We start from the raw sequence: 107,559 nt of genomic DNA, 5'->3' as shown, positions 1-107,559 counted from the left end.
GAGCCGGGCAATGAGTACATCGGCATTGTCGGCACCATACACCACTGGGGGCTGGAGGGCTGGGCGGTTTATGCCGCTGTCGGCCTGTCGCTGGCGATCTTCTGCTACAACCTCGATCTGCCGCTGACCCTGCGCTCGGCGTTTTACCCGATCCTGGGCGAGCGGGTCTGGGGCTGGTGGGGCCACGCCATTGATACGCTGGCGGTCTTTGCCACGCTGTTCGGGCTGACCACCTCCTTAGGCCTTGGCGCGCAGCAGGTTGCGGCCGGCCTTTATGAGGTGTTCGGGATCGAACCCAGCCCGACGGTTGTCGTGCTCTTGATCATCGGCATCACCGCGATTGCGCTGGGCTCGGTGCTGATGGGCATGGATGCCGGTGTCAAACGGCTGTCGGAAATCAACATGGTGATGGCGGTGGCGCTGTTCATCTTTGTGATCCTTGTGACCGGCATCGGCACCGCAATTGCCCGTTATTTCAGTGTGATGGTGGACTATGTTCAGCTGCTTCCGGCGCTCTCCAACCCGTTCGGGCGCGAGGACACCAGCTACTTCCACGGCTGGACGACCTTCTATTGGGCCTGGTGGATTGCCTGGTCGCCTTTTGTCGGCATGTTCATCGCCCGCATTTCCAAGGGCCGCACGGTGCGCGAGTTCGTGCTCTGTGCATTGATCGCACCCACGGCGGTTTGCGCGCTGTGGATGTCGACCTTTGGCGGCGGCGCCATCGACATGCTGAACGCCGGCGGCGCCGAGGGCGTCAAGGCGACAGTGATCGACAGCTACAAGCCCGAGGGCGCGCTGTTCGGCTTCCTGAAGGAGCTGCCTTTGTACTCGATCGTCGCACCCATCTCTCTCGTGCTGATCGTGATCTTCTTTGTGACCTCATCGGACTCGGGCTCACTGGTGATCGACACCATCACCGCAGGCGGCAAGATGGACGCCCCGGTGATCCAGCGGGTGTTCTGGTGCACGCTGGAGGGGCTGGTCGCGATTGCACTCCTGCTCGGCGGCGGACTGTCAGCGCTGCAGGGCGCGGCGGTCTCAACCGGCATCCCGTTCACGCTGGTGGTGCTGATGATGTGCTACTGCCTGTGGCTGGCGCTGCGGGCCGAGCGGGCGAAGATGTAAGGCTACGGCAAAGCCTAGGTGAAACTTCTGCGGGCGTTCCGGCGCCCGTGGTTTTCTTTTGGGACGTGTGGCGTCAGCCGCACGGCCTGCGCCTGACCTTCCCCCCGGTCTGGCGCATTCGCGCCCGCCCAAGGTCAGGCCCGGGCCATTTGCAGTATTAGCTACTTGGTTTTGGTCTGGCGTTCTCGAGGATGAACCGGGCTGATCTTGCAACGTGTTTCTGTCTCTCATAGCCTGCCGGCCATGTACAAACTCCTTTCACATGAGCCTGATTTTAAGGCCGAAATCTCCATTCTGACCGCAGAACAGGGCGGGAGCTCTGTCCCTGCCTTCAACAAACTTCGATGGGACTTCAGATATGGGGAAGATAGCCCAACTGATGAAATCTACATGATCCATCCGATTTTTTTGGATGAAGATGGAGTTCCGTTCCCTGATACCGAACCCCTCTCAGGAATAAAGGACGCGCTCATGACTATCGTTGTCAGGGAGATGGTTAGCTACCACCGTCAGCGCATTTCAGTTGGGACAAATTTCTACTGCGTCGCGGGCCGCAAAGTTTATGCGACCGGTGTAGTAACAGAACTATTGGGTATTCAAGACTGAGCCCTGCCGGAATGCCGCAAGTTCTTTATTGCGGGCATTCTCTCCACCCTTGCCCGCATCCCCATCACCCACTAAACCGGGCGGGAACTCGAACCCATATCACCGATGGAGCCAAGATGCGCCTGTCCCGCTATTTTCTGCCGGTTCTGAAAGAGAACCCCTCGGAAGCCCAGATCGTCAGCCACCGGCTGATGCTGCGCGCCGGGATGATCAAGCAATCCGCCGCCGGGATCTATTCCTGGCTGCCCTTGGGCTTCAAGGTGCTGAAGAAGATCGAAAGCATCGTGCATGACGAGCAGATCCGCGCGGGCCACATCCCGATGCAGATGCCGACCATGCAGTCCGCCGACCTGTGGCGCGAGTCGGGCCGCTATGAGGCTTACGGGCAGGAGATGCTGCGGGTGAAGGACCGGCATGACCGCGACATGCTGTTCACCCCCACCGCCGAAGAGCTGATCACCGACATCTTCCGCGCCCATGTCAGCAGCTACAAGGACCTGCCGCTGACCATGTACCAGATCCAGTGGAAGTTCCGCGACGAGATCCGCCCGCGTTTCGGCGTGATGCGCGGCCGCGAATTCTATATGAAGGACGGCTACAACTTCGACCTCACCAAAGAGGACGCGCTGCACGCCTACAACCGCCACCTGGTCAGCTATCTGCGCACCTATGAGCGGATGGGGCTTCAGGCGATCCCGATGCGCGCCGACAGCGGCCCGATCGGCGGCGATGACACCCATGAATTTCTGGTGCTGGCCGACACCGGCGAGTCCGAGGTGTTCTATGACAGCGCCGTCACCGATCTCACCTTCGGCGACCGCGAGATCGATTATGACAGCGTCGAGCAGTGCCAGAGCGTGCTGGAGGAGTTCACCTCCAAATACGCCCGCACCGACGAGACCCACGACGAGGCGCTGTTCAACCAGATCCCCGAGGAGCGCCGCCGGGTCGCCCGCGGTATCGAGGTCGGCCAGATTTTCTATTTCGGCACCAAGTATTCCGATGCGATGGGTGCCACCGTGCAGGGTCCCGACGGCAAGAACGTGCCGGTCCACATGGGCTCCCACGGCATCGGCGTCTCGCGCCTCCTGGGTGCGATCATCGAGGCCAGCCACGACGACAAGGGCATCATCTGGCCCGAGGGCGTGACCCCGTTCCACTGCGGCATCGTCAACCTCAAGCAGGGCGACGACGAGGCGGATGCGGCCTGCAACCAGCTTTATGCGGCGCTGACCGCCGCCGGTCTGGACCCGCTCTATGATGACCGCAACGAACGTGCGGGCGGCAAGTTCGCCACAATGGACCTGATCGGCCTGCCCTGGCGCATCACCGTCGGCCCGCGCGGGCTGAAAAACGGCGTGGTGGAACTGACCTCCCGCCGCACTGGCGAGAGCGAGGAGCTGTCACCGGAAGAGGCGGTCAAGAAAGTGGTCGAGGTCTACAAGGCGCACCCCACAGGGCGCGGCTTCTGAGCCAGGCCGCAAGTTTGAAGCGAACAGCCCCGCTGGCGAAAGCTGGCGGGGTTTTCCTTTGCCGTGCAGGGCGCTGACAGAGGGCGGCCCGGCTGCTAGCCTCGCCCTGAACAGCAGCGGGGGCAGAGCAGGCATGGCCAATTTCAGCGGTATCGAAGCAGACAGCGGGCTGACCCATGTGCTGTCCTCCTTTCCGCAGAACTCCGAACAGCTGCTGTGCTTGCTGGACCGCATCATGTGCGCCAGCGGTGTTCTGACACGGGGCGAGCGCGAGGCAATAGCCGCGCATGTCTCCGGCCTGAACGGTGTGGCCTATTGCGTCCATTTCCACAGCTTGTTTTCTGAGGTGTTCTGCGGCCCCGTGGCAACAACACAGGACCGCATCCGGCCCTTGCTGGACTATGCCGGTGCGTTGCACACGGGAGAGGCGGAGGACATCACGCAGGCCTTTGCCGCGGCCACCAGCGCGGGCTGGAGCGAGGCGGCGCTTTATGAGGTGGTGGAGGTCTGCGGCATGTTCAGTTTCATCAACACCATTGTCAGGGCAGCCGGGCTGGCGGCACCGGACCAGGTGCCGGACCCGAGGCCCGCGGCAGCGGAGCTGGAAGGCTCCTATGCTGCAATGGCAGAGGCGGTGCGCGGCAACTAGCCCCGGCGCGCGGGGGGCTGTCATTTCCCTTGCCCGAACCCGCCGTCCGCCGCAGGGTGCCGGAAACGGGAGGATACGGCATGAAACAGATCCTGGCTTTTGGCGACAGCCTGACCTGGGGCAGCGACCCGCACACCGGCGGGCGGCACCCCTATGACGACCGCTGGCCGGTGGCGCTGGGCGAAGGGCTGACGAAAGCCGCCGTCTTTGCCGAAGGCTTGCGCGGGCGCACCACGGTTCACGCGCGCAACTCGGCCTGTGCGGAGATGCGCGGCGATGCGGTGCTGCCGATGCTGCTGCACAGCCACGCGCCGCTGGATCTGGTGGTGATCATGCTGGGCACCAATGAGATCTACGAGACCCGCCCCAACCATCTGATCCGCGACGGGCTGGAGCGGCTGGTGGAGATCATCCGCCACCACCCCTGGCGGATGCCCGGAGCAACAGCGCCGCAGGTGCTGCTGGTCTCGCCGCCGCCAGTGACGCTGTGCGAGACCTCGGATGTGACCCCGGCGATGGTCGAACAGTCAGAGATGCTGGCAGACGTGATCGAGGCGCTGGCAGACCGGCTTGGCTGCGGCTTTTTTGATGCAGGCCAGGTGGCGCGGGCCTCTGCCGCCGATGGCTACCATCTGGAGGCGGCGGACTCGCGCGCCCTTGGCCAGGCGCTGCGGGTCCCTGTGGCGGCGATGCTGGCGCTCTGACGCAAGTTCCGATCAGCCGTGTTTCAGCGGGTATTCGTGGCCTGAGAACCGGTGGAACAGGGCGGCAATCGCCACCAGCGCCACGGCCCCGGTCAGCACCGGGAACAGCAGGAAGGAGACACCGGGATCGGTGGCAAAGACCACCAGCGGGTCGGCGCCTGCGGGCGGATGGGTCAGCCGCAGTGCTGCCATCAGGGCAATAGAAAGGCCAACGGCCAGCGCCAGCGCCCACCAGGTGTCGGGCAGCAGCGCGTTCAGCGCCAGCGCAACCGCGGTGGCCAGCACATGGCCGCCGACCACATGCGCGGGCTGCGACAGCGGGCTGGCGGGAACCGAGAACAACAGCACGCAGCTGGCGCCGAAAGGCGCAATCAGCAGCAGTAGGTTGGCGTGGGTGGTCATCAGCGACAGCGCCGCAATGGCCAGAAACGCGCCGAGCCCGGCCATGATCACCGTGCGCAGCGAAGGATGCGGCAGCGCGCGTTTGAAGTACCTGTCCATCGTTTTTTACCCATTAAAACCGGAACCCGCCTGATAAAGCCTTAGCACCGGGTGAATGCAAGGCAATGGGCATATGCGGCAGGTCACGATGCAGTGACGCCAGGCGGCGTGGGTCAGCCGCCATGCTTGAGGGCAAGCGCCTTTTCGGTGGTCCAGACGGTGTCCGCGCCGCCCCAATGGCCGCTTCTCACCTCGTGTATGCGGACCGAAGTATTGTCCTGCATGACCTGACCGGCAACGGTGCCAAAGGCCTTTGCTGTTTCCCGGATCAGCTGGTGCTTTTCCTCTTCGGTAAACACCCCTTCCAGAACGTGAATGTCAATCAATGGCATTGTGGCCTCCCGTGTTCCTGCTGTGCGCTTCCAACGATTGCACAGACCAGCGCACGCCAGAAGCCTGCAGCGGCCGGCGGATTATCGGCCAGTTCTGCAACCGCACCTTGACCCCGGGCGTAAGGCAGCACAGTTTGCAGGCAAAATTTCCGGGCAGGACCCCTTACATGGCCACCACACCACCGCCGTTTTCCCGTTTCGAATGGATCATCGCCTGGCGCTACTTGCGCGCCCGCAAGGCCGAGGGCGGGGTCAGCGTGATGACCTGGATCAGCCTCATCGGCATCACCCTGGCGGTGTTTGCGCTGATTGCCACGCTGGCGGTGCGCTCCGGCTTCCGTTCAGAGTTTGTCGGCACCATCCTGGGCGCCAACGCGCATGTCACCGTCTATTCCTATGGCGAGGTGAATGAGGCGGGGGTGCTGGACCGCTCCCTCAAGGATTATGAGGCGCTGGCCGAGACCGTCGCTGCAGTGCCCGGCGTCACCCGGGCTGCGCCGCTGGTCAAGGGGCAGGTGATGGCCAACCTGCGCGACCGCAATGCAGGCGTCGAGGTGTTCGGCATCTCTGCCGCGGACATCCAGGGCATCCCCGGCGTCGCCCAAAGCGAAGAGGCCATCGGCGACCTCGCGCGGTTTGAGGAGGGCATCGCCATCGGCTCCGGCGTGGCGCGGGAGCTGGGGGTCACTGTGGGGGACAAGATCAAGCTGATCTCCCCCAATGGCGTCAAGACCGCCTTTGGCACCAGCCCGCGGGTCAACGCCTATGAGGTGGTCTATGTCTTCACCGCCGGTCGCTGGGATATCGACCGCACCCGTGTCTATCTGCCCTTTGCCGAGGCACAGAGTTTCTTCAACCGCGAAGGCGTGGCGGACGAGATTGAAGTCATGGTCGAAGATCCTGAAAACGTAGAGGAAATCGCCCTGCCGATCCTGACTGCAGCGGGGGGTGTTGCGGGGGTCTGGACTTGGCGCGATGCCTCTGGCGGCTTCCTGCGCGCGCTGGAGGTGGAGGACAATGTGATGTTCATCATCCTGTCGATCCTGGTGCTTATTGCGGCAATGAACATCGTCTCCGGCCTCATTATGCTGGTCAAGAATAAGGGGCGAGACATTGGCATCCTGCGCACCATCGGCCTCAGCGAAGGCTCGGTGATGCGGGTGTTCTTCATCTGCGGCGCCTTCACCGGCGTCATCGGCACTGTTTGCGGTGTGGTGCTGGGCTGCCTGTTTGCGCTTTATATCGATCCGATCTTTTCATTCGTGAACTACGTCATGGGCGGCGGTGTCTGGGACCCGTCGATCCGCGGCATCTATGCGCTGCCCGCTGAGTTGCGGCTGGCGGATGTGGTTTCGGCCACGGCGCTGTCGCTGGGGCTGTCGTTCTTCGTGACCATTTTCCCGGCTCGCCGCGCGGCGCGCCTCAACCCGGTGGAGGCGCTGCGCTATGAGTGAGATCACGCTGGAGCTGAAAGGGATCACCAAATCCTACCTCACCGGCACGCCGGGGCAGGTGGATGTGCTGCGCGGTGCCGACCTGAGCCTGCAGGCAGGCGAGGTTGTGGCGCTGGTGGCGCCGTCGGGCGCGGGCAAGTCGACCTTGCTGCATATCGCGGGGCTGCTGGATACGCCGGACGCGGGTGAGGTACGGGTGGCCGGCGAGGATGTGACCCGCAAGGGCGACCGCCGCCGCACCCGCGTGCGCCGTCAGGAAGTCGGCTTTGTCTACCAGTTCCACCACCTGCTGCCGGAGTTTTCGGCGCTGGAAAACATCGTGCTGCCGCAGCTGGCCAATGGCGCCGGACAGAAGGCAGCGGTGGCGCGGGCGGCGCAGCTTCTGGGCACCGTGGGGCTGGCAGGCCGCGCAGACCACCGCCCGGCGGCGCTGTCGGGGGGCGAGCAGCAGCGGGTCGCCTTCTGCCGGGCGCTGGCCAACGCTCCGCGGGTGCTTTTGGCGGATGAGCCGACCGGCAACCTCGACCCCGCAACCTCCGACCAGGTGTTTGCGGCGCTGATGGAGCTGGTGCGCGGCACTGGCCTGTCGGCGCTGATTGCCACCCACAACTTGGAGCTGGCAGCGCGGATGGACCGGCAGGTGAAGCTGGAGAACGGGCTGCTGGTGCCGGTTTAGGCGGGCAGGTTGGGTGCGCCATAAGAGGAAATGAGCCAGAGGCAGTTGAAACCGGATAGGGTTCTCAGGCTGAGGGAGACAGGTGATTGCCGATATTCAATGATGTGTCTCAGGCTGAGATCCATGAAATTAACAAATGGCAGTATCCGCTGACCGTAAAGATTGATCAGACATCCGCAACCTTGTTGCGGGTGACAATTTGCGCCGGAACGATCGGCGGCGAGGCTGCAGATGTCGCTGGGATAAGTGGCTTGCGCAGTATTGAGGAGCAAACCATCAGCCCGTCCTATGTGTTTGAATTTAAAAATTTTGTGTCTTATGCGGTTACAGAAGAGCAGTTTGCTCAGAACAGCGCGGATGAGACGTTCGAAGGGAACTGGATTAGAAAATTCACGACTTCGTTTTTCTTGGATTTTGTCAGGAAGTCCACTTGGGCGTCCGCTGATTACCCAGGTGAGTTGACGCACTATCAGATCAACACGCTGGACCACACAGTTGATGTCGTTTGCTATGAACCGGCTGAGATTTCCGCAGTCTGAATGGCTGGTACTGGATATCTGAGCCGATCTGTAGCCCTGGTTCACTCTAGCCAAGTATGGTTCCAGTGATGGTGGTGTCGGACGTGGCAGACGGTCCCGCAGGTGGAACAGGCGCGGTCAGACGCTTGGACGGAAGCTCGCCAGTTTCAGTCCGAATCCGATGAACACTAAGCCCGTGATCCCCTTCAGCCAGCGCTGGAAGCCGGCGCTGCCGGCCGCCACTGTCAAGCGGGTGAACAGCAGAACCATGGCGCCGAACCAGAGCGCAGCAATCGCCGCGTGCAGCGCCACCAGTAGGAAGGCAGAGGCCACAGGCGTCTCGCCCGCGGTGATAAATTGCGGGAAGGCGGCGAGGTAAAACATCGACACCTTGGGGTTCAGAGCGTTGGTCAGGAAGCCTTCGCCAAAGGCCCGTGCCAGGGTCCGGCGGCGCTTGGCCGGGGTGGCGCGGGCGACCGGGTCCACGCCGTTGAATGCTGCAATCAGGGCCTTGATGCCGATCCAGCAGAGATACGCCGCGCCGAGGTATTTCACGATGGCAAAGGCGGTGGCCGATTTCACCAGGATGATCGACAGTCCCAGGATCGAGAGCGCGCCATGCAGGAAAAAGGCCGCTACGAAACCTGCGATATTGGAAAACCCCGCGCCGCGGCCGGAGGCGGGGACGGTCTTGGCAATCAGGAACCCATTGGGGCCGGGCGACATCACCAGAAGAGCCGCGACAAAGGCAAACGCGGCAATTTCGGACCAGGCCATCAGAAAAACTCCGTCATGAAAATCAGCTGCTGTGGAGCCTAGCCGCAGGGCCGCCGGCGGGCAAGGCGGCGGAACCTTGCCGGCGGAGAAGGTGCGGCTTTGGCCCTTGGACAGCTGTTTGCTATCAGCTATTCAAATTGGCCCGGGCGGGTTAGGCTGTCCGGGGTTGCGCAGAAAGGGCTGAGACGTGGTGAATTCGGTAATCGAGAAAGATGTGACGGTTGAAGGCAACATCACCTCCAGCAAGGGCAACGTCGAGGTCCGGGGCCGGGTTGTCGGTGATGTGTCGGCGCTGGCGGTGACGGTGCTGGAAGGCGGCACCGTGGATGGGGCGCTGAGTGCGAAATCGGTGACTGTGGAAGGCGCCTACAGCGGCAAGATCCAATGCGAGGACCTGCGTCTGGCGGCCAGTTCGCGGGTGCAGGCGGATGTCTCGGCGCAGACCATGTCGACTGAGAACGGCGCCCAGCTGCAGGGCAATATCAAGGTCAGCGGCAAAACGGATTAAGCCTCGCAGAGAAAACTCCAGGTCAGCATGCGGCGCTCGCGCAGGGCGCGCAGCTGGTTCTGCACCATCTCCCTGAACCCGTCGCCGAACAGCAGCCGGGTGGTGATCGGCACTGGCGGCGGCGGTCCAGTGCTGGCGGTGCGCTCCTCCAGCCAGCGCAGGCTTTCGGCGGTGGATTCAATGCTGTCCAGCAGCTTGAAGCCGGCGCCGCGCAACAGGGTCTCCATCTCCTTCGGCGTGGCCAGATGGCTGATTGATGGTTCGGCTGCCCAAGGCGCCGGGAAGATCATTTCGCCGCCTTCACCCTGAAGAATGTCATAGACGGCAAACACCCCGCCGGGCCGCAGCACGCGGCGGGCTTCGGCATACATCCGGTGTTTGGCGGGAATGTTCATTGCCACATGCACGGTGATCGCGGCGTCAAAGCTGTTGTCTGCATAGGGCAGATCTGTGGCATCGCCTTGCTGGAAGTCTGTTTTGCCCGCGAGGCCCAGCCAGTTCGAAATCTCTGCCGCCGCGGCGCACAGCTCCGGCGTCAGGTCGAGGCCGGTGACATGGCAACCCGCGGTTTCCGCAAGGGTGCGGGAGACACCGCCAAGGCCTGAGCCGATGTCGAGCACTTTGGATTGCGCCGACAGCCGCATCTGCGCGGCGAGCTCCAGCGTTGCGGCGCGGCCGCGGAAGTGGAATTCATCCAGCGCCTCGAAATCGGCGGGGGTGAGCTCCGCGGGCTCCAGCCCCTTGGCGCGCAGGTCATTGGCGATCTGCTCTGCCAGATTGCTGCTGCCGCCGTAGTGTGTTTCCACCTTGCCGGTCATGATCCCGCCTTTCGCTGGTGCAAAGCAGTATAGCACAATGGGAGCCGGGCGGCGGATCTGTCTCTGGTGTTGCGCGGGGTTCCCGGCTATTGGCGGTGTATGACTGATACCCTGCCGCCGTGCCCCGAATGCGCCTCTGCCTACACCTATCAGGTGGATGCTCTGCTGATCTGCCCCGAATGCGCCCATGAATGGGCCGCGGGGGAGGCCGCGGGCGACGCCAAGGAGGTGCGCGACAGTGTCGGCAACGTCTTGCAGGACGGCGACACGGTGACGGTGATCAAGGACCTGAAGCTGAAGGGCACGTCATCGGTGATCAAGGTCGGCACCAAGGTGCGCGGCATCCGGCTGGTGGACGGCGATCACGACATCGATTGCAAGGTGCCCGGCGTCGGGCCGATCGGGCTGAAGTCGCAATTTGTGAAGAAGGTGGCGGGCTAGGATCGCTACAGCAACCCTGGCGGCAGTTGTTTCTGTAACGGTGCGGCTGTTTCCGGCTTTGCACCTGTCAGGGAAACCGTCAGGCGCGTCGCCACGAGTGTGTTCGCCGCCAGCATCACCAAGAGGAAAACAGCCAACGCGGGAATGCGCCAAAGCAGGGACCGTTTCGAGCGGGCCGTTGCGACTGCCGGCCGCTTGGCAGCAACGGCGCCGCTGAGCCAGATACCGGCCAGCATCCCGCCAAGCATGAAGAGAGAGGCCAGAAGGACAATCAGGCCGTCCGGCCAGCCGCTGGGTTTTCCGTTCGGGAAGACGAGCGGCAGCACCTGGGGCGCGATCAATGTTCCCGCCAGCCCGCCGGTCACGCCATAGACGAGAATGCGGGGAAGTTGCTGCAGCTGTTTGGGGTCTGCCATAATAATTTCTCAATAAAAACATAATTCTCCGCGCCACTCCTAACGCCGGCGTTAGTGCAGGGCAAAGGCACGGCGCTGCGGAATTGGCACTGCGGCAAGCTCCGTGGATTTCCGGCTTCGCACCTGAGCCTCCCTGGGACGCGAAGACTGCCGGTGCAGGCGTCAGGCCATCTGGGTGATCCAGACCCCCAGCGCCATCACCGAAATGCCGGCCGCGCGGGTCAGGGTCAGCGGGCTGACCTGGGCGCCGAACAGGCCGAAATGGTCGATGGCGGCGGCAGAGATCAGCTGGCCGATCAGCACGAAGAACACCGCGTTGCCGACGCCGAAATGCGGCGCGACATAGGTGATCGACAGGACATAGAAGGCGACCAGAACGCCGGCCAGCAGCAGGTGCTTGGGGGCCGATGGAATGCGCGCCAGCGCCTGCGGGCCGGCGATCAGCGCGTAGAGGCTGGTGGCAATCAGCGCGATCAGGAACAGCACCACGGCGGCAGAGGCGGGGGAGCCGATCAGCTTGCCGAGTGCCGCGTTCAGAGCCGCCAGCACCGGAATGCCAAGGCCCGCGGCCAGCATGATGAGGGCGTATTGGGTCATGGCGCGGCTCCTGCAGTTTGCTTGGCGGATTTGTGGCCGGAAACTCTCTGCGAAGACAACCCCTACGTTGCGGCGCAGCATCGGAATCCGGCGCGATTTCCCGCCCTGAAAAATCGATCTATCACCGCGGTTCAGCAGGTCAGTCGCAGATGCCGTTCAGTTCGGCGTCCTTCCAAGGCAGGTAGACCGCGCTTTCGCGGCTTTGCGGCAGCGGGCTGACCGGCATTGCGGCGGCCAGCATGTCGTGCAGGCGCCTGGTGCGGGCGGCCTGCGGCGCGAGGGCGCGGCAGCAGACGTATTCCTCGACAATGGCGCCCTGCTGTTCAAACCCGTAGGTGCCGAAGTCCGGGTCGCCCTCCAGGTCGAACAGATAGGGGTCGCGGTCCTGGCCGTGCTCTGCCGCGGCGCGCAAGGGGGAATAACCGGTCTGGCGGCGGTTCTGCCATTGCCACACATGGGTGACCTCATGCGCCAGCAGCATCGCCTCCACCAGGTGCAGCCGCTCCGGGTATTCCGGCAGGTAGTTATCCACGTACCAGTCGCGGGTGAAGAAGATGCGGTTGAACAGCGCCACGGCGGCGGGTTTGGAGGTGACGATCTCTTCCTTCACCGGCGGCAGGATGCGTTCGCGGCAGGTGACGCGCGGGCGCGGCATGCGGCGGAAGGTGACGGCGCCGAGCGGTGCGCCCTCGACGATGCGGACCTTGTTTGCGTTGAGGCTGGTGCCGTGCAGGGTGTCCAGATAGGCGCGTTCGGTTTCCGTCAGCGGGCGTCCGCAGGCAGAGAGAAACAGCAGGGCGAGGAGCAGGCAGCGGATCATATGCGGCTTTGCCTCAGCAGCTCATCGCCAGAACGCGGCTGATTTCGGTGAGGGAGCGGCCGGATTGGTCCATCCAGGTGTTGAAGGCGGATTGCACCGCTTTCAGAGCGGTCTTGGAGGTTGCGGGTTTGTCGATCACGCCTTCGGCGATCAGGCGCGCAGTGACGTCCTGGCTGAGGATGAAACTGTCGCGGCCGACAAAGCGCATGGCGTATTGGCCGGTGTTGCCGCCGAGGCGGGCGCCGCGTTTTTTCAGCATGTCCAAGAGGCTGATGTAGTCGGATGAGGGCCAGCCGCCCAGCACCTTGCCCGCGCCGCCCTGATCGCGCAGCTCCATCAGGAAGGCGGCGTTGGCGCGCACTGTTGCCAGTTTGGCGCCGTTCCGGACCACGCGGGTGTCGCTGAGGATCTGGTCAAACTCGTCCTCTGGCATAAAGGCGCAGGGGCCGGGGTCGAAGCCGTGGAAAACCTCCTCGAACCCGTCCCATTTGGCCTCGATCACTTTCCAGTTGAAACCCGCCTGGAAGATGCATTTGGTCATGGTGGCGAGCCAGCGGTCCTCCGGCAGCTCTGTCACCTTGGGGTCGGGTTTGGAGAGTTTTTCCTCCAGCGCGACGGGGCCGCCGTGGCGGTCTGCGGAAATGGCGTAGATCTCGTCAAAGCTGCGCATGGGCGGGTCCTGTTGGGGTCTGGTCAGGTTAGCGGCGCGCGCGCAGCTCGACAATGGATTTGCCGAGGCGGAAGGGGGCGGCGAAGCTGACGAGGCAGAGCGCGATGATCTGCAGCACCAGGATATGGGCGTTGTCCTGCAGGTATTCCCATTCCTCCTTCAGTTTCGACACATGGGCGATCAGGCCGTCATAGGCGCGGGCGATGATCAGGAAATCGCCGGCAATGGCGGGGACCTTGCGGCGCATGGTGTCGACGGCGGCCTGTGTCGGGGCGTCAAGCGCGGTAAAGACCAGGAAGGCTTCCGGGTCGAAGGCGCTGGCCTTGGCTTCCATGTCCTTCACCTCGTCCATCTCAGTGCGGGTGCTGCCGAACAGGAAGCTGAGGCCCTGCAGCGGCGCGACCTCATCCGTCACCGCGATGAACAGCGGCAGCTCGGCGTTGCCCGCTGTAGACGCGGAGAGGAATTCGACCTTTTCACACAGCACCGCGATGTCGGCGTCATAGGCAGGATCGCAGAAGCGCAGGCGGAAGCGGGCGGCGTCGCGGTCAAAGGCCGCGGTGGCGGCATAGGCGATGTCGATCTGGCGTTCGAGCCGGGAGCTATCTGCGGCGTAGATGCCGGAGATCACCGCAACCAGCGCGCCAAAGCCGCCGAGAACGACCCAGACCAGGTCCGCCAGTTTCCAGGCGCGGTGGCCCGCCGGTTTGCGGAACAGGAAGGCGGTGCCGATCAGCCCTGCAAAGAAGAACAGCAGGAGCAGGGGCAGCTGGTTGTCCGCGATGAAGGCCATGGCTGTTTCCCTGCTGTGATTGGCTGGCCTAACCATAAGAAGGGAAAGCGGTTTCAGGCAACAGCCCTCACGAAGCTGTCACCGGATGCGCGGCTTTGGCCGGATGGGAGTGGGTCCCTGTCCGGGTGTGTGTGTCCGTCTGTCTATCTGGGGCCGTTGGGCCGTTTTGCTTGTGTGGCCGTGATGGGCTGGCCGGTGAAGAGGTGGCGGCGCCGCCAAGGACCCCGGAGGGGCCGGAGGCGGAGGGCCGGGCAGGGGATCGCAAGCCCCCATGTCCGCTCGAAAGCTCTCGTTCTGCGGAGAACCCCTGCACCCGATGAAGAGGTGGTCTTGGGGGCTCCCGTATCTCCTGTTGATGCGGGGTGTCAGTCCGCACCGGTGTGTCGCGACGCATTGGAGTATGGCAGAGCGGGGTTAAGGGGGCGCAAGCGGGGCGTGCGGTGGATTGGGGTTTGGCGCAACGCCCTTGATGGGTGGTGCGGCGCGGCCTAGGGAGAAATGGCAGGCGTGACACGGTGATATTCTCCCGGCCGTAGCACGGCCCGTTCGGGCCGGAGCGCCATGCGGGGTTTCCGGCACTGCCGGGTGGGAGGCCCCGCCGCCTGCACCTTTCTTAGTTTTGGAAAGTGCCGGTTGCGGCCCGGTCTGCGCCTGCCTGCCCGTCAAACCGGAGGTTTGCCTCCGGCAAAACGGACAGGCGCATTCGCGCCAGCCCAGGCAGTCGCAGACCTAGCGGTGGGATGCCTCCCCTCTCGGCGGCAAAGCCGCCTGCCGGGGCAGGGGGCGGGAGTTTATGGGAAGGTGAATGGGGATGGTGTTCCCCTTGATCATGAGGCGTTAATCGCACGGCCCGTGCCTGAACTTGTGGTGGCAGAGGGGCTGCCTTCTAACCAGAAACTGCGTGTCAAACGTCAGTTTGAATCAGCTTCCGCAGACAAATCAGCTAGAACTCGTTCAGCTGAGAGACCTTTGAGCGAAGCGGCGAAACGCTGGAAACTTGTCATGCTGGCGCAGAACTCGTCGCTTGTTGGATCGTTTTGCATCAGCGCCTCATACATGCCGGACGTTACATCCGGTTGCTCACCCCATTCCGTGAGGACTGCAGCATAGTCTTCTTGTGTCGCCCGCGCTCGCTGTGCCGGGTGATCCCGGCCCGCTACCATCGATTTGAAAAACAAAACCGAAGTTTCTGCCAAGATACCAACTCGTCTCTCGTTCAGCTCGCTTTCAGTGAAGCCTGCCGGGCCATGGCTCGCTATCCTGGTGCAAAGGGCCGGATCATTCTGTGTCGTGAGAATTAGTTCGAGCTTGCTCATTTGCAGTGCCCGCAAGAGCTGTGCGGGAGCCTGCTGCAAATAATGGGCGTGTTTCCGTCGCAGCCCGGCAGTGAACTCCCCGCTCTTGGACTGGACCGCAAGAGATCTCTGCCGCTTGTTGGCATGTTTCTGGTTGGCCACGGCAGCGAGTTCTTGAATGAAGGCCTGAAATTCCACCGGGAACTCGGATTTGACGAGTTGGAAAATCTCACCTTGTTCGGTTTGCAGCAAGGCCTGTTCCAGCTGGCTTGGGTCGACCTCTTTTGCCGCCACAGTGTCAAAGAACATTGCTTTTACAGCAAAATACGAAACCAAGCCTACAACGAAGGGGAAGGATTTTTTCAATAGCCGCATTTTCAATATCCTCAAAATCAAAGAGTGTATGCCACGCAAGACATCAGCCGGTTAGCGTATCAGGTTCCTACTTTTCTTGCATATTTGAAGAATTGGGCGTTCTCGAAGGAACTCTCACCAATAAATCTGGAGCGCCAATTATCTTTGAACCAGCGGAGCGGTATCATGCGGATGTTTCCTTCCACATCGTCCTTCCGAACTAAGGCTAGCACATTTTCCAGCCCTGCCTTGTAGCCCAGCCAGTTCACCAGAACCATGGCATCATACGATGCTCGAAACTCGAACATGTACCATTCCGCGTCACGGTCAAGCGGCGGGCAGAAGCGGATTATGTCGCCTGCGCAAATCCTTTCGTCCAAATCCGTGACACGGCGGTAGTGATGCCCGAGGACGGAAAATCCGCCGCCCTCGTCAAACATCCAGCTCCTCCACGAACTTCGCGTTTTCCTGGATATACTGGAAGCGGAGCTCGGGTTTTTTGCCCATCAGGCGCTCGACCAGGTCGCCGGTCTCGCCGGGCTCGTCCTCGTCGATGGTGACGCGGATCAGCTTGCGGGTCTTGGGGTCCATCGTGGTCTCCTTCAGGTCTTTGGCGTCCATTTCGCCAAGACCCTTGAAGCGGGAGACGTCGATCTTGCCCTTGCCGCCCAGGCCCTTCTCCAGCCATTTGTCGCGCTCTGCCTCGTCCAGGCAGTAGACGCGCTTGGCGCCCTGGGTCAGGCGGAACAGCGGCGGGCAGGCGAGGTAGAGGTGGCCGCCGTCAATGAGCGGGCGCATCTGGGTGAAGAAGAAGGTCATCAAGAGCGAGGCGATATGGGCGCCGTCGACGTCCGCGTCGGTCATGATGATGATCTTGTCATAGCGCAGATCGTCGAGGTTGAACTTGGTGCCAAGGCCGACGCCAAGCGCCTCGCAGAGGTCGTTGATTTCGGCGTTGGAGCCGAGCTTGTTGGAGGCCGCGCCCAGGACGTTCAGGATCTTGCCCTTCAAAGGCAGCAGCGCCTGGTTCACGCGGTTGCGGGCGCCCTTGCCGGAACCGCCCGCCGAGTCGCCCTCGACGATGAACAGCTCGGTGCCGGAGCGGTCTTTCGACGTGCAGTCGGTGAGCTTGCCGGGCAGGCGCAGTTTCTTGGTGGCGGATTTGCGCTGGGTCTCCTTCTCCTGCTTGCGGCGCAGGCGTTCCTCGGCGCGCAGGATCAGGAAGTCGAGGATGGCGCCGGCCGATTTGGTGTCGGCGGCCAGCCAGTTGTCGAAATGGTCGCGGACCGAGTTTTCCACCATCTTGGAGGCGGCCTCGGTCGAGAGGCGGTCCTTGGTCTGGCCGACAAAGGCGGGGTCGGCGATGAAGCAGGAGACCAGCGCGCAGCCGCCCGCCATCAGGTCGTCGCGGGTGATCTGGGCGGCCTTCTTGTTGCTGACCAGTTCGCCGTAAGCCTTGATGCCCTTGAGGATCGCGGCCCAGAAGCCGGTCACATGGGTGCCGCCCTCGGGCGTCGGGACGGTGTTACAGTAGGACTGGGTGAAGCCGTCGCGCGAGGGGGTCCAGTTGATCGCCCATTCCACGTAACCCGGCTCGCCGAATTTCTCGCGGAACTCGACCTTGCCGGCAAAGGGCTGGTCTGCGTAGACGGAGGATTTGCCGAGGACTTCGGTCAGGTAGTCCTTGAGGCCGCCGGGGAAGTGGAAGGTGGCCTCAGTCGGGGTTTCGCCGTCGTCGATCTCAGACTTCCAGCGGATTTCGACGCCGGAGAACAGGTAGGCCTTGGAGCGCACCAGGGTGAACAGGCGCTTGGGCTTGAAGCGGTGGTGGCCGAAGATCTGCTCGTCGGCGTGGAAGGTCACGAAGGTGCCGCGCTTGTTGGGGGCGGCGCCGATTTTCTCAACCGGGCCAAGGGGCAGGCCGCGGGAGAAGCGCTGTTCGAACAGCTCCTTGTTTTTGGCCACTTGAACGACCATGGAATCCGACAGCGCGTTCACCACCGAGGAGCCGACGCCGTGCAACCCGCCGGAGGTCTGATAGGCCTTGCCGGAGAATTTGCCGCCTGCGTGCAGGGTGCAGAGGATCACCTCAAGCGCGGATTTGTCCGGGAACTTGGGGTGCGGGTCGATCGGGATGCCGCGGCCGTTGTCGGAGATGGTGACGGCGTAATCGGAATGGAGCGTCACCTCGATCCGGTTGGCGTGGCCGGCGACGGCCTCGTCCATGGAGTTGTCGAGGATTTCCGCCACCATGTGGTGCAGCGCGCGTTCATCGGTGCCGCCGATATACATGCCGGGGCGCTGGCGGACCGGTTCGAGGCCTTCCAGAACCTCGATGGAGGACGCGTCATAGGTTTCCGATGCAGGCGTGCTGAGGAGGTCGTCGGCCATGTGCGGGAGCTGCTCTTCCTTGGTGTTGATTGGCCGCCATTATGGCAGGTGTTGGGGCCGGGTGGAAGAGGGACGCAAGGGGCTGTGGATAAGCCCCGGGGCTGGCAGCTCAGCGCTCCAGCCGCAGCATCTGCCAGTGCAGGGCAATTGGCGGAAAGAACAGCAAAAAGAAGCCGAAGTAATACATGCAGGCGATCATCATCGGAATCCAGGCAAGAGCAATCAGCAGGCCGACACCGCCGCAAATCCGGGTGGCAAGCGGCGCAGGCAGGATGCGCATCAGGGCCAGCTGGAACAGCTGGCCGCCATCCAGCGGCATGACTGGCAGCATGTTGAGAACGGCGAGGATGATATTGACGTCGGCCGCGGCTTCCAGCGCCCAGGAGAGGTCCGGGTTTGCGGCATAGGGGGCCAGCAGGCTGCAGATGGCCCAGAGCGCGAGGTTAACGATCGGCCCCATGGCGACGATCAGCTCGTCTTCGCTGCGGGTGGCGGGGTCGTGTTCGCAAAATCCGCCGCCGCCGTAGATCATGATCCTGCGCACACTGACGCCCTGCACCCGGCAGCCCCAGGCATGTCCCAGCTCATGCAGGAAGATGGACAGGATCAGGATCAGAAGGAAGACGATGTCATAGGCAATATAGGCTGGGTCTCCGCCCACGGACAGAAACAGGAACGCCAGGAAGATGATGCTGCTGCCGATCTGTACCGGAATGCCAAAGGGGCCGCGGAATTCGAAGAGGGCGGAATCTCTGAACATGTGAATTTCCTGTCTTAAACACGGGAGTATTACCCTGTGTTGAGCCGGGTGCGCCAGCGCTGCCGTTATGCGGGAAGGCATTTTTGCAGTTTGTGTTGCCGGCGTTCCGCAGGTGAACAATCAAGGCGGCTCGCAAAATCCCGAACCACAGTTTTCAGATTGCCGCAGTTCCGAGAATACTGCTGCATCTGCAGCATTTGCGGGCTAAACCTGCCGCCAGCGGCAGGCAGGAGGAGGGTGCGCGGTGGCTGAGAAGGGGATCAGGACGCAGGACTGGACGGCATTCCGGGCAGAGGCGCAGCGGATGCTGGAGGCGGCGCTGGACCAGATGCAGCAGGCGGCAGAGCGCCCGTGGCAGCCGGTGCCGGAGGATATCGATGCGCGCTATGCGGTGACGGCGGAGGCGCGCGGACCGCGGGAGACCGTGGACCGGATCATCGGGGACGTGCTGCCCTATCACGGCGGCAACATTCATCCGCGGTTCTGGGGCTGGGTGCAGGGGTCGGGGCTGGCCTCGGACCTGATCAGCTCCCTCGCGGTGGCGGCGGTCAATGCCAATATGGGCGGGCGCGATCACGGCGCGAACTATATGGAGCGCGCGGTGGTGGACTGGACGCGGGCCAGGATGGGGATGCCGGAGAGCGCCAGCGGCATTCTGGTCACCGGCACCTCGCAGGCGACGGTGATTGCCTTTCAAGCGGCGCGGCTGCGGGTGCTGAAGGACCTGCGCAAATCCGGGCAGGGCGCGGTGCGGCTGACCGCTTATGCAGGCGAGGGCGTGCACAATGCGACGCTGAAGGCGGTGGAACTGCTGGGCATCGGCTCAGACAACCTGCGCAAGGTGCCGTTGGCAGATGGCAAGCTGGACTGCGCAGCCTTGGCCCGGATGGTGGCAGAGGACAAAGCCGCGGGCGCGGTGCCCTTTCTGGTGGTCGGCAATGCGGGCACCGTGGATCTGGGGCTGTTTGATGATCTGAATGCGCTGGCGGATGCGGCTGCGGAGCTGGGGCTGTGGCTGCATGTGGACGGGGCCTTTGGTGCCTGGACGCGGATTGCGGCGGAGCCCTACCGGTCGTTGAGTGATGGGATTGGGCGGGCAGACAGCATTGCGCTGGATTTTCACAAGTGGATGTATGTGGGCTATGACTGCGGCATGGCCTTGCTGCGCAATGAGGACGAGCACCGGGCGGCCTTTGCGGCGCGACCGGCGTATCTGGAAGGGGCCGAGCGCGGGCTGGCGGGCGGCGAGCCGTGGTTCTGCGACTACGGCATCGACCTCAGCCGCGGCAACCGGGCGCTGAAAGTCTGGACGGCGCTGGAGACTTATGGCGAGGCGGCGTTCTCAGAGGCGATCACCGGCAATTGCGAATTGGCGGGTTTCATGGCGGCGGAGGTTGAGGCGCAGCCCCATATGGCGCTGGGGGCGCCGGTGGTGTCGAACGTCTGCGTGTTCACCGCGCGCACCGATCTGGAACCGGACGCGCAGTCGGCGCTGAACGCGGATATCGCCCAGACCCTGCAGGAAAGCGGCGAGGCGGTGTTCTCGACCACCCGTGCGGAGGGCCGCGTGATGCTGCGCGCCGCGATCACCAATCACCGAAGCCGCGAGGCAGATGTTCGGGCAGCGATTGCAGCGGTGGCGCGGGAGGCGGCGAAGTAGAGCAGGGCGGTGGTGCCGCCAGGCTGAGAATCTGTGACGTTCGGTTTCGTCTTTCCGTATGATCTGAACCCGCTACTCTCCGGGCCAGACAGTCAGGGAGAGAGACATGGCCTGGATCAGGACCGTTCCGTTTGAAGAGGCAACCGGCAAGCTGAAGAAGCTCTATGAGCGGGTGACCGGGCCGGGGGGCAATGTCGACAACATCATGATGGTGCACTCCCTGCGGCCGCATTCGATGGAGGGCCATATGGCGCTCTACAAGAACGTGCTGCACCACACCGGCAACAAGATCCCCAAGTGGTTCCTGGAGGTGCTGGGGGTCTGGGTATCGTCGCTGAACGATTGCGCCTATTGCGTCGAGCATCACTTTGCCGGGCTGCAGCGGCTCTTGGGCGATACGGAGCGCGGTCTGGCGATCCGGGCCGCGATCGAGGCGCGGGAGCCGGAAGCGGCCCCGCTGGAGCCTGCACAAGTGCTGGCAATGGGTTATGCGCGGATGCTGACGGAGGAGCCGTCCAGCGTGACAGAGGCGGATATCGAAGCCCTGCGGGAAGCCGGGTTCGAGGATGGCCAGATTCTGGAGATCAATCAGGTAACCGCCTATTTCTCCTATGCCAACCGGACGGTGCTGGGGCTGGGGTGCTCTACCAAGGGGGATGTGCTGGGGCTGAGCCCGAACAATTCGGAGAACCCGGACGATTGGGGGCATAAATAGGGGCGCTGCCCCTCGGCCCCTTTGGGCCTCACCCTGGAGTATTTGAGACCAGAAAGAAGCAGGCGGCCCGTTACGGCCGTCTTATTTGTTGTGCAGACGGCTAATCTTTTGATGCAGGTCAGGGCGGGGGAACGGTGGCGGTATTAAGGTTGCGGCGCAGATTGAAAGAGGGAGTTTTTGATGGACGCCGCAGTGAAAAAGAGTGCCGGTAAAACCGCAAGCCCAGTGCCGGTTCAGCCCCCCGCCAGCGCCTCGGCCGAGGCCCGGGGGCCCAGTGCCGAGGACATCCGCCGGGCGTTTGAGAGCGGCAAGTACCCGTATCCCAAGAAGATGCAGCGCAAGGCCTATGAGGCGGAGAAGGCGCGTCTGCAGGCAGAGTTGCTGAAGGTGCAGCTGTGGGCGCAGGAGACCGGCGAGAAGTTTGTTTTGCTGTTCGAGGGCCGCGATGCTGCGGGCAAGGGCGGCACCATCAAGCGGTTCACAGAGCATTTGAACCCGCGCTCTGCCCGGGTGGTCGCCTTGAACAAGCCGTCGGACGAGGAGCGCGGCCAGTGGTATTTCCAGCGCTACGTGCGGCATCTGCCGACCAGCGGCGAGATCGTGTTCTATGACCGGTCCTGGTACAACCGCGCGGGCGTCGAGCGGGTAATGAGTTTCTGCGAGCCGAACGAATACCTGGAGTTCATGCGTCAGGCGCCGGAGTTTGAGCGGATGCTGGCGCGGTCGGGTATCCGGCTGTACAAATACTGGTTCTCGGTCACCCAGGCCGAACAGAAGCGGCGGTTCAATTCGCGTGAGACCGATCCGCTGAAGCAGTGGAAGCTGTCGCCGATCGACAAGGCGTCCTTGGGCAAGTGGGATGATTACACCGAGGCCAAGGAGGCGATGTTCTTTTATACGGACACCGCGGATGCGCCCTGGACGGTGATCAAGTCGAACTGCAAGAAGCGCGCGCGGATCAACTGCATGCGGCATTTCCTGGCCTCGTTGGACTATCCGGGCAAGGATCCGGAGATCGCGCGGGCACCGGATCCGCTGATTGTCGGCCAGGCGCATCATGTGATCCACCAGTCCGATCACATCCTGGGCAAGGCGCTGCATCCTGAATCACGGACGCGCTGATCCCCGCTTGCGGTGCGGCCCGGCGCTTGCGGGGCCGCGGAACTGGGCTTAAGTCTTTGGGCATGAAACATCTTGCTCCACTTCTGGCACTTGCGCTGCTGGCCCCTGCGGGTGCCGGGGCGCATCCGCATATCTTTGTCGACACCGGAATGAAGCTGGTGGTCTCGGATGATGGGCAGTTGCAGGCGGTGGAGATCACCTGGGCCTATGATGAGTTCTATTCGCTGCTGATCTTTGAGGACCGGGGGTTGGACAGTGATTTCGACGGCAGCCTGACGGCAGAGGAACTGGCGCAGCTGCAAGGGTTTGACCTGGCCTGGAGCGAGGGGTTTCAGGGCGACACCTATCTGACCCTTGGCGGCGAGGCGCTGGGCCTGGGCGCGCCTGAGCATTTGTCGACCGAGGTGAAGGACGGGCGGATCACCACCCGGCACCGGCGGGTTCTGACACAGCCCCAGGAAGCGGACGGGGTGGTGATCAAGGCTTATGATCCGACCTACTACACCGCCTATACGGTAAACCAGGGGCTGGACGTGACGGGTGGCTGCCAGGGCAGTATCACCCCGCCCAACCTCGATCAGGCTTATACTCTGGTGGAAGAGCTGCTCTATGCGATGCCGGCAAATCAGGCAGAGGAGGCTTACCCGGAGGTGGGTGAAGCCTTTGCCGATACCGTGCGCTTGAGCTGTGGCGCGTAAGGTGAAGATTTTCTTAACAATTGCGGCGCTGGGCGTGGCGGCGCTGGCTGTGTGGCTTTGGGGCTTTGGCGGTGCCGGGATGGTGTCCGTTTGGGCGGCCGAGGGCCAGCGCGAGGCGCAGAATGCGATGGCGCGGGGGCTGCGGGCGTTGCGCGCCGGGGAGCCGGGGGCGCTGTTGGCGCTGTTGTCCCTGTGTTTTGCCTACGGGTTCTTTCACGCCGCCGGGCCGGGCCATGGCAAGCTGGTCATTGGCGGCTATGGCATGGGCAAGCCGGTGCCGCTCATGCGGCTGGCGGGGCTGGCGCTGGCGTCCTCGCTGGCGCAGGCGGGGACTGCGGTCTTGCTGGTGGCGGGCGGGCTGCTGCTGCTGGACTGGGGGCGCGAGCAGCTGACCAGTGCGGCAGAGGATGTGCTGGCACCGCTGTCATACGGGCTGATTGCCCTGGTGGGCCTGTGGCTGCTGGTGCGCGGCCTGCGGCGGCTGCTGCGCAGCCGCACCGTTCAGGCGGCAGGCCATGCCGGACACCATCACCATGGGCACGGCCATGACCATCATCATCACGATCACGATGACGGGGTCTGCGCCTCCTGCGGGCACCGGCACGGGCCGACGGTGGAGGAAGCCGCCAATGTGCACTCGCTGCGCGATGCGCTGGCGATCATCGGCGCGGTGGCGCTCAGGCCCTGTACCGGTGCGGTATTCCTGCTGCTGCTGACATGGCGGATGGGGGTGCTGTGGGCCGGGATTGCCGGCGCCTTTGCCATGGGGGCAGGCACCGCCACGGTGACGGTGGCTGTGGCCATTGCGGCGGTCACGATGCGCAAGGGCGCGCTGGCGCAGATGCAAGGCACGGGCGCACTGCGTGCTGCGGCAGTGCTAGAGATCCTTGCCGGTGCCGTGGTGGCTGTGCTGGCCAGCCAGATCATGCTGCGGGCCTTGTAGGCCTCAATCAGCCAAAGCACTGTCCAGCAGGGCAAACATCGGTTCCTGCGTCAGGTAGGCCGACATCAGCGCACCCATCGGGGCGGCTTGTTCCCGTTCTGTCATCTCGTGCCAGACCGTTAGCGACTTGCGCTGCAGCAGTGCCCCATGAGGATGGGCCTTGCCATAAGGGGCGGGGACGCGTTTCAGCTCCGGGTCCCTGGCTGCAAACCCTTTGAGCGCGAGGATATCCACCAGTGCCGCGGTTTCATCGCCGAAGGCGCCGTCGATGGCCTGCCGCCAGCGCGGCATCTGCGCCTTGCTGAAGCCCATGATGCCGCCGCCAGCGGTGCAATAGTCCGGTGCGATGCCGAAGAACAGCGCGCAGCCTGCGCCGTTTAGGGTCCACATCATGTGCAGGTGAGTGTTGTACGGCGTCTTGTCCTTGGAAAACCGCACGTCGCGCTGCGGACGGAACAGCTTGGCGGTGACTTGCGCGCCGCTGCGGCGTGAGATCGCCTGCGCCACCTCGTCCATCAGCAGGAGCGCGGGGGATTTCAGCTGCGCCTCGTACTGGTCCTTGTGCGCGGTGAACCAGTCCCGGCTGTTGTTCTGCGCAAGCTCCGCCAGAAAGGCACGGGCGTCAGGGATCAGCTGGGCAAAGGCGTCGGTCATTCAAAAAAGGCTCCTGCTAAGGGTTTCCTGTGCAGAATACCACCATGAGCCTGTGCGCAGGCAAGGAAACTCTTCCCTTGCCGGGGCGTTCGGGGGCGCCTAAGGCTGGCAGGATGAGCACGTTAGCGACCAAACATTCCGAGATGCCTGTGCGCAGCCACGCCCGGGCGATAGCCGTTCTTGGCCTGCCTCTGATCGGCGGCCATGTGGCGCAGTTTGCCATCGGCCTGACGGATACCGTCATGCTGGGGTGGTACGGGGTGGAGGAACTGGCGGCGGTGACGCTGGGCTCGTCCTATTTCTTCTCAATCTTCTTGCTGGGTTCCGGCTTTGCCTTTGCGGTGATGCCGATGGTGGCAGCGGCGGCTGGTGCCGGGGAGGAGCGGCAGATCCGCCGTTCGACCCGGATGGGGCTGTGGCTGTCGCTGGCGTACGGCGTGGCGGCGATGCCGCTCTTGTGGTGGTCGGAGGCGATCCTGCTGGCGTTGGGGCAGGAGGCGAAGGTGGCGCATGACGCGGCGGAGTACCTGCGGATTGCCGGCTGGGCGCTGTTTCCGGCGCTATTGTATATGGTGGCGAAATCCTATCTGGCGGCGCTGGAGCGCACCCAGATCGTGCTGTGGTTGTCGGTTTTTGCGGCGGTGATCAATGCGCTGGTGAACTATGCGCTGATCTTTGGCAACTGGGGGGCGCCGGAACTGGGGATTGCCGGGGCGGCGATTGCTTCCTTGGTGACAAATGGCGTGTCCTTTGTGCTGGTGCTGGCTTATGCGCTGAAGGTGCTGCCGCAGCATGAACTGCTGAAGAACTTCCACCGGCCGGACTGGGAGATGCTGGGCAAGGTGTTCCGCATGGGCACCCCGATCGGGCTGACGACCCTGGCGGAAGCCAGCCTGTTTGCGGCCTCAGCCATGATGATGGGCTGGCTGGGCACGGTGCCGCTGGCCGCACACGGCATTGCGATCTCGCTCGGCGGGCTGACGTTCATGGTGCATCTGGGCCTGTCCAATGCCGCGACCATCCGGGCCGGCAATGCCTTTGGCCGCGGCGACCGGGAGCATCTGGCGCGCGGCGGCAAGGTGGTGACGGTGATGTCGCTGCTGGTCTCGGCAGTGGCGATTGTGCTGTTCCTGACCATTCCGGATGCTCTGATGTCGCTGTTCCTGGATGCCGAGGATCCACAGAAGGATCAGATTCTGCTGATTGGCGGCGTGCTGCTGGCGGCGGCGGCGCTGTTTCAGCTGATGGACGGGATGCAGGCGGTGGCGCTGGGCCTGCTGCGCGGGGTGCAGGACACCGGCGTGCCGATGGTGATTGCAGCGCTCAGCTATTGGGCGGTGGGCATCCCGGCCTCCTACGTCTTCGGCTTCCTGCTGGGCTGGGATGGCCTGGGGGTCTGGATGGGGCTGGTTGCAGGCCTGACCACGGCGGGGCTGTTCCTGATGCTGCGGTTCTGGCGCCGCTCGATCCTGACGGTGGGGGCCGCGGCCTGAGATATGCGCCTGCCCCATGGAGGGGCAGGCGCCGTATGGCTCAGTTCACCGGCTGGGACAGGACCGTTGCTCCGAGATAAGTGAAGGCCGTCAGATGTGCCTTGTTGAACTGGCCCACCTGTTCCAGCACGCCGGGATTGGCGGCGCGGAAGACCTCGGCCTCTGCGCCAGAGCTGTAGTAGAGGAAAGTGATGTCATCCGGGCGCAGAGTGCCCAGGGCTGTGGCCGGGGTCAGCACAGCCTCTGTCTGCCAGACGTTTTCGAGATCTGAGATGACTCTGCCAAGGGTGGTGAGATCGGCAGCGCGCTGTTCCGTGTCCAGATTGTTGTAGTGTGAAAGCTTCACGATATATTCCGCCTCCGCATCTGGTGCCTCTGCCGGGAACAGTGTCAGGCTGCCCTCGAACAGCACCGGCTGCTGGCCGTGGCGGGCCAGCAGCGCGCTGGCGCCAGAGGCAGAGAGCGCACCCAGGACCGGGCTGGCGCAGCGGTAAAGGCGGAAGCCCTTCATTTGCGGCCAGTCCAGCGGGCCGAGGCTGCCGGAGATCGTGCCGGAGCGGTGCAGGCTGCACCCTGCGTCCTGGAGGAGCGGGGCGGCAGCCGGATCCCAATGGGTGAGAGCTGCTGCGGGCTGTGCGGGCCAAGCAAGGAACAGGCCGGTCTCGGCCAGTGCAGGCGTTGCTGTGGAAAGGGCGGCGGCGAAAGCGAGGGGCTTCATATGCGTCTCCTTAAACTTCAAAGCTGACAGGCCCGCGGCCGAAGACGCTGGCGGCAGGTTCATCCGGGGCGGCCTTGGCGGCGTTAAGTGCATCCATGGCGCCTTTGACAAATGCCAAGGGATGCGCAGGCACCGGCATCCCCGGCGCGAAGCCGTTGAAGCGGGCGGTGAAATGCTCCTGGGTCCAGGTGACGTCGATGCTGGCGGCCTCCGCGTTCTGATACTGGATGCCAAGGCTGAGGCTGCCGGTCATCACGTCTGGCACATCGGCGGATTTCAGGGTGAGCTGATAGGTCATTTCGGTGTCTCCGTTGCTGTGATGGGGAATTGCTATCGCGGACGGAGGCGTTAGAATATCTACCAGATTGGAACCGCTTTGGAACAAATTTGTACCAATGGAGAATTGGGACGATATCCGCATCTTTCTGGCGCTGGCCGAGGGCGGCACAATCCGTGGCGCAGCGGAGCAGCTGGGCGTAACCCATGTGACGGTGACCCGGCGCATCCGGGCGCTGGAGGCGCGGATCGGGGCCACATTGTTCGAGCGCAGCCCGGCCGGCCATCAGCTGAGCGAGGCGGGGCGGGCGGTGCTGCCCAAGGCGCTGGAGGCGCAGAGCAGCATCCGGGATCTGGAGCGGCAAGTGCTGTCGATAGATGCCAAGCTGAGCGGCCCGGTGAGCCTGGCGCTGCCGGAGGCGGTGGCAACGGTGCTGATTGCGCCGCTGTTGCCGGAGCTGCGGGTGCTCTACCCCAAGATCACGCTGCGGCTCTTGCTGTCGGACCGTTTGGTGAACCTGGCGGGGCGGGAGAGCGATCTGGCGCTGCGGCTGACTGCCAGCCCGCCGGAGACCGCCTATGGGCGCCGCGTTGCCCATAGCCCGCTGTGTGTCTATGCGGCGCCTGCCTATCTGGAAGTGCGGCCGGAGCCGGACCGCTGGATCGGGCTGGACTACGGGCCCGCGCGGACATTGGAAGGTACTGCAGACACGCACATCCAGGCCAACAGTATCCTGGCGATGGCGGAACTGCTGAAGGCGGGGCTGGGGGTTGGGGTGCTTCCGTGTTTTCTGGGGGACAGCCACGAAGGGCTGCAGCGGCTGCCGGGCGCAGAGGTGAAGCCGGACCTGGATCTGTGGCTGCTGGTGCACAAGGATCTGCGGCAGATGGCGCGGGTGCGGGCGGTGGCGGATTTCATTGCCGAACGCCTGAAACCGCTGCGGCCACTGATCGAAGGTGCATCGGTGACGTCTTGACCGCCCGGAAGCGGGCTGGAAGGCTGGGCGGAAACACGAACAACAATCGGAAAGGGCAGTTTCAAAATGATGACAGATGACGACAAGCGCCTGCTGCGCATCGCCTATGAGGAAGCCAAGGCGGGATTCGAAGAGGGCGGCTGCCCGATCGGCTCAGTGCTGGCGCGGGGCGGCCAGGTGGTGGCGCAGGGGCGCAATCAGCGGGTGCAAAAGGGCGACCCGATTGCCCATGGCGAAATGGATGCGCTGCGCAAGGCCGGGCGGCAAAAGACCTACCGGGACACGGTGCTTTATACCTCGCTGTCGCCCTGCATGATGTGCAGCGGCACCATCGTGCAGTTCGGCATTCCGCGGGTGGTGATTGGCGATACGCAGAACTTTGGCGGCAACGAGGACTTCCTGCGCTCCAAGGGCGTTGAGGTGGTGATTGCCGAGGATTCGGACTGCATCGCGCTGATGGAGCGGTTCATCCGCGAGAAGCCGGAGCTGTGGTCCGAGGACATCGCAGAATAATCCTGCCCCCGTCTGTCAGCTGGTGAAAAACTCCAGCGTGCCGATGTTCTTGGCACGGACGGCGAATTTGCTTCCGTAGTGCTTCTGGTCGATCCCGCCCAGTTCATTGCGTAGCTCCGCGCTGATGCGGACCGGCCCGATTTGCCCGCCCTCCATCACGTCTTCCTGATGCGCCTGTTCCAGCCGGGCGGCCTTGTTCACCTCCGGGCCGATCAGGGTGAACTGGTGGCGGGTGGCGGAGCCGAAATCGCCGCTGAGAACGTAACCGGCGTGCAGGCCGATGCGCAGGCCGAGCGGCTGCTGTCCGATGGAGATGTCCGCCACGGCGGCCACCGCTTCCTCGGCGGCGCGCAGCGCGGAGGTGCAGATGCTGCGGGCGGAGCCGTCAGCGGTTCCGAGCACCCAGAAGGCCATCAGCCCGTCGCCGATGAACTTGTCGATATGGCCGCCATGCTGCTGGATCGGCTGGGTCTGGGCATTGAAGAACCGCTGCACGATGTCGGCGATCCGCTCCGGCGGCGTTCTGGTGGTGTAGCCGCTGAAGTTGACAACGTCCGAGAACCAGATCACCGCCCGGTCCACAGCATAGCCGGTCTGCTGGCCCGCGCCGGCCTGCATCCGGCGGCTGAGCGCGTATTCGTTGGTGTAGGCGTGCAGGATGCGGGTGTCATCGGCCAGCTGCTGGCTGAGCGAGGCTGTGCGGCGGCTGGCGCTACGCAGCTTGATCGAGATGATCTTGGCGATGTTGCGCCAGATCTTCCCGGCTTCCGGATGCTGTTCAATCTTGGCCTTGTCGACCACCAGCACCTCGACGCTGGTCTCATTGGCCACCAGGTCATAGATCCGCTGGTAGCCGTTGCCGACCAGATGCTGCTCTCCGACCACCTCGTTGCGGCGGCGGACAAACAGCGTGTGGCCGTCTTCCCGGATCGCAACGGAGCCCTCAACCACGATCCAGAGGCAGGTCGCCGGATCGCCGCGGGAGCAGAGATGCTCGCCTTCTGCAAAGCGGAAGGGGCGGGCGTCCAGCAGGTCGGGATCGAGCAGATCATCGGCCAGGCCGCACATCGCCATGGCCTCCGCATAGCGGGACCCCAGCGTGTTCAGTTTCTCGATTTTCGGTTTCATGCGGTACCGCGACGTCGGCTCATGGGGAGAGGAGGCTAGGTGCGGAGTCTAGCAATAATCCTGCGAGCGGGCCTTAACCTCGGTTGTGTTACGGCAAAACGCGAATTGCTGGGTGCGGTTTGGTTCCCGGCACCGGTGCATTTTCCGCCGGCCGGGCGGAAAGTCGCAGGAACGCCTGCCGGGCCTGCGCGGACAAAGGCCGACCCGGGTGTGAAGGCGGTAACCTGCTTATTTGAAACGGGAAAAACGGCGCTGTTGCGCCGGGGTTTTGGCCGGATGCGGTTGGGGGATGGTGCCGCGACCGGGCACGTCCTAGCTGTTTGGCACGGCTCGCGGGACACACCGCGGGCTGCAACAAACCAAATGATGACTGGAGTGTCTCACATGAAAAAGTTTGCCCTGACCGCCGCCGCTGTTGCTGCTCTGACCGCTTCGCCGCTGGCTGCAAAGGACCTGGCTGCAGAGCTGGACGCAGATGGCAACGGTACTTTCTCGCTGGAAGAGCTTCAGCTGGCGTTCCCGGAGCTGACCGCGGAAACCTTTGCCACCATTGATGCCAATGCGGATGGCGAAGCCGACGCGGAAGAGGTCACTGCGGCGATGGAAGCCGGCGTTCTGGCCAACGCGGGCTGATCCCGGGCTGAACCGCCAGTGTGCCGTCACTTGCACCCCTCTTGCCTTTCGGGGGCAGGCGCATAGTCCCTTCCAGCCGCGCAGGCGGCGGCACAGCGCAGGAAAGGCCCCGCGGATTGCGGGGCCTTTCTTTGAATCCGGCGGGGTGGCGGATGCGGTGCATTTCCCGTCGGGTTTCGGGGGCAGCCGCCGGCGGCTTGCCTGTAGGGTCTGCGCAGATTTGAAACCGCAGCGCCGGGCAGCCACGCGCCCGCGCCGTCAGGAGGCCCCCCCGATGTCCAAACCGATCGTTCTTATCACCTCGGCCACCGGCCGCATCGGCCGCGAGTTGGTGGCGCGGCTGGCGCAAGGGCAGCAGTTCACCGTGCGCGCCTGCTACTTCAGCGAAGCCAAGGCGGAACAGCTGAAGGCGCTGGGAGCCGATGAGGTCGTGAAATTCGACCTGTCGGATCCGGCCACCTGGGACGCGGCGCTGGAGGGCGTATCGGCGATCTATTCCGCCTCGCTGGATCCGATGCTGGAGGGGCATCTGAACTTCTGCAAGGCGCTGGGGGCGCGCAAGGACCAGATCAGCCATGTGGTGCGCGTCAGCTGCATGGGGGCGGATACCAATACCGCTGATTATGATGCGGATACCCATGCGTCACGCGCCGGCGCAGGCATTCCGCTGATGCTGCAGCACTACTGGTGGGGCGAGAAGGCGCTGATCGACGCAGGGCTGAATGTCACCGCGCTGCGCAATAACTTCTTCATGAATCACCTGTTGAAGACCGACTGCGAAACCATTGAAAACGAAGGCTGGTTCTCCAACCCGCTGGGAGCCATGCGCAATTCCTTTGTCGCCACACGCGACATTGCCGAGGCGGCGGCAGTGGTGCTGGCGGAGGGTTCGGAGCGGCACGGCAACAAGTTCTACGACATCACCGGCCCGGCGCCGCAGTCGATGGCGGAAATTGCCGCCGATCTGGGCCGCGCGATGGGCCGGGAGATCGAATACCGCCCGCAATCCATGGAGCAGTTTGAGGCAGACTTCGGCGCCACGCGGGCGGAATTCTTTGAGTATCTGACCAATGGCTTCTACACCCGCTGCAGCCCGGATTTCTACAACATCACCGGGCACAAGCCGACGTCTTACTACGATTACCTGACCACCAAGGGGGCCAGCGGCGAGACCGGCCTTGAAGAACTGTGGCAGGGCAACCTGTGGAAAAAGGGTGTCGATGCGATGAAGGAGGCCGCCGCCGCCAAGGCGTCCTGAGATCCTAGGCGGGCCGTCAGTCCAGGCTGACGATCCGCCATTCGCCGCCTTCGCGGCAGGCCAGGCCGCGGCGCCAGGAACCGCCGTCGAACCGGGCATCGAAGCTGCGGCAGGGCGTGCCGTTATGGCTGCTGCGCGCCAGCGGGCGCAGCGCATAGGCGAGGCCGGTCTGGGGGCTGCTGAAGTCGAAGACCTGGCTGTTGCCTGCGTATTCCAGCGCTGAGCCGATGCAGCGGCGGTCGTCCGCGCCCAGGCGGCGGCCGATTTCACCGCCCAGCAGGGCGCCCAGCACGGTTCCGGCCGCAATCGTGACGGGGTCGCCGTCGCCGGCCCGGGACCCTGCCGCTGCCCCAGCCGCGCCGCCCAGCAAGCGGCCCAGGGCTTGCGAGTTGCAGGACGGCCAGGACGCGGGCTGCGGTGCCGGACGGCTGCTGCCGCGCGCATAGGCAGCGGGCGGCGCAAATTGCGGGAAATGGGCAATATGGGAGCAGTCGCCCTTGGTCGAGGTCTTGGCGTCTCCCTTGCCGTATTTCAGGTGGTATTTGAACTGGCAGCGATGATCCTTGTACTCGTATTTGTACTGGTTGCCCTTGTCCTGAACCTTGATCGAGGGCCCGCCGGCCAGAGCGGGATGCGGCAGGGCCAAGGCGCAGAGAAGCGGTAAGCTGCGGAGGAGGAAAGCGGGGCGCATGAGCTGTCTCGTATTCTGCCAGGGGCCGGGCAGAGACCCGGCGGAAACAGCACAACCTCAACCACGGAGCGGCGCCTGGGTCCAGCGGCGGCGGTGCAGCCCTGCCGGTAGCGGCAAAGATTTGCCAATGCAGCGGCGGGGGCGCTGTTCCGCTTCCAGAGAGGCCGTCAGGCCGTTCCGGCTGCGGCTGCAGGCTGCTCTTCCTCCGGCCGGGTCTGGCTGGCCTGTTCCGGCAGCGCGCGGGTCAGACGCTTGATTGCGGCCAATCGGCGTGCGCGGGTCATGGGGCCGTAACTGCCCTCGCAGCCGTGCAGCGCATCCAGGTCCGCGGGGGCCTCGAAATCGAAGGGCACATCCGACAGTTGCGGGGCAAAGCGTTCAATGATGTCGAAGACCGGCTCCGACTCTACCCGGTGCTTGTCCGCAAAGCTGAGCGACAAGGCGATCAGTTTGCGGCTGTTGAAGGGCGACATGTAGAAATGCTGCCACAGGCCCGGAAACACGGCACCGATGGTGGAGCTGTAGTAGACCTCAAGAAACAGGAAATCGACTGCTTTGCTGCGGGCGGGTGTGTTCAGCGACTGCTGCCAGGCAGTGAAATCGTCCCGGAACAGCGCGGCCGTTTCAGGCCCGAACATATTGCTGGGCACAATCAGCAGCTTTCTGATCTGCCAGTTGATCACATCCCACAGCCCTTGCGGCCTCGTCACAAAGACGGCACGCAAAAGGTCGGTTTGATGGCCGCGCAGAATGACGGTGTTTTCGGGCAGGCCGTTGGCAGTGCCGTTCAGATGCTCAAGCGGCGGCGGCATCGGGGCGCCGGTTGTCAGGTGATAGATGCTGCGCCGCTTTTCGACTTCGGCTTCCGGCAGGGAAAAATCGCGTTTGTCCAGCGGTTCATGGCGCAGGTTCAGGCGCTGGCACAGGATGCCGCCGATGGCGGCGTCGCGCCGTGTTGCGTAGTTGTTGATATGGGAGAAATAATGCCGGATGCGGCCTGCATGGGGCTTGGCAAACGTCATGAGCAGGCGGCTGTCCTGGCCGCCGGTCACCGGCAGCGCCGTTGGGTGGGCAGCAGCAATGGCACCGATGTTGAAACTGGCCTGGGCATAGATCCGGTCGTAGATCTCTACCGGGTCTGCCGGGGCGTCCAGGCTGTCGTTCTCGCGGGGCCAGAAGCGGTGCTCGCGGAAGGTGCGCAGATCCAGGTAACAATTCGGATTGAGGCGCCGGACATGCTTGTCAGCTGTATGGAACAGGGAAATCTTGCCGCCGTGGTTCTCGACGGTATCCAGGTCGACCTTGGGATTGGGCACCACCGGGCGGTCCAGCGCCAGCAGCGGAGAGGCGGCAACACGGCGTGCCAGCGGGTCATAGACGGCGCCGATCATGGCGACCGGATCGGTGTAAAACCGTGCTTGGCCGCCGCTTTCGGCGATGATGGCAAAACGGCCTGCGGTGTCCGTGATGAAGGCTTCAAGATGGTTCCAGAAATCCGCAGCTGTGCTGTCCAGCGGCAGGTGCTGCTGCGGTCCGGACAGGAGGCCCGCCGGGCCGACTGCGATGCCTAGGAGGACGCCGAATTGGCGGCCCTGTGCATCATGCAGGGTGCAGGCGGGCAAGTCCTTGCCGGAATGAATATGCCATTGGCCGCAGGTGCGGCGGGCAAAGGAATGGATCTGTTCCACTTGCCGCGACACCACGTACTGGTAGCGGAACGCCTTGGCGAACAGCCGCGGGCGGTAGGGCCAAAGTCTTTGCGCTTCAAGCATCTGCTCTGCCGGAGCGGGTGGTGCTCCGGCCCTCATCTTTTGTTGTTATGCTGTGATTTTGACCGGGATCTTGAGCGCCGGCCAGCAGTATCGGGGTTTCTGCCTGTGATTGAAACCGGGCCGTAGCATTCACATCACGCCGGGCGCTGCGGCCCGGGCTTTTGCCTGGGAAGGGCGCCTTGTGTTTGGGAAGGCCTGCGGTTGTGCTAGGCTTGCACTTTCTTTGACAGGCAGGAGTGGAAGGCCATGGTGCAGGACTTCGCAGGGCTAGCCTGGCGCTTGCTGGCGGCTGGAGTGCTGGCCGGACTGTTTCTGTGCCTGCCCGCGGCGCTGGCAGAACAGGCGGACCGGCAGGCGGCTCCCCGCGCCGGGCTGATGTGGAACCGCACGGGGCTGCCCGCAGTGTTTCCCCTGCAAGTCAAATCGCCTGCAGGCGCTGATTACTATCTGGTGCTGTCCGGCAGCGGTGGTGACGCTCTGGCGGCCTATGTTCGGGGCGGTGCCTTCTTTAAGGTGCTGGTGCCGCCGGGGCGCTATGCGCTGCGCTTTGCCAGTGGCACGGACTGGCAAGATGAAGAGCGGCTGTTCGGGCCGGACACCGTGGTGTTTGAACTGCCGCAGGTGCTGGAGTTTGCAGTCCGCGGTGCGGGTCTTAAGGCTGGTCATCTGGTGACGCTGACACGGGAGTCTTCGGGCGGCGGTTTGCGGGCCGAGGTCAAAGGGCAATTCGTTTGCCAGATCGCTACCTTGGAAGGGGCTGAGCCGTCCCGGATTCAGGCGGAGCCGCCCCGCGGGTTCATCCTGGGCGGCAATATGCATGCAAGGGCTGTTCTGCATCTGAGGTGGCGCCTGGGCCTGACCGGGGTGGAGCCGGGCACGCCGGACGCGCTGTGGCAGCGCAGCCTGTTTGTGCTGGGAAATCCGGGTCTGCCGAGGCACATGCCGCAATTTCTCAGCCCGCCCCAGCTGACGCGGTTTCAAAGCGGGTTCCGGTCATATTCCGTGCGGTCGCTGTACTGCGGTTGACGCGGCGGTCTTATTCCCCGCTGCGCTCTTTCATCAGCCGGTCGGCTTTTTTGCGCACCAGCACGCTGCGCAGGTCGTGCATCGCCAGCAAAAGCGCGTCGGTCACGTCTTCCAGCTGCTCCTCCGTTGCGCGGCTGTTGGCCCACTGAGCGGTCAGGTTCAGGTGGTCGATGGCGCGGTGGATGTCGTCCACGTCGCGGGCTGCCAGCGTGGCGGCACGGGTCGCCATCCAGGATTTGATCTCGGCGAGGTCCTGACCGGTCAGCTGGCGCTGGCCGTGCGGTTTGATCTCGCCGTTGCGGATGTTCACAACGGCGATCTGGTCCATCTCGATCCGCCGGTTGCGGTTCTCGGTATCGACACGGAAGACAAAAGCGCCGTTCTCACGGACGCGGAAGTAATACTCCGGCAGATCGGCGCTCATGCTCGTGTCTCCTGTCAGGTCAGCGCGGCGCAGAAGGTCTGGATGCGGCGGCAGGCCTCTTCCAGCGCTTCGTCGGAGGTCGCGTAGCTGACGCGGAAGTTCGGCGACAGGCCGAAGGCGGCACCAAAGACCACAGCGACGTCTGCCTCCTCCAGCAGGGCGGTGGCGAAATCCTCATCGGTTTCAATCACTTTTCCTGACGGGGTCGTCTTGCCGATCAGCCCGGCGATGGACGGGTAGACGTAGAACGCACCCTCAGGCACGGGGCAGGAGATGCCCTCGATCTCTGACAGCATGGAGACCACCAGGTCGCGGCGGCGGACGAATTTTTCGTTGTTGGGCGCCAGGAAGGCTTGCGTGCCGTTCAGAGCCTCCACCGCGGCCCATTGGCTGACCGAGCAGGGGTTGGAGGTGGACTGCGACTGCACCTTGCGCATGGCGGCGATCAGCTTTTCGGGGCCTGCGGCATAGCCGATGCGCCAGCCGGTCATCGCATAGGCCTTGGAGACACCGTTGCAGGTGAGGGTGCGCTCATAAAGAGCGGGTTCCACCTGCGCCGGGGTGCAGAATTCAAACCCGTCATAGGCGAGATGCTCGTACATGTCGTCGGTCATCACCCAGACGTGGGGGTGGCGCATCAGCACGTCGGTCAGCTCTTTCAGCTCTGCCCGGCTGTAGCCCGCGCCCGTGGGGTTGGAGGGCGAGTTGAAGATGAACCACTTGGTCTTGGGGGTGATCGCGGCTTCGAGCTGATCCGCGGTCAGCTTGAAATTGGTTTGCAGCGAGGTTTCGGCAATCACCGGGGTGCCGCCGGCCAGCAGCACCATATCGGGGTAGCTGACCCAATAGGGGGCGGGAATCACCACCTCATCGCCCTCGTTCAGTGTGGCCATCAGGGCATTGTACAGCGTCTGCTTGCCGCCGGTGCCGACAGAGACCTGCGCGGGCGTGTAGTCGAGACCATGGTCGCGCTTCATCTTGGCGCAGACGGCCTGTTTCAGCTCCGGTATGCCGTCGGGAGCAGTGTATTTGGTCTTGCCCGCGGCAATGGCGGCAACCGCCGCATCCTTGATGTTCTGCGGCGTGTCGAAATCCGGCTCGCCCGCCGACAGGCCAATGACGTCACGTCCCGCCGCCTTCAGCTCTGCCGCTTTTGCGGTCATCGCTATGGTCGGCGACGGTTTGACGCGGGATAAGGTCTCAGACAGGAAAGACATTGGCGGTGCCCCGGTTTGTATGTTGTGCGGAACTGTCATAGGTTGCCGCCAAACAGCGATCAAGCTGCATTGGCACTTTGAGTTAGGAGAACTGACAATGACTGAGCAGAACACAGACTGGTATGGCCCGGATGCAGCAACTTTCGGCGACCGCGTTGCAGCGGCGCGCGAAGCGGGCGGGATGACCCAGGGCCAGCTGGCACGCCGTATCGGCGTCAAGAAATCGACCCTCAGCGCCTGGGAGCGGGACCTGTCCGAGCCGCGCGCCAACAAGCTGACCATGCTGGCGGGCCTGTTGAACGTGTCGATGTCCTGGCTGCTGACCGGCGAGGGTGAAGGCATGTCCGAACCGGCGCCGCTGGAACTGGAAGCAGGCGATTTTGCTAGCGTCCTGAACGAGTTGCGCTCGCTGCGCAGCGAAATGCGCCAGAACGCGGAGCGTGCTGCGCGGCTGGAGAAGAAATTGCGGAGCCTGTTGCAGGTGAACGAGGCGCCGGCAGCGGAAACTGCCTGAGGCCTGATGATGCAAGAAGACCGTGCCACCCGCCTGAAGCGGCTGCAGATGCGCTCGATGCGCCGGGGTATCAAGGAAATGGATATCCTGCTGTCAGCCTATGCAGCCGCAAGCCTGGAGCAGATGGATACGGCGCAGCTGGATCTTTATGACCAGCTTCTGCTGGAGAATGATCAGGATCTGTACCAGTGGGTGACCGGTCAGGCGGAACCGCAGGAGCGGTTCCGCGCCCTCGTGGCGGACATAGCACAAACCCATCAAAAATAATAAAATTCCGGCTTAACTGATTTTTCGGGAATTGTTGGCATCTTGTCTTAGAAGCAAATTCGAGTCGGAGATGCGAATGAGTATGGAATTGCCAATTGGCCAGACGGACCGCAAAGGTTTCATGACTGGCTATCTGGAGGCGCTGGGTCTGCTTGAGCGCCTTCACCGCCTGCTGCTGGATGTCATCAAGGATGAGTTTGAGCGCGTCGGCGTGCTGGAGATCAATGCGGTCCAGGCGCTTTTGCTGTTCAACATCGGTGACAATGAGGTGACTGCCGGGGAACTGAAAACCCGCGGCTACTATCAGGGCAGCAACGTCAGCTACAACCTCAAGAAGCTGGTCGAAATGGGCTATATGCACCATCAGCGTTGCGAGATCGACCGCCGTTCCGTCCGGGTGCGTCTGACCCCGCGCGGCCGCGAGATCCGCGACATCGTGTCAGCGCTGTTCTCCCGCCATGCCGAAGGGCTGGAAGGCAAGAACGTGATTTCCTCTGAAGGGATCGAGGACATTACCGCTTCGCTGAAGCGGATGGAGCGCTACTGGTCGGATCAGATCCGCTACATTTACTGAAGCCAGACTGGGAAACAGACCAGCAGGCAAGAGGCCGCAGAGCCGGGGAACACCGGCAGGCCGCTGACAGGGCATGAGGGGAAACCATGCTCTGACCGAAAGCAAAGGGAAAGCGCCGGGCCCCGGACGGGGTCACGGCAGAAGGCCGCAGAAGCGCCGCCCTTTTTCCTGGATCGAAGTCTGTAAGAGACGATCAGACGGCACCGGCAGCCCCCATTGGGGGCTGCGCCGGTTTTTTGCGTTACAGTAAGCTCTTACACGGCCGGGCGGCAAGCTGACCTAGGCCGTTCGGCCTTTGGCGCCTGTTTCGGCCGGGGGGGCTTGCTGGCCTTGCAGCCTGGTTTTCACGGCGGCTCAGCGCTGCTGTTGGCCGCGGTTAAGCCTGCGCCTGACTTCCGGGCGCGCTGCGTGCCGCTTCCCGCTGTATCTGATGCCAGGCTCTGCGGCCCGCCACCGGCAGGCCAGGCAGCCTTTCCAATGGCATGAGCCGCCGTTTGTCCCGTCGCCAAAGGCCAGCCTTACCAGTGGCCGGTATTTTCCATGCTGGCCCAAGGCTCTGCCGGGGGCAGGGACCCGCCATTTTGCAGCAGTTCGATGGAAATATTGTCGGGCGAGCGCACAAAAGCCATGTGCCCGTCGCGCGGCGGACGGTTGATGGTGACGCCGTTGTCCATCAGGTGCTGACAAACGGCATAAATGTCGTCCACCCCATAGGCAAGGTGGCCGAAATGGCGGCTGTCGCTGGGCAGCGCGTCGTCCCCGTCCCAGTTCCAAGTGAGCTCGACCGGGGCGTCCTCCTGACCCGGGGGCGCCATGAACACCAGGGTGAACCGGCCCTGCTCGTTGTCCCAGCGGCGGGTCTCCTTGAGGCCCAGCAGCTCAAAGAAGGCCATGGATTTCTCCAGGTCTTTCACCCGGACCATGGTGTGCAGATAGGTGAGGGGCATTGGCGGTCTCCTGTTTGGGTTTGCGGCCCTGGTATATTCACCGTGCAGGCCCGTGCTGAACAGATACGGGGTCAGAACTTTGATTCAATGCCCAGAGAAACGGAAAATTCCGAACTGTCAAAGCGGCTGTGATTGGAACTGCGCTTGCCTGCGCGGACCCGCAGCATGGGGGCAAACCCTGCGTAATCATAATCTTCAAAGAATACGTTCAAATCCGCATAAAGCGACTGATCCTGGCGGCCGCCGGGTATGGTTTGCCAGCCAAAACCGTTGTGGAAAATGTGATCGGGATAGTCGGCGGCTCCCAAAATCAGTCCTGTGCTGACTTTGGCCGGGCCGATGGCCTCTGCAATAGCGTAGCCGATGCGCAGGGTTGCCGTAGTTCCTGCGGAGTTGACATTGCTGGTGTGGGTGTCGCGCAATCCAAGGGAGAAGCTGAGGCTGTTGCCGTTTTCCAGCTTTCGCGACAGCGAGGCGCCGAGGCCGAACACGTCGGCCCTCAGCAAGCTCAGGCGCGGATCAATCCGGTGTTCGGCGCTGCCGTTGATGGTGAGCCGGTTCTGGCTGGAAAGGGCCCAGCTGCGGGCGCCTGACAGCTTTACCAGATTGTAGTTGCGCCTGCCGCCATACCAGGAGGTTGCACCGGTCAGGGCGACGCGGGCACTGCCAGCGCTTTCCTTGGGGCCTGCGGCAAAGGCGTGGCTCAGAGTGATTTCGCCGTAGGTGGAGCCGAATTCGGAATTGCGGGGCACGCTGGTGCCGGTCTGCGCAGCCAGCGCGGCGGCTTCTTCCTTGGCGCTGGAAGACAGGGCGACGCGCTGGACGTAGAGGCGCCCGCTGAGAGACGTCAGGCTGGTTTCGCTTTGCCGCAGGCGGCGGCCGAGGCTGCTGTCCAGGGTTCCGATAAGACCGGAAAGGGCAATGGCGCGCGGGCCGAATCTGTTCTGGTGAGAGCTGAGCCCGTCGATTTCCTGAGTCGCCGCGTCAGAGCCGTTGTTCACGTTGTTCGACGGTTTCACCCCGCCGCTGAGGCGGAAGGACCAGGGGCTGATCCGGCGCAGGGCCTGGTAATCCTTGGCAATCAGCGCGTCGGATTTGCTGTCCGGGGAATGAACTGCCGTCCGGCGCAGCCAGTATTGAGACAAGGCCGGGCTGCCGCCCTGGAACGCCAGGCGCGAGGCCAGCTGGCCCATCTGGAACTTGGCGGCACTGTCGGGAGCAAAGCGAAAAGCACGGGCGGCGGCCTTGCGGCCTTTGGCGTGCTGACCGGCTTGGGCATAGGCCACCGCTTGCAGCTGCCAGGCTATGTGGTTCTTGCGATTGGCTTGCAGCAGCGCGTCAGACACCCGCAAGGCCAGCTGCGGATTGCCGTTGTCGAGAGCGTGCGCAGCCAGAATCTGACCTTGCTCCAATGTCAGATGGGCCTGAGTCTTCGGGGACTCCTGTGCCTGTGGCTGGCCGATGGAAACGGCCAGCCCAACAAATGCTGCCACAAACCTGTGCATGTTTACGGGGTTGGCTGATCGCAGACCGGGTCGCTGCTGTCGCCCCCGCATTGCCCGAGAACAAACACGCCGTATTCCTCAATGTCTGAAGAATACCCGTCGATATGACCTGTAGCGTGAACGCTCCCAGCTACGGCTGCTGCATCAGTGCCGGAGAATATCCCGCCGTACTCGCCGAAATTGGTTTTGTCGATCGAAACATCACCAGTGAACGTTCCGTCCTCGGTAATGGACGTCGGTGCCAGCTCCAAATTGGCTGGAGACGCTGACCCGTTGTCCGTAACGGCACGATTGTAGATCAGGCCGTTTACAGTGTTATCGGCGAAGTCAGCGTTAATAAACACATCTCCCGTTATTTCCGCGGCTTGGTCGGGCTGAAGCTCCGATGGCGTACCGGCGGCAACAGGAAGAAGGTCTTCTCCGCTTCCAGCAGTGTTCAAGAGGCCTACATACGACCCTGCATAACTGACGAGACCGCCAGAAGGCTGATCCGTGTCTGGCGCAGAATAGCTGCCGGTGCGGCCATAGTTTGTACCGGCGAAGTAGTAGTTGAACTGCCCGCCTGTTGCGACAACAACGGCGTATCCGCCCTCGATCTGGCGGACATAGGCGGTGGAATGGCGGTCAAGGGACGAGTCTTGAACCGTGTAGGCTTCGTAACCGTCCCGGTCTAGGGCGGTCTTGCGAACGTAGGAGGCGGAGAACGGTGTTTCATCCAAACTCACGCCTGACACGGTCAGCGTTTGATTGGATGGGTCATAGCTAACGCTTTCAAGATCGTTTGCCAAAGCATCTGGGATCACCGACTCGGTATCCGTGCCGGTGTCCGTATCGTCATCAGTCGTTGTGGTGAAGGGATTCCCCCCGCCGCATGCGGACACCACGGACGCTGCCGCGAGCCCTAGCCAAAAGCGCCTCATCTGCCTCTACCTCAATATGTTTTATCGTTTTGCGCTACCTTCGGCCGCAGCGCTGCGCTTGTCAATTGAACAGCGCGGTTTTGGGCGCAACCGTGGCGGATGCGCTACCTGCATGTAGTTTCCTGTATCGCGCTGAGTGGCAGATATGGTAGGGTGGCGGGGTGCCAAAGGGGGTATTTTCTGACTTGGCGTGCGGCGTGCCATTGAGTATGCCGGGGTGATATTCCGGGCAGCGGCAGGGGGCGGAAATGCAGCAGTATCACGATCAGCTACAATTCATTCTGGATCACGGGGTGCCGTCGGACGACCGGACCGGCACCGGAACGCTGTCCTGTTTCGGGATGCAGGCGCGCTATTCCCTGGCGGAGGGCTTTCCGCTGGTGACCACCAAGAAGCTGCATCTGCGCTCGATCATCCATGAGCTGCTGTGGTTCCTGTCCGGCGACACCAACATCCGCTACCTGAAGGAAAACGGGGTGTCGATCTGGGACGAGTGGGCGGATGAGAACGGCGACTTGGGCCCGGTTTACGGCCACCAGTGGCGCCGTTTTCCCAAGCTGGAACTGGCTGAAGGAACCCTGGGGGATGAGCCGCTGTACCGTGCGGGCAGTGTCGACCAGATTTCGGATCTGGTGGAGATGATCCGCAAAAGCCCGGACAGCCGCCGCCTGATCGTGTCAGCCTGGAACCCTGCGGATGTGCCGGACATGGCGCTGCCGCCTTGCCATACGCTGTGGCAGGTGCGGGTTGCGGGCGGCAAGATGCATATGCAGCTCTATCAGCGCTCCGCCGACATGTTCCTGGGCGTGCCCTTCAATATTGCCTCCTATTCGCTGCTGCTGGCCATGCTGGCGCATGTGACCGGCTACGAGGCCGGGGACTTCGTGCACACGATGGGGGATGCGCATATCTATTCGAACCATGTGGAGCAGGTGCAGCTGCAGCTCTCGCGCAGCCCCAAGCCGCTGCCGCAGCTGCAGATCAAGCGGCAGGTGAATTCGATTTTCGATTTCACCTTTGATGACTTTGAAATCCTGAACTATGACCCCGACCCAGTGATCAAGGCGCCGGTGGCGGTCTGACAGGCAAGTAACACGGGCAAGGACAACAGGCATGATTACCCTGATCGCTGCGCGGGCGCGCAACGGTGCCATCGGCAAGGACAATGATATCCCCTGGTTTGCACCGGAGGATCTGAAGGCGTTCCAGCGCGAGACCCTGGGTGGCGCCATCATCATGGGCCGCAACACCTGGGACAGCCTGCCGGTGAAGCCGCTGAAGAACCGGCTCAATCTGGTGGTGTCCTCCAACCCGCAGGCGGCAGAGATTGTGCTGCCGTCGATCGAGGCAGCTGTGCAGGAGGCCTATGATCAAGGCTACCGGCGCGTCTATGGCATCGGCGGCGAGGGGATCTATCGCGGCATGCTGGACATGGCGGACAGGCTGCTGGTCACCGAGGTGGATCTGACCATCGAGGATGCAGATGCCTATTTCCCGGAGTTTCAGGCAGACAAGTGGTTCAAGGCCGGAGAAACAGTGCTTCGCGACAGCGATCCGGCCTGTGTGATGGTGGAATACCTGCGGCGATCCTGAGGCCGCTGGCAGTGCCTGCGCCCAGTCAGCACCCGGGCGCAGTGCAGAATTGATAGGCTATACAGCCTTGAGCTCTGCTGCCATTTGCCGGCCATCGCGGCCTTCGGACAGCTCATAGGCGATTTTCATATTGTCGGCGAGGCCGGTCATGCCCGACCGCTCCACCGCTGAAATGTGCACAAACACATCTTTGCCGCCTTCATCGGGTTCAATAAACCCGTACCCTTTGGTGGTGTTGAACCACTTCACGGTGCCGCTTGGCATTTCCCGTGTCTCCTTCTACTTTGCGCGTCGCCCAGGGGCATCCCGGGGCATCCGGCCTGTACCCTGACCGCGAGGGGCAAGGTGAAGCTGGACAACCTAGAGTTTTACACGGGTTGGCCGAAAATCAAGAGAAACCGGATAATTCCACCATAAATTGTGTGAATTCCGGCTGGGGAGCGTGAAGGCAACATGAAAATCTATGGACTCAAGAACTGCGATACCTGCCGTAAGGCGTTGAAAGCGCTTCCGGATTCGAGTCTGGTCGATATCCGCACGGACGGGATGCCGGACGGCCTGCTGGAAGCAGCCCATGCTCAGTTCGGGGTCAAGCTGGTCAATACCCGCTCCACCACTTGGCGGGGGTTAAGCGAAGAAGAACGTGCGGGGGAGCCGCTGGACCTGCTGCGCGCGCATCCGGCACTGATGAAGCGGCCACTGATTGAGCGTAACGGGGAATTATTCCTGGGATGGGATCAGAACACGAAGGCGGCCCTTGGCGCGGCCTAAGGCGGCGCATATGTCGTTACGGCAGATTTCAGGAGACGTATAATGCGGAATGCAGCCCTTGTTCTGGGGATCATCGCCGGGATTTTCGGCATGGTGGTGGGGTTCTTCGGCTACGGCTACACCGCTGCGGTGGAGCATTTCGGTGAGGTTGAGGGGCTCGCCGAGCAGGTCGAGAACGTCGAGAAATTGCGGCTGCTGGCGGTGCTGTCGCCGCTGCTGGCGATTGCCGGCGGCGCGATGGCGCGGGCGCGGGCCTTGTGGGGCGGTATCCTGCTGTTGGGATCGGCGGCGGGGATGTATGCGGGCTTTGGCCTCAATGTCTTCACCATCTTCCCGCTCAGCTTTGCTGCGGTGGGCGGCTTGATGGCGCTTGCGGCGGGCAAGCCGGATGAGCCCAAGCCGCATTTCTGATCCTTAGCGGAACCGCATGAAAAAGGCGCCGCTGCCGGGAGCAGGGCGCCTTTTGTTTTTGCCAATTGTTCAGTGTCAGGCGATGGCCGGTTCCATCCGGTTGCGCAGCAGGGCGTCCACAGAGAGCGCTCCGGCGCCTTTGACCACCAGGACCGCCAGCAAGAAAACCCAGAACAGCCGCTGGTCCAGGATCACCGCGTCAGGGAAGCGGTCGAACAGCGCGCCAAGGGTTTTGTCGTCGGTTGCACCGTGGCCGTAGATGTCGGTCAGCGATTGCACGATGACAAAGCCGATCATGCCAAGCGAAGCGAGGCGGGTCAGAAGGCCGATCACGATCAGCAGCGGCAGGATGAACTCGGCGTAGGTGCCGGCCAGCACAACCAGTTTCTGGAATAGCCCGAACTGGGAGACATCATAGCCGACTGCCTCCAGCTGTTTCGGGAAGATCTGGCTGTAGGCGCCGATCGAAGGGCTGAACAGGCCGAGGATGCCGTCGCCCAGCTTGGTCAGGCCGGAGTTCCAGAAGTAGAGCAGCAGGGTGGAGGCAAAGACAAAGCGCGCTGCCAGCGGCAGCAGCCAGTTGCCGCCCCTTTCCACCTGGCGGAAGACGGCGTCGTGAATGGAGACAAGTGCGTGCATGGATTTACCCTTTGCTATCCAATCCGGTGATCGCGCCGCCCTGCAACAGCAGGGCCAGCGTGGCACCCAGGTCGAAGGTTTCGTCTGCGGCGGCGGCCTGTTCCAGCGCTTCGCCGATGGTGGCGCCCTTCATCAGGGCGCGGATCCAGATGGCCCCGCCGGACGGCAGAACCTGGGGAATGGGGTCGAATTCAGGGCGGGTGACCAGCGCGTCCTGGGCCTGTGGCTCAGGCTTGGGCGCGCCGTCTTCGGTGTTGTAGCGCCAGATGGCGTGGACGGGCCAAGGCGAACAGATGACCTGCACTGCGGGCGCAAGCGTCAGCCAAGTGTTCATCAGCTGGTCTGGCGGAAGGGCTCCAAGCGCGTCAGGGGTAATGGGCGCGGCATCGGCAGCATGGTAGGCGCGGCGCAGGGCCAATTCCAGCCGGGCGACATCGCCAAGGTAGCCGAGGTGCTTGAGCTGCTGCATGCCTTCGAGGAAGGCAGGGAAATGTTCGCCGTAGAACATCATTAGCGGTGAGGAAGGGGGATGCTGGCGCAGGTAGATGCCTGCCAGCCCGTCCATGTTCTGCTTTCCCAGAAGCTTGGCAATCACCGGAAAGGCGCTGTGCATGGCATCGGTCAGGGAGACGGCCACATTGTTGCGGTACACGCTGAAGCGGCGCCCGGCGGGCTGGGCCTGATGGTCGATCAGACCGTCCGGCACCGGCTGGCCCGCATCCATCATGGCGCGGGTGAATTCTGTCTGGGTCACACTCATGCCGGAACGCGCTCCAACGCGGTTGCGGCGCGGGCGGCCTCGGCTTCCAGCACGGGCCAGTCCGGTACGTCGTTGTCCCATTCGATCAGCACCGGCTTGGGGCCGGATTTTGCCAGCGTGTAATCCAAGAGCGCCCAGACCGGATCCACCACTTCGCGCCCGTGGCTGTCGATCAGCAAGGGGTGGCCGTGGTCGTCCTCATCCTCGTCGTGGCCGCCAAGGTGGATCTCGCCGACCTTGTCCAGCGGGAAGGCGTCGATGTAGCCCTGGGGCGAGAAATCGAGGTTGGTGGCGGACACAAAGACGTTGTTCACGTCCAGAAGCAGCCCGCAGCCGGTGCGGCGGGAGATTTCGGCCAGGAATTCAGGCTCGGACCAGGTGCTCTCGGCAAAGGCGAGGTAGCTGGAAGGGTTTTCCAGCAGCATCCTGCGGCCAATGGTGTCTTGCAGTTCGTCGATATGATCACAGATCCGCTGCAGGCTGGTGTCCGTGTAGGGCAGCGGCAGCAGGTCGTTGTAGAAATGACTGTCGTGGGTGGACCAGGCCAGATGCTCGGAGAAGCTGGCAGGGTTCAGCCAGCCAACCAGATGCTTGAGCCGGGCGAGGTGGTCCGCATCCAGGGCGCCCTCGCCGCCGATCGACAGGCCGACGCCGTGAACTGACATAGCAAAGCGTTCGGACAGGTGGCGCAGCTGCGCAATTGGACGTCCGCCGTCGCCCATGTAGTTCTCGGCGTGTATTTCCAGCCATTTGACGCTGCCCGGTTCGGCGGTGATCTGGGCGAAATGCTGCGGCTTGTAGCCAACGCCTGGGGCGGCGGGCAGCCTGTCATGTGCAGCAGTGTCAAGCATGGCGGGTCCTGTAGTCCGGGTGCAAAAGGGGCGGGAATTGACACTCCCGCCCCGGAAATCAGGCCGTTCTTATGCCGGCAGATCGCGTTCCAGCGGCTCCAGCGAGCCCTTGCGCTCAGTGCCGTCTGCCATCGCCGGCAGTTCCATGCCTTCGCAGGTGCCGGCATCCACCAGAGTCCAGGCGTTGCCCTGGTAGTCGGTGGTCGAGGTGCCTGCGCAGGTGGTGCCGGGGCCGGCGGCGCAGTCGTTCTGGCCTGCCAGCGAAACGCCGTAGCATTTTTCCTTGGTGGCAGCAGCAGCGGGGATGGTCGAAGCTGCGGTCAGAGCGGCGGCAACGGCGCTGGCAACGGCCAGGGATTTTGCGGTGGTCGACATCTCGTGAATTCCTTTCGGTTTAACATGCGGTGTCGTGTTGACAGGAAAACACTAACCCGGGGCTTTCAGGAAATTAAGTCACGAGGCCGTGTCTCACGTCTGCGTCAGCGTATGTGAGACAGGATTGCAGCGCAAAGAGCTGAAATCGCGGGGTTTTACCGGATTTTGAAACAAAACGGCCCCCGGATGGGGGCCGCTGATGCTGTTTTTGGGACGGAATGTTACAGAAGGTCCGGCGGGGTGGCCTCCACCGCCAGCGACTTTGTAACATTTTCGAGGCTTTCCACCTTGGTCTGCTTTTCGCCAAGGCGGCGGACAGAGACGGTGCGCTCCTCCACCTCGCGGTGGCCGACGGCGAGAATGACCGGAACCTTGCCCACGGAATGCTCGCGGACTTTGTAGTTGATCTTCTCGTTGCGGATGTCAGCCTCGGCGCGCACGCCGGCCTTCTTCAGCTCGGCCACGACCTCTTGCACGTAGTCATCGGCGTCGGAGGTGATCGAGGCGACCACAACCTGGCGCGGCGCCAGCCAGAACGGCAGCTTGCCTGCGTGTTCCTCGATCAGGATGCCGATGAAACGCTCGAAAGAGCCGAGGGTGGCGCGGTGCAGCATGACCGGGCGGTGCTTGGCACCGTCGGCGCCGATATAGGTGGCGTCCAGGCGTTCCGGCAGCACGAAGTCCACCTGGTGGGTGCCGCACTGCCAGTCACGGCCGATGGCATCGGTCAGCACAAACTCCAGCTTGGGGCCATAAAAGGCGCCTTCGCCCGGGTTCAGTTCCGGTTCGATCCCGGCGGCGCGGGTGGCGGACAGAAGCGCGGCCTCTGCCTTGTCCCAGACTTCATCGGACCCGGCGCGGGTGTCCGGGCGGTCGGAGAATTTGACCGAGAACTTCTCGAACCCCAGATCCTTGTAGATCTTCGACAGGAAGTCGATGAATTCCGCGGTTTCGGATTCGATCTGATCCTCGGCGCAGAAGATGTGGCCGTCGTCCTGGGTGAAGCCGCGCACCCGCATGATGCCGTGCAGTGCGCCCGAGGGCTCATACCGGTTGCAGGAGCCAAACTCGGCCATGCGCAGCGGGAGGTCGCGGTAGGACTTGAGGCCCTGGTTGAAGATCTGCACGTGGCAGGGGCAGTTCATCGGCTTCAGAGCGTTCACAGCCTTCTCGCGGGCGTGTTCCTCGTCCACTTCGACGATGAACATGTTTTCCTGGTACTTGTCCCAGTGGCCCGAGGCCTCCCACAGTTTGCGGTCCACGACCTGCGGGGTGTTCACTTCGACATAGCCGCCCTTGCGCTGCTGGCGGCGCATGTAGTCCTGCAGCTGGGTGTAGACGGTCCAACCGTTCGGGTGCCAGAAGATCTGCCCCGGTGCCTCTTCCTGCATGTGAAACAGGTCCATCTCGCGGCCCAGCTTGCGGTGGTCGCGCTTGGCGGCCTCTTCCAGCATGTGGAGGTGCGCCTTCAGCTTTTCCTTGCCGGTGAAGGCAACGCCGTAGATGCGCTGCAGCATCGCGCGGGAGCTGTCGCCGCGCCAGTAGGCGCCGGCAATCGACATCAGCTTGAACGCATCGCCCGGCAGTTGGCCGGTGTGCTGCAGGTGCGGGCCGCGGCAGAGGTCCTGCCAGTCACCGTGCCAGTACATGCGCAGCGGCTCATCGCCCGGGATGCTCTCGATCAGCTCGACCTTATAAGGCTCGTTGTTGTCGGTGTAATGCTGGATCGCGCGGTCGCGTTCCCATACCTCGGTGCGGACCTCATCACGCTTGTTGATGATTTCCTTCATCTTTTTCTCGATGGCGCCGAGGTCTTCGGGGGTGAAGGGGTCTGCGCGGTCGAAGTCGTAGTACCAGCCGTTTTCAATGACCGGGCCGATGGTGACCTTGGTATCGGGCCAGATTTCCTGCACCGCGCGCGCCATCACATGTGCCAGATCGTGGCGGATCAGCTCATTGGCCTGGACCTCGTCCTTCATGGTGTGGATGGCAATGGTGGCGTCGCTGTCGATCGGCCACTGCAGATCCCAGTGCTGATCGTTGACGGTGGCGGAGATGGCCTTCTTGGCCAGCGAGGTGGAAATGCCGGAGGCCACCTGCGCGGGCGTGACGCCTGCGTCATAGGATCGTGCATTGCCATCGGGGAAAGTGAGAGAGATTTGGGCCATAGTCTGGCTGCTCCTCGTCGGTTTGGCGCCCACAGAACGCCCGGTTGCGGGTATGTGTTTGGTCTGCGCGTTTTGCTGCCAATACAGAGGCAAGTCAAGGCGGCTTTGCATGCGGTTGTAATTGCGCAGGAATTTCCGTTTGTGTGCCTGTGCATGCGATTGCACATATATGTATACAGGTAAGCAATTGAAAAATAACAAAAAAACTGTTGTCATGGACGCGGTGCTAGGGCAGGGTGACCGAAACCTGAGACCCAAGGACATACCAGGAGTGTTCCGATGACCCGCCCGAACCCGAACTTTGACCTGACGGTTGAAGATGTGGATCTGATTGAAACCGCGCTGTGCCAGTCGCAAAAGATCCTGTCGCACCGCCATCTGTCTTATGAGCATGGCGCGCAGATCGAAGGCGGGGCAAACGCGGAGAAGGCCGTGCAGACCGGGGAGATGCTGAGCCGTATCCGGAACCTGTTGAGCCGCTTGCAGGTTCAGAAGGCCGACGGGACACCTGCCGCTAGTCTGTCCTGATCAGCCGTAAGGCAAGCGAGGGGCCAGCCCCTCGCGGTCCCCGGGGTATTTTAAACCATAAAGATGCCGGTCAGTCCTGTGCGGGCGCCGGCACGCCTTCGCGGATCATGGCGGAGTAGTCGGGACCGACCCCATGCGCCTGCGCGATCGGGGTGATGCTGCCAAGCGCGCGCAGGTCTTCGACGCTGCGGCTTTGATCCAGAACGCCCTGTTCCCAGGCAAATTCCGGCAGGTAGCCATTCGCCAGCACCCGCCAGTCCAGCGGCACGTCCTCCGCGAAGCTGCGGATCAGGGTCATCACTACCGTGGTGCAGTTGGTGGTCAGCGAATTGTACCACTGGGGTTGTGCTGCCAGGCTGTTGGCGGTCTCGACGTATTTCAGCAGCAGTTCCCGGCCGGTGTCGGGGCTGACGCCGATGCGGAAAAGCTGCACGTCTTCGCCGCGGGCATTGGTGCGGGTGCCGACCAGATCGCGTTCATCCGCGGCGATCAGAACCAGCGTGTTGGATTTGAACAGATCGGCGATGGGGGAGAAACCGCCGCCCAGCTGGCGCCGCACCTCAACCGACCAGGCGATATGCTCGCCGCCTTCAAAGCCGAAGCTGACGATCATATGCGCCATCTGCGGGCCGGCCCAGTAGGACATGAACAGGTCGGTGGATTGCAGCTTGGTCAGATCGTAACTGCGGGATTCCCAGGCCTCGGTGAAGTTTTCCGGTGTGTCCCAGGTGAAATTGCGAACGCCGCTTAGGGTGAGGATGTCGCCCTCGACCGTGCCGGTCACCTGGCGGGCCACATCGGGCGACCAGTTGCGGTCTGCGGGCGGGGTGAGGGTGGACCACCACAGGATCACCGCAGCCAGTGCCAGAACGAAAGTAGTGAGCGCGCGCAAGGCGCGGCGGCGGAACAGCCCGGCAATGACGGCAAGACCCAAGAGGGCAATGCCGCCCGCCAGCGCACCCCGGCCCAGAGCTTCAAACGGCAGACGGTACCACAGGGCCATAACCGCCCAAACTGTCGCAAGGGCCACCGCAAGGATGGCGGCGCCAGTGAAAACGCCCTTGATGAGTCTGAACATGCCCCCACGGTCCTTCAAAAAATTTTTGCGGACCATAAGGAAGGCAGCGGGGGAGTTGCAAGCAGGCAGTGCTGCCGCTTGCGGGGCGGGCGGAGCCATGCCACATCTTGGGAAAAGCACAGGAGAGCAAAGACATGCCAGCTGCATCTTACCTTGAGACCGCCCAGGGCCGCCGGATTGCCTATCACAAGAGCGAGGGGCAGGGGCCGTGCGTGGTGTTCCTGGGCGGGCTGAAGTCGGACATGGAAGGCACCAAAGCAGTGCATCTGGAGGCCTGGGCCAAGGCACGCGGCCAAGCGTTTTTGCGGTTCGACTATTCCGGCCATGGTGAGAGCTCAGGCACGTTCGAGGAAGGTTGCATCGGCGACTGGCACGAGGACACGCTGGAGGCGGTGGCGCATCTGACCGAGGGGGAGATCGTGCCGGTGGGGTCGTCGATGGGTGGTTGGCAGGCTCTCTTGCTGGCGCGCGAGATGCCAGAGCGGATCAAGGGCCTGGTGACTATCGCCGCAGCGCCGGACTTCACCGAGGACGGCTATTGGGAAAAATTCTCGGAGGCGCAAAAGGCGGAACTCGAGAGCCGCGGTTATGTGGAACTCCCGAGCGATTATATGGAGCCCTATCACATCTCGAAACGGATGATTGAGGACGGGCGCAAGCGGCTGCTGCTGCGCACGCCGCTGTTCCTGCCCTTCAAGGTGCGCTGCCTGCAGGGAACAGCAGATACGGCGGTGTCCACGGAGACCGCGCTGCGGCTGATGGATCATGCAACCTGCCCGGACATGCGGCTGAACCTGGTGAAAGATGCCGATCACCGCTTCTCGGATGAGGCCTGCCTGAAGATGATCGAAGACGCGGTTCTGGACGTTCTGGGCGGCGCCTGATGCGCAGGTTCGGGCGCGCCTTGGGGCGGGGGCTGCTGGCCCTGGCGGTGCCCGTTGCGGCGCTGTGGGCCTTTGGCCCCTATGAGGACGTGGACCTCACTGCCAGTTTTGATGCGCGCAAGTTTGGTGAAGGCGTTCAGGTCTACTTTGAAAGCGTCGAGAGCCGCTACGGCGACATTACGCCGGGTGCGGAAAAGCGCGTGGTATGGGCTGGGCAGGCAGAGACACGGACGCCGGTCTCGGTCCTCTACATCCATGGGTTTTCCGCGACCTCCGAGGAAATCCGCCCGGTGCCGGACCGGGTGGCTGAAGCCTTGGGCGCCAATCTGGTGTTTACCCGGCTGACCGGCCACGGGCGTTCCGGGGCTGCAATGCTGGAGGCCACGCCCAAGGCCTGGATGCAGGACACGGCAGAGGCGCTGGCGGCGGCGGCACAGGTGGGGAAGCAGGTCGTGGTTATCGCCAATTCCACGGGTGCAACCCTCGCCACGGTGGCGGCGTTGGATGCGGAGTTGTCGCAGAGCATTGATGCAATGGTACTGATGTCGCCGAACTACGGGTTGAACACGGTTTTTGCTCCTCTGCTGACCTGGCCCGCTTCACGCTTCTGGCTGCCGCCGCTGGCCGGGCGCGAGGTAGAGCTGCCGGTGCGCAGCGAAGCCTATGGGCGGTTCTGGACCACGCGGTACCCGTCGCAGGCCGTGCTTCCGATGGCGGCAATGCTGAAAACGGTCAGCAAACTGGACTTCAGTCAAACGGATGTTCCTGCATTGTTCTGGTATTCAGATGGCGATAAGGTGGTGCGGCCTGACATCACTGCGGAGGTTGCTGCGGCCTGGGGAGGCCCGGTAGCTGTGAACCTGGTGCCACCGGGGGCTGCGGACGATGTGCACGGCCATATTCTGGCTGGGGAAATCGTGTCGCCCAGCCAGACGCAGGCAACGGTGGACGGCATATTGAGTTGGTTGAAAACACAAGGATTTGAGTAATGGAACAAAGGGTGAGCCTGATTACGCTGGGCGTGCCGGACATGGAGAAGGCCGCCGCCTTTTACGAGGCTCTGGGTTGGAAACGGGCCGAAAGCCCGGATGGCGTCATTGCATTTGATCTGATTTCGCAGACACTGGGTCTCTATCCGCTGGTGGCGCTGGCGGAAGATATCGGCCTGCCGCCTGAGGCTCTGGGAACCGGTGCCATAACGCTGAGCCACAACACCCGCAGCAAGGAAGAGGTGGCACAGCTCCTGGCAGCGGCAGAGGACGCCGGTGCGGAGGTGCTGAAGCCTGCGCAGGATGTGTTCTGGGGCGGCCATCACGGGTATTTCCGCAGCCCGGACGGGCATGTCTGGGAAATCGCCTTTAACCCGTTCTCGCCGCTGGCGGAGGACGGCGCGTTCCGCTGGAACGGTTACTGAGCGTGGCAGGGCGGCGGCAGCTTTTCTGTAAATTGCCGCCGCCCCGAGGTTTTTCTTGATCTAAGGGTTTGCCGTCCACAGAGTTGACAAACGGGTGGGAGGCAAACCGCGAGGGCAGGACATGCCTTATGATCAGCAACCGTGCCGCGAACCCCTGGTTTTGCTGCCGGGTATGATGTGCGACGGCCGGATCTTTTACGCTCAGGTCAGGACATTTTCCGGCAGCATGCCGGTGATGGTGCTGCCGCTGGCAGGCGGGGACACTGTGGAGAAGATCGCGGCCCGGATGCTGGCCCATTTGCCGCCGCGCTTTGCCTTGGCAGGATTTTCGATGGGCGGCATTCTGGCGATGGAACTGGTGCGCCGGGCCCCGGAACGGATCAGTCGGCTGTGCATCATCGGGGCTAGCCCGCTGGCCGAGACACCGGATCAGGCTGCAGGCCGGGAGCCGCAGATCGTCGCGGCGCGCGCCGGACGTCTGGAGGATGTGCTGCGCGAGACATTGCCGGCGGAAGCGCTTGCCCCGGGCCCCTTGCGGCTGGAGGTGCACAAGCTGTTCTGCCGGATGGGGATGGAGCTGGGGCCGGAGATGTATGTGGCGCAGGCACGCGCATTGCAGCGGAGGCCGGACCAGCAGGCCGCAATGCGGCGGGTGCATGTACCTACGCTTGTTCTCGGCGGAGAGCATGACACGATCGTACCCCCGGCCAAGCTGGACCTACTGGCACAGCTGATCCCGGAGGCGCGGCTGGAAATCCTGCCGGATGCCGGACATTTTCCGGTGCTGGAGCAGCCGGACGCCGTGAACCGGGCATTGCTGCACTGGCTGGCAGAACCGGTTGCCGAACCCGCTGCGGAACCCGCCCTTTACGCTCAGGGATAAAGTTTCGCGCGCTCTGTTTTGCTGATCAGCTGCGGCTCCGCCACCGGTTTTCCGGTCTCCGCATCAAAGAACGGCGTCTCCTTCCACCGGCCGGACAGCCGCGCGGTGATCATCCGGCTGAGGATGCCCCAGGCCATGGCGCCTCCGCCCTTGGTGCGGGCTTGCTTGCCGGGGGCGGGGAGGAAGGCCCTGGCCCGGATCTTGCCCAGAGCGGATTTGTCCTGGAACAGATCAGAGCGCATGCCGGCAAAGGGCAGGCCGGGTTTGGCCAGCGTATTGGCAAAGGGCGTGCCGCAGCAGGAGGCAAACCAGCGCAACGGCCCGCGGGGGCCGAGGCGGAGCGCCTTCAGATGCTCTGCCCCTTGGGTGATGGTGATGGTATCAGGGGCGAGCTGAAAGAGGTCGACCGGGTCCGGGGCCGGGTCGGGCTGGTTGTGGTACAGCTCATTGGCGCGGCAGTCGGCGCAGTAGCAGACAACCCGGGTGCCGGTCTTGATGCCTTGCGCCGCGACTTCACCGCGCAAGGCCCCGCAATTGCAGGAAAACGCCAGCCCCTCCGCCATATATTCAGGCAGCCGTGTTCTTGTTGGCGGGTTTGTGAGCTGCCGGCTTCTTGCGGCTGTTGGCATTCATGAAGTCGATGACCAGCGGGCGGATATTGTTGCGCCAGCTGCGGCCGGCAAAGATGCCATAGTGGCCTGCGCCCGGTTCCACATGGCTGGCCTTCTTCTCTTCCGGCAGACCGGTACAGAGATCCAGCGCGGCGATGCATTGGCCGGGAGCGGAGATGTCGTCCTTGGCGCCTTCGACGGTTTTCACCGCCACATCGGTGATCTTGGAGAAATCAACCTTGTGGCCGTTCACCACGAATTCATTGCGGGCGATCTCACGGTTCTTGAAGATGCGTTCGACGGTGGACAGGTAGAATTCCGCCGTCATGTCCATCACGGCGAGATATTCGTCATAAAACCGGTTGTGGGCATCGTGGTCGGATGCTTCGCCGCGGGACACCCGCTGGATCTGGTCCATGAAGGCCTTGGAGTGGCGTTCACCGTTCATCGACATGAAGGAGGCAAGCTGCAAGAGGCCGGGATAGACCTTGCGGCCCACGCCGGGGTATTTGAAGCCGACGCGCTGGATCATGGTTTCCTCCAGCTGGCCCATGGTGACACGGCGGCCAAAGTCGGTGACTTCGGTCGGGGTGGCGTCCGGGTCCACCGGGCCGCCGATCAGCGTCAGCGAGGAGGGCTGCGCCTTGGGGTCCTGCTCTGCCAGATAGGCGGTGGCGGCCAGGGTCAACGGCACCGGCTGGCAGACCGCAACAACATGGATGTCCGGTCCCAGCTCGCGCATGAAATCAACGAGGTAGAGCGTGTAATCCTCAACATCGAATTTCCCTGCGGAAACAGGGATGTCGCGGGCGTTGTGCCAGTCCGTCACATAGACTTCACAGTTTCTGATCAGACTTTGCACGGTAGAGCGGAGGAGGGTGGCGTAATGGCCGGACATCGGGGCAACAAGCAGCACCTTGCGGGGCTGTTCCTCGCGTCCGCTGACCTTAAAATGGATGAGGTCGCCAAAGGGGCGCTCGACCACGTTGGCAATTTCAACCACATGGTCCTTGCCGTCTTCGCAGGTGAAGGAGGGAATACCCCAGTCGGGTTTCACCACCATGCGCTGGTAAGTACGTTCCGTCACTTCGCCCCAGGCGGCCATCCAGCTGAGGGCAGGGTTTGGCAAGGCGGAAAAGACCGGGTAAGATGCCATGGAGAGGGCCGTGGCGCCCAACCATTGGTTGGTGTTCCGGACGGTCTCCATCAGGTCGTAGGTCATCATGTATCGCATGCGCGTCTCCTTCGGGCTTTGCCCCTGCGTCATCGGACCATCAAATCCGGACTATCGGACCAATCGCCGCTTTGCCCTGAAAAATGCAGAAGAGTATTCTGCATAGCAGAAAGCCTATGAGGGATTCTTTTATATGACAACTAGTGACGAATTATCCGCAGCGGCCAATTCTGAGAGTATTGAAAAGCTTAAGGAAAACATGACCCGTGTGGAGGAGCTGAGCAAGCGTCTGGCCGATGTCATGTCCCGGAAGGTGCCGCATAACCCGGCTTTGGACGGTCCGAATCAAGAGCTTTATGCGCGTGCAGCAACTGCCTATTGGGCCGAAGCCATGCAGAACCCGGCCAAGATCCTTGAGCAGCAGGTCGAATACTGGAGCAAGTCTGTGCTGAATTTCGCAGAAGCGCAGAAAGCCCTGGCTGGAAAACCGGAGAGCACGGATGACGGCGGCCCGAAGGACCGCCGTTTTTCGAATCCGCTGTGGGAGAGCAGCCCGTACTTCAGTTTCGTGAAGCAGCAGTACATGACCAACGCAGATGCGATCCGCAAGGCGGTGCAGGATGCGGTGGACCTGGACCGCAAGGACAAGCAGCGGCTGACCTATTTCGCCGATCAGATCATCGAGATGATGGCGCCAACCAATTTCCTGCCCACCAACCCGGACGCGCTGGAAAAGGCGGTGGAAACCGAAGGCCAGTCGCTGATCGACGGGCTGGAGAACCTGGTCACCGATCTGGAAGCCAATAATGGCGAGCTTGTGGTGCGGCTGGCGGATGAGAGCGCCTTTGAGCTGGGCGGCAACATCGCCACCACGCCGGGCGACGTGGTCTACCGCAACCGGATGATGGAGCTGATCCAGTACAAGCCGGTGACCGAGACCGTGCATGAGACGCCGATCGTTTTGTTCCCGCCTTGGATCAACAAGTTCTATATCCTCGACCTCAAGGCGCAGAACAGCCTGATCAAATGGGTGACGGAGCAGGGCTACACCCTGTTTGTGGTCTCCTGGGTCAATGCCGACGCCAGTCATGCCGACGTGGGGATGGAGGATTACATTCAGGAGGGCTTCCTGACCGCAATCGAGACCGCCAAGGAGATCTGTAAGACCGATCAGGTCAATGCAGTGGGCTATTGCATTGCCGGCACCACGCTGAGCCTGACGCTGTCGCTCTTGAAGCAGCGCGGCGACAAGTCGGTGAAATCGGCCACCTTCTTTACCACGCTGACGGACTTCGGCGATCAGGGCGAGTTCACGCCGTTCCTGCAGAACGATTTCGTCGACGGGATCGAGGCGCAGGTGGAGGAAGAAGGGCTGCTGCGGTCCTGGGTGATTGCGCGCACCATGTCGTTCCTGCGTTCCAAGGACCTGATCTACGGCCCGGCTGTGAAAAGCTACATGATGGGCGAGACGCCGCCTGCATTCGATCTGCTTTACTGGAACGGCGACGGTGCCAATCTGCCGGGCCGGATGGCGGTGCAGTATCTGCGGGGCCTCTGCCAGAACAACGAGTTTGTTGGCGACGGGTTCGAGCTGATGGGCCACAAGCTGCATATCAAGGATGTGGATGTGCCGCTGATGGCGATCACCTGCGAGACTGACCATATCGCCCGCTGGAAAGACTGCTATGCCGGCGTGCAGCAGATGGGGTCACGCAGCAAGAGCTTCATCGTGTCGGAATCCGGCCATATCGCCGGCATCGTCAATCCGCCCAGCAAGAAGAAATACGGCCACTACACCAATGACGATCTGAAGGGGGATCAGGAGGCCTGGCTGGAAGGCGCGGATTACCACGAGGGCTCCTGGTGGCCGCGCTGGAACGATTGGCTCAAGAAGCGCGCAGGCAAGCAGGTTCCCGCCCGCGAGGTGGGGGATTCGGGCTTCCCTTCTTTGATGCCGGCCCCGGGATCCTATGTGAAGGTGAAAGCAAACCGTTGATTTTGCAGGTGCAGAAAATTTTTTTCTGCACTGCAGCAAAAATCTCTTGAAATGCTGCGATGCGGCACGCATATTCCCTTCATGCTAAGAGCGCAGGATGGTCCTGCTGCAGCTTTCTGAGGAATTAGAACTATGGCAAAGACCCAAGACTTCACCGCGATGATGAAAGACTTCATGGGCGCCTTCCCGGTCGACACCAAAGCGATGGAAGACGCATTCAAGAACACCGCAGCTCTGAACGAGAAGCTGTCCGCTGTTGCACTGGACGCCGCCGGCAAATCCGCCGAGATCTCCAACAAGTGGACCAAAGAAACCATCGCCAAGCTGAGCGACGTTTCCAAGGTTCAGGCTGACCCGGCAGACTATGCCAAGGCCGCAACCGATTTCGCGTCCGCTTCCGCTGAAGTGGCTGCCGAGAACATGGCTGCCTTTGCTGAAGTTGCAAAGAAAGTCCAGATGGACACCGTCGAACTGATGATGGCGGCCGGCAAAGACGCAACCGAAGAAGCAACCGCTGCCGTGAAAAAGGCCACCGAAGAGGTGACCTCTGCAGCGAAGAAAGCTTCGGCAGCTGCCAAGTAAGAACGACCACGATCCGGCCCTCGCTCTCCTCCCTGACGGAGCCGGATTGTGAAGAAGGGCAGGCCGCAAGGCCTGTCCTTTTGCGTTTCAGGGGAGGTCAGTCCGGCAGCCCGGCGCGGCGCAGCCCGTCGCAGTAATGCTCCAGGTCTTCTTCCTTGGCAAAGGGCAGCGTGCTGCGGATGCGGCTGACTGAGAACCCGGGCTCCAGCTGCAGGATGCGCCCGCATTCCTGGGCTGCGGCGGTACGGTCACCCAGCTGGCCGTAACAGGCTGCCAGATGGCGGCGCGGTGCCGGGAACCCCGGAAACAGGCCGACCGCCTTGTTCACCTCTGAGATGCCCGGCTGGTATTCCCGGCACATGTATAGCGCCAGCCCTTTGAACCAATGAAAATAGGTCGGATGGAACGGGTTGCGTGCTGTGGCTTCATCCAGCTCGGCAAGCGCCTTTTCCGGCATGCCCTGATAAACCAGGGACAAACCGCGGAAGGCCATGGCGTCGGTGTCATTCGGATTAAGCGCCAGCGCACGCTGGAAATGATCCTCTGCCAGTGAAAACTCGCCCTTGAACAGGTGCATGACCGCGAGGCGCCGCTGGGCAACGCTGTCCAGCGGGTCGATACGCGCTGCACGGCGCAGCAGCGGGAAGGCCCGGTCGAGGGTTTCCGCGGGTGACTTACCCCAGCCGCTCATCCATTCCACCAGATAGGTCAGAGCGAGCCCTGAACAGGCTGTGGCATTTCCGGGATCGGAGTCGCTGGCCTGCTGATACAGGCTGCGGCACTGCATCAGCGCATCGCGGGTATCCAGGATCAGCGCCTTGGCTCTGAGAACAAGCTCCCGCGCGGTCAGGGGAGTGCTTGCTGCGGCAATTGCAGCCGACCTCCGCTTTGCGGTGGCCTGCAGCTGTCCGGCAAGAGTTTGGGTGATCTGCCGGGCCAGCGCGTCCTGCTGGGTGATATCCGCACCAGCTGCCAAGTGGTATTGTTCGCTGAGCAGAGTGCTGCCGCTGATGCCATCCGCCAGCGAGACCGCAACCCGCAGTTTGCCAGGAAGCTGCCGCACGGTGCCCTCAGCCAGGTAGCGCACGCCCAGTTCAACAGCGGCAAGGGAGGTCTCCGAGGCACTGCTGGCATAACGCAGAGCCGTAGTGCGGGAGATCACCCGCAGTTCGCGGAACCTGGAAAGGCCGATTGTGATATCTTCGGTCAGCGAGTCCGCCAGGCTGCTGGCGCTGTCTGCGGCAGCGGGTTTGCCGGCAAACGGCAGCACCGCAACGGAGATTTCATAGGCCGGGCCTTCGGGATCCAGCTGCGGCATGGTGTTTTCGGCAATGCGGAAGATCCGCACCGGATCGGAGATATTGCGGATGACCTGCAGGCCAAGATCGTCGAAGGCAGCGTTGATCCGGCCGCGGACCTGTTCTTGCACAGTGCCCGAAACGCAGATTTCGCCAGGACCTGCAAGGCTTTCAAGCCGGGCTGCAATATTGACGCAGTTTCCGAACAGGTCGTCACCGGCAGAGATGACATTCCCGGTGTGGATCCCCATCCGCAAGGCCAGACGCGGATGCCCAAGGCTGGTGCCCTGGCTTGCGGTTTTCTTGGAGATCAACAAGGCAGCCTTCACGGCTTGCAAGGAGGAAGGGAACTCCAGCAGAAAGCCGTCCCCCAGTGTTTTGACAAGCTGGCCCGAATACTGAAGCGCTGCGGGCACGATGACCTTGTCGGCCAGTTTACGCACCGCGGAAACGGCCTCGGTTTCTCCGGTTTCCACCATCGCGGAAAAACCGGCCACGTCAGCGATCAGTATGGCAGCTTGTCTCTGTCTGTCCCCTTGGTCAGCCATATTCCCCGCCACCACAGACTCAAAGACCTGACCTTTATTATATCATATTGAGAGTTTTTTGCGGGAATTTAGATGCAAATAATATGATATTTCTTCAATGGGTTCTGGCCTGTCTTCAAAACTGCGCAGTGTGGAAGCTGGAAAACCGGGGCTGCCAGCCGGTCAGGCGGCGCAGCTTTTCGGATCCCATCTGCTGGTCCAGCGTGGGGCCTTCCGCCCAGCTGCCGTATTTGCACAGCACATGTTTCAGGCTGCGTACCACATAACCGCCATCATGGCCGCGGCGGCGGGCGATTTCACGGGTGATCTCGGCAACCGGAACGCCATCCTGGGCACTGGCGTTGAAGTGACCGCTGAGGTCTGGGTTTTCCAGCAGCAGCCGGTAGGCGCGGGCCAGATCTTCACGCTGGATCAGCGGCCAGCGGGTGGAGATGCTGCCCCAGATCTCGAACGGCTTGGCTTCGCTGGCAGCCGCCAGGTAGCGTGAGAAGGCGCCGCCGTCCTCGTGATAGACCAGCGCTGGGTGGATCACCGCGGCTGAGATGTCCGGGGAGGCCAGTACCAGGCGGGCGTTCTTTTGCATCCAGGCAAAGGGTTTAATCGGGCGCATTGGGCTGGTCTCATCCGCGATCTGACTGCCGGTCGCGCCATAAAGCCAGCAGCCGCCTGTGTAGATCATCCGCAGCGGCTCCGGCCGCAGGGCGGCTTGCTGCAGGATTGCGGTGACAGCTGCAGTGTCTGCCTCAGCCATGTCATCCTCGAAGGTTGCGGCAAGCTGGATCAGGCCGTCGGTGCGGGCCGCCTCGCGGGCCCAGGCGCCAGGGGTGCGCAGGTCGCCGCGCAGGGGGCGGGCGCCCATCCTTTCCAGTTTGCGGTCCGACAGCTCCGACCGGCTGAGACCGGTCACATCATGACCGTGGCGGATCAGTTCTTGGGTAACGGCGGTGCCTATGGATCCGGTGCCGCCGAGGATCAGGACTTTCATTACTGTATGCTCTCCCGCTTCGGATTCTGGTGCGGGATCACTCATAAAAGCTCAAGCCAGGTTCAGGTCAAGCGCTTTGAATGCAGCTGCAGCAGGGCTGTACAGAACAATTGTTGCGGAAAACACGCCAAGGCTTCCCTTTTGTTCTGCGCTGGCATAGGCTTCGCTGCAATGCGTCATGACCGGGGAGGGATCACATGGCAGAACAGGACAAACCCTTGCTGATCAAACGGTATGCGAGCCGGCGGCTCTATAACACCGAGACCAGCGATTACGTCACGCTGGAGGATATCGCGGGGTTCATCCGGGAAGGCCGAGAAGTGCAGATTGTCGATCTGAAGACTGGCGATGACCTGACTCGCCAGTATCTCCTGCAGATCATCGCCGAGCATGAAAGCCGCGGCGAGAATGTTCTGCCGGTCAATGTGCTCAACGACCTGGTGCGCAGCTACATGGTGCCGGGCGGCGGGGTGATGCCGCAGTTCCTGCAGACCTCCTTTGACATGCTGCGAGAAAGCCAGTCGAAAATGGTGGAGAACATGACCGCTATGAACCCGATGTCCAAGATGCCCGGGTTCGAGGCGATGAAGGCGCAGCAGGAGGCGTTCCTGAAGGCAATGACCGGCGGTTTCGGTGCCGCGGGCTGGACCGGCGGTGCTGAGGAAGAGAAGTCCGACAGCAGCGGCGAAGATCTGGACGACATCAAGAAACAGCTGGCAGCGCTGCAGGATAAACTGTCGAAGATGAAATGAGGCGCATCGCCCAGCGCTGAAAGCACAGCCTAAAGGTAAGCCCCCTGTCCGGTTCGGCGGGGGCTTTTTCAACGGGCAGGTACATGCGAGTGCGGATCAGGAGCCGGCGTCGACCTTCAGCACGTTGTGCAGCCGGTGATAGGGAGCGTTCTGGACGATCTTGTCCAGGTCCTTTGCCTCCGCAGCGGGGCGCGCGCGCATGAAAAGATAGGCGCTGGCGCCAAAAGACAGGGCGCAGGCGCCGACGATCGTGCTGACGATGACAGTCTCAAGTCCCATGGCTTCAAACATGCATTTCTCCGTTTGCACAGCCAATATAGGGCAGGAAAGCTGAAAATTCCATATCACTTCCCCTCCTTCTTCAGTTTGCCTGCTTCCAGCACGTGGCGGGCAAGGGTCTCGGCGCTTTCCCGCTCCTGCGCTCGGCGGCGCATTTTCACCCTTCCGCCGATGCGGGAGGCGGTGGCAAAAACAAATCCTGAAAAAGACAGCAGGGTGAGGCCAAAGGCCAGCCCGCCGGTCACCGTGTCTGCAATCGTGGCGCCAAAGCTAGCCAGCAGCGCGCCGGCGGCCAGACGCTGCGCCCATTGGCCGATAACCTGATCCGCGTCGCGGGCCTGGGCTTCCGCCTCTGCCGCCTCGGTGGCAAAGGCGGTCAGCAGGTCGGCCACGGCCAGGCCGCAGTCCGGGTCGTTGGACGCACGGAGCGCGGCGAGCAGCGCCGCCCGTTCCGCGCGGTCCGATACAACCGCGCCAATGATCTGGCGCAGCTCATCACCGGGGACTGCATCGCCCATGCTCAGGGAGTTTGCCATCGCCACCAGCGCGGTGGCCGGGCGCCGTTTGAATTTCAATGGGCCTTTCATGAGCGGCACCGTGGACGGCACAAGCCTGGATTGCAATCGCGAAAAGCCCCGGCGCGGAGGCCGGGGCTGGTATTCGCTAAAGCACTGATTTTCTCAGGCGGCAGCCTTGCCCATGGTCTCTTCTGCGGCGGCCAGCAGGATGCCGGCAATCACGTCCAGCTCCGCCCGGGTCAGCCGCACCGGCAGGCGCACGTCGCAGGCCTTCATCAGCATGTCACGGGTCTGGGGCAGCTCAGGGACATTGCCCAGGAACTGCCAGTTCCAGAAGGCGCGGGCGTTGTCGGTGGACAGGCCGAAGACCTGGACCTTGACGCCCTTGGCCTCTGCTGCGGCGGCAAAGGCGCGGGTCTGTGCCTCGCTGAGATCCACCAGGTTGAACTGGATTGAATCCGGCGCCCGGCGCTCCGGCCCCAGCGGTGCGGGCACGTCAAAGAAGGGGGAGGCGTTCAGCCGCTCCGCCACGTAATCGTGGTTGGCGAGGCCGTCGCGCACCCGGCGGGCCAGTTCCGGCAGCTGCGGGCGGATCACTGCGGCAGAGAGGTTGCTCATCCGCAGGTTATAGAGCGGCAGCTGGTTTTGCCACTTGGCAAAGGCCTGTTCCAGGTCCGGGGTGTTTTCGCCGTGCGGGCCTTTGTGCTTTTTCCAGTTGTGCTCATAAGCACCGGACATGATCACGGCGCGGGCAACCAGGTCGGCGTCGTCGGTGATCAGGATGCCGCCTTCGCCGGCGTTGACCATCTTGTAGGACTGGAAGGAGAAGCAGCCCACCTTGCCGATGGTGCCTATGTTCCGGCCGTTCCAAGTGGTGCCCAGCGAATGGGCGGCGTCCTCGACAACTGGAATGCCGCGGGCGTCGCACAGCGCCATGATCGCGTCCATGTCAGAAGTATGGCCGCGCATGTGGCTGATGATCACCGCCTGCACGCTGTCCAGCTTGGCTTCGAAATCAGCCATGTCGATGCGGTAGTTGTCAGCCACCTCGCACAGCACCGGCACGCAGTCGGCGTGCACGACGGATGAGGGCACGGCGGCAAAGGTGAAGGCCGGGATCAGCACCCGGGCGTCGCGGGGCAGGCCAAGCGCCTTCAAAGACAGGAACAGAGCCGCCGAACAGGAAGACACCGCCAGCGCATATTTGCAGCCCAGAAGCTCCGCATATTCCTGTTCCAGCAGCGTGACCGGCGCATCCTGGGGCGCGGTGTAGCGGAACAGGTCGCCTGATTGCATCAGGGCATCGATGGCGTCGCGGGCGGCTGCGGGAATGGGTTCAGCGTCATGAACGTTGGGCGGCAGAGCCATATTTCAAAATCCTGAATTGTTTCTTTGGGAAATGTAAAACTAACTTTCCGGGAAGCCAAGGCCGGACGCAGCGGAATCTGCTGCGCCCGGCAAAATTTCACAGAATTGTTGCGGAGTTGCGCGGAATCCGGCTCAGGCCGCTGTTCAGACGCCCAGCCGGTCGCGCATGGCAAACCAGGTCATCGCCAGCACCAGCAGCGGCGAGCGCATCCGCGGCCCGCCGGGGAAGCGCGGGGCAGGGACGCGGGCCAGGGTATCAAACCCTTCGGCCTGTCCCTGAATCGCCTGTGCCATCAACTGGCCCGCATGGGTGGCGGTGCCGACACCGTGGCCGGAGTAGCCGGAGGCTGTCAGCACATTGGGCGCCAGCCTTGCCAGATAAGGCATCCGTTTCATGGTGATGCCCAGGGTGCCCCCCCAGGCATAGTCGATCTGCACATCCTTCAGATGCGGGAAGATCTCCGCCATCGGCTTGCGGACGGTGGCGGAGATGTCTGCCGGGAACCGGTAGCCATAGCTTTCGCCGCCGCCGAACAGCAGCCGCTTGTCATGGCTGAGGCGGAAGTAGTTCACCACGAACTTGGTGTCAGCGACCGCCACGTCGCGGGCCAGAACACGGGCGGCGTCATCGCCCAGCGGCTCGGTCGCCACCACGAAGTTGTTGATCGGCATAACCCGCGCAGCGACCTGGCCGTTCAGCCCGCCGAGATAACCGTTGCAGGCCAGGATCAGGTGATCTGCTGTCACAGTGCCGCCCGCGGTGCGAATGCGCAGCTGGCTGCCTTCCTGAATGTCCAGAACTTCGCTGCCTTCGTGGATGACAGCTCCTGCAGTTGCGGCTGCGCGGGCAAGACCCAGAACGTAGGCCAGCGGGTGCAGATGGCCCGCACCCATATCGAGAGAGCCGCCAACGTAGGCGGGTGACGGGCAGAGCGCCTGCATCGCGTCGCGGTCCAGCAGTTCGATCTGATCATACCCGTAGCGGTTTTGCAGATGTTCCGCGTAGGCGTGCTCATGCGCCGTTTCGCCCTTGGAGAAACAGGCGTGCGCGACGCCGGGCTTCAGGTGGCAGTCGATGCCGTGGCGGGCCACCAGATCCTTCACCAGATCCTTGGCACCTTCGGCCAGATCCCAGAGCTTACGGGCATCATCCAAACCGACCAGCTTTTCCAGCCCGTCCTGCTCCATCCGCTGGCCGCTGCCGAGCTGGCCGCCGTTGCGGCCCGAAGCGCCAAAGCCCACCCGCTGCGCTTCCAGCAGAACAACGGACAGGCCGGCCTCTGCCAGATGCAGTGCAGCAGACAGGCCCGTGTAGCCGCCGCCGACGATGCACACTTCCGCCCTTACATCGTTTTTCAGCTCCGGAAAACGCTCCAGCAGCGCGGCGGTCGCCGCATACCAGCTGTTTGGATACTCGCCTTTGCGGTCATTGGAATAGAGCAGGTTCATCGCCATCCCGCACCTCACCTGTTGGCGGGATTTCCCGGAAGGGATCCCGCTGTTCTTCTTTGCCCAAATACTCAATTGCACAGGCGCTGCACCGGGGCGCAGCGCCTGCGGCTTCAGACGTTCATCAGCAGATGCTCGCGCTCCCAGGGGGAGATGACCTGCAGGAACTCCTCATACTCCGCGCGCTTCACGATGGAGTAGACGCGGGCAAAGTCTGGGCCCAGCACTTCGTGCAGCTCCGTGGCCTCGTCGAACAGGTCAAGCGCCTGACCCATCACCTGAGGGATATCGCCTTCGCCCTCATAGGCGTCGCCCTTGAACTGCTTGCGCGGGCGTTCCTCGTTGACCAGGCCGAGATAGCCGCAGGCCAGCGACAGGGCGATGCCCAGGTAGGGGTTGCAATCCATGCCGGCGATGCGGTTTTCCACCCGCCGCGCTTCCGGCCCCGACAGCGGCACGCGGATGCCGGTGGTGCGGTTGTCGCGCGCCCATTCCAGATTGATCGGCGCGGCGTGATCCTTCACGTAGCGGCGGTAGGAATTCACATAGGGCGCCATCACGGCAATGCCTGCAGGCAGATGGTTTTGCAGCCCGGCGATGAAGTTGTAGAACGCGTCCGTCTCGCCGCCCTGCGGGCCGGAGAAGATGTTCTGGCCGGTCTCCACATCCAGGATCGAATGGTGGATATGCATGGCAGAACCGGGCTCATTCTCGATCGGCTTGGCCATGAAGGTGGCAAAGCAGTCGTGGCGCAGCGCAGCCTCGCGGATCAGCCGTTTGAAGTAGAACACCTCGTCCGCCAGCTTCACCGGGTCGCCGTGGCGCAGGTTGATTTCCAGTTGGCCGGCGCCGCCCTCCTGGGTGATACCGTCGATCTCAAAGCCCTGATGCTCGGCGAAGTCATAGATGTCGTCGATCACCGGGCCAAACTCGTCCACTGCAGTCATCGAATAGGCCTGACGCGCCGCAGCCGGGCGGCCGGAGCGGCCCATCATCGGCTCAATCTCCTTGGCCGGGTCGATGTTGCGGGCGACCAGGAAAAATTCCATCTCAGGTGCCACAACCGGCTTCCAGCCCTTATCGCGGTACAGCTGCACCACGCGCTTCAGCACGTTGCGCGGGCTGTAGGGGATCGGCTGGTCATGCCGGTCGAAGGCGTCGTGGATCACCTGCAGGGTCCAGTCGCCGGTCCAGGGCGCAGCGGTGGCCGTGGACATATCCGGCCTCAGGGTCATGTCCTTTTCGATCCAGCCGTCCTCGTCCGCGGCATCCGCCCAGTCCCCGGTGATGGTCTGGTAAAAGATGCTGTCGGGCAGATGGAAATAGTCGGTCTTTGCGAACTTCGATGCCGGTACCGCCTTGCCACGGGCGATACCGGGAAGGTCCGAGATAACGCATTCGACTTCGTCGAGACGACGCCCCTCCAGATAGGCTTTTGCTGCTTCGGGAAGGGTGTCGAGCCAGGCTGACATTAGGTCCTCTCTTTCCTGTAAAAATCTGCGAGGAGGGTTGCGATATCTTGGTTGTCTACGGGGGTGTCCAGCTCGGCGGCTGCACGATCCAGAAGGTCGTCAGGCACCACGCCGCGGCCGCGTTTATCAATCAGGCCGCCCACGAAGGCGTTGGGGAATTCGGGGTGGGGCTGCCAGGAGATGATGTGGTCGCCATAGGCAAGGATGCCATTACGGCAGAACTCATTGCCGCCCAGCACCCGCGCGTCTTCGGGCCGCTTCACCACCTGGTCCTGATGCCAGGCGTTCAGGGTCAGGTCCTTGCCGTCCACCTGATAGGTGACCGGGCCGACGGCCCAGCCGCCCTCGAACTTCTCGACCTTGCCGCCAAGCGCCTGGGCGATGATCTGATGGCCGAAGCAGATGCCCGCCAGCGGCTGTTTGCGTGCATGGATGGCGCGGATCAGATCCTCCAGCGGAGGGATCCAGGCGTGGTCTTCATAGGCGCCGTGCTTGGAGCCGGTGATCAGCCAGGCGTCGGCGTCCTGAGGGCTGTCCGGCAGAATGCCGTCCACCACCGCCCAAGTCTGAAACTCAAATCCGTTGCCGTCCAGCATATCGCGGAACATGGCGTCGTAATCGCCGAAGTCTCCGAACAGGTCTTCGGGGGAGTGGCCGGTTTGCAGGATGCCGATTTTCATGAGTCACCAAATTTGATCAAATTGAGCCTAGCCGAGGATGCCGGGGCGGGCAAGGGGCTTCCCGGGCGCCGCAGGCAAAGCGGGTTTATACCGCCTCCAGCCAAGACAGCCAATGGCTCTCCATGGGGCGTTCCGCAAAGCCAATGAGCTCCTGCCGCTTGGTCATCACAAGATTGCGGATGGCGAGGTCCGGAAGGATGCGTGCAATCAGCGGGTCGGTGTCAAACCAGTTGATCGCGGTCTCCCAGTCGGCGGCCAGCTGCGGCAGGCCCTCGATCTCATAAATGTTGCCCTCGGAAGGCGCTGGAGGCTGCATCTTGTCCTCGATCCCGGCCAATGCTGCACCCAGCACAGTAGCCAGCATTAGGTAGGGGTTGATGTCGCCGCCTGCGACCCGGTGTTCGATCCGGCGTGCCTTGGGGCTGCCGCCGGGAATACGGATGGCGGCGGTGCGGTTTTCATAGGCCCAAGCGGCGCTGACCGGGGCGTGGGCGCCGGGCACCAACCGGTCATAGGAGTTGCCGTGCGGGGCAAAGATCAGTGAGCTGGCGGGCATCGCTGCCAGACAGCCGGCCACCGCGTGCATCAGCAGATCAGACCCTTTGTCGCTGCCGTCGTCAAAGATGTTGTTGCCGTCCTGATCCTCGACCGAGAAATGCACATGCATGCCGTTTCCGGCTTCCTCGGCATAGGGTTTGGCCATGAAGGTCGCGGCAAATCCGTGTTTGCGCGCAAGCCCTTTGACCAAAGCCTTGAATAGCCACGCATCATCGGCGGCGCGCATGGCCTCCTGGTGGAGGAGGTTGATTTCGAACTGCCCGAGGCCGGCCTCGGAAATGGCGTCCTGGGCGGGAATGCCCATCGCCTCTGCGCCGTCGTAGAGATCGGAGAAGAACTCGTCAAAGGCGTCCAGTTCGGCAATCGACAGCACCGATTGCTGATCCAGCTCGCGGCCCGTCAGCGGGTCAATCGGCGGGGCCGGGCGGGCACCGCTGTCATCCAGAAGGCTGAACTCCATCTCGGTCGCGGCGACAACGGTCCAGCCGCGTGCGCTGTAGCGCGACAGCACGTCTGCCAGTACATGGCGGGGGTCGCCCAGGAAAGGGGAGCCATCCTCCCAGTACATCGCCATGGGCACCAGCGCCGAGGCACTCTTGAGCCAGGGCATCGGCACCGGACCGCGGTTGGTGGGCAGCATCACGCCATCAGCGTCGCCGGTTTCAAAAACCAGCGGGCTGTCTTCGACGTCGCGGCCCCACAGGTCGACGTTGAGGGCGGAAACCGGCATCCGGGCACCGCCGCTTTCCAGCTTTCCGGCCTGGCTTGCGGGCAGCCGCTTGCCACGCATCTGGCCGTTCATATCACAGGCGGCAATGCGGATTGTCTTCAGTCCGGGCAGGTCCATTTGGGGCTCCATGAATGCGTTGCGCCAACCCTAGCCTATGGAAATCCATTCGCCAAGATAATTTGATCAAAAGTTCGATGTGATGGCCGTGCAGCTGGTGGATTGTCGGTGCGAATGGGCGCATCTGGCCATGCAGAGAAGCTGTCTGGGCCTCCGTTAAAAGCAAAAATGGCTCCCGAGGGAGCCATTTTGTTGTTAGCGGATCAGGCTGATCCTCAGTCTGGGCTTGGCCCGCCGCTCCTGCGGCAGATGCTTGTTCAGCCGCCGGTTCACAAAGCCGAACAGGCTGATAATCACCAGCGTCAGCAGGATGAAGTAGAAGGCCAGGATCGGGTAGGGGACAAACGGGTTGAAGGTCTTGTCCGCGAAATAGCTGGCGTAATAGAGTGCATCGCCCTGCTGCCGCCAGGCCGGGAAGCCGGAGAAGAACACCAGTGTGGTGGCATGGAACAGGAAGATCGCCTCGTTGGTGTAGGCAGGCCAGGCCAGCCGCAGCATGGTCGGGAATGTGATGCGGCGGAAGCGGTTCCAGCCGGTCATGCCATAGGCATCGGCGGCCTCGATGTCGCCCTTTGGTATCGACAGCAGTGCGCCATAGAAGATCTCGCCCGAGTAGGCTGCGGTATTGCAGAACAGTACAACCAGCGCCCCGAGCCAGGCCGATGTGAACGGATCAAAGAAGCTGGACACGCTTTTGAGGCTCAGGAAACAGGCGTAGGCAAAGAAGAACTGGATGAACAGCGGGCTGCCGCGGAACACGAAGATGAACCACTCTGCGGGCTTGCGGAACAGCGGGTTGGGGCTGGACTTACCGACCGCCAGGGCGACTGCCAGGAAAAAGCCGGTCATCAGCGCCAGTGCGCCGAAGTAGACGTTCCAGATCAGGCCGGAACCGATCAGGGTGAAATGCTCGCACAGGGTGTATTCGCCGCGCGGCAGCAGCCGTTCGCCAAAGCCCAGGGAACGGAAGGCATAGGCCTGGATGGTTTCAACGCAACTCATGCCGCTGCCTTTCTTTGTGCTTCACCCGCTGCGGTGGCCTGGCCCTTGGTCAGGCGGGTCATGATGCGGTCCAGAACCACTTCGGAGACTTTGGTGAAGCAGAGGTAGAACACCAGCAGCGCGAAGAAGTATTCAACATGCCAGTTCGGGTGCGGGTAGTCGGTGAAGCGCGCGGTCTTGGTGCCGCCGAGTTCCTTGGCCCAATAGACGATGTCTTCAACGCCCAGCAGGAACAGCAGCGGCGTGGACTTGATCAGCACCATCCACAGGTTCGACAGGCCGGGCAGTGCATAGACCCACATCTGCGGCACCAGGATGCGCCAGAATGCCTGGCGGTGGGTCATGCCATAGGCCTCAGCCGTTTCAATCTGGGCGCGCGGCACGGCGCGCATCGCCCCGTAAAGGACGTTGGCCGCAAAGGCGCCAAAGACGATGGAGAAGGTCAGGACGGCCAGAAAAAAGCCATAGGTTTCATGCACCCACTGCGGCGAGGTCGAGAGCGGCAGCTTGGCTGCGTCGCAGACCACAAAGTCGATGCCCTGGCGGATCGGCTGGTCCCAGTCCGGGCATTTCACCTTGTGGCGCATCCACTCAAACGCCTGGTCAAGCGCGATGACGAAGAACAGGAAGAAGGCAATGTCCGGCACGCCGCGTACAATGCTGGTGTAGCCTTTGCCGAACCAGCGCAGAGGCAGGAATTTCGAGCGGGCGGCACTGGCAGCGCCGAAACCGAACAGCAGGGCTGTCGGGGCGGTGATCGCCAGCAGTGTCAGCACCACAAAGACCGAGATGTAGAGGTTCACATGCTTGCCGGTGGTCAGATAGCAGCTGAGCCAGCTCAGCCCCTCAAGCGTGGATGGGTCCGTGCAATAGGAAAACATATGTACCCTGTCTTTCTGTGCTCACGCCCGGCACGCTTGGTGCCGGAAGCGAATGAATGAGGCCCGCGTGCCGCGGCTCGCGGGCCTGCAAGATCCTGAAACAGGATCAGATTACCACTGTGAGGACACTTCCCACTTGGCGATCAGTTCGTTCAGCGAGCCGTCGTCTTTCATCGACTGGATTGCCGCGTCGAACTTGCCGCGCAGGTCTGCATCCGACTCGCGGAAGCCCATGCCAACGCCGCCGCCCAGGGATTCGGATTTCTCCAGCATCACCAGGTCGTCGCCGACCACAGTGTCCAGGAAGCTCTTGTCGGCCAGAACCGCGTCAGCTTCACCGTTGCGCACGGCTGCGACGGTTTCTTCCGGGGTGGCGAATTCGACCAGGGTCCAGCCCTGCTCGGCGATGAAGGCCGCCTGGATGGTGGTGGCCTGGGCCGCGATCACGCCGCCTGCCAGATCGACGTCAGCCGACTGCGCCACATATGCGGACGGATCCGGCGGCGTGTAGGGCTGGGTGAAGTCGATGACTTCGTCGCGCTCGTCGGTGATCGACATGCCGGCGATGATGGTGTCGTAGTTGCCGGAAACCAGGTTCGGAATGATCGAATCCCAGTCGTTCTTGACCCACTCGCAGGTCAGTTCTGCGCGCTTGCACAGCTCATCGCCCAGTTCGCGCTCGAAGCCGTCGATCTCGCCGGCGTCGTTGACGAAGTTCCACGGCGCATAGGCGCCTTCGGTGCCCAGGCGCACGGTGTCCGCCAGGCCCATGCCCGCGGTCAGCGCCAGGGCGGCGGTGCCAAGGATCAGTGATTTCATCGAGTTACTCCCATTTTTGGTTGGTTATTGGTTTCGTTTTTATTGCTCATGGCGGGTCGATGACAAGAACGCCCGCAACCGTTCGGAGCGGGTGCCGCCAAAGACTTCGTCCGGTGAACCTTCTTCCTCAATAAGGCCCTGGTGCAGGAACACCACATGGCTGGACACATCGGCCGCCATTTTCATGTCGTGGGTCACGATCAGCATAGTGCGGCCTTCAGCGGCAAGATCCTTGATCACCTTGACCACTTCCTGCTCCAGCTCAGGATCCAGTGCCGACGTGGGTTCGTCGAATAGCAGCGCCTCCGGCTCCATGCACAGGCCCCGGGCAATCGCCGCGCGCTGCTGCTGGCCACCGGACAGCTGCGCCGGGTAGACGTCGCATTTGTCGCCGATGCCGACCTTTGCCAGATAGTGGCGGGCCTTCTCCTCAACCTCTGCCTTGTCGCGGCCCAGCACGGTGACCGGGGCCTCCATCACATTCTGAAGGATGGTCATATGGGCCCACAGGTTGAACTGCTGGAACACCATCGACAGGTTGGTGCGGATGCGCAGCACCTGCTTGGCATCAGCCGGGCGGCGCGCCAGCCCCTGGCCGGTCCAGGTGATCGGTTCGCCCTTGAACAGGATTTCACCCTGCTGGCTGTCCTCCAGCAGGTTGCAGCAGCGCAGCAAAGTGGATTTGCCAGACCCCGAAGACCCGATCAGCGACACCACGTCGCCTTTCTTGGCGGTGATGTCGACGCCTTTGATCACTTCCAGCTCGCCATAGGATTTATGCAGGCCGCGGATTTGCAGAACGGGCGTTGTATCGGTCAAGGTGTCGTTGTCCCTGTGAGTGGAAATTCGTTCTTATTGGACCGAAAAAAAGACCGAATGCAACGTTCAAACCGCACAAGCTGCTGTCTGAGTTGTCAAAACGGCGGATTTGGCGGCCCATTTCGGAGGCGGCGGCTACGTCAGCTCCGCTGCACGGATGCGCTGTTCGGTCAGCACCGGGCCGGGCGGGGTCGGCACCGCGAGATAGTCGCTGGGGGTGAACCGCACCAGCCCCTTCAGATGCAAGCATGCCTTGGTGTCTGCATCCAATTCGCTGATGGCCGTTTCAATGGCGGTGAACAGCTCATCCGCATCCCGGCCCAGGGCTGTGATATAGGGCAGGGTGGGCGTCGGCACTGTGCGCTCAATCTCGGCCAGGCCGGCGGCAAAGGTGTCGTGTTCCCGGATCAACTCCCAGGTCAGCGCATCTAGGGAGGCAAAATCGGCGCGGCCTTCCGCGACCGCTTCGGCAGACAGCCGGTGGCCGCCGGTTTCCACCAGCGCGCCGGGCAGGATACTGCGGTCGTGCAGGTGCACCATCGCCGCGGCCCAGCCCGATTGCGACAGGGATTCGTTATAGGCAAAGCGGCGTCCAGCTAAGGCGGACAGCGGCTGGCCTGCGTCTTCTTTGCGGGCAATAAACACGCTGTTGTAATAGCCGGGTTCGCAGCCGGGAAGGCCGTAGTCGGGAGTGCCCACCAGCTCCACCTCTCCGTAAAGCCGGGTGCGGTAGGGGCAACCGCAGGTTTGCGAGAGCAGCAGATCCGGGGATTTCCAAACCTGCCAGAAATCCGCACCGCGGGTCAGCGTTTCTGGCCCGCCGCTGAGGTGTTTGCGTATCTCCGTCCAGAACCTGTCGTTTGCCGCTGCGGTTTCCGGGCGGTCGTACATGCCTAGATGTGCAATCATTTCGCAGCCTCTGCCCGTTTGCGCGCCATGGCGCTGTCCACATCGGAAACCCCCAAGAGGCTGGAGGACAGCCGCAGCAGTGCGTCCTCATTGGCGTCCCGGTGCCCGTCGGCCAGCGCAACTTGCCACAGCGCCTCGACCACGCCGGTGCGGTCTTCATAGGCCACCGCGTCCTTGATGGCGCGGGTGAAGCGGACGGTATCAGGTGCCTCAGCCTCCATGGCCTCCGCCTGTTCGCGCAGGATCAGCGTGCCGCCGGTGTCCAGCCCGTAGCGGGCAGTCAGGATCCGGTCGATGCGGTCCTTCTCCACTTCGGAATAATTGTGGTCGGAGCGGGCTATTCGCACCAGCAGCGCCGTCAGCGCCAGTTTTGCGCCTTCGTCATCCAGCTGCGCAGGGGCGGGCTCCAGCAGCCGGTTCAGCAGTTCCTTGAACATCAGCTCTCCCCCGCTGTGCCGCTGAATTTCTCAACCGCTCGGGCGCGGGCCTTTTCACTGTCGGCATAGGACAGGCCCATAGCCTTGCGCGCGTCCTCAATAATGGTGATTTCGCCCTCGTGCTCGTTGCCGTCTGCCAGCACCACCTCCCACAGGGCATCCAGCGCCGCCAGGCGTTCCTCCAGCCCGGTGGTCTCGCGGATCAGTCGGCCGAAAGTGTCTGTTTCGGGCGCTGCTGCGTGCAGTTTTTCGCAAGTGGCGCGCACCTTGGCGGCCTCAATCGCGTTGTGCTGGTAAAGCCGCGCCAGGATCCGGTCGATCAGGCTGATCTCCTCCAGCTTGTAGTCACGGTCTGATTGCGCCACCCGCACCAAAAGCGCCCCCAGCGCCAGTTCGGCATCCGGGTCGGGAAGGGCGGGCGGCTCAGACGGGCGGAACGCTTGAAAGAATTTCTTGAGCAAGGGCATCGGCAGACCTCTGGCAGAGCAGCAGGGCAGACGGCTTCAGCCGCCGTACCCTTCGATGATGTGCATATCACCCGTCGAGACCAGATCGCGAAAGGCCTTGGCGTTCTGATAAGCCACGGAATCATAGCAGGCTTTAGCGGTTTCGAAATCCTTGAATTCAAGGACAACGGTGCGGGCCTTGAACGCGCCTTCACGCACTTCCCGCTCGCCGCCGCGGATCAGGAACTTGGCTTCGTACTCCTCCAGCACCGGCCGCGCTGCCTTGATATAGGCTTGATAGCGCTCCATGTCGTTCACATCCACATGGGCCACCCAGTATCCCTTGGGGGTGGTTTCATTGGGCATGGCTGCAGCCTCCCTTGTTCTTATGGTTGACGGCAGGCTGATACAAAACCGCCGCAAAGACAATGGGGCGGTTACCAGGAATTTCCCCGTACTGATGAAAATCAGAATGGTTTCAACACGCTGCAGCGAACAGCAAAACGCCCGCCGAAGGGGCGGGCGTTTCGAAGGTGTTTTTCAGCGGGATCAGCCGATCTCGGCAAGACGTGCCAGCGCTTCCTTGACCTTGGCTTCCTCTTCCTCGCGTGCCGCCAGGTTCTCGCGGGCTTCCGCCACAACCTCTTCCGGCGCGGAGGCCGCGAATTTCGGGTTGTTCAGCCGCCCGCGCAGGCCGCCCAGTTCCTTGGCCAGCTTGCCCAGTGTCTTCTCCAGACGCGCCTTTTCCGCATCCACGTCGATCACGTCCGCCAGTGGCAGACCGAAGGACGCGCCGGGCGCCGCCACGCTGGCGCAGCCTTTGGGGAAGCTCTCCACCTGCTCCAGCGAGGTGATGCGGGCCAGCTTCTGGATCATCGCCTCGTTCTTTTCCCAGGCCGTGCGGGCCTGATCGGAGAACTCGGTGACGACCATCGGGATTTTGGCTCCCGCAGGCACATGCATCTGCGCGCGGGTTGAGCGGATATTTTCGATGGCGGTGATCACCCAGTTCATCTCGGCGTCGGCCTCGGCGTTGACCAGCTCGGTGCCGTAAGTGGGCCACTCGGCATGCACCAGCATCTTCTCACGCTTAGCTGTATTGCCCCAAAGTTCCTCGGTGATGAAGGGCATGATCGGGTGCAGCAGGATCATGCACTGATCCAGCACCCAGCCCAGCGTCTGGCGGGTCTCGGCGATCACCGCCTCATCCTCGGAGCCGAACAGCGGTTTCGACAGCTCGATGTACCAGTCGCAGACCTTGCCCCAGACAAAGGCGTAAAGCGCATTGGCCGCGTCGTTGAACCGGTAGGCTTCCAGTGCCGCGTCCACTTCCACCCGCACCTTTGCGGTTTCACCGATGATCCACTGGTTCACGGCAGCCTTGGCATCCGGGCAGGCAAAGGCCGGGACGGTTTCGTCATAGACGTTGTTGAAATGGGCAAAGTTCACCGCATTCCACAGCTTGGTGCCAAAGTTCCGGTAGCCCTTGAGGCGCTCCATATCCAGCTTCAGCACGCCGCCAAGCGCGGCCATCGCGGCGGAGGAGAAGCGCAGCGCGTCGGCGCCGAATTCCTCGATGATCTCCAGCGGGTCGACGACGTTGCCGGTGGATTTCGACATCTTCTTGCCCTTGGCGTCGCGCACCAGGCCATGCAGGTAGACGGTGTCAAAGGGGATCTGATCGACGACCGCCAGCTGCATCATCATCATCCGAGCCACCCAGAAGAACAGGATGTCCTGGCCGGTGACCAGGGTCGAGGTCGGGAAGTATTTCTGCATCTCGGCGGTGTCTTCCGGCCAGCCCAGCGTGCCGATCGGCCAGAGACCGGAGGAGAACCAGGTGTCGAGGACGTCGGGGTCGCGCCAGATACCTGTTGTGAAGTCACCACCCAGGAGACCATCAGCCTCCTTCCAATCTGCGACCTCGGTAACTGGGAAACCGTAATATTCGGATGCCTTTGCGATGGCTTCTTCAGAAGACGATGCGCAAAAGATGACCAGATCATCTGGTTGATACGACAGCATGAGCGTGCCGTCGTCATTTTTGTTTATGTTTCCAGGCCCGTACCAAACCGGGATCTGATGGCCCCACCACAACTGGCGCGAAATGCACCAGGGCTCGATGTTTTCCAGCCAGTGGTAATAGGTCTTCTCGCCGCTTTCCGGCAGAATCTTCACATCGCCGTTGCGGACAGCATCCAGCGCCGGGCCGACAACCTTTTCCGCGTCCACAAACCACTGGTCGGTCAGCATCGGCTCGATCACCACTTTGGAGCGGTCGCCAAAGGGCTGCATGATCGGCTTGTTCTCGACGTAGGGTTCCAGCACCTCAACGTCTTCGCCGGTCTCCGGGTCGGTTTTGGTGACGGTGTGCATCACCGCCAGGCCTTCGCTGGTGATCTGCTCGACCACCAGTTTGCGCGCTTCGAACCGGTCGAGCCCGCGCAGGTCCTCCGGCACCAGATTAATGGCGTCGGCCTCGTTCTCAGACAGGGTCTGCTCGCCCTTGGCCACCGCCATGGCAATGCCCGCGGCCTCGTCATAAGGCGCGCCGTCCGCGCGCATCTGGCCGCGCATGTCCATCAGGCGGTACATCGGAATGCCGCCGCGCTTGGCGACCTGATAGTCGTTGAAGTCGTGGGCACCGGTGATTTTCACCGCGCCGGAGCCGAAGTCCTTGTCCGGGTACTCATCGGTGATGATCGGGATCAGGCGGCGGTGCTCCTTGGGGCCAACCGGGATTTCACACAGCTTGCCGACAATCGGGGCGTAGCGTTCGTCAGAGGGATGCACGGCCACAGCGCCGTCGCCCAGCATGGTCTCGGGGCGGGTGGTGGCGATGGAGATATAGTCGCGCTCCTCCTCGAGGATGACGTTGCCGTCCTCGTCCTTCTCCACGTAAGTGTAGGTGGCGCCGCCCGCCAGCGGGTATTTGAAGTGCCACATGTGGCCTGCGACCTCGATGTTCTCGACCTCAAGGTCGGAAATCGCGGTCTCGAAATGCGGGTCCCAGTTGACCAGCCGCTTGCCGCGGTAGATCAGCCCCTTGTTGTACATCTCCACAAACACCTTGATCACGGCGTCGTGGAAGTTGGGGGAGTTCTCGTGACCGGTGCGGGTGTCGCCCTGCGCGCCTGCCATGGTGAAGGCGGTGCGGGAGAAATCGCAGGAGGCGCCGAGGCGTTTCAACTGCTCAACAATGGTGCCGCCGGATTTCTCTTTCCACTCCCAGACCTTCTCCAGGAATTTCTCACGGCCCAGCTCGCGGCGGGATGGCTGCTGGGTGTTGGCCAGCTCGCGCTCCACCACCATCTGAGTAGCGATCCCTGCATGGTCGGTGCCGGGTTGCCACAGGGTGTCAAAGCCCTGCATCCGCTTCCAGCGGATCAGGATGTCCTGCAATGTGTTGTTGAAGGCATGGCCCATATGCAGCACGCCGGTGACGTTGGGCGGCGGGATCATGATGCAGTAGGTGGAGGCCTCCGGCTTGGCGTTTGCGCCTGCCTTGAAACAGCCGGCCTCTTCCCAGGCCTTGTAAAGGCGGCTCTCGGCTTCGGCCGCGTTGAACGTCTTTTCCATCGCCATGCGTCTTGATCCCTCATGCAGTTGGGCGATCAATTACCCAATGGCGGCAGGAAGGGGAAGGCGGATATGGGGAAATCTTTACCTCAGGCGGGCCGCGCGGCGCCGGCGGCAGCGCTGTGGGTATTTCAGACCAGAAAGAAGCAGGTCCGAGGCGCCCCCTGAATCCGGCCGTCCTTTCGCCAGGGAATACGCAATGCCAGGAACAGGGGCAGCTTCTTCCTGGCGCGGTCATCGGCTCCCCAGCCTGTACCGCACAAGGAGAGTGAAGCGATTCTGGTTAACAAAACCTTGCGGCTTCTTTCTGGTTGAAAATACCCGATGCATCGAGCTTGTGGCAGGCATGGCGCTGCGGGGATCAGCCCGTGTTCCAGATCTTGCGGCGGCGTTCCTTGACCATTTCGTTGCCCTCGTCGGTGCCGTCATGGAAGGTGTTGAACCATTCGTCCCAGGGCGTCTCCCAGGTGCCGTAGTTGCAGTCGAAGAACCTGTGGTGCAGCTGGTGGAAGAAGTCGCCGACCAGGAACTTGGCCTTGTTGCCGAACTTGATGTTCTCGAACCCTGCGTGCGAGGTCGGGGCGCCGATGCCGTGGTGGAACAGCAGGAACAGGGCCAGGACCGGGTGCGAGGGCAGCAGGAAGAAAATCATGGTGTCGAACATCAGGAAGAAGCTCTCGACCGGATGCATCGCCAGGCCGGACCAGGGACCGGTGTTGATGTTGCGGTGATGCCAGGCGTGCACCTTGGTATAAAGCACGCCAACATGCAGCAGCCGGTGCAGCCAGTAGAAGTGGAAGCCCGCCCATATGGGGATGAAGATGGTCATCAGGAGGAATGTGACCGGATTGCCGTCCAGCGTGATCATTGTCACCCAGCCGTTGGCATAGGCGTAAAGGATGAGGCTTTCCCAGAAGGTCCAGAAGGTGAGCGCCGGACCAAGAGTCCAGAACATGTTGTCCCAGACCTGGTTCTTGAAGGTGAAGACCTTGGCGCCCTTCATCATCGGGCGCATGTCATAGCGGTATTCGTCCGCTTGCGTGCGGAACTTCCACAGCGCCAGATGCAACCCGCCGGCCACCACCATCAGGATGCAGAAGTTGCGGAACCAGATCTCGAACACCCAGTCCCAGCTGAATGTGGCGACGCGGTCCAGGGAGGGAGTGAAGAAGGTCCAGGTGATAATGGCAAAACCCAGCAGCAGCGCCCGAAGCGTCAAAGGGTTCCAGCTTTGCAGCAGGTATTTGATCGAGGCCAGTGGCTTCATCGGCCAGTTCCAATAGGGGGAGGTCTGGATCGGCAACTGGGGGGTGAAGTTCCAAATCTTGCGCTTGGGGCGCGGTGCGTTAGCGGGACTTGTCATGTCTCGTCTCTCAACTGGCAGGTGGGTTTGCCGCTATTGCAGCGGGGCGTTCGCTGCCTAGAACCCTAGGGGAGGAGCGGGTAATCCCAGCACGGTATGTCTTGCCGGTCAGGTTAAGTTCTGCTTAGCCTGCGCCATGGCGACCCGGATCCCCTCCCTGAACTGGCTGCGCGTGTTTGAAGCCGCGGCGCGCACCGAAAGCTTTGCCCGCGCGGCCGGGCAGTTGAACATGTCGGCCGCTGCCGTCAGCCAGCAAGTGAAGGCACTGGAAACGCAGCTGGGCACGCCGCTGTTTCACCGCCATGCCCACGCGGTGACGCTGACAGAGGCGGGGCGGGCCTATCTGCCTTCGGTTCAGCAATCGCTTCTGATGCTGGAAACCGCAACCACCGGCCTGTTCGGCGAAAGCCGCGAGCAGCGGCTGTTTGTGCAATCTGTGCTGCTGTTTGCCCATGGGGTGCTGGCGCGCGGGCTGCCGCAGTTCCAAGCCGCGCATCCGCAGGTCAGCCTGGCGCTCAGCACCGGCAATATGGCGGCGGACTTCGCCAACCAGTTTACAGATTTGCAGATCGTCTTTGGCAACCCGTCGCTGTTCGGCACCGAAGGGGATGAGTTGTTGCGGGAGGTGCTCTATCCGGTGGCCCGGCCAGAGATCGCCGCGCAAATCCAGTCTCCGCAGGACCTCTTCCGCTTTCCCCTGATCGAAGTCTCGACCCACCGGGCCAGCTGGGTGCAGCTGTTTGAGAACCTGCGCCTGTCCCATGGGCAAGCGCGCTATTTCTTTGCCGACAACTCGCTGATGGCGGCGGAACTGTCGGCGCAGGGCATGGGGATTGCATTGGCTCGGGCACCTGCGTCGGATGCGGTGGTCAGGGCCAGCGGACTGGTGCGTTGCCTTCCGGACGTCGACGTGCCGGGGCAGGAGGCCTACCACTTGATCTATCCCGACCGCGGCGCCATGCGTCCCGCGGCAAAACTGTTCCGCGACTGGCTTCTGGATTACGTGAGGAGCGCCTGACCTCTATTGCCCTTTCCGGTCCAGTTTGGTGGCCAGGTGGATCAGGCTTTCGGAGGACCGCACGCCCCGCGCCTCTGCGATGTGGTCTATGGTTTCGTCCAGCTCAGCCGTGCTTTGCGCCACCACCTGCGCCAGCAAGTCGAACCGGCCTGAGGTCGTGTGCACCACCTCCACCCCCGGCAGGCTGCGCAGGCGGGCCAGCACCTCTGGCCCTGACCGCGGTTCAATCGACATCAGCACCGTGGCCTGCAGTGGCGGGCGGGCGGCAGCAGAAGTTTTCAGCGTGTATCCGGATATAACGCCGGTGCTTTCCAGCCGCTCGATCCGGGCCTGCACCGTGGTGCGGGCGAGACCCAGATGGCGGGCAAGCTCAGCCACCGGGCGGCGGGCGTTCTCCCGCAATAGGGTGACAAGGCGCTGATCGGTGTCGTCGGTTTGCATGGATTGCCTGCGATATGACGGATGTTTTCGTCACTATAGGCAAAGTGCCAACCGGAATCGACGATCAATTCACGCAAAATATGCAAAACGAATGAGGATTACCCGATGCAGCAGATTCCCCCGCTATGGCTTTCGCCTGAGTCCCACCTGGCCCGCAGCACGCCGGATCACCCGATCCTGTATTTCTCGCCGCGGGTCCTGCATGAGGTGGCGCGGCGGTTCCGGGAGGGGTTTCCGGGCCTGGTGACTTATGCGGTCAAGGCAAACCCGCACCCGGCGGTTCTGTCCAATCTGGTGGCTGCTGGGATCACGGCGTTTGACGTGGCCTCGCCCGCGGAAATGGAGGCGGTGCGCGCCGCCAGCCCCGACGCAGTCATGCATTACAACAACCCGATGCGTTCTGAGGCGGAGGTTGCAGCAGGCATCGAGCACGGCGTCGCGAGCTGGTCGGTGGATGAGCTGAGCGAGCTTGAGAAGCTGGACGCGGTGCCGCGCTCCTGCGAAATCGCTGTGCGTTTCGCGCTGCCGGTTGCAGGCGCGGCCTATGATTTTGGCAGCAAGTTCGGTGCTGCCCCCGAGGAGGCCGTCGAACTGCTGAAGCAGGTGGCCGCCCGCGGCTGGACTCCTGCGCTGTGTTTCCACCCCGGCACCCAATGCGAGGATGAAAGCGCCTGGGTCGAATATGTCCATGCCGCCAAGCGGATCATTGACGAAGCAGGCGTGCACATCACCCGCCTGAACGTTGGCGGCGGCTTTGCCGCCAACCGCGACGGCGTGGCACCGGATCTGGAGAAGGTCTTTGCCGCCATCGGCAATGCGGCAGATCAGGCTTTTGGCGCAGGCAAGCCGAAGCTGATCTGTGAGCCCGGGCGCGCCATGGTCTCCGAAAGTTTCACCCTGGCCGCCCGCATCAAGGGGATGCGCAAGGCAGGCGAGGTGGTCTTTCTCAACGATGGCATCTACGGCGGGCTGGTTGATATCCGCGACATGGGTCTGCCGGGCCGGGTAGAGGTCGTCGGTATTGACGGTAAGCATCGCGGGGGCGAGCGCAAGCCGCGGGTGGTGTTCGGCCCCACCTGCGATAGTCTGGACAGGCTGCCGGACGGGCTGCCGCTGCCCTGTGATGCCGCCACCGGCGACTATGTCCTGTTTCCGGGGCTAGGCGCCTATTCCTCTGCCATGAGCACGCAGTTCAACGGCTATGGCCTCAGTGACGTGGCGACGGTGATTGAGCTGGCTGGACAACCGGCCAGCTAAGGGTACTCTCGCCCCCGGACAGCCAGTCAGCGCGGACAGGGGGCGAGCATGGACAAATTCGGGAAAAGCCAGCCGGTAAAACGGGTCGAGGATGTAAGGTTCCTGACCGGGCAGGGCAACTACGTCGAAGATGCCGCCCCGGCAGATGCCTTGCGCGCCTGGGTGCTGCGCAGCCCGGTGGCGCATGGGGTGATCACGGCGCTGCACACGGAAGATGCGCTGGAGGCCGAAGGCGTCCATGCGGTGATCACCCTGGCGGACCTTGAGGCTGCTGGCATCAACGTCTCAATGGATGGCACCACGGTGAAAAACCGGGATGGCACGGACGGCGCCTCGCCGGAACGCCCGATGCTGGCCCGCAACAAGGTCCGCTATGTCGGGGAGCCGGTGGCCGTTGTCGTGGCTGAAACGCTGGACCAAGCCCGTGATGCGGGTGAACTGATCGAACTGGAGATCGACGACCTGCCGGTCAAGCTGGACCTTCACCCAGGCGGCGAGGCCCTGCACGGCAGCGTGCCGGACAACAAGGCCTTTGACTGGGGCATGGGGGATGAGGCGGCCACGGCAGAGGCCTTCCGCACTGCCGCCCATACCGTCGCGCTGCAGGTCGAGGACAACCGGATCATGGTCAGCACCATGGAGCCGCGCGGCTGCTTCGCCGAATGGCAGCAGGGGCGGCTGCATTTCACCTTTGGCGGTCAGGGGGTTTGGGGCATGAAGTCCCAGCTGGCTTCCAAGCTGGGACTCAATGAAGACGACATCAAGGTCACCACACCGGATGTCGGCGGCGGCTTCGGCATGAAGGCCTTTGCCTACCCTGAGTATTTTGCCGTTGCCCATGCCGCCACGGTCCTGAGCCGTCCGGTGTTCTGGATGTCAGACCGGTCCGAGGCGATGCTGAGCGACAATGGCGGACGGGATCTGACGTCGCTGGCTGAACTGGCTTTTGACGAGAACCTGAAGATCACCGCCTACAGGGTATCGACCCGCTGCAATCTAGGCGCTTACAACGCCCATTTCGGGCAGCCGATCCAAACGCAGCTGTTCAGCCGGGTGCTGGCCGGTGTTTATGACATCCAGACCGCCTGGCTGCAGGTGGAGGGGATCTACACCAATACCACTCAGGTGGACGCCTACCGCGGCGCCGGGCGGCCTGAGGCGATCTATGTGCTGGAACGGGTGATGGACCGCGCCGCGCGCGAGCTGGGGGTTGATCCGCTGGAGCTGAGGCGGCGGAACTTCATCAAGCCTGCGGCGTTTCCTTATGGCACCGTGACCGGGGAGACCTATGACGTGGGTGATTTCGACAAAGTGCTGACCCGCGCCGCCAAGGAGGCGGACCTGAAGGGATTCGCCGCCCGCCGCGCCGAAAATGGTAAACGCGGCAAGTACCGGGGCGTCGGGGTCTGTTACTATATCGAAAGCATTTTGGGCGATCCTTCAGAAGGCGCGGAAGTGGAGTTTCTGGAGGATGGCCGGGTGAACATCTATGTCGGCACGCAAAGCAACGGCCAGGGACATGAAACCGTTTATGCCCAGTTCCTTGCCGACCAAAGCGGAATACCTGCGGAAAATATCCATGTGGTCCAAGGCGACAGTGACCGCATCGCCCAGGGCGGCGGCACCGGCGGGTCGCGTTCCGTCACCACCCAGGCCAACGCGACACTGGCAGCCGTGGAGACGATGATTGCCGCCTTTATCTCCTTCCTAGCAGAAGAAATGGGCGTGGAAGCGGAAGTGGTGGAGTTCGATGGCGATACCTTCCGGGCGCCCGGCTCCAATTTGACCCCCACCATGCTGGAAGCGGCAGAGATGGCCCGCGCGCAAGGCCGCACCGATCTGCAGCGTCACGCGGCGCGGGCCCGGCTGCCGGGACGCTCGTTTCCGAACGGCGCACATATTGCCGAAATTGTTATCGATCCGGAGACTGGGCAAGCCGACGTGGAGCGCTACACTGTAGTTGACGATTTCGGTAATCTGATCAACCCGATGCTGGCCGAAGGCCAAGTGCATGGCGGGGTGGCGCAGGGGCTGGGACAGGCCATGCTGGAGCGGGTTGTCTACGATGAGGACGGGCAGCTGCTCACGGCTTCGTTCATGGACTATGCCTTGCCGCGGGCCAGCGGCGTCCCCATGATTGGATTCACCTCCGAGCCGGTGCCTTCGACACAGAACCCAATGGGGATGAAAGGCTGCGGCGAGGCAGGCACCGTCGGTGCGCTGGCAGCGGTTGCAAACGCGGTGCAGGACGCGGTCTGGGACCGCGGCGTGCGGCAAGTGGACATGCCGTTCACCCCGCTGAGGATTTGGGAAGTGCTTAGAGATGTTTCTGAGGCAGCTGAGTAGAAGGGTTTTAGGGTGGCTTGGACGGCCGCTGCGCTCGGAGCATTCCGGCGAAACCAAGCTGCGCGGCCCCCAGGCCCATGTGATTATTCTCGACGGCACCATGTCGACGCTGGAACGGGGCCATGAAACCCATCCAGGCCAGCTTTACCGCCTGTGCCGGGAAATGGGCGGTCAGGTGTCGGTCTTTTACGAATCCGGGGTGCAGTGGAAAGGCTGGGGCAGCGCTCCGGACGTGATGATGGGGCGCGGCATCAATCGGCAGATCCGCCGCGCCTACGGCTACCTCGCCTCCCGCTACCGTCCCGGCGACAAGATCTACTTGTTCGGCTACTCCCGCGGTGCCTATGCGGTGCGTTCGCTGGCGGGCGTGATCGACCGGATCGGATTGCTGAAGCCCGAACATGCCACCGTCCGCCATATCCGCACCGCGTACCGGCACTACCGGCTGAACGGGCGCTCCAAGACCGGCGCCGCCTTTACCGCCGCCCATTGCCATGATGAGGTCGAGATTGAGATGGTCGGCGTCTGGGATACCGTCAAGGCGCTGGGCCTGCGCCTGCCGTTGCTGTGGCGCTGGGCGGAACGGCAGCATAACTTCCACAATCACACCCTGGGTCCGCATATTAAAACTGGCTATCACGCGCTGGCGCTGGACGAGACACGCGATGTCTTCAAACCCGTGCTGTGGGACTGCCCCAAGGGCTGGAGCGGCCATGTCGAACAGGTCTGGTTCCGCGGCGCGCATGGCGACGTGGGCGGCCAGCTTGGCGGGTTCGAGGACGCGCGGCCGCTGGCCAATGTCTCGCTGATCTGGATGCTGGAGAAGGCTGAGGAACGCGGCCTGCCGCTGCCGAGCGACTGGCGCATGCGCTTTCCGGTTGATCCCAAGGCGCCTTCGGTTGGCACCTGGCAGGGCTGGGCCAAGATCTTCCTCTTGCGCAGCCGCCGCCGGGTCGGGCTGGATGCCAGCGAACGATTGCACAGCAGCGTGGACGCGGGCAGGCAGGACGCCGCTGCCGGCGGCTGGATGGCGATGTTTTCCAAGACATAAAGCTGAAACGGCGCAAAGGCATTCCCGAGGCGTGAGCCGCGGGGGCCAGCCGGCCATGCCTGAATTCGGGCGCCGCGGCGCTGAAGCCGGCAGGCTACCTGCCGCCAGTCCTGCGCTGCTCCAGCTCTTTTTGCAGGCGTTTCAGGGACGATTTCACGATTAGCTTGTGAGCCGGCCCGACCGGCAGCATATAAATGCGGCCGAACAGGTTGTGTGTCTTCACAGATGAGGTGATGCTCAGCACGCCGCTATTGCTGGAAACGCAGGTCATGACGTCCAGATGCCGGTCCCGCACGGTGAGGGTCAGAATGCGGTCTGACACCGCTTCGACCAGAAAAAAGTCCAGCTTGTCCCCGACCGCCGTATTGGTGTGCCGTCTTCCCGAAAAGCCGCCGGTCCGTCTGACGCCAAAGCACGCGGATATCGTGTCGCGCAGCCAGAAGGCCAGCTTCATGCCGGGCAGGGGCCGCTCCTGCATGATGTTCCAGGCCTCCAGCGGGGTGACTTGAACCGGCAAAACCAGCGATTGCGTGTCGAGGAAATCAAGCTCCTTAGCGGGTGCCAGAACCTGAATGCGGGCGGTCGCGGCACGGGCGAGGCTGTTTGGCGGCATGGCCAGCCTTTCTGCGGTTTCTAATCTGTTTGCAGATACTTAGGTGGGAATCCGCAGCAGGCAAGGCTGCAGACGGCACCGCATTGGTTACTGCGGCGCGATTTGCATCACAATGCAGGTGGTGGAGCCGGTGGCGTAGAGCTTGCCGTCCGCCAGCCCGCGGATCTCGCCATGGGCCACACCGGTCGAGCGGCCCACATGGTCGATGCTGCCGGTGCAGTCGATGGTGGTGCCAAGCGGGATCGGCCGTAGAATGTTGATCTTGTATTCCAGTGTTGTGTAAACGGCGCCAAGCGGCACCTTGGTCATCACTGCGCAGGCCATGGCGCTGTCCAGAAGCGTACCGTACCAGCCGCCATGCACGGTTCCCATCGGATTGCAGACGTGAAATTCCGGCGTGCCGCGGAACACCACCTGACCGTCCTCGACACTGTGCAGGTGATAGCCCAGCGTTTCGGCTATCGGCGGGCCGGGCAGGCGGCCGTCCAGGATGCCCTGCATGAAGTCGAGACCGGATATCCGGCTGATTTGCTCAATCGTCAGCAGATCGGAGGGCTGTTTAGCATAAAACATGGCGCGCGGATCCTTGGCAGGCAGATGCCGCTATTAGAAACCGCGCGCCATAGTGCGCAACGCTTACGCCACGTTCTGCAGCGAAACCTTGGGGGTGACACCCAGGGCGAAGCAAACGTCGCGGGTCAGCTCCGGCCGGTTCAGCGTGTAGAAGTGCAGCTTGTCGACGCCGCCCTCCAGCAGGTCAGAGCACAGCTCGGTGCACAGCGCGGTGGCCAGCAGTTCCTCGCGGTCGTCGCGCAGGGCTTTTTCAAAGGCATTTTCGACCCAATCAGGGATGATGGTGCCGCAGCGCTTGGCAAAGTTGCGCGCGCCCTTCCAATTCTCGATCGGCAGGATGCCCGGCGTCAGTTTGCTGCCATCGATCCCGGCCTTTTCGCAGGCGTCGCGGAAGCGGAAGAAGGTCTCGGCCTCGAAGAAGAATTGGGTCAGCGCCTCATCCGCACCGGCATCCAGCTTGCGCTTCAGCCATTCCACATCCGCTGCTTGATCGGCGGCGTCCGGGTGGCGGTCCGGGTAAGCGCCGACCTTGATGTTGAAATTGCCGCGTGTCTTCAGGCCCTTGATCAGCTCAACCGAATTCGCAAACCCGTCCGGGTGCGGGATGAACTTGCCTTCGCCCTTGGGCGGGTCGCCGCGCAGGGCAACAATCTCGGTTACTCCTGCTGCGGCAAACTGGTCGGCGATCTCCAGCGTTTCTGCTTTGGAGGCGTTCACGCAGGTCAAATGCGCGGCCACGTTCAGGCCGGAGGACTTGTGCAGCGTCGACACCGCGTCGCGGGTCAGGGTGCGGGTGGTGCCACCGGCACCATAGGTCACCGATACAAAGCGCGGATCCATCGGAGCGAGGACCTGCACGGTGTCCCAAAGCCGGAAGGAGGCTTCGAGGTTTTGCGGCGGGAAGAATTCAAAGGAAATCTTGGGCGTCGTCATGCTCGGGGTCTCTCGCTAGGTTGATGTCAGCTCTTGTTGCACGCGCAGCAATGTGAGACAATTTCATAATACTCAAGATTAACATGAGCGATCTGATAGGATGCATATCGAATTCCGCCACCTCCGCACCATCAAGGCTATCCATGAGGCCGGCGGTCTGGCCCGCGCTGCCGAGCAGCTGAACATCACCCAAAGCGCGCTGAGCCATCAGGTGAAGGGGCTGGAGGACCAAGCAGGTGTTGAGCTGTTTATCCGCCGCTCCAAGCCGATGAAGCTGTCGCCCGCCGGCTTGCGGCTCTTGCGGCTGGCAGAGCAGGTCTTGCCGCAAGTCGAGGCGGCACAAGCAGAATTTTCGTCACTGCGGGACGGTAATACGGGCCGCATGCATATCGCCATCGAATGCCATGCCTGCTTTGAGTGGCTGTTCCCTGTGTTGGAAGGATTCCGCAAAAATTGGGGTGATGTGGACGTGGACATCCGTCCGGGCCTCGCCTTTGACGCTCTGCCCGCGCTGCTGAAAGAAGAGGTGGATCTGGTGGTCTCCTCTGATCCGGAAGACATCAACGGCGTCGATTTCATCGAGCTGTTTGACTACAACGCCGTCTTCGTTGCTTCGGCACAGCATCCCCTGGCAGAAAAACCCTATGTGGAAGCAGAGGATTTCATCGGCCAGAACCTGATCACCTACCCGGTGGACAAGGTCCGGCTGGATGTGTTCAGCCAGCTGCTGATTCCTGCCGGGGTGGAACCTGCCTCGATCCGGCAGGTGGAACTGACGGCGGTGATCCTTCTTCTGGTTGCCTCTAACCGCGGGGTCTCGGTACTGCCGGACTGGGTGGTGCGGGAGGTAAAATATTCCTCAGACTATGTGACCCGGCCGCTGACCAAATCCGGCATCACCCGCAGCCTCTATGCGGCAATCCGCACGGAGGACCGCGAGAAACCTTTCATGCAGGAATTGATCCGCCTGGCCAAGGTCGAGGCGCGCAAGCTGCAGCATCAATAAATCCTGCTCCGGGAGAGGTGCGGAGCGGCCTGCGCGGTCCCGGCGCCGGTTCCCGCTCCGCGGGGGTGCGTGCACCGGCATAGGCCGGCGCCTGGTTCAGACCAGTTTGACGATCTGCTTGCCGGTATTGCCGCCGTGCATCATCGCCAGGAAGGTCTTGGGGGCGTTTTCAAGCCCCTCGGCGATGTCTTCCAGGAAGTTCATGTCCCCGCTGGCGATCTTGGGTGCGACCTCCTGCAGGAAGTCGCTATAGCGGTCGTAGTGGTTGAAGATGATGAAGCCGTTGACCGACAGGAACTTTGTCAGCACCGCGCGCCAGATGGCCGGGGCCGTCAGATCTGTTTCGGCGCTGTTGTACCAGGCAATCATGCCGCAGACAGGGATGCGGCCGAAATTGTTCATCAGGGGCAGCACCGCCTCCAGCACCTTGCCGCCGACGTTTTCGTAGTAGATGTCGATGCCTTTCGGACATTCCGCGGCCAGCGCCTCACTCAGCGCTTCGCCACTGTCATAGGCGCGGTGGTCGAGGCAGGCGTCAAAGCCGAAGGTCTCCACCGCCAGCTTGCACTTGTCCGCGCCGCCCGCGATGCCGACGACGCGCAGGCCCTTCTGCTTGGCCAGCTGCCCCACCATGGACCCGACCGGGCCGGTGGCCGCGGCGACCACCAGGGTCTCGCCGGCCTGCGGGCGGCCATAGGCGTCCAAGCCATGCCATGCGGTAAACCCCGGCATGCCCAGAACGCCAAGCGCAGTGGTGAGCGGTGCCATATCCGGGTCAAGCTTGCGCAATTCGGAGGCCTTGGCGCAGGCGTGGCTGGCCCAGCCGAACATGCCCAAGGCAAAGTCGCCGGGCTGGAAATCGGGGTGCCCCGAGGCAATCACTTTCCCGACGCCGCCTGCGGTCATAGTCTCCCCGATCTCCACTGGCGGGGCATAGGATTTGCCGGCATTCATGCGCCCGCGCATGTAGGGGTCCAGCGACATATAGTGAACCTTTACAATCACTTCTCCTTCGCTGGGCTGGGGAAGGTCTGCAGTCTCGAGGCGGAAGTTTTCCTCGCTGGCCTGGCCTTCGGGGCGGCTGGCCAGCACGATACGCTGCATCTGGTCGGGCATGGGGGCACTCCTTGTTCTGTTTGCCCCAAACTCTGGGCGCGCCAGCGGCGGATTTCAACCGCTGGCGCGCGCGGCGCCGCGGCGTCAGGCGGTATGTGCAGTTTGCGGCATAACCCCTTGGCATTCGGGGGCAGGGCGCGTATAGGCACGCATTGACCCGGCATCTCCCCGACGTGACAGGAATCTGCAGACATGATTGGCAGCGCAAACCTCAATGTGATGATCAAGGCCGCCCGCAAGGCAGGCCGTTCCCTGGTGAAGGACTTCCGCGAGGTGGAAAACCTGCAGGTCTCGATGAAAGGTGCGGGCGACTTTGTCTCCAAGGCCGACATCGCAGCTGAGAAGATCATCAAGGAAGAGCTGCGCAACGCCCGCCCGACCTATGGCTGGATCGCGGAAGAGGGCGGTGAGATCGAGGGCGAGGACCCGACCCGCCGCTGGATCGTCGACCCGCTGGACGGCACCACCAACTTCCTGCACGGGCTGCCGCACTGGGCGATCTCCATCGCGCTGGAGCACAAGGGCAAGATCGTCGCCGGCGTGGTCTATGACGCTGCCAAGGACGAGATGTTCTTTGCCGAGAAGGGCGCAGGCGCCTGGATGAACGACACCCGTATCCGCGTCTCAGGCCGTCATCGGATGATTGAATCGATCTTTGCCACCGGCGTGCCGTTCGGCGGCCGCGCCGACCTGCCGCTGACGCTGCAGGACCTGGCCCGCCTGATGCCCGCCTGCGCCGGCGTGCGCCGCTGGGGCTCCGCCGCGCTGGACATGGCCTATGTGGCTGCAGGCCGCTACGAAGGTTTCTGGGAACGCCGCCTGAACCCGTGGGACCTGGCTGCAGGCATCATCATCGTGAAAGAGGCCGGCGGCCTGGCCGAAGCCATCGACCCGGAAGCGGGCATCATCGACAGCGGCTCAGTGGTCTGCTCGAACGAACCGATCTTCGAGAACTTCGCTAAGGTGATCCGAGGCTGAACCGGCTTGAGAAAATGAGATTTTGAAACGCGGCCGCTGTGCCGCGTTTTTTATTGCAGAAGATATTTTTTGAGGGCAGTGCCCGGCCTACCGGCCAGGCGTAAGAGTTATTGATCTGATGGATGGTTCACCCCGTCGTTCCAGGGAATCTCGCCATAGGCCTCCGGATGAGTCCGCGGATTGGCGCCCTCGATACAGCCCAGGTTGACGCCGCACTCCTTCGGGTCGGAGCGGCGCTGATGGTGGGTGTAGATGCCGCAGGTCTTGCAGAAGTAGTGCTTTGCCGTGTGGCTGCCCCAAGTGTAGAGGCTGAGGTTCTCCGCACCCTTATGCACCTTCAGGCTGGCGGCTATGGCGGTGACGGCAGCCGCGCCGCGGCGGCGGCAGAAGGAACAGTCGCAGCGCGCAGCAGTCGCGAGACCTTGGGGGAACTCCGCCTCGATCTCAACAGCGCCGCAGTGGCAGGTGGCTTTCAGGTGGGGCATCGGAGGCCTTCTAATCGGATTCCTCGTTGCTTTTCGAGTGTGGGTTTTTGAGTGAAACTACCTCTGCATTGGGTAGCGGGCCATGCAAACTTCGCTTTAAACCTTCTTTTACAGCATGCGCCCGGCCTTCGGGCCAGTCACTTGAAAGCTGGTTGGTCATTCCCAACAATAGCTGGTCAAAGTCTTTCCAGCTTATCACTCCTTGCCGTTCAAGCTGGTTTCTCAGCGCATGCAAGACAAGACGATCGGTGAGTGCCATCACTCTAATAGTTTCAACTTCTTCTTTCAGAGTTTCGATAGTCTCCTTGAGTGCCAAAACCTCTTCACCGCTCATTGCGCCAATCCTTCTATAAATGAAATAGTCCAAAATCTTAGAGGTTCATACGGCCGCTGCTTACTTCCCCCAAGGCCCCGGATTGCGCTTTTTGCGCGGCAGCTTGGGGATGCGGCTGGCGGAGTATTCGTACTCATTCTCCGGATGCGGCGGTGTCCCATGTGTCCGGTCCCAGAACGCCCGGCCGCCGCGGTGCAGCCACAACGGCAGGCAGAGGACCAGCCCCACTGCAAAACCGCCGGCATGGGCCCAATAGGCAACGCCGCCTTGGTCGGGATCGGCGCCGAGGCCTCCGAAAAACTGCATTGCCAGCCACAGGCCCAGCATGACAAAGGCGGGGATGGTGAAGATGCGGAAATACACGATCAGCACCAGCAGGATATCGACGCGCGCCTTGGGATACATCAGCAGGTAGCCGCCCATGACGCCGGCAATGGCGCCGGAGGCTCCAACGGTGGGCACCATCGAGCCCGGTGCCGACAGAACATGGATCAGCCCGGCGCCGAAGCCGCTGAGGAGATAGAACAGCAGAAAGGGGAGGTGGCCCATCTCCTCTTCCAGGTTGTCGCCGAAGATCCACAGGAACAGCATGTTGCCGCCTAGATGCATTAGACCGCCGTGGATGAACAGGGAGGTGAACAGGGTTTCATACCCGTAGCCGTGACTGATCTCGGCTGGAACTACGGCGTAGGCATCATAGAAATACGCCAGCGCACGGGGCGAGGCGTAGCTGGCGGTGTAGTAGAAATAGGCCAGGATATTTGCGGCAATCAGCGCGTAGACGACATAGGGCCTGCGGCCGGACGGGTTGTGGTCGCGGATCGGGAACATGGGGGAACGCTGGGCCGGAAATAGCCCAGCGTCAAGTGCTTAGCGCGGAAAGCTCAGGCCATGCCGCCCAGCAATTGCGCGTTGCCGCCGGAGGCGGTGGTGTCGACGCAGACATGGCGCTCCGCCAGTACCCGGGCGCGGTCCGGCTTGCCCGGGATCAGCGGCACAATCGCACCGTCGCGCTTGGCTAGGCTCTGTTCGATCTCGCGGCCGGTCGCCTCGTCGCCCCACCACAGCACGCCTGCGATGCCGTGGATGCTCTCCAACTGGCTGAGGTCCAGCAGGCCATGCGCCTCAATTGCGGTGCCGCCGAGGCTGATCACCTCCTTGGCCTGCGCAGCAGCGGCCTCGGCGCCCGGACCCATGCACAGCAGCGGCGGGCGGGCAGAGACTGTCAGGCGGTTCGATTCCCCGGTCGGGCCGGGCAGGGAGGTGGTGACCGGCTGGCCGGGCACGCCGCTCGGCGCCTTCAGGTCGGTGATGCTGCTCTCCCAGCCGCTGGAGCTGGACTGCCGGTCCGGCGCGCAGAAACGGCTGAGGTAGAGCGGGCCGCCTGCCTTGGGGCCGGTGCCCGACAGGCCCTCGCCGCCGAACGGCTGGCTGCCGACGATGGCGCCGATCTGGTTGCGGTTCACATAGATGTTGCCGGCATGCACCCGGTCGCAGACATGCTGCACCCGGTCGTCGATCCGGGTGTGGAGCCCGAAGGTGAGGCCATAGCCGGTGGCGTTGATGTCGGAAATCACCTGGTCCAGCTGCTGCGATTTGAACCGCGCCACATGCAGGACCGGGCCAAAGATCTCTTCCTTCAGATCACTGATGCCGGAAACCTCGATCATGGTCGGCGCAACAAAGGTGCCGGCCTGCGGCGCGCGCATTTCCTTCAGCACGCGGCCCTCGGCGCGGGCTTTGCCGACATGCGCCAGGATGCCTGCGCGGGCGGTCTCGTCGATCACCGGGCCGCTGTCGGTGGACAGGTTCCAGGGATCGTCCAGCTGCAGGCAGTCCATCGCGCCCTTCAGCATTTTCAACACGTTGTCGGCAATGTCGTCCTGCAGATACAGGCAGCGCAGCGCCGAACAGCGCTGGCCGGCCGACTGGAAAGCGCTTTCGATCACCGCCTGTACCGCCTGTTCCGGCAGTGCGGTGGAGTCGACGATCATCGCGTTCAGGCCGCCGGTTTCCGCAATCAGCGGTGCGCCCGGCTGCAGGTTGTCAGCCATCGCCTTGCGGATGCGCAGGGCGGTGGCGGTGGAGCCGGTGAAGGCAACGCCATTGACGCGCGCATCAGAGGTGATGGCAGCGCCGACCACGTTGCCGCGGCCCGGCACCAGCTGCAGGGCACTGCGTGGCACACCTGCCTCATGCATCAGCTGCACGGCACGGTGGGCAATCAGCGGCGTTTGGTCGGCGGGTTTTGCCAGCACGGCGTTGCCTGCGGCCAATGCGGCTGAGACCTGGCCGGTGAAGATCGCCAGCGGGAAGTTCCACGGCGAGATGCAGGAGAAGATGCCGGCAGGCGGCGCATCGGAATTGCGCGCCGCATAGTATCGCAGGAAATCCACCGCCTCGCGCAGTTCGGCAACCGCATCCGGGATGGTCTTGCCGGCCTCGCGGGCGAGGATGGCAAACAGCTCGCCGAAGTTTTCCTCATAAAGGTCGGCGGCCTTGTTCAGGATCGCGGCACGCTCCGCAGCTGGGGCGTCCCAGGGATCGGCCAGCGCCAGCGCCAGTTCGATATCGTCCTGGCTGCACTGGCTGACGGTGCCAACCACGCTGTGGTCGGTTGGGCTGGTCACATCCTTGGCGGCCTCCGGCTGGGCATCGCCTGCCAGCAGCGGCGCGGCTTCCCACTGGTGGCTGCGCCAGGGCGCGCGGGCCTCTTCGATCTTTACCAGCGTCGGGGCGTGGCCCAGATCGAACCCTTTGGAGTTCGGGCGTTCCGGCGCGTACAGCTCCGGTCCGGTCGGGATCTTGCGGGTCACATCTGCGATGGCCGCAAACGGATCGGCAGCCACCACCTCTGGCGGCACGTTGTCGTCCACGATCTGGTTCACGAAGGAGGAGTTGGCGCCGTTTTCCAGCAGGCGGCGCACCAGATAGGCCAAGAGGTCGCGGTGGGCGCCGACGGGGGCGTAGATCCGACAGTTGGTCTTGTTCTGCTCCAGCACCATCTGGTGCAGCGTCTCGCCCATGCCATGAAGGCGCTGGAATTCATAGCGCTCATTGCCGACCCCTTCGGCCATATGCAGGATGGCAGCGACGGTATGGGCGTTGTGGGTGGCGAACTGCGGATAGATCCGGTCCGTCATGCCCAAGAGCTTGCGGGCGTTGGAGATGTAGGAAACATCGGTCAACGGCTTGGAGGTAAAGACCGGGAAGCCATCCACACCCTCGACCTGGGCACGCTTGATCTCGGTGTCCCAATAGGCGCCCTTGACCAGCCGCACCATGAAGCGGCGGTCGTATTTCTCGGCCATTTCATGCAGCGCATCAATCGCCAGCCCGGTGCGCGGGCCATAGGCCTGCACCACCACGCCAAAGCCGTCCCAGCCTGCAAGCGCCGGGTCCGAGACCACGGCCTCGATCACCTCCAGCGACAGCGACAGGCGGTCGGCTTCCTCGGCATCGACGTTGAGGCCCATCTTGGCCGCCTTCGCCAGCAACGCCAGCGCCTTCAGGCGCGGAACCAGCGCTTCCATCACGCTGTGCTCATGCGCCAGCTCATAGCGCGGGTGCAGCGCCGACAGCTTGACCGAGATGCCGGGGTTCCTGCGGATATCGTCGCTGTTGCAGGCAGCCGCAATGGCGGAAATCGCCTTGGAATAGGCTAGGTGATAGCGCGACGCGTCGGCCTCGGTGCGAGCGGCCTCGCCCAGCATGTCGTAGGAATAGGTGTAGCCCTTGGCCTCCATCCCCGCGGCGCGGTTCATCGCGCTTTCAATGGTTTCGCCCAATACGAACTGGCGGCCCATTTCCTTCATTGCGCGGCTGACGGCGGTGCGGATCACCGGCTCGCCCAGGCGCTTGATGGCACCGCGCAGGGCGCCGATCGGGCTGCGGTCCTCGTCCAGAACCTTGCCGGTCAGCATCAGTGCCCAGGTGGAGGCATTAACCAGCGAGGAGGTCGATTTGCCCAGGTGCTTGCCCCAGTCGGACGGTGCAATCTTGTCCTCGATCAGCGCGTCGATTGTGTCCGCATCCGGCACCCGCAGCAGGGCTTCGGCCAGGCACATCAGCGCAACGCCCTCATCGGTCGACAACCCGTATTCGGCCAGGAACACTTCCATCAGCCCCGGTGCCGAATGGCCGCGGATATCACGCACCAGCGCAGCGGCGTTGGCACAGATTTTTTCGCGGTCTGCGTCGGTGAGGGCGGCCTGGGCCACCAACTGGTCGCGCATCGCGGTTTGATCGGCATAGGTGCCAGCGTCGATCCGGTAGCGCAGCTTGGTTTGAGCGGTCATGCGGGGAACTCCACAAAAGGTGTGCAGGGCTTTTGTTAAGAATACACCCTTTCTGAAAGGACAATCGCCTGAAGATGTGATATCTGCAGGTCTAATGAGTGAAAAGTTAACTCTGGGAAGTCCAAATGAACTCCTTTGATCTTGATCGCTACGACCGGGCGATTCTGAACGTCCTGAGCGAGGACGGCCGCATCTCCATCGCCGATCTCGCGCGGCGGATCGGACTGTCGAAAACCCCGACCCAAACCCGGCTCAAGCGGCTGGAGGCGGAGGGCATTATCACCGGCTACCGCGCCCTGGTGGACCCGATCCGGCTGGGGCTGGACCATGTGGCCTTTGTCGAGGTGAAGCTGGACGACACCCGCGAGGCGGCCCTGGCCAAGTTCAACGCCGCGGTGGCGCGGCTGCCGGAAATTGAGCAGGCGCATATGATGGCCTCGCATTTCGACTACCTGCTGAAGGTCCGCACCCGCTCCATGACCGATTACCGGGCGGTACTGGGAGAGAAGATTTCGTCGCTGCCGCATGTGGCCTCGACCTCCACCTATGTGGCGATGCAGGCGGTCAAGGAAGACGGCGCGCTGGGGCCGTTGTAGGGGCGGGGCAGGATCGCACGGCCAGTTGACTTGATTGAAACTGCATTTGTGCGAGCATGGGGCATGTTTCTTGTCTTGTTTCGCCCACCGTTTGCACTTGCCGCGGCTCTCACCGCCGCGGCTTTTCCGGCGCAGGCATCGGACTGCCCTGATGCGCCTGACCACAGCACCCCGCTGGAGGCGCTGATGGAAGAGGTGCAGGACGCAGAAAGTGAAACCCAGGCGCGGGAAATCGCCAACCGGATGTGGGAATATTGGGCTGATGCGCCAAATGCGCAGGCGCAGGCCATGCTCGACCGCGGCATGACCAAACGCTCTGCCTTCGATTTCCTTGGCGCACTGGCGGACTTTGATCAGCTGATCGCCTATTGCCCGGACTATGCCGAGGGCTACAACCAGCGCGCCTTTGTGCATTACCTTCGCAGGGATTTCGCCGCGGCCCTGACGGATCTGGACCGGGCCCTGGACCTGTCGCCCCGCCATATCGCCGCGATGAGCGGGCGGGCGCTGTCGCTTTATGGTCTGTCCCGGCTGGAGGAAGCGCGCGAAGCATTGACCGCGGCGCTGGCACTGAACCCCTGGCTGCCGGAACGCTATCTGGCAGAGCCCGGCGGGCCGCTGGCGCCGCCCGGTGACGGGGATGTGGAGTTGTAGCACTGCCCGCGCTGAGGGAAATTTTCGCCGTTTTAACCGAAAACGCATTGTCCGCATGAAATCAGGAGGCTAGACCTGCGGAAAGGTGCCGGACGACGGCGCCTGTGTGCGGACGTGGTGGAATGGTAGACACCGGAGACTTAAAATCTCCTGGCCGTATGGCCGTGCGGGTTCGAGTCCCGCCGTCCGCACCAGCTCTCTCAACTAGATTGCGGCGATGTCCTGAGGGCACCTTCGGCACGTCCCCGCGCAACGCGGAGGACTGCCAGCCATTTCGCGGCGTATCGCCTGCTCGCGCTGACTTTGCGTTGCTGTGACGATGATTTTATGCAAGATGTTTCGCGGAATGTGAAAGATCCGGCACATATGGCGCTCATCCACGAGAAAATTTCGGCCCTACTGGAGGATATGAACCTGTCCAACCGGCAGGCGGCGCTGAAGTGCGGCATCCCCTATGGCACCTTCAATAGCGCGCTGAAGCACGAGCGCGAGATCGGCTGGAGCACGCTGGATGCGCTGGCGCGCGGGCTTGGGGTGTCGTTCCACTACTTCTCTTCCGAGACCTCGGGGCTAGAACTGCTGCCGGATATCCGCGCTGACGCGGCTGCCGTGAAGGCGTTTGAGATTCTCAATACCCGGCTGCAGGCCGCCGCGAGAACCCGCCAATACAGCGGCTGCGATGTGTCGCTGCAGGATTTCCTGGACTGGTGGTTCGCCAACAGCGGCCGCCTGGAAGGGTTTGACCGGTTGCAGCATGCGGTCGACATGTTCGACCCGCCGGATGCGGAACAAAACCGGATACAGCCGATCCGCTCCGGTCCAGCCAGCCTCGCCTCGATCTGCTTTGAAGTTTCCGACAGCAACCAGCTGCGCAGCACACTCAATGGCTTCAGCGACAAGGTGAACGCCGATCTGGTGATGGCCCACAGCGAAGCCATCAGCCGGGGTGAGCCGGTGATTACCCATCCCTCGCTGGATGTGAAACTGCTGAACGGGCGCCGCTTTACCCGCCAGTACCGCCGGGTGCTGGCGCCGGTCTACCTGCCTGACGGCAAGCTGCTGGTGGTTAACTTTTCACAGGACATCAAAACCGGCTAGGTCGCTCTGCAGCATATGCTCCATCTCCAGCCGGGGCGCGCCGACGAACCATTCGGTGCTGCTGCGCACCTCCGGTTCCGGGTCGCGCCACTTTTGCGCCCGGGGGATCGCCCGGGTGAAGCCATAGACAAGGTCCAGCCGCGCCTGCATGTGGCGGTCGGGGATGAAGGCGTAAATCCAGTCCACATCCCATTTCTGGATTGCCAGTATCAGAAAGATCCGCATGAACGGCGCCAGCCGTTCCGCCCGCCGTCCGCGGTGGCCGGGCAGAAAGGTCAGCTCACCCACATAGGCCAGCCGCCCACGCACTTCGCGCGCCAGCGGCTCTGCCACGCTTTCGACGCCGCCGCCGGCATCGTTGGGAAACTGGTGCCGCGAGGTGCGCAGCAAATACTCTGCCAATGTCTCCCGGCCTAGATCCTGCAGCATCGACGCCGCACCGCCGATGTAGCTGTCGCCGTCCTTCAGAAACAGCCAGAAAGCAGAGTTTTCGGTGTGGTCAGCCCGTTCGATGGCAAAGCCCGGCATCTGGAATTGGCGTCCCGTTGTGGCGGCGGCTTCCGGAACCTTCTCGAAATCCGTGAACATTTCAACCTGCAGCCCGGCCTGCGAAAGCGCCTGCAAATAGACCGACAGCGTTTTCCCCAAATCAAGTGCGTTCATCAAGTTCCCCCGTCACAAATAGTACATTCCGGGATATCCCGGATTGCCCGCTGACACCGCTACAGAGTGCGATTTGATTAAAATCTTAACCACTTTTGCGGTAATTTGTTTACTTCTGTGCGAGGGTGATGTTTTGCGAAATGCCGTAGGCAAGCGGCAGTAGGGATTGTTTTCAAAGAAAAAGCCCGGCAGTGCTTCTGTCGGGCTGATCCGTGCGATGAGGTCTCAAGGTTGTGTCAGCCGCGGCCGCGGTAGGGTGGCACGCCCTGGTCGGGAATCCAGACGCCCTCGGGCATCGGGCCGGTCTGCCAGAACACATCAATCGGAATGCCGCCGCGCGGGTACCAGTAGCCGCCGATACGCAGCCACTTAGGCTCCAGGAAATCGGCCAGGCGGCGGGCGATGGAGACCGTGCAATCCTCATGAAAGGCGCCGTGGTTGCGGAAAGAGGTGAGGAACAGCTTCAACGACTTGCTCTCCACCAGCCACTCGCCCGGCACATAGTCGATCACCAGATGGGCAAAGTCCGGCTGGCCGGTCATCGGGCAGAGCGAAGTGAACTCCGGCGCGGTGAAGCGCACGTTGTAGGCCACGTCTGCTTGCGGGTTCTGCACCCGCTCCAGTTCCGCCTGTTCTGGGCTTTGCGGCACGATAGTGTCGCCGCCCAGCTGTTTCAGATTGCTGTAGATGCTATCAGACATATCAGGGTTCCTATGTTCAGACGCCGCGCTTGTTGCCCCAGACCAGCACATGCAGCTGCGGGAGGACGCGGGGGGTGAACCAGCCGTCGCCGGTCACTTTTTCAATCAGCCACAAAAGGCGTTCGGTGGCCTGGTTCAGATCGACGGGCTGTTCCGGGTCGACCTCCGGGTTGCCGGGCTGCAGGTACAGCGGCAATTCCGGATGGCGCTCAGCCGCGGCCTTGGCCCAGGCGTAATCCTTGTCGTCGAAGATCACGATCTTCATCACCGCCTGACCGCAGCCCTGTGCCGCCTCCAGGCATTGGTCAAAGGCTTTCCAGTCCACGGTTTCGCCGCTGGAGGGCGGCTTGGGGCTGAGCACCAGCGTATCAAGGTCTGCAAACCAGGGTTTGCTGACCGATCCTTGGGTCTCGCAGGCGAACCGGTAGCCCTCGGCCTTGCCAAAGGCAATCACCGGCGCGAAATCCTGGATCGCCGGGTTGCCGCCGGAAATCGACACTGTCAGCGGCTTGCCGCCGGACAGGCGGCGCACTTCAGCCATGACTTCTGCGGGCGCCATCACCGCCCAGTCATGCCGGTACGCGCTGTCCACTGCATGCATGCTGTCGCACCAGGAACAGCGGTAGTCGCAGCCGCCAGCGCGAACGAATACCGTGGGCTCCCCGATCAGGGCGCCTTCGCCCTGGATCGTGGGGCCGAAGATTTCCGCGATGCGCAAAGTCGTCATGGCCGGTACTCTGCCCAGGTTTTCGGGGTTTCGGAAACCTTCACAGCAGATACTTCCGGCCAGCGCGCGTGGCACCAGTCGTAGAAATGCCTGGCCATGTTCTCCGCAGTCGAATGCCCGTCTAGCACATCGTTCAGGTGCCGGTGATCGAACGTCCCGTCGATGTAGTCCTTCAGCGGCTTCAACTCGTGATAGTCGCGCACAAAGCCGTCACTGTTCAGCTCCTTCGCCGCCAGTTCCACCACCACGACATAGTTATGGCCGTGCAGCCGGGCACACTGGTGATCGGAAGGCAGATGGGTCAACTGGTGCGATGCGGAGAAATGGAACTCCTTGGTGATCCGGAACATCAGGCGCCGTCCTTGCCAGCAATTGCCGCTTTCCAGAACTCCGGGTCGGCATAGTCTGTTGGATCCTCGACACCGGCCAGATGGAAGGCCTCTCGCCGTTCCACGCAGGTGCCGCAGCGCCCGCAATGCTTGTCGCCGCCTTTGTAGCAGGACCAGGTCTCGGCAAAGGGCGTGTTGTGTTTGGCGCCCGCAGTCACGATGTCGCCCTTGGTGCGGTGCACAAACGGGGTGTAAAGCCGCACGTCGGCATAGCCGTCCAGCGCCGCGCGCTGCATGGCGTCAAACGCCTCGGTAAAGGCCGGGCGGCAGTCCGGATAGATGAAGTGATCCCCGCCATGCACCGCCGTTGCCACGGCCTCGTCGCCGTTTGCAGCGGCAATGCCATAGGCGATGGTCAGCATGATCGCGTTGCGGTTCGGCACCACGGTGACCTTCATGGTCTCTTCTTCGTAGTGGCCGTCCGGCACGTCGATGTCATCGGTGAGCGCCGAGCCGGAAAGCGCGGCGCCTATACCCCTCATGTCGATGATGTCATGCGGCACACCCAGCCGCTTGGCTGCGGCGGCGGCATAGTCCAGTTCCTTCTTGTGGCGCTGGCCGTAGTCAAAGGAGACAAGACGGGTCAGCTGATGTTCTTCAGCGACCATATGGGCAAGCGAAACGGAATCCAGCCCGCCCGAGCAGATAACGATAGTTTTCATTTTTGAACCCTTGTTTTGGTGACCGGGTAGGCTGCGACCGGTGTCGCGCGTTTAGCAGCATGGCGGGAATGGCGCAAGTCGCGGGCGGATTGCGCACATTCTTCAGGACTTGTTGGAAAAACTTGAAAGTGGCAATCAGCCGGGCCGGCTTCCTAAACGGGCGGCAGTTCCCCCACCAGCCACTCCAGAAACGCCCGCGATGCCGGGGTGCTGGCATGGCTGGGCGGCGGCATCAGAAAGTAGTTCTCCAGCAGTTCCGCCGAGTGATCGCTGGCCCGGACCAGCTGGCCGCTCTCCAGCAGATCGCCCGCAAGAATGTCATGGGAAATAGAGATCCCGGCCCCATTCACCGCAGCGGTCATGGCAATCACGTAGGTGGAGGCCAGATTGACCTCATGGTTGCGCTCAAACGGCAGATCCTGCGACTTGAACCACGCCCCCCAGGACCCTGTTACGCCGGCACAATCCAGCAGCGTGGCGGTGCTGAAGTCCACCTTGCCGTCCTGATAGCCCGGCGCGCAAACCGGAAAGAACCGGTCCCGGGTCAGCCGGATCGCGGCGGCGGACATATCATTCGGGCGGCCAAAGCGGATTTCGGTCCCGGCGGAACTGGCGTGCCGTTCCGGATCCCAGATCGGGGTCACGATGTTCAGCACCAGCCAGGGGAACCTCTCGTAAAGCCGCGGCAGCCGCGGCGACAGCCAGAAGACTGAGAACGCCATGTTGCACTGCAAGACAAGATGCCGCCCCTGATCGCCGCCGGTGAAGGCCTGGGTGCCCGCAGCAATGAGGTCAAAGGCTTCGCGCACAATCGGCATGTAATTCGCCCCGGCCTCACTGAGTTCCAGCGCCCGGGTTTTGCGGATGAACAGCTCCCGGCCCAGGAAGTTCTCCAGGCTGCGCACATGCTGGCTGATCGCCGATTGCGTCAGGTTCAGCTCCGCCGCGGCGCGGGTGAACGACAGGTGCCGGGCGCTGGCCTCAAAGGCGCGCAGCCAGGTGAGAGGGGGCAGGGAGGAGGAGGGGGACCCGGATGACGGCATGATGTATGACCTATGCATTAGTTCAATTAATGCATAGCGGCTGAATCAATCGTTTGTCAGCAGGAATTGCGGCTGGCACCACTAGGGAAAGCGGATTTGGAGACCAGAATGAACAAACAAGCGGACCTCAGCCCGAACCTCACCCATTGGCAGGAGCGCGTGGATATGGCCGCGGCCTTCCGCTGGACCGAGCGTCTGGACATGCACGAAGGCGTGGCGAACCACTTCAGCCTGGCAGTCAATGACAATGGCACCCAGTTCCTGATGAACCCCAACCAGGCGCATTTCAGGCGCATTAAAGCCTCGGACCTGCTGCTGCTGGATGCCAATGACCCCAAGACCATGGACCGCCCCGACGCGCCGGACCCGACCGCCTGGGGCCTGCACGGCTCTATCCACCGGCTGTGCCCGCATGCGCGCTGCGTGATGCATGTGCATTCGATCCACGCCACCGTTCTGGCCTGTCTCGCCGACAGCACCCTGCCGCCGATCGACCAGAACACAGCCACCTTCTACAACCGCTATGTGGTGGATGGCGATTTCGGCGGGCTGGCGTTTGAGGACGAGGGCGCCCGTTGCGCGTCGATGCTGACCGACCCCAAGGTCAAGGTGATGATCATGGGCAACCACGGGGTGCTGGTGATCGGCGACAGCGTCGCGGACACCTTCAACCGGCTCTACTATTTCGAACGCGCCGCGGAGACCTATATCCGCGCCCTGCAAACCGGCCAGAAGCTGCGGGTGTTGAGCGACGAGATCGCCGAGAAAACCGCGCAGGAATTGGAGGATTACCCGGATCAGGCCGAACGCCATCTGGCAGAGCTGAAGGCGATCCTTGATGACGAAGGCTCCAACTACGCAAGCTGAGCGCCAGCAAGGGAGGTGGCACAATGGACGGAACTTTGCACACCGCGGAACGCGACCGGGAGGCCGAGCGCTGGCACTACCACCCCAAGGGACCGGTGCCGCTCAACCCGCTGTTCAGCTGGCCGCCGCGCCCGGCAGCGGTCCTGCGCTGGTACCGCAGCGCCTGGATGGAGATCACTTCGCTGACGCTCTGCTTCCTGCTGGCGCTGGCGGTCTATGCCTGGATGCTGCCGCCGCTGGCGGAGATGGGTGAACTCCGTCCCGGATGGATGCTGCAGGTTTGGCTGGCCAACCTGCTGCCGCAGGCCGCGGTGGCCGGGGGCCTGCACTGGTGGCTCTACATGCGCAAGGGCCAGGGCATGCAAAAGAAGTTCGACAAGCGCGACCTCTCACGCGGCAACGGCACCTTCACTTTCAAGAACCAGGTTCTGGACAACATCTGGTGGACGCTCGGCAGCGCCATCACCGTGGCCACCGTCTATCAATGGGGCATCTACTGGCTGATGGCCAACGGCTGGGTGCCGGTGGTGACTTTCGCCGAAGCCCCGGTCTGGTGCGTGGTCTGGATGCTGTTCATCCCGATGTGGTCCGGCCTGCATTTCTACTGGGTGCACCGGCTGGAGCACCACCCAAAACTCTACAAACACGTGCACGCGGTGCACCACCGCAACGTCAACATCGGCCCGTGGTCGGGGATTTCAAACCACTGGTATGAAAACCTGCTCTATTTCACCACCTATTTCATTCACCTGATCGTGCCGTCGCACCCGCTGCACCTGGCCTTCCATGCGATGTTCCAGCAGATCAGCCCGGTTCTGTCCCATTCCGGCTTCGAGCGGGTGATCGCCAAGGAAACCGAGGCCGCCAAGGCTGGGGATTTCTTCCACCAGCTGCACCACCGCTATTTCGAGTGCAACTACGGCACCTCGGAAATTCCCTTCGACAAGTGGTTCGGCACCTACCACGACGGCTCCGCCGCAGCGACAGAACGGACGCGGGCCTTTAAGAAGCAGATGTACACTCGCTAGAATTGAGGGTTTCGGAAACTGATCAGGATCAAGGCGTATATATTCGCGAATCCCTATGCCTGACCGCAGAACAGTCAAAGGCATAGGAGAAAGCCCATGTTGCGCCTTGCATCCATTCTCTATTCGCTGATCGGCAGCAGCCTGGCAGGGGCGGCGGTGATTGTGGTTCTGGCGGCCGGGCTTGTCACAACACAGGCCATCATAGGCGCCGCTGCAGCGGGGGCGGTGCTGGCACTGCCAGTGGCCTGGCTGGTGGCGAAACAGCTTTACGCCCGCGGCGCCTGAGGCGCGTCAGGCGTTCAGGAACACCCGCGCGGCGGCTTCAAATTCCCGCGGCTTCTCTGCGTGCAGCCAATGGCCCGCGCCGGGCAGTTTGGCGAAACGGGCATTGGGGAAACGCGCGCGGATCTCCTCGCGGTGTTCCGGCAGCACGTAATCCGACTCCGACCCGGACAGAAACAGCGCAGGGCCGTCCCAAACAGCGTCCGTCTGGGGAAACGACATGATGTTCGGCATCTGACCGGCCAGCGCGTCCAGGTTCAGCTTCCAGCGCTTGTTCGCCAGATCCAGCGACTGGGTGAAGAAACTCTGCAGCGCAGGCTCCACCCCGGCTTCGGCCAGTTTTGCGGCAGCCTCGGGGCGGCGCTCGATGGTCTCCAGATCCAGCGATTTCATGGCGTGGATATACTGGATCTGCGTGTGGCCATAGGCGACCGGCGCGATGTCGGCGACCACCAGTTTGCGCACCGCCTCGGGGTGGTTCAGCGCCAGCATCATCGCGGCCTTGCCGCCCATTGAATGGCCAATCACATCCATCTGGCCGCCATGGGCCGCGATCACCCCGGCCAGATCCTCCGCCAGCTCCGGATAGGTGTGGCTGTCCGCGCGCGGGCTGTCACCGTGGTTGCGCATGTCCACCGCAACCACCTGCCTCTCATCCGACAGGCGCTTGGCGATGACGCCCCAGTTGCGGGCGGAGCCATAAAGGCCGTGAGCAATCAGGAGCGGGGTGTTTGCAGTGGCAGAGCCATGAATGATCGTGTTCAGCATGAGCACTTGATAGCGGCGCAGGCGGAGGCTTGCCACCCCCATTGAGGCAGCCGCAGCTGCAGGCTAGGGTAGTCCCGCACCGCAGCAAGGGGAGAGTGCCGCAATGGCCGCCAGCCTGGACCAGGATATCGAAGACATCCGCACCCTCCTGAAGGAGCGCGAGCACGCCTCCGGCGACCTGGCCGCTGCGCTGAAGCTCGTCCGCCGCCGCATCCCCCGCCGGATCTACAAACAGGGCATGAAGCTCGCCGCTGCGCTGCCGCTGCTGGAGCACCCGAAGCTGCGGATGACGGTGGACGAAAAGCCGCTGCAGGGCGCCGCCCGCGAGGTGAAGGCGCATCTGCGCAAAATCGACCTTGCCGACCGCCGCAAGGGCTTCTGGCTCGGCGTCCTTGGCAGCATGGCGTTTTCCATCCTCTGCGTGCTGATCCTGCTGGTGGTGGTGTTGCGCTGGCGCGGCCTGATCTGATTTCCCGCTTTACCCCGTGTCTGCCGACTGTATTTTGAACGCAGTTCAAGAAAAGGCAGGGTGCCATGGCAGGCAAGGTGGAAGCGCGCAAGGCCGCGCTGCGGCAGAAACTGGTGGAAGCGGCGGAGATCCGCATCGCGCGCGACGGGGCAGGGGCGCTGCGGGCCCGCGACCTGGCGCATGATGCGGGCTGTGCGGTTGGGGCGATCTACAACGCTTTCGACGATCTGACCGCCATCATCATGGCGGTGAACGGCCGCACCTTCCAGAAGCTCGGAACCGCTGTTGAGGCTTCGGTCGCGGGCGCAGAGGCGGAACCGCCGACCCGCCGCCTGATCCTGATGAGCAACGCTTACCTGCATTTCGCGGTGCAAAACACCAACCTGTGGCGGGCGATGTTCGACCTGCGGATGGCCGCGGGAGATGCGGTGCCGGAGTGGTACCTGACCGCGCTGGACAGCCTCTTTGCCAATATCGCCCGCCCGGTGGGGGAACTGTTCCCGGACAAGGACGCAGGCGAGGCGGCTCTGATGGTGCGGGCACTGTTCTCTGCCGTCCACGGCATCGTGCTCCTGGGGCTGGAGCAGCGCATCTCCGGCGTTCCGCCGGAACGCATTGAGCAGATGATCGCCCAGGTGCTGGAGCAAATCGGCGGCAGATAGTTTTTGAACGTCGTTCATGATTTTTCTTGAACGACGTTCAAAATTTTGTTACACGATTCTTCGTGAACGATGTTCATGTTTGCGGAGGAAGCAATGTTCAATACTCTGAAGACCCTGATCACCGGCGCCAATGCCCGGGCAGAAGAGCAGCTGCGCGAGACCTACTCGATTGAGCTGATCACCCAGAAGATCCGCGAGGCGGACGCCAACCTGAAGGCGGCCAAGCTGACGCTAGCCAGCCTGATCCAGCGCCAGCGGGCAGAGCAGCGTCAGGTGGAAACCCTGGAGGAGCGCGTCCGCGACCTGATGGCCCGGGCAGGGGAGGCGCTGGAAGGCGGCCGTGAGGATCTCGCGCAAAGCGCCGCCCAGGCGGTGGCGGATATGGAAAACGAGCTGGTGGTTCGCCGCCAGACCCTGGACCGGCTCGACACCCGCATCCTTCAGCTGCGTCAGTCGGTGGAAACTGCCAGCCGCCGCATCACCGACCTCAAGCAAGGCGCGATTGCCGCCCGCGCAACCCGGCGCGAGCAGGACCTCCAGCGCCGCCTGCGCCGCCACACAGGTGGCGACAGCCCGGCAGAGGAGGCCGAGGCACTGATCCGCGACGTGCTGCAGCGCGACGACCCGTTCGAGCAGGGCGAGATCCTGCGCGAGATCGACGGTGAGCTGAACAACACCACCATTGCCGACGATCTGGCGGACGCCGGCTTCGGCCCCCGCAGCCGCAGCACCGCCGCGGATGTGCTGAGCCGTCTGAAACCCAAGGACTGACCCGACCTTTCTTATTCCACGCAGCCCGCCCGTCCGGGCTCACTGAATTTACTGGAGAAACAACATGTATACCGACAACACTGACAACAAGCTGATCATTCTACTGAACACCGCTGGCGTTGCCATTGCCTATGGCATGCTGGGGATTTCCCTGTGGCTCTCGACCGACGTGCCGCTGGCGACCAAGGGCTACTGGGGCATGGCCGTGCTCCTGCTGACACTGAGCCTCATCAACGTTGTTAAATACCGCTTCGACCACCGCTCCAGCGAAGACCGTATCCGCAAGATCGAGGACGCCCGCAATGAAAAGCTGCTGGAAGACGCGCTGATGGACGCCAAGCAGGACATCTGAGTTGGCCTGATGATTGGAACCACGCCCGCCTGACCAGGCGGGCGTTTTCTTTGCAGCCAAAAGAAAACCGCCGCGGCTTTGGGGCCGCGGCGGTTTCTTTTTGTCTGATAAGCCGGAGCTTACAGGTTCGGATAGAGCGGGAACTTGGCGCAGAGGCCGGCGACCTTGGCGCGGACGGAGGCTTCCACGTCTGCATTGCCCTCTTCACCGTTGGCCGCCAGCCCATCGATCACCTCGATGATCAGGTCGGCGATCTGGCGGAACTCCGCCTCGCCGAAGCCGCGGGTGGTGCCGGCAGGCGTGCCCAGGCGCAGGCCGGAGGTCAC

Annotated in this window: 120 protein-coding genes, 1 tRNA gene and 1 pseudogene (1 of these 122 only partly in view); 53 read left to right on the top strand and 69 right to left on the bottom strand. The window is 62.7% G+C overall.

Translation table 11 applies throughout. The features are described 5' to 3' along the window. The 5 genes from RA21_RS11350 to RA21_RS11330 all read left to right on the top strand — a co-directional run. Window positions 1-1,128, top strand: partial view of a BCCT family transporter gene (locus tag RA21_RS11350; RefSeq protein ID WP_019295664.1) — the 3' portion only. Its footprint begins 474 nt before the window's first position; 1,128 of the gene's 1,602 nt are visible here — the last part of the coding sequence; its start codon lies off the left edge, out of view; its stop codon occupies window positions 1,126-1,128. A gap of 243 nt (window positions 1,129-1,371) precedes the next feature. Next, window positions 1,372-1,734 carry a hypothetical protein gene (locus RA21_RS11345; RefSeq protein ID WP_019295663.1) on the top strand — a complete coding sequence of 121 codons (363 nt, stop codon included), beginning with the start codon at window positions 1,372-1,374 and terminating at the stop codon, window positions 1,732-1,734. A gap of 116 nt (window positions 1,735-1,850) precedes the next feature. Further along, a complete protein-coding gene (proS, locus tag RA21_RS11340; RefSeq protein WP_039148897.1) occupies window positions 1,851-3,206 on the top strand; it encodes a proline--tRNA ligase in 1,356 nt (451 codons plus the stop codon). Window positions 3,207-3,339: 133 nt separating this feature from the next. Next, window positions 3,340-3,855 carry a carboxymuconolactone decarboxylase family protein gene (locus tag RA21_RS21985; RefSeq protein ID WP_019295661.1) on the top strand — a complete coding sequence of 172 codons (516 nt, stop codon included), beginning with the start codon at window positions 3,340-3,342 and terminating at the stop codon, window positions 3,853-3,855. An 80-nt stretch (window positions 3,856-3,935) separates the two neighbouring features. Next, entirely contained in the window at window positions 3,936-4,559 is a 624-nt protein-coding gene (locus tag RA21_RS11330; RefSeq protein WP_039149121.1) for a GDSL-type esterase/lipase family protein, read from the top strand. Between the two features lie 12 nt (window positions 4,560-4,571). On the opposite strand, the gene RA21_RS11325 is transcribed toward RA21_RS11330, so the two are convergent. Together RA21_RS11325 and RA21_RS11320 are read right to left on the bottom strand one after the other, a co-directional pair. Next, window positions 4,572-5,060: an HPP family protein gene (locus RA21_RS11325; RefSeq protein WP_039148894.1), complete on the bottom strand. Its 489-nt coding sequence runs from the start codon at window positions 5,058-5,060 to the stop codon at window positions 4,572-4,574. Between the two features lie 113 nt (window positions 5,061-5,173). Beyond that, window positions 5,174-5,392 (bottom strand): tautomerase family protein, encoded by a 219-nt coding sequence (locus RA21_RS11320; RefSeq protein ID WP_019295658.1) that lies wholly within the window; start codon window positions 5,390-5,392, stop codon window positions 5,174-5,176. Between the two features lie 167 nt (window positions 5,393-5,559). On the opposite strand from RA21_RS11320, the gene RA21_RS11315 reads away from it, so the two are divergent. From RA21_RS11315 to RA21_RS21980, 3 genes are all read left to right on the top strand, one after another. Beyond that, window positions 5,560-6,846 carry a lipoprotein-releasing ABC transporter permease subunit gene (locus RA21_RS11315; protein ID WP_039148891.1) on the top strand — a complete coding sequence of 429 codons (1,287 nt, stop codon included), beginning with the start codon at window positions 5,560-5,562 and terminating at the stop codon, window positions 6,844-6,846. Beyond that, window positions 6,839-7,522, top strand: coding sequence for an ABC transporter ATP-binding protein (locus RA21_RS11310; RefSeq protein ID WP_039148888.1), 684 nt, complete (start codon window positions 6,839-6,841; stop codon window positions 7,520-7,522). Before RA21_RS11315 ends, RA21_RS11310 begins: the two co-directional genes overlap by 8 nt. An 86-nt stretch (window positions 7,523-7,608) precedes the next feature. Continuing rightward, the gene (locus RA21_RS21980) at window positions 7,609-8,061 is read left to right on the top strand and encodes a hypothetical protein (protein WP_152610535.1); all 453 of its coding nucleotides are present in this window, start codon (window positions 7,609-7,611) and stop codon (window positions 8,059-8,061) included. Window positions 8,062-8,178: 117 nt separating this feature from the next. Here the strand turns inward: RA21_RS21980 and RA21_RS11300 are convergent, their stop codons facing one another. After that, window positions 8,179-8,817: a LysE family translocator gene (locus RA21_RS11300; RefSeq protein ID WP_039148884.1), complete on the bottom strand. Its 639-nt coding sequence runs from the start codon at window positions 8,815-8,817 to the stop codon at window positions 8,179-8,181. A gap of 187 nt (window positions 8,818-9,004) precedes the next feature. On the opposite strand from RA21_RS11300, the gene RA21_RS11295 reads away from it, so the two are divergent. Beyond that, on the top strand, window positions 9,005-9,325 hold the full coding sequence (locus tag RA21_RS11295) for a bactofilin family protein (RefSeq protein ID WP_039148881.1): 321 nt from the start codon (window positions 9,005-9,007) through the stop codon (window positions 9,323-9,325). Here the strand turns inward: RA21_RS11295 and RA21_RS11290 are convergent. Beyond that, window positions 9,322-10,143: a class I SAM-dependent methyltransferase gene (locus tag RA21_RS11290; protein ID WP_039148878.1), complete on the bottom strand. Its 822-nt coding sequence runs from the start codon at window positions 10,141-10,143 to the stop codon at window positions 9,322-9,324. The two genes, RA21_RS11295 and RA21_RS11290, sit on opposite strands and share 4 nt — an antisense overlap. A gap of 99 nt (window positions 10,144-10,242) precedes the next feature. Between RA21_RS11290 and RA21_RS11285 the strand changes: the two genes are divergently transcribed. Beyond that, window positions 10,243-10,584: a zinc ribbon domain-containing protein YjdM gene (locus RA21_RS11285; RefSeq protein ID WP_039148876.1), complete on the top strand. Its 342-nt coding sequence runs from the start codon at window positions 10,243-10,245 to the stop codon at window positions 10,582-10,584. 5 nt (window positions 10,585-10,589) lie between these two features. Here RA21_RS11285 and RA21_RS11280 read toward each other — a convergent pair whose 3' ends face one another. From RA21_RS11280 to RA21_RS11240, 9 genes are all read right to left on the bottom strand, one after another. Further along, window positions 10,590-11,000, bottom strand: coding sequence for a hypothetical protein (locus RA21_RS11280; RefSeq protein ID WP_039148874.1), 411 nt, complete (start codon window positions 10,998-11,000; stop codon window positions 10,590-10,592). A 162-nt stretch (window positions 11,001-11,162) separates the two neighbouring features. Beyond that, entirely contained in the window at window positions 11,163-11,597 is a 435-nt protein-coding gene (locus tag RA21_RS11275; protein WP_019295651.1) for a DMT family transporter, read from the bottom strand. Between the two features lie 139 nt (window positions 11,598-11,736). Next, window positions 11,737-12,417, bottom strand: coding sequence for a hypothetical protein (locus RA21_RS11270; protein ID WP_039148872.1), 681 nt, complete (start codon window positions 12,415-12,417; stop codon window positions 11,737-11,739). 13 nt (window positions 12,418-12,430) lie between these two features. Continuing rightward, window positions 12,431-13,087 (bottom strand): DNA-3-methyladenine glycosylase I, encoded by a 657-nt coding sequence (locus RA21_RS11265; protein WP_039148869.1) that lies wholly within the window; start codon window positions 13,085-13,087, stop codon window positions 12,431-12,433. Between the two features lie 28 nt (window positions 13,088-13,115). Continuing rightward, window positions 13,116-13,880, bottom strand: coding sequence for a hypothetical protein (locus RA21_RS11260; protein WP_039148867.1), 765 nt, complete (start codon window positions 13,878-13,880; stop codon window positions 13,116-13,118). 911 nt (window positions 13,881-14,791) lie between these two features. After that, window positions 14,792-15,550 (bottom strand): hypothetical protein, encoded by a 759-nt coding sequence (locus tag RA21_RS11255; protein ID WP_152610534.1) that lies wholly within the window; start codon window positions 15,548-15,550, stop codon window positions 14,792-14,794. Between the two features lie 59 nt (window positions 15,551-15,609). Beyond that, a complete protein-coding gene (locus RA21_RS11250) occupies window positions 15,610-15,969 on the bottom strand; it encodes a hypothetical protein (RefSeq protein ID WP_039148862.1) in 360 nt (119 codons plus the stop codon). Further along, window positions 15,962-17,920 carry a DNA topoisomerase IV subunit B gene (parE, locus tag RA21_RS11245; RefSeq protein WP_039148860.1) on the bottom strand — a complete coding sequence of 653 codons (1,959 nt, stop codon included), beginning with the start codon at window positions 17,918-17,920 and terminating at the stop codon, window positions 15,962-15,964. The genes RA21_RS11250 and parE overlap by 8 nt, the downstream gene beginning before the upstream one ends. Window positions 17,921-18,029: 109 nt before the next feature. Then, window positions 18,030-18,680, bottom strand: coding sequence for a site-2 protease family protein (locus tag RA21_RS11240; protein WP_039148857.1), 651 nt, complete (start codon window positions 18,678-18,680; stop codon window positions 18,030-18,032). Window positions 18,681-18,924: 244 nt separating this feature from the next. Here RA21_RS11240 and RA21_RS11235 point away from each other — a divergent pair, with 244 nt between their 5' ends. From RA21_RS11235 to RA21_RS11215, 5 genes are all read left to right on the top strand, one after another. Beyond that, entirely contained in the window at window positions 18,925-20,340 is a 1,416-nt protein-coding gene (locus RA21_RS11235) for a pyridoxal phosphate-dependent decarboxylase family protein (RefSeq protein WP_039148854.1), read from the top strand. A gap of 106 nt (window positions 20,341-20,446) precedes the next feature. Then, window positions 20,447-21,055, top strand: coding sequence for a carboxymuconolactone decarboxylase family protein (locus RA21_RS11230; protein ID WP_039148851.1), 609 nt, complete (start codon window positions 20,447-20,449; stop codon window positions 21,053-21,055). Window positions 21,056-21,235: 180 nt separating this feature from the next. Next, complete coding sequence (gene ppk2, locus RA21_RS11225; protein WP_039148848.1) at window positions 21,236-22,177, top strand: polyphosphate kinase 2; 942 nt, start codon at window positions 21,236-21,238, stop codon at window positions 22,175-22,177. A gap of 62 nt (window positions 22,178-22,239) precedes the next feature. After that, window positions 22,240-22,875 (top strand): DUF1007 family protein, encoded by a 636-nt coding sequence (locus RA21_RS11220; RefSeq protein ID WP_039148845.1) that lies wholly within the window; start codon window positions 22,240-22,242, stop codon window positions 22,873-22,875. Between the two features lies 1 nt (window position 22,876). After that, on the top strand, window positions 22,877-23,818 hold the full coding sequence (locus tag RA21_RS11215) for a nickel/cobalt transporter (RefSeq protein ID WP_039148843.1): 942 nt from the start codon (window positions 22,877-22,879) through the stop codon (window positions 23,816-23,818). Between the two features lie 3 nt (window positions 23,819-23,821). Here the strand turns inward: RA21_RS11215 and RA21_RS11210 are convergent, their stop codons facing one another. Further along, a complete protein-coding gene (locus tag RA21_RS11210; RefSeq protein ID WP_039148840.1) occupies window positions 23,822-24,472 on the bottom strand; it encodes a TIGR02453 family protein in 651 nt (216 codons plus the stop codon). Window positions 24,473-24,585: 113 nt separating this feature from the next. Between RA21_RS11210 and RA21_RS11205 the strand changes: the two genes are divergently transcribed. Beyond that, window positions 24,586-25,965 carry an MATE family efflux transporter gene (locus tag RA21_RS11205; protein ID WP_052257637.1) on the top strand — a complete coding sequence of 460 codons (1,380 nt, stop codon included), beginning with the start codon at window positions 24,586-24,588 and terminating at the stop codon, window positions 25,963-25,965. 40 nt (window positions 25,966-26,005) lie between these two features. Here RA21_RS11205 and RA21_RS11200 read toward each other — a convergent pair whose 3' ends face one another. Together RA21_RS11200 and RA21_RS11195 are read right to left on the bottom strand one after the other, a co-directional pair. Further along, entirely contained in the window at window positions 26,006-26,683 is a 678-nt protein-coding gene (locus RA21_RS11200; protein WP_039148837.1) for a hypothetical protein, read from the bottom strand. A 10-nt stretch (window positions 26,684-26,693) separates the two neighbouring features. Continuing rightward, window positions 26,694-26,981, bottom strand: a complete 288-nt coding sequence (locus RA21_RS11195) for a hypothetical protein (protein ID WP_019295636.1) — start codon at window positions 26,979-26,981, stop codon at window positions 26,694-26,696. A gap of 97 nt (window positions 26,982-27,078) precedes the next feature. On the opposite strand from RA21_RS11195, the gene RA21_RS11190 reads away from it, so the two are divergent. Both RA21_RS11190 and RA21_RS11185 read left to right on the top strand, forming a co-directional pair. Next, entirely contained in the window at window positions 27,079-27,936 is an 858-nt protein-coding gene (locus tag RA21_RS11190; protein ID WP_052257636.1) for a LysR family transcriptional regulator, read from the top strand. Window positions 27,937-28,002: 66 nt separating this feature from the next. Beyond that, the gene (locus RA21_RS11185) at window positions 28,003-28,449 is read left to right on the top strand and encodes a nucleoside deaminase (protein ID WP_019295634.1); all 447 of its coding nucleotides are present in this window, start codon (window positions 28,003-28,005) and stop codon (window positions 28,447-28,449) included. 15 nt (window positions 28,450-28,464) lie between these two features. Here RA21_RS11185 and RA21_RS21975 read toward each other — a convergent pair whose 3' ends face one another. Beyond that, window positions 28,465-29,577 carry an adenylate/guanylate cyclase domain-containing protein gene (locus RA21_RS21975; RefSeq protein WP_019295633.1) on the bottom strand — a complete coding sequence of 371 codons (1,113 nt, stop codon included), beginning with the start codon at window positions 29,575-29,577 and terminating at the stop codon, window positions 28,465-28,467. Window positions 29,578-29,961: 384 nt separating this feature from the next. Between RA21_RS21975 and RA21_RS11175 the strand changes: the two genes are divergently transcribed. Both RA21_RS11175 and RA21_RS11170 read left to right on the top strand, forming a co-directional pair. Next, complete coding sequence (locus RA21_RS11175) at window positions 29,962-30,210, top strand: calcium-binding protein (RefSeq protein WP_019295632.1); 249 nt, start codon at window positions 29,962-29,964, stop codon at window positions 30,208-30,210. 274 nt (window positions 30,211-30,484) lie between these two features. Continuing rightward, window positions 30,485-31,468: an NAD(P)H-binding protein gene (locus RA21_RS11170; RefSeq protein WP_193748066.1), complete on the top strand. Its 984-nt coding sequence runs from the start codon at window positions 30,485-30,487 to the stop codon at window positions 31,466-31,468. A gap of 16 nt (window positions 31,469-31,484) precedes the next feature. Here RA21_RS11170 and RA21_RS21970 read toward each other — a convergent pair whose 3' ends face one another. Beyond that, a complete protein-coding gene (locus RA21_RS21970) occupies window positions 31,485-32,159 on the bottom strand; it encodes an RT0821/Lpp0805 family surface protein (RefSeq protein WP_152610532.1) in 675 nt (224 codons plus the stop codon). Window positions 32,160-32,326: 167 nt separating this feature from the next. Further along, complete coding sequence (locus RA21_RS11160; protein WP_039148832.1) at window positions 32,327-33,931, bottom strand: hypothetical protein; 1,605 nt, start codon at window positions 33,929-33,931, stop codon at window positions 32,327-32,329. Between the two features lie 246 nt (window positions 33,932-34,177). On the opposite strand from RA21_RS11160, the gene RA21_RS11155 reads away from it, so the two are divergent. After that, window positions 34,178-34,957 carry a hypothetical protein gene (locus tag RA21_RS11155; protein ID WP_039148830.1) on the top strand — a complete coding sequence of 260 codons (780 nt, stop codon included), beginning with the start codon at window positions 34,178-34,180 and terminating at the stop codon, window positions 34,955-34,957. Window positions 34,958-34,967: 10 nt separating this feature from the next. Here the strand turns inward: RA21_RS11155 and RA21_RS11150 are convergent, their stop codons facing one another. Both RA21_RS11150 and RA21_RS11145 read right to left on the bottom strand, forming a co-directional pair. Beyond that, complete coding sequence (locus RA21_RS11150; RefSeq protein ID WP_039148827.1) at window positions 34,968-35,381, bottom strand: hypothetical protein; 414 nt, start codon at window positions 35,379-35,381, stop codon at window positions 34,968-34,970. Between the two features lie 14 nt (window positions 35,382-35,395). Further along, window positions 35,396-36,598, bottom strand: a complete 1,203-nt coding sequence (locus RA21_RS11145) for a pyridoxal phosphate-dependent aminotransferase (protein WP_019295626.1) — start codon at window positions 36,596-36,598, stop codon at window positions 35,396-35,398. Between the two features lie 97 nt (window positions 36,599-36,695). Here RA21_RS11145 and RA21_RS11140 point away from each other — a divergent pair, with 97 nt between their 5' ends. From RA21_RS11140 to RA21_RS11130, 3 genes are all read left to right on the top strand, one after another. Continuing rightward, a complete protein-coding gene (locus RA21_RS11140) occupies window positions 36,696-37,112 on the top strand; it encodes a helix-turn-helix domain-containing protein (protein WP_039148823.1) in 417 nt (138 codons plus the stop codon). 9 nt (window positions 37,113-37,121) lie between these two features. Then, window positions 37,122-37,379 carry an FAD assembly factor SdhE gene (locus RA21_RS11135; protein WP_039149107.1) on the top strand — a complete coding sequence of 86 codons (258 nt, stop codon included), beginning with the start codon at window positions 37,122-37,124 and terminating at the stop codon, window positions 37,377-37,379. Between the two features lie 76 nt (window positions 37,380-37,455). Next, window positions 37,456-37,953, top strand: a complete 498-nt coding sequence (locus RA21_RS11130; protein WP_193386808.1) for a MarR family winged helix-turn-helix transcriptional regulator — start codon at window positions 37,456-37,458, stop codon at window positions 37,951-37,953. 518 nt (window positions 37,954-38,471) lie between these two features. On the opposite strand, the gene RA21_RS11125 is transcribed toward RA21_RS11130, so the two are convergent. From RA21_RS11125 to RA21_RS11115, 3 genes are all read right to left on the bottom strand, one after another. Further along, on the bottom strand, window positions 38,472-38,900 hold the full coding sequence (locus RA21_RS11125; RefSeq protein ID WP_039148820.1) for a VOC family protein: 429 nt from the start codon (window positions 38,898-38,900) through the stop codon (window positions 38,472-38,474). A gap of 71 nt (window positions 38,901-38,971) precedes the next feature. Next, the gene (locus RA21_RS11120; protein ID WP_237754555.1) at window positions 38,972-40,393 is read right to left on the bottom strand and encodes a hypothetical protein; all 1,422 of its coding nucleotides are present in this window, start codon (window positions 40,391-40,393) and stop codon (window positions 38,972-38,974) included. Window positions 40,394-40,407: 14 nt separating this feature from the next. Then, window positions 40,408-41,325, bottom strand: a complete 918-nt coding sequence (locus RA21_RS11115; RefSeq protein WP_039148817.1) for a hypothetical protein — start codon at window positions 41,323-41,325, stop codon at window positions 40,408-40,410. 248 nt (window positions 41,326-41,573) lie between these two features. Here RA21_RS11115 and RA21_RS11110 point away from each other — a divergent pair, with 248 nt between their 5' ends. Continuing rightward, on the top strand, window positions 41,574-42,407 hold the full coding sequence (locus RA21_RS11110; RefSeq protein ID WP_019295619.1) for a thymidylate synthase: 834 nt from the start codon (window positions 41,574-41,576) through the stop codon (window positions 42,405-42,407). Between the two features lie 31 nt (window positions 42,408-42,438). Next, on the top strand, window positions 42,439-42,918 hold the full coding sequence (locus RA21_RS11105) for a dihydrofolate reductase (protein ID WP_039148814.1): 480 nt from the start codon (window positions 42,439-42,441) through the stop codon (window positions 42,916-42,918). A 57-nt stretch (window positions 42,919-42,975) separates the two neighbouring features. Here RA21_RS11105 and RA21_RS11100 read toward each other — a convergent pair whose 3' ends face one another. Next, a complete protein-coding gene (locus RA21_RS11100; RefSeq protein WP_019295617.1) occupies window positions 42,976-43,182 on the bottom strand; it encodes a cold-shock protein in 207 nt (68 codons plus the stop codon). A 189-nt stretch (window positions 43,183-43,371) separates the two neighbouring features. On the opposite strand from RA21_RS11100, the gene RA21_RS11095 reads away from it, so the two are divergent. Together RA21_RS11095 and RA21_RS11090 are read left to right on the top strand one after the other, a co-directional pair. Further along, window positions 43,372-43,689 (top strand): arsenate reductase family protein, encoded by a 318-nt coding sequence (locus RA21_RS11095; protein ID WP_019295616.1) that lies wholly within the window; start codon window positions 43,372-43,374, stop codon window positions 43,687-43,689. Window positions 43,690-43,731: 42 nt separating this feature from the next. Further along, window positions 43,732-44,100 carry a hypothetical protein gene (locus RA21_RS11090; RefSeq protein ID WP_039148812.1) on the top strand — a complete coding sequence of 123 codons (369 nt, stop codon included), beginning with the start codon at window positions 43,732-43,734 and terminating at the stop codon, window positions 44,098-44,100. Window positions 44,101-44,175: 75 nt separating this feature from the next. Here the strand turns inward: RA21_RS11090 and RA21_RS11085 are convergent, their stop codons facing one another. From RA21_RS11085 to thrS, 5 genes are all read right to left on the bottom strand, one after another. Further along, window positions 44,176-44,739 (bottom strand): DoxX family protein, encoded by a 564-nt coding sequence (locus RA21_RS11085; RefSeq protein WP_019295614.1) that lies wholly within the window; start codon window positions 44,737-44,739, stop codon window positions 44,176-44,178. Window positions 44,740-44,743: 4 nt separating this feature from the next. Continuing rightward, window positions 44,744-45,499, bottom strand: a complete 756-nt coding sequence (locus tag RA21_RS11080) for an HvfC/BufC N-terminal domain-containing protein (RefSeq protein WP_039148810.1) — start codon at window positions 45,497-45,499, stop codon at window positions 44,744-44,746. Further along, entirely contained in the window at window positions 45,496-46,350 is an 855-nt protein-coding gene (gene bufB, locus RA21_RS11075; RefSeq protein ID WP_039148807.1) for an MNIO family bufferin maturase, read from the bottom strand. The genes RA21_RS11080 and bufB overlap by 4 nt, the downstream gene beginning before the upstream one ends. 69 nt (window positions 46,351-46,419) lie before the next feature. Further along, window positions 46,420-46,725, bottom strand: coding sequence for a BufA1 family periplasmic bufferin-type metallophore (locus RA21_RS11070; RefSeq protein ID WP_019295611.1), 306 nt, complete (start codon window positions 46,723-46,725; stop codon window positions 46,420-46,422). Between the two features lie 221 nt (window positions 46,726-46,946). Further along, the gene (gene thrS, locus RA21_RS11065; RefSeq protein WP_039149105.1) at window positions 46,947-48,893 is read right to left on the bottom strand and encodes a threonine--tRNA ligase; all 1,947 of its coding nucleotides are present in this window, start codon (window positions 48,891-48,893) and stop codon (window positions 46,947-46,949) included. Between the two features lie 279 nt (window positions 48,894-49,172). On the opposite strand from thrS, the gene RA21_RS11060 reads away from it, so the two are divergent. Further along, window positions 49,173-49,421 carry a hypothetical protein gene (locus tag RA21_RS11060; protein WP_039148803.1) on the top strand — a complete coding sequence of 83 codons (249 nt, stop codon included), beginning with the start codon at window positions 49,173-49,175 and terminating at the stop codon, window positions 49,419-49,421. A gap of 70 nt (window positions 49,422-49,491) precedes the next feature. Here the strand turns inward: RA21_RS11060 and RA21_RS11055 are convergent, their stop codons facing one another. Continuing rightward, on the bottom strand, window positions 49,492-50,499 hold the full coding sequence (locus RA21_RS11055) for an Lnb N-terminal periplasmic domain-containing protein (RefSeq protein ID WP_029204755.1): 1,008 nt from the start codon (window positions 50,497-50,499) through the stop codon (window positions 49,492-49,494). A 134-nt stretch (window positions 50,500-50,633) separates the two neighbouring features. Between RA21_RS11055 and RA21_RS11050 the strand changes: the two genes are divergently transcribed. The 4 genes from RA21_RS11050 (at window position 50,634) to RA21_RS11035 (ending at window position 53,680) form a co-directional block, all read left to right on the top strand. Then, a complete protein-coding gene (locus RA21_RS11050) occupies window positions 50,634-51,383 on the top strand; it encodes an alpha/beta hydrolase (RefSeq protein ID WP_039148800.1) in 750 nt (249 codons plus the stop codon). Beyond that, window positions 51,383-52,372 (top strand): alpha/beta hydrolase, encoded by a 990-nt coding sequence (locus tag RA21_RS11045; protein WP_039148798.1) that lies wholly within the window; start codon window positions 51,383-51,385, stop codon window positions 52,370-52,372. The genes RA21_RS11050 and RA21_RS11045 overlap by 1 nt, the downstream gene beginning before the upstream one ends. Then, on the top strand, window positions 52,372-52,797 hold the full coding sequence (locus RA21_RS11040; protein ID WP_039148796.1) for a VOC family protein: 426 nt from the start codon (window positions 52,372-52,374) through the stop codon (window positions 52,795-52,797). The genes RA21_RS11045 and RA21_RS11040 overlap by 1 nt, the downstream gene beginning before the upstream one ends. Window positions 52,798-52,918: 121 nt before the next feature. Then, entirely contained in the window at window positions 52,919-53,680 is a 762-nt protein-coding gene (locus tag RA21_RS11035) for an alpha/beta fold hydrolase (RefSeq protein WP_039148794.1), read from the top strand. Here RA21_RS11035 and RA21_RS11030 read toward each other — a convergent pair. Then, the gene (locus RA21_RS11030) at window positions 53,671-54,243 is read right to left on the bottom strand and encodes a DUF6151 family protein (RefSeq protein WP_039148792.1); all 573 of its coding nucleotides are present in this window, start codon (window positions 54,241-54,243) and stop codon (window positions 53,671-53,673) included. The two genes, RA21_RS11035 and RA21_RS11030, sit on opposite strands and share 10 nt — an antisense overlap. A 4-nt stretch (window positions 54,244-54,247) precedes the next feature. Continuing rightward, a complete protein-coding gene (phaZ, locus tag RA21_RS11025; RefSeq protein WP_039149101.1) occupies window positions 54,248-55,525 on the bottom strand; it encodes a polyhydroxyalkanoate depolymerase in 1,278 nt (425 codons plus the stop codon). Between the two features lie 133 nt (window positions 55,526-55,658). On the opposite strand from phaZ, the gene RA21_RS11020 reads away from it, so the two are divergent. Next, the gene (locus RA21_RS11020) at window positions 55,659-57,461 is read left to right on the top strand and encodes a PHA/PHB synthase family protein (protein ID WP_039148788.1); all 1,803 of its coding nucleotides are present in this window, start codon (window positions 55,659-55,661) and stop codon (window positions 57,459-57,461) included. Between the two features lie 132 nt (window positions 57,462-57,593). Then, on the top strand, window positions 57,594-58,043 hold the full coding sequence (locus tag RA21_RS11015) for a phasin family protein (protein WP_019295600.1): 450 nt from the start codon (window positions 57,594-57,596) through the stop codon (window positions 58,041-58,043). A 97-nt stretch (window positions 58,044-58,140) separates the two neighbouring features. On the opposite strand, the gene RA21_RS11010 is transcribed toward RA21_RS11015, so the two are convergent. After that, complete coding sequence (locus RA21_RS11010; protein WP_036761864.1) at window positions 58,141-59,889, bottom strand: adenylate/guanylate cyclase domain-containing protein; 1,749 nt, start codon at window positions 59,887-59,889, stop codon at window positions 58,141-58,143. Between the two features lie 115 nt (window positions 59,890-60,004). Further along, window positions 60,005-60,874, bottom strand: a complete 870-nt coding sequence (locus tag RA21_RS11005) for an NAD-dependent epimerase/dehydratase family protein (protein ID WP_039148785.1) — start codon at window positions 60,872-60,874, stop codon at window positions 60,005-60,007. A 197-nt stretch (window positions 60,875-61,071) separates the two neighbouring features. On the opposite strand from RA21_RS11005, the gene phaR reads away from it, so the two are divergent. Next, complete coding sequence (gene phaR / locus RA21_RS11000; protein ID WP_039148783.1) at window positions 61,072-61,626, top strand: polyhydroxyalkanoate synthesis repressor PhaR; 555 nt, start codon at window positions 61,072-61,074, stop codon at window positions 61,624-61,626. A 96-nt stretch (window positions 61,627-61,722) separates the two neighbouring features. On the opposite strand, the gene RA21_RS10995 is transcribed toward phaR, so the two are convergent. From RA21_RS10995 to RA21_RS10915, 17 genes are all read right to left on the bottom strand, one after another. After that, complete coding sequence (locus tag RA21_RS10995) at window positions 61,723-61,905, bottom strand: hypothetical protein (protein ID WP_241483500.1); 183 nt, start codon at window positions 61,903-61,905, stop codon at window positions 61,723-61,725. Window positions 61,906-61,970: 65 nt separating this feature from the next. After that, window positions 61,971-62,492 carry a hypothetical protein gene (locus RA21_RS10990; RefSeq protein ID WP_241477344.1) on the bottom strand — a complete coding sequence of 174 codons (522 nt, stop codon included), beginning with the start codon at window positions 62,490-62,492 and terminating at the stop codon, window positions 61,971-61,973. Window positions 62,493-62,585: 93 nt separating this feature from the next. Continuing rightward, entirely contained in the window at window positions 62,586-63,791 is a 1,206-nt protein-coding gene (locus tag RA21_RS10985) for a DegT/DnrJ/EryC1/StrS family aminotransferase (protein WP_039148777.1), read from the bottom strand. A gap of 144 nt (window positions 63,792-63,935) precedes the next feature. Then, on the bottom strand, window positions 63,936-65,246 hold the full coding sequence (locus tag RA21_RS10980; protein ID WP_193748065.1) for an NAD(P)/FAD-dependent oxidoreductase: 1,311 nt from the start codon (window positions 65,244-65,246) through the stop codon (window positions 63,936-63,938). A gap of 107 nt (window positions 65,247-65,353) precedes the next feature. Continuing rightward, window positions 65,354-66,712 (bottom strand): glutamine synthetase family protein, encoded by a 1,359-nt coding sequence (locus tag RA21_RS10975; protein WP_039148773.1) that lies wholly within the window; start codon window positions 66,710-66,712, stop codon window positions 65,354-65,356. Next, window positions 66,712-67,392, bottom strand: coding sequence for a type 1 glutamine amidotransferase (locus RA21_RS10970; protein WP_039148770.1), 681 nt, complete (start codon window positions 67,390-67,392; stop codon window positions 66,712-66,714). Before RA21_RS10970 ends, RA21_RS10975 begins: the two co-directional genes overlap by 1 nt. Window positions 67,393-67,477: 85 nt before the next feature. Further along, window positions 67,478-68,797: a glutamine synthetase family protein gene (locus RA21_RS10965; protein WP_039149095.1), complete on the bottom strand. Its 1,320-nt coding sequence runs from the start codon at window positions 68,795-68,797 to the stop codon at window positions 67,478-67,480. A gap of 195 nt (window positions 68,798-68,992) precedes the next feature. After that, the gene (locus RA21_RS10960) at window positions 68,993-69,799 is read right to left on the bottom strand and encodes an ABC transporter permease (RefSeq protein WP_039148767.1); all 807 of its coding nucleotides are present in this window, start codon (window positions 69,797-69,799) and stop codon (window positions 68,993-68,995) included. Then, window positions 69,796-70,680 carry an ABC transporter permease gene (locus RA21_RS10955; RefSeq protein WP_019295587.1) on the bottom strand — a complete coding sequence of 295 codons (885 nt, stop codon included), beginning with the start codon at window positions 70,678-70,680 and terminating at the stop codon, window positions 69,796-69,798. Before RA21_RS10955 ends, RA21_RS10960 begins: the two co-directional genes overlap by 4 nt. 111 nt (window positions 70,681-70,791) lie before the next feature. Beyond that, the gene (locus RA21_RS10950; RefSeq protein ID WP_019295586.1) at window positions 70,792-71,499 is read right to left on the bottom strand and encodes a transporter substrate-binding domain-containing protein; all 708 of its coding nucleotides are present in this window, start codon (window positions 71,497-71,499) and stop codon (window positions 70,792-70,794) included. Between the two features lie 39 nt (window positions 71,500-71,538). Then, a complete protein-coding gene (locus RA21_RS10945; RefSeq protein WP_039148764.1) occupies window positions 71,539-72,318 on the bottom strand; it encodes an ABC transporter ATP-binding protein in 780 nt (259 codons plus the stop codon). Between the two features lie 135 nt (window positions 72,319-72,453). After that, on the bottom strand, window positions 72,454-73,227 hold the full coding sequence (locus RA21_RS10940) for a phosphate/phosphite/phosphonate ABC transporter substrate-binding protein (RefSeq protein ID WP_019295584.1): 774 nt from the start codon (window positions 73,225-73,227) through the stop codon (window positions 72,454-72,456). Then, complete coding sequence (locus RA21_RS10935) at window positions 73,224-73,664, bottom strand: tellurite resistance TerB family protein (protein ID WP_019295583.1); 441 nt, start codon at window positions 73,662-73,664, stop codon at window positions 73,224-73,226. The genes RA21_RS10940 and RA21_RS10935 overlap by 4 nt, the downstream gene beginning before the upstream one ends. Further along, entirely contained in the window at window positions 73,664-74,125 is a 462-nt protein-coding gene (locus RA21_RS10930; RefSeq protein ID WP_036761872.1) for a tellurite resistance TerB family protein, read from the bottom strand. Before RA21_RS10930 ends, RA21_RS10935 begins: the two co-directional genes overlap by 1 nt. A 42-nt stretch (window positions 74,126-74,167) precedes the next feature. Further along, complete coding sequence (locus RA21_RS10925; protein ID WP_019295581.1) at window positions 74,168-74,476, bottom strand: DUF1330 domain-containing protein; 309 nt, start codon at window positions 74,474-74,476, stop codon at window positions 74,168-74,170. Window positions 74,477-74,659: 183 nt separating this feature from the next. Further along, entirely contained in the window at window positions 74,660-77,695 is a 3,036-nt protein-coding gene (locus RA21_RS10920) for a valine--tRNA ligase (protein WP_039148761.1), read from the bottom strand. A 355-nt stretch (window positions 77,696-78,050) separates the two neighbouring features. Next, entirely contained in the window at window positions 78,051-79,052 is a 1,002-nt protein-coding gene (locus RA21_RS10915) for a sterol desaturase family protein (protein WP_039148758.1), read from the bottom strand. A gap of 136 nt (window positions 79,053-79,188) precedes the next feature. Here RA21_RS10915 and RA21_RS10910 point away from each other — a divergent pair, with 136 nt between their 5' ends. Continuing rightward, window positions 79,189-80,070 (top strand): LysR substrate-binding domain-containing protein, encoded by an 882-nt coding sequence (locus tag RA21_RS10910; protein ID WP_019295578.1) that lies wholly within the window; start codon window positions 79,189-79,191, stop codon window positions 80,068-80,070. Between the two features lie 3 nt (window positions 80,071-80,073). Here the strand turns inward: RA21_RS10910 and RA21_RS10905 are convergent, their stop codons facing one another. After that, window positions 80,074-80,511 carry an Lrp/AsnC family transcriptional regulator gene (locus RA21_RS10905; protein WP_019295577.1) on the bottom strand — a complete coding sequence of 146 codons (438 nt, stop codon included), beginning with the start codon at window positions 80,509-80,511 and terminating at the stop codon, window positions 80,074-80,076. Between the two features lie 105 nt (window positions 80,512-80,616). On the opposite strand from RA21_RS10905, the gene RA21_RS10900 reads away from it, so the two are divergent. The 3 genes from RA21_RS10900 to RA21_RS10890 are packed head-to-tail and all read left to right on the top strand — an operon-like array spanning window position 80,617 to window position 85,165. Next, window positions 80,617-81,768, top strand: a complete 1,152-nt coding sequence (locus tag RA21_RS10900) for a type III PLP-dependent enzyme (RefSeq protein ID WP_039148756.1) — start codon at window positions 80,617-80,619, stop codon at window positions 81,766-81,768. A 48-nt stretch (window positions 81,769-81,816) separates the two neighbouring features. Then, window positions 81,817-84,114: a xanthine dehydrogenase family protein molybdopterin-binding subunit gene (locus RA21_RS10895; protein ID WP_039148754.1), complete on the top strand. Its 2,298-nt coding sequence runs from the start codon at window positions 81,817-81,819 to the stop codon at window positions 84,112-84,114. Continuing rightward, a complete protein-coding gene (locus RA21_RS10890; RefSeq protein WP_019295574.1) occupies window positions 84,092-85,165 on the top strand; it encodes a DUF2235 domain-containing protein in 1,074 nt (357 codons plus the stop codon). The genes RA21_RS10895 and RA21_RS10890 overlap by 23 nt, the downstream gene beginning before the upstream one ends. Before the next feature lie 94 nt (window positions 85,166-85,259). Here RA21_RS10890 and RA21_RS10885 read toward each other — a convergent pair whose 3' ends face one another. The 3 genes from RA21_RS10885 to metF all read right to left on the bottom strand — a co-directional run bounded on the left by RA21_RS10885 (window position 85,260) and on the right by metF (window position 87,284). Beyond that, window positions 85,260-85,778, bottom strand: a complete 519-nt coding sequence (locus tag RA21_RS10885; protein WP_052254137.1) for a DUF2867 domain-containing protein — start codon at window positions 85,776-85,778, stop codon at window positions 85,260-85,262. Between the two features lie 87 nt (window positions 85,779-85,865). Then, complete coding sequence (locus RA21_RS10880; protein WP_039148751.1) at window positions 85,866-86,351, bottom strand: PaaI family thioesterase; 486 nt, start codon at window positions 86,349-86,351, stop codon at window positions 85,866-85,868. Between the two features lie 63 nt (window positions 86,352-86,414). After that, a complete protein-coding gene (gene metF / locus RA21_RS10875) occupies window positions 86,415-87,284 on the bottom strand; it encodes a methylenetetrahydrofolate reductase [NAD(P)H] (RefSeq protein ID WP_039148748.1) in 870 nt (289 codons plus the stop codon). Window positions 87,285-87,384: 100 nt separating this feature from the next. Between metF and RA21_RS10870 the strand changes: the two genes are divergently transcribed. Next, on the top strand, window positions 87,385-88,290 hold the full coding sequence (locus RA21_RS10870) for a LysR family transcriptional regulator (protein WP_019295570.1): 906 nt from the start codon (window positions 87,385-87,387) through the stop codon (window positions 88,288-88,290). A gap of 96 nt (window positions 88,291-88,386) precedes the next feature. Here the strand turns inward: RA21_RS10870 and RA21_RS10865 are convergent, their stop codons facing one another. Continuing rightward, entirely contained in the window at window positions 88,387-89,406 is a 1,020-nt protein-coding gene (locus tag RA21_RS10865; RefSeq protein WP_039148744.1) for an NADP-dependent oxidoreductase, read from the bottom strand. A 192-nt stretch (window positions 89,407-89,598) separates the two neighbouring features. Here RA21_RS10865 and RA21_RS10860 point away from each other — a divergent pair, with 192 nt between their 5' ends. Then, window positions 89,599-90,384: an inositol monophosphatase family protein gene (locus tag RA21_RS10860; protein WP_019295568.1), complete on the top strand. Its 786-nt coding sequence runs from the start codon at window positions 89,599-89,601 to the stop codon at window positions 90,382-90,384. 107 nt (window positions 90,385-90,491) lie between these two features. Here RA21_RS10860 and RA21_RS10855 read toward each other — a convergent pair whose 3' ends face one another. From RA21_RS10855 to putA, 4 genes are read right to left on the bottom strand one after another with little or no spacing between them, the layout of a single operon-like run. Further along, window positions 90,492-90,869, bottom strand: a complete 378-nt coding sequence (locus RA21_RS10855; RefSeq protein WP_039148741.1) for a GFA family protein — start codon at window positions 90,867-90,869, stop codon at window positions 90,492-90,494. A gap of 10 nt (window positions 90,870-90,879) precedes the next feature. Continuing rightward, window positions 90,880-91,203: a hypothetical protein gene (locus RA21_RS10850; protein ID WP_039148738.1), complete on the bottom strand. Its 324-nt coding sequence runs from the start codon at window positions 91,201-91,203 to the stop codon at window positions 90,880-90,882. 60 nt (window positions 91,204-91,263) lie between these two features. Beyond that, complete coding sequence (locus RA21_RS10845) at window positions 91,264-92,034, bottom strand: rhomboid family intramembrane serine protease (protein ID WP_039148735.1); 771 nt, start codon at window positions 92,032-92,034, stop codon at window positions 91,264-91,266. Between the two features lie 53 nt (window positions 92,035-92,087). Then, on the bottom strand, window positions 92,088-95,501 hold the full coding sequence (gene putA / locus RA21_RS10840) for a bifunctional proline dehydrogenase/L-glutamate gamma-semialdehyde dehydrogenase PutA (RefSeq protein WP_039148732.1): 3,414 nt from the start codon (window positions 95,499-95,501) through the stop codon (window positions 92,088-92,090). A 125-nt stretch (window positions 95,502-95,626) separates the two neighbouring features. Between putA and RA21_RS10835 the strand changes: the two genes are divergently transcribed. The 4 genes from RA21_RS10835 to RA21_RS10820 all read left to right on the top strand — a co-directional run bounded on the left by RA21_RS10835 (window position 95,627) and on the right by RA21_RS10820 (window position 97,849). Further along, window positions 95,627-96,097, top strand: a complete 471-nt coding sequence (locus RA21_RS10835) for an Lrp/AsnC family transcriptional regulator (protein ID WP_039148730.1) — start codon at window positions 95,627-95,629, stop codon at window positions 96,095-96,097. 63 nt (window positions 96,098-96,160) lie between these two features. Beyond that, complete coding sequence (locus RA21_RS10830) at window positions 96,161-96,751, top strand: tetratricopeptide repeat protein (RefSeq protein WP_039148727.1); 591 nt, start codon at window positions 96,161-96,163, stop codon at window positions 96,749-96,751. 108 nt (window positions 96,752-96,859) lie between these two features. Beyond that, a tRNA-Leu gene (locus RA21_RS10825) sits at window positions 96,860-96,945 on the top strand. A gap of 154 nt (window positions 96,946-97,099) precedes the next feature. Continuing rightward, window positions 97,100-97,849 carry a helix-turn-helix domain-containing protein gene (locus RA21_RS10820; protein ID WP_241477345.1) on the top strand — a complete coding sequence of 250 codons (750 nt, stop codon included), beginning with the start codon at window positions 97,100-97,102 and terminating at the stop codon, window positions 97,847-97,849. Here RA21_RS10820 and RA21_RS10815 read toward each other — a convergent pair. The 6 genes from RA21_RS10815 to RA21_RS10790 form a co-directional block, all read right to left on the bottom strand. Continuing rightward, window positions 97,826-98,512: a hypothetical protein gene (locus RA21_RS10815; RefSeq protein WP_019295561.1), complete on the bottom strand. Its 687-nt coding sequence runs from the start codon at window positions 98,510-98,512 to the stop codon at window positions 97,826-97,828. The two genes, RA21_RS10820 and RA21_RS10815, sit on opposite strands and share 24 nt — an antisense overlap. A gap of 236 nt (window positions 98,513-98,748) precedes the next feature. Next, entirely contained in the window at window positions 98,749-99,213 is a 465-nt protein-coding gene (queF, locus tag RA21_RS10810; RefSeq protein WP_019295560.1) for a preQ(1) synthase, read from the bottom strand. A gap of 16 nt (window positions 99,214-99,229) precedes the next feature. After that, a complete protein-coding gene (gene queE, locus RA21_RS10805; protein ID WP_039148724.1) occupies window positions 99,230-99,940 on the bottom strand; it encodes a 7-carboxy-7-deazaguanine synthase QueE in 711 nt (236 codons plus the stop codon). Further along, the gene (gene queD / locus RA21_RS10800; RefSeq protein WP_019295558.1) at window positions 99,937-100,290 is read right to left on the bottom strand and encodes a 6-carboxytetrahydropterin synthase QueD; all 354 of its coding nucleotides are present in this window, start codon (window positions 100,288-100,290) and stop codon (window positions 99,937-99,939) included. Before queD ends, queE begins: the two co-directional genes overlap by 4 nt. Next, complete coding sequence (gene queC / locus RA21_RS10795; protein ID WP_039148723.1) at window positions 100,290-100,991, bottom strand: 7-cyano-7-deazaguanine synthase QueC; 702 nt, start codon at window positions 100,989-100,991, stop codon at window positions 100,290-100,292. Before queC ends, queD begins: the two co-directional genes overlap by 1 nt. Window positions 100,992-101,143: 152 nt before the next feature. Next, complete coding sequence (locus RA21_RS10790; RefSeq protein WP_039148721.1) at window positions 101,144-102,034, bottom strand: LysR family transcriptional regulator; 891 nt, start codon at window positions 102,032-102,034, stop codon at window positions 101,144-101,146. Window positions 102,035-102,142: 108 nt separating this feature from the next. Here RA21_RS10790 and RA21_RS10785 point away from each other — a divergent pair, with 108 nt between their 5' ends. From RA21_RS10785 to RA21_RS10775, 3 genes are all read left to right on the top strand, one after another. Further along, the gene (locus tag RA21_RS10785; protein WP_039148719.1) at window positions 102,143-102,901 is read left to right on the top strand and encodes a class II aldolase and adducin N-terminal domain-containing protein; all 759 of its coding nucleotides are present in this window, start codon (window positions 102,143-102,145) and stop codon (window positions 102,899-102,901) included. Between the two features lie 23 nt (window positions 102,902-102,924). Continuing rightward, a complete protein-coding gene (locus RA21_RS10780; RefSeq protein WP_039148717.1) occupies window positions 102,925-103,929 on the top strand; it encodes a sterol desaturase family protein in 1,005 nt (334 codons plus the stop codon). A gap of 96 nt (window positions 103,930-104,025) precedes the next feature. Continuing rightward, window positions 104,026-104,214 (top strand): hypothetical protein, encoded by a 189-nt coding sequence (locus tag RA21_RS10775; RefSeq protein WP_039148715.1) that lies wholly within the window; start codon window positions 104,026-104,028, stop codon window positions 104,212-104,214. A 6-nt stretch (window positions 104,215-104,220) separates the two neighbouring features. Here the strand turns inward: RA21_RS10775 and RA21_RS10770 are convergent, their stop codons facing one another. Next, window positions 104,221-105,021, bottom strand: a complete 801-nt coding sequence (locus tag RA21_RS10770) for an alpha/beta fold hydrolase (RefSeq protein WP_039148712.1) — start codon at window positions 105,019-105,021, stop codon at window positions 104,221-104,223. A 61-nt stretch (window positions 105,022-105,082) separates the two neighbouring features. Between RA21_RS10770 and RA21_RS10765 the strand changes: the two genes are divergently transcribed. The 4 genes from RA21_RS10765 (at window position 105,083) to RA21_RS10750 (ending at window position 107,233) form a co-directional block, all read left to right on the top strand. Beyond that, a complete protein-coding gene (locus tag RA21_RS10765) occupies window positions 105,083-105,448 on the top strand; it encodes a hypothetical protein (RefSeq protein WP_039148711.1) in 366 nt (121 codons plus the stop codon). Between the two features lie 65 nt (window positions 105,449-105,513). After that, the gene (locus RA21_RS10760) at window positions 105,514-106,110 is read left to right on the top strand and encodes a TetR/AcrR family transcriptional regulator (protein ID WP_039148709.1); all 597 of its coding nucleotides are present in this window, start codon (window positions 105,514-105,516) and stop codon (window positions 106,108-106,110) included. 93 nt (window positions 106,111-106,203) lie between these two features. Then, window positions 106,204-106,881, top strand: coding sequence for a PspA/IM30 family protein (locus RA21_RS10755; RefSeq protein WP_029204753.1), 678 nt, complete (start codon window positions 106,204-106,206; stop codon window positions 106,879-106,881). A gap of 64 nt (window positions 106,882-106,945) precedes the next feature. After that, on the top strand, window positions 106,946-107,233 hold the full coding sequence (locus RA21_RS10750; protein ID WP_019295548.1) for a hypothetical protein: 288 nt from the start codon (window positions 106,946-106,948) through the stop codon (window positions 107,231-107,233). A 119-nt stretch (window positions 107,234-107,352) separates the two neighbouring features. Here RA21_RS10750 and glyA read toward each other — a convergent pair. Then, window positions 107,353-107,559 (bottom strand): annotated as a pseudogene (gene glyA / locus RA21_RS10745) (serine hydroxymethyltransferase); the annotation flags it as partial.

The sequence above is a fragment of the Leisingera sp. ANG-DT genome, from assembly GCF_000813785.1.
In the GTDB taxonomy this organism is placed as follows: Bacteria; Pseudomonadota; Alphaproteobacteria; order Rhodobacterales; family Rhodobacteraceae; genus Leisingera.
Note: the sequence above shows the minus strand (reverse complement) of the source record. Positions and strands in the feature narration are given on the sequence as shown.

What these genes read in the sequence shown, in the direction of transcription:
- RA21_RS11055 (WP_029204755.1), bottom strand. Translation starts at nt 50,499, where the DNA reads ATGTTCAGACTCATCAAGGGCGTTTTCACTGGCGCCGCCATCCTTGCG.
- RA21_RS10985 (WP_039148777.1), bottom strand. Translation starts at nt 63,791, where the DNA reads ATGGCTCTGCCGCCCAACGTTCATGACGCTGAACCCATTCCCGCAGCC.
- RA21_RS11280 (WP_039148874.1), bottom strand. Translation starts at nt 11,000, where the DNA reads ATGGCAGACCCCAAACAGCTGCAGCAACTTCCCCGCATTCTCGTCTAT.
- RA21_RS11255 (WP_152610534.1), bottom strand. Translation starts at nt 15,550, where the DNA reads ATGCGGCTATTGAAAAAATCCTTCCCCTTCGTTGTAGGCTTGGTTTCG.
- RA21_RS10775 (WP_039148715.1), top strand. Translation starts at nt 104,026, where the DNA reads ATGTTGCGCCTTGCATCCATTCTCTATTCGCTGATCGGCAGCAGCCTG.
- RA21_RS10910 (WP_019295578.1), top strand. Translation starts at nt 79,189, where the DNA reads ATGGCGACCCGGATCCCCTCCCTGAACTGGCTGCGCGTGTTTGAAGCC.
- RA21_RS10845 (WP_039148735.1), bottom strand. Translation starts at nt 92,034, where the DNA reads ATGTTCCCGATCCGCGACCACAACCCGTCCGGCCGCAGGCCCTATGTC.
- RA21_RS10960 (WP_039148767.1), bottom strand. Translation starts at nt 69,799, where the DNA reads ATGAGTTGCGTTGAAACCATCCAGGCCTATGCCTTCCGTTCCCTGGGC.
- RA21_RS11130 (WP_193386808.1), top strand. Translation starts at nt 37,456, where the DNA reads ATGAGTATGGAATTGCCAATTGGCCAGACGGACCGCAAAGGTTTCATG.
- RA21_RS10935 (WP_019295583.1), bottom strand. Translation starts at nt 73,664, where the DNA reads ATGTTCAAGGAACTGCTGAACCGGCTGCTGGAGCCCGCCCCTGCGCAG.
- RA21_RS11330 (WP_039149121.1), top strand. Translation starts at nt 3,936, where the DNA reads ATGAAACAGATCCTGGCTTTTGGCGACAGCCTGACCTGGGGCAGCGAC.
- RA21_RS11285 (WP_039148876.1), top strand. Translation starts at nt 10,243, where the DNA reads ATGACTGATACCCTGCCGCCGTGCCCCGAATGCGCCTCTGCCTACACC.
- RA21_RS11240 (WP_039148857.1), bottom strand. Translation starts at nt 18,680, where the DNA reads ATGTTCAGAGATTCCGCCCTCTTCGAATTCCGCGGCCCCTTTGGCATT.
- RA21_RS11135 (WP_039149107.1), top strand. Translation starts at nt 37,122, where the DNA reads ATGCAAGAAGACCGTGCCACCCGCCTGAAGCGGCTGCAGATGCGCTCG.
- RA21_RS10965 (WP_039149095.1), bottom strand. Translation starts at nt 68,797, where the DNA reads ATGGACCTGCCCGGACTGAAGACAATCCGCATTGCCGCCTGTGATATG.
- RA21_RS11315 (WP_039148891.1), top strand. Translation starts at nt 5,560, where the DNA reads ATGGCCACCACACCACCGCCGTTTTCCCGTTTCGAATGGATCATCGCC.
- RA21_RS10870 (WP_019295570.1), top strand. Translation starts at nt 87,385, where the DNA reads ATGCATATCGAATTCCGCCACCTCCGCACCATCAAGGCTATCCATGAG.
- RA21_RS11230 (WP_039148851.1), top strand. Translation starts at nt 20,447, where the DNA reads ATGGCCTGGATCAGGACCGTTCCGTTTGAAGAGGCAACCGGCAAGCTG.
- RA21_RS11325 (WP_039148894.1), bottom strand. Translation starts at nt 5,060, where the DNA reads ATGGACAGGTACTTCAAACGCGCGCTGCCGCATCCTTCGCTGCGCACG.
- RA21_RS11040 (WP_039148796.1), top strand. Translation starts at nt 52,372, where the DNA reads ATGGAACAAAGGGTGAGCCTGATTACGCTGGGCGTGCCGGACATGGAG.
- RA21_RS11195 (WP_019295636.1), bottom strand. Translation starts at nt 26,981, where the DNA reads ATGACCTATCAGCTCACCCTGAAATCCGCCGATGTGCCAGACGTGATG.
- queE (WP_039148724.1), bottom strand. Translation starts at nt 99,940, where the DNA reads ATGACGACTTTGCGCATCGCGGAAATCTTCGGCCCCACGATCCAGGGC.
- proS (WP_039148897.1), top strand. Translation starts at nt 1,851, where the DNA reads ATGCGCCTGTCCCGCTATTTTCTGCCGGTTCTGAAAGAGAACCCCTCG.
- RA21_RS11080 (WP_039148810.1), bottom strand. Translation starts at nt 45,499, where the DNA reads ATGAGTGTGACCCAGACAGAATTCACCCGCGCCATGATGGATGCGGGC.
- RA21_RS11270 (WP_039148872.1), bottom strand. Translation starts at nt 12,417, where the DNA reads ATGATCCGCTGCCTGCTCCTCGCCCTGCTGTTTCTCTCTGCCTGCGGA.
- RA21_RS11155 (WP_039148830.1), top strand. Translation starts at nt 34,178, where the DNA reads ATGGTGCAGGACTTCGCAGGGCTAGCCTGGCGCTTGCTGGCGGCTGGA.
- RA21_RS11200 (WP_039148837.1), bottom strand. Translation starts at nt 26,683, where the DNA reads ATGAAGCCCCTCGCTTTCGCCGCCGCCCTTTCCACAGCAACGCCTGCA.
- RA21_RS11035 (WP_039148794.1), top strand. Translation starts at nt 52,919, where the DNA reads ATGCCTTATGATCAGCAACCGTGCCGCGAACCCCTGGTTTTGCTGCCG.
- ppk2 (WP_039148848.1), top strand. Translation starts at nt 21,236, where the DNA reads ATGGACGCCGCAGTGAAAAAGAGTGCCGGTAAAACCGCAAGCCCAGTG.
- RA21_RS10750 (WP_019295548.1), top strand. Translation starts at nt 106,946, where the DNA reads ATGTATACCGACAACACTGACAACAAGCTGATCATTCTACTGAACACC.
- RA21_RS10970 (WP_039148770.1), bottom strand. Translation starts at nt 67,392, where the DNA reads ATGAAAATCGGCATCCTGCAAACCGGCCACTCCCCCGAAGACCTGTTC.
- queD (WP_019295558.1), bottom strand. Translation starts at nt 100,290, where the DNA reads ATGTTCCGGATCACCAAGGAGTTCCATTTCTCCGCATCGCACCAGTTG.
- RA21_RS11220 (WP_039148845.1), top strand. Translation starts at nt 22,240, where the DNA reads ATGAAACATCTTGCTCCACTTCTGGCACTTGCGCTGCTGGCCCCTGCG.
- RA21_RS10780 (WP_039148717.1), top strand. Translation starts at nt 102,925, where the DNA reads ATGGACGGAACTTTGCACACCGCGGAACGCGACCGGGAGGCCGAGCGC.
- RA21_RS11205 (WP_052257637.1), top strand. Translation starts at nt 24,586, where the DNA reads ATGAGCACGTTAGCGACCAAACATTCCGAGATGCCTGTGCGCAGCCAC.
- RA21_RS11310 (WP_039148888.1), top strand. Translation starts at nt 6,839, where the DNA reads ATGAGTGAGATCACGCTGGAGCTGAAAGGGATCACCAAATCCTACCTC.
- RA21_RS11190 (WP_052257636.1), top strand. Translation starts at nt 27,079, where the DNA reads ATGGAGAATTGGGACGATATCCGCATCTTTCTGGCGCTGGCCGAGGGC.
- RA21_RS10770 (WP_039148712.1), bottom strand. Translation starts at nt 105,021, where the DNA reads ATGGGGGTGGCAAGCCTCCGCCTGCGCCGCTATCAAGTGCTCATGCTG.
- metF (WP_039148748.1), bottom strand. Translation starts at nt 87,284, where the DNA reads ATGACGACGCCCAAGATTTCCTTTGAATTCTTCCCGCCGCAAAACCTC.
- thrS (WP_039149105.1), bottom strand. Translation starts at nt 48,893, where the DNA reads ATGGCCCAAATCTCTCTCACTTTCCCCGATGGCAATGCACGATCCTAT.
- queF (WP_019295560.1), bottom strand. Translation starts at nt 99,213, where the DNA reads ATGTCTGATAGCATCTACAGCAATCTGAAACAGCTGGGCGGCGACACT.
- RA21_RS11050 (WP_039148800.1), top strand. Translation starts at nt 50,634, where the DNA reads ATGCCAGCTGCATCTTACCTTGAGACCGCCCAGGGCCGCCGGATTGCC.
- RA21_RS11160 (WP_039148832.1), bottom strand. Translation starts at nt 33,931, where the DNA reads ATGCTTGAAGCGCAAAGACTTTGGCCCTACCGCCCGCGGCTGTTCGCC.
- RA21_RS11320 (WP_019295658.1), bottom strand. Translation starts at nt 5,392, where the DNA reads ATGCCATTGATTGACATTCACGTTCTGGAAGGGGTGTTTACCGAAGAG.
- RA21_RS10815 (WP_019295561.1), bottom strand. Translation starts at nt 98,512, where the DNA reads ATGAACGCACTTGATTTGGGGAAAACGCTGTCGGTCTATTTGCAGGCG.
- RA21_RS11170 (WP_193748066.1), top strand. Translation starts at nt 30,485, where the DNA reads ATGTCCAAACCGATCGTTCTTATCACCTCGGCCACCGGCCGCATCGGC.
- RA21_RS10900 (WP_039148756.1), top strand. Translation starts at nt 80,617, where the DNA reads ATGCAGCAGATTCCCCCGCTATGGCTTTCGCCTGAGTCCCACCTGGCC.
- RA21_RS11300 (WP_039148884.1), bottom strand. Translation starts at nt 8,817, where the DNA reads ATGGCCTGGTCCGAAATTGCCGCGTTTGCCTTTGTCGCGGCTCTTCTG.
- RA21_RS10880 (WP_039148751.1), bottom strand. Translation starts at nt 86,351, where the DNA reads ATGTTTTATGCTAAACAGCCCTCCGATCTGCTGACGATTGAGCAAATC.
- RA21_RS10830 (WP_039148727.1), top strand. Translation starts at nt 96,161, where the DNA reads ATGTTTCTTGTCTTGTTTCGCCCACCGTTTGCACTTGCCGCGGCTCTC.
- parE (WP_039148860.1), bottom strand. Translation starts at nt 17,920, where the DNA reads ATGGCCGACGACCTCCTCAGCACGCCTGCATCGGAAACCTATGACGCG.
- RA21_RS11095 (WP_019295616.1), top strand. Translation starts at nt 43,372, where the DNA reads ATGAAAATCTATGGACTCAAGAACTGCGATACCTGCCGTAAGGCGTTG.
- RA21_RS11265 (WP_039148869.1), bottom strand. Translation starts at nt 13,087, where the DNA reads ATGCGCAGCTTTGACGAGATCTACGCCATTTCCGCAGACCGCCACGGC.
- RA21_RS11070 (WP_019295611.1), bottom strand. Translation starts at nt 46,725, where the DNA reads ATGTCGACCACCGCAAAATCCCTGGCCGTTGCCAGCGCCGTTGCCGCC.
- RA21_RS10890 (WP_019295574.1), top strand. Translation starts at nt 84,092, where the DNA reads ATGTTTCTGAGGCAGCTGAGTAGAAGGGTTTTAGGGTGGCTTGGACGG.
- putA (WP_039148732.1), bottom strand. Translation starts at nt 95,501, where the DNA reads ATGACCGCTCAAACCAAGCTGCGCTACCGGATCGACGCTGGCACCTAT.
- RA21_RS10790 (WP_039148721.1), bottom strand. Translation starts at nt 102,034, where the DNA reads ATGCCGTCATCCGGGTCCCCCTCCTCCTCCCTGCCCCCTCTCACCTGG.
- RA21_RS11115 (WP_039148817.1), bottom strand. Translation starts at nt 41,325, where the DNA reads ATGAGGCGCTTTTGGCTAGGGCTCGCGGCAGCGTCCGTGGTGTCCGCA.
- RA21_RS10975 (WP_039148773.1), bottom strand. Translation starts at nt 66,712, where the DNA reads ATGTCAGCCTGGCTCGACACCCTTCCCGAAGCAGCAAAAGCCTATCTG.
- RA21_RS10755 (WP_029204753.1), top strand. Translation starts at nt 106,204, where the DNA reads ATGTTCAATACTCTGAAGACCCTGATCACCGGCGCCAATGCCCGGGCA.
- RA21_RS11175 (WP_019295632.1), top strand. Translation starts at nt 29,962, where the DNA reads ATGAAAAAGTTTGCCCTGACCGCCGCCGCTGTTGCTGCTCTGACCGCT.
- RA21_RS11090 (WP_039148812.1), top strand. Translation starts at nt 43,732, where the DNA reads ATGCGGAATGCAGCCCTTGTTCTGGGGATCATCGCCGGGATTTTCGGC.
- RA21_RS11250 (WP_039148862.1), bottom strand. Translation starts at nt 15,969, where the DNA reads ATGTTTGACGAGGGCGGCGGATTTTCCGTCCTCGGGCATCACTACCGC.
- RA21_RS10865 (WP_039148744.1), bottom strand. Translation starts at nt 89,406, where the DNA reads ATGCCCGACCAGATGCAGCGTATCGTGCTGGCCAGCCGCCCCGAAGGC.
- RA21_RS11185 (WP_019295634.1), top strand. Translation starts at nt 28,003, where the DNA reads ATGATGACAGATGACGACAAGCGCCTGCTGCGCATCGCCTATGAGGAA.
- RA21_RS11020 (WP_039148788.1), top strand. Translation starts at nt 55,659, where the DNA reads ATGACAACTAGTGACGAATTATCCGCAGCGGCCAATTCTGAGAGTATT.
- RA21_RS21975 (WP_019295633.1), bottom strand. Translation starts at nt 29,577, where the DNA reads ATGAAACCGAAAATCGAGAAACTGAACACGCTGGGGTCCCGCTATGCG.
- RA21_RS10855 (WP_039148741.1), bottom strand. Translation starts at nt 90,869, where the DNA reads ATGCCCCACCTGAAAGCCACCTGCCACTGCGGCGCTGTTGAGATCGAG.
- RA21_RS10915 (WP_039148758.1), bottom strand. Translation starts at nt 79,052, where the DNA reads ATGACAAGTCCCGCTAACGCACCGCGCCCCAAGCGCAAGATTTGGAAC.
- RA21_RS11275 (WP_019295651.1), bottom strand. Translation starts at nt 11,597, where the DNA reads ATGACCCAATACGCCCTCATCATGCTGGCCGCGGGCCTTGGCATTCCG.
- RA21_RS10940 (WP_019295584.1), bottom strand. Translation starts at nt 73,227, where the DNA reads ATGATTGCACATCTAGGCATGTACGACCGCCCGGAAACCGCAGCGGCA.
- RA21_RS21985 (WP_019295661.1), top strand. Translation starts at nt 3,340, where the DNA reads ATGGCCAATTTCAGCGGTATCGAAGCAGACAGCGGGCTGACCCATGTG.
- RA21_RS10995 (WP_241483500.1), bottom strand. Translation starts at nt 61,905, where the DNA reads ATGGGACTTGAGACTGTCATCGTCAGCACGATCGTCGGCGCCTGCGCC.
- RA21_RS11345 (WP_019295663.1), top strand. Translation starts at nt 1,372, where the DNA reads ATGTACAAACTCCTTTCACATGAGCCTGATTTTAAGGCCGAAATCTCC.
- RA21_RS11045 (WP_039148798.1), top strand. Translation starts at nt 51,383, where the DNA reads ATGCGCAGGTTCGGGCGCGCCTTGGGGCGGGGGCTGCTGGCCCTGGCG.
- RA21_RS11005 (WP_039148785.1), bottom strand. Translation starts at nt 60,874, where the DNA reads ATGAAAGTCCTGATCCTCGGCGGCACCGGATCCATAGGCACCGCCGTT.
- RA21_RS10955 (WP_019295587.1), bottom strand. Translation starts at nt 70,680, where the DNA reads ATGTTTTCCTATTGCACGGACCCATCCACGCTTGAGGGGCTGAGCTGG.
- RA21_RS11015 (WP_019295600.1), top strand. Translation starts at nt 57,594, where the DNA reads ATGGCAAAGACCCAAGACTTCACCGCGATGATGAAAGACTTCATGGGC.
- RA21_RS10765 (WP_039148711.1), top strand. Translation starts at nt 105,083, where the DNA reads ATGGCCGCCAGCCTGGACCAGGATATCGAAGACATCCGCACCCTCCTG.
- RA21_RS11145 (WP_019295626.1), bottom strand. Translation starts at nt 36,598, where the DNA reads ATGTCTTTCCTGTCTGAGACCTTATCCCGCGTCAAACCGTCGCCGACC.
- queC (WP_039148723.1), bottom strand. Translation starts at nt 100,991, where the DNA reads ATGAAAACTATCGTTATCTGCTCGGGCGGGCTGGATTCCGTTTCGCTT.
- RA21_RS11140 (WP_039148823.1), top strand. Translation starts at nt 36,696, where the DNA reads ATGACTGAGCAGAACACAGACTGGTATGGCCCGGATGCAGCAACTTTC.
- RA21_RS10895 (WP_039148754.1), top strand. Translation starts at nt 81,817, where the DNA reads ATGGACAAATTCGGGAAAAGCCAGCCGGTAAAACGGGTCGAGGATGTA.
- phaZ (WP_039149101.1), bottom strand. Translation starts at nt 55,525, where the DNA reads ATGCGATACATGATGACCTACGACCTGATGGAGACCGTCCGGAACACC.
- RA21_RS11030 (WP_039148792.1), bottom strand. Translation starts at nt 54,243, where the DNA reads ATGGCGGAGGGGCTGGCGTTTTCCTGCAATTGCGGGGCCTTGCGCGGT.
- RA21_RS11105 (WP_039148814.1), top strand. Translation starts at nt 42,439, where the DNA reads ATGATTACCCTGATCGCTGCGCGGGCGCGCAACGGTGCCATCGGCAAG.
- bufB (WP_039148807.1), bottom strand. Translation starts at nt 46,350, where the DNA reads ATGCTTGACACTGCTGCACATGACAGGCTGCCCGCCGCCCCAGGCGTT.
- RA21_RS11290 (WP_039148878.1), bottom strand. Translation starts at nt 10,143, where the DNA reads ATGACCGGCAAGGTGGAAACACACTACGGCGGCAGCAGCAATCTGGCA.
- RA21_RS10905 (WP_019295577.1), bottom strand. Translation starts at nt 80,511, where the DNA reads ATGCAAACCGACGACACCGATCAGCGCCTTGTCACCCTATTGCGGGAG.
- RA21_RS11100 (WP_019295617.1), bottom strand. Translation starts at nt 43,182, where the DNA reads ATGCCAAGCGGCACCGTGAAGTGGTTCAACACCACCAAAGGGTACGGG.
- RA21_RS11085 (WP_019295614.1), bottom strand. Translation starts at nt 44,739, where the DNA reads ATGCACGCACTTGTCTCCATTCACGACGCCGTCTTCCGCCAGGTGGAA.
- RA21_RS21970 (WP_152610532.1), bottom strand. Translation starts at nt 32,159, where the DNA reads ATGCGCCCCGCTTTCCTCCTCCGCAGCTTACCGCTTCTCTGCGCCTTG.
- RA21_RS10990 (WP_241477344.1), bottom strand. Translation starts at nt 62,492, where the DNA reads ATGAAAGGCCCATTGAAATTCAAACGGCGCCCGGCCACCGCGCTGGTG.
- RA21_RS11150 (WP_039148827.1), bottom strand. Translation starts at nt 35,381, where the DNA reads ATGAGCGCCGATCTGCCGGAGTATTACTTCCGCGTCCGTGAGAACGGC.
- RA21_RS11125 (WP_039148820.1), bottom strand. Translation starts at nt 38,900, where the DNA reads ATGCCCCTCACCTATCTGCACACCATGGTCCGGGTGAAAGACCTGGAG.
- RA21_RS11010 (WP_036761864.1), bottom strand. Translation starts at nt 59,889, where the DNA reads ATGGCTGACCAAGGGGACAGACAGAGACAAGCTGCCATACTGATCGCT.
- RA21_RS10835 (WP_039148730.1), top strand. Translation starts at nt 95,627, where the DNA reads ATGAACTCCTTTGATCTTGATCGCTACGACCGGGCGATTCTGAACGTC.
- RA21_RS10785 (WP_039148719.1), top strand. Translation starts at nt 102,143, where the DNA reads ATGAACAAACAAGCGGACCTCAGCCCGAACCTCACCCATTGGCAGGAG.
- RA21_RS10920 (WP_039148761.1), bottom strand. Translation starts at nt 77,695, where the DNA reads ATGGCGATGGAAAAGACGTTCAACGCGGCCGAAGCCGAGAGCCGCCTT.
- RA21_RS11210 (WP_039148840.1), bottom strand. Translation starts at nt 24,472, where the DNA reads ATGACCGACGCCTTTGCCCAGCTGATCCCTGACGCCCGTGCCTTTCTG.
- phaR (WP_039148783.1), top strand. Translation starts at nt 61,072, where the DNA reads ATGGCAGAACAGGACAAACCCTTGCTGATCAAACGGTATGCGAGCCGG.
- RA21_RS11060 (WP_039148803.1), top strand. Translation starts at nt 49,173, where the DNA reads ATGACCCGCCCGAACCCGAACTTTGACCTGACGGTTGAAGATGTGGAT.
- RA21_RS11260 (WP_039148867.1), bottom strand. Translation starts at nt 13,880, where the DNA reads ATGGCCTTCATCGCGGACAACCAGCTGCCCCTGCTCCTGCTGTTCTTC.
- RA21_RS10885 (WP_052254137.1), bottom strand. Translation starts at nt 85,778, where the DNA reads ATGCCGCCAAACAGCCTCGCCCGTGCCGCGACCGCCCGCATTCAGGTT.
- RA21_RS10860 (WP_019295568.1), top strand. Translation starts at nt 89,599, where the DNA reads ATGATTGGCAGCGCAAACCTCAATGTGATGATCAAGGCCGCCCGCAAG.
- RA21_RS10760 (WP_039148709.1), top strand. Translation starts at nt 105,514, where the DNA reads ATGGCAGGCAAGGTGGAAGCGCGCAAGGCCGCGCTGCGGCAGAAACTG.
- RA21_RS10950 (WP_019295586.1), bottom strand. Translation starts at nt 71,499, where the DNA reads ATGAAATCACTGATCCTTGGCACCGCCGCCCTGGCGCTGACCGCGGGC.
- RA21_RS10850 (WP_039148738.1), bottom strand. Translation starts at nt 91,203, where the DNA reads ATGAGCGGTGAAGAGGTTTTGGCACTCAAGGAGACTATCGAAACTCTG.
- RA21_RS10925 (WP_019295581.1), bottom strand. Translation starts at nt 74,476, where the DNA reads ATGCCCAATGAAACCACCCCCAAGGGATACTGGGTGGCCCATGTGGAT.
- RA21_RS10980 (WP_193748065.1), bottom strand. Translation starts at nt 65,246, where the DNA reads ATGGCGATGAACCTGCTCTATTCCAATGACCGCAAAGGCGAGTATCCA.
- RA21_RS11110 (WP_019295619.1), top strand. Translation starts at nt 41,574, where the DNA reads ATGCAGCAGTATCACGATCAGCTACAATTCATTCTGGATCACGGGGTG.